This is a genomic window from Ruegeria sp. CH2 (assembly GCF_056537065.1).
The window spans coordinates 168,225-282,048 of the sequence record NZ_JBQFQV010000003.1; the positions used below are offsets into that span (position 1 = coordinate 168,225).

Below are 113,824 nucleotides of genomic sequence, written 5' to 3' on the forward strand. Positions count from 1 at the left end.
CGGTGCCCATAACCACCAGAACGCCTGCGCGGCTTATGCGGCCTGCCGGTCGCTGGGCCTTGCCCCGCGGGTGATCGAAGATGCGCTGCACTCGTTCCCGGGCCTGCCCCACCGCAGCCAGATCATCGCCGAGGCCGACGGGGTTACCTATGTCAACGACTCCAAGGCGACCAATGTCGACAGCGCCCTGAAAGCGCTTATGGCGTTCAAAAAGATCCGATGGATCTGTGGCGGCCTTGAAAAGGAAGGCGGTGTCGCAGCCCTGAACGCAGCAGCGGATCAGGTGATCAAAGCCTATGTTATCGGTCGTGAGGCAGCTGGCTTTGCGATGCAACTGACGTCCGACGCACAGGTTTGTACCACGATGGAGGCGGCAGTGGCGCAGGCCATGGCGGATGCACAGGCGGGCGAGACCGTTCTGCTGGCCCCGGCAGCAGCAAGTTTCGATCAATATGACAATTTCGAACAGCGTGGCGACGATTTCACAGCGCAGGTGCAAAAACGGCTGGGCTAACACCGCACCTGCAACAGCCCGCCAGTAGATGTGGACATTTTTCAGTCAGATTGACACTTTGTTGGAATTGAGGTTGCGTCACCTTAAGTTCAATAAAGAGGAAGCGGAAATGTCTGCACGCAAAATTCTCTCCATCCTTCCCGTCGTTGCACTGGCCGGGGCCTGTGCCAATAGCGGGGCAAATTATGTTCCTATCATCGACGGGCCTGTGGGGCCGAACTACCAGTCCGATCTGGCCAATTGTCAGGCGCTGGCGCGGTCCCGTCCGACGCTGGACAGCAACACCGCGGGCGCTGCCGCCATCGGCGCGGCCGGTGCTGCGGCAACCACGGCAATTATCGACAACAGCGCCAGCGATCTTGGCCGTGCGGCGGCGGCCGGTGCTCTGGTCGGTGTGGGTGCCAGTGCGATCAGCAACACCCAGAACCAGGAAGTGATCGTGCGCAACTGCATGCGCGGTCGCGGCTACAACGTCGTAGGTTAATGCCGCGCAAACGGAAGTGTAGGTTAATGTCTGGCGGCAATGGCAACACCTGCGGCATGGCCTGATGACCACGCCCATTGAAAGTTGTAGCCGCCAAGCCACCCGGTGACATCCACCGCTTCGCCAATCGCATAGAGGCCAGGGACATCCTTGGCCTCCATCGTTTTCGATGACAGATCATCGGTATCTATTCCGCCCAGTGTGACCTCGGCAGTGCGATACCCTTCGGTTCCCGACGGTACCAGCCGCCAGTCAGACAGGGCCGCGACCAGTTCAGACAGCTTCGCGTCCGACTGATCGGCCAGATTGCCGGACATCGGAATGACTTGGCTCAGATACTCGACCAGCCGGGACGGCAGATGCCGCGCCAGTTCCGTTGTCAGCGCCTTGCGCCCGGCGTTTTGCCGTTGCGCACGCAGCAGATCGAACAGGGGCAGTTCGGGGATCAGGTTCACGCCGATCTCCTCACCTTCGCGCCAAAAAGAGGACAGCTGCAAAACGGACGGCCCGCTGAGGCCGCGATGGGTGAACAACAGCGCTTCGTCAAAACTTGTGCGTTTGTTGGAAAGCCGCACGGGCAGGGAAACACCGGACAGGTCCTTGAACCGGCCATCCGAAAAGGTGAATGGCACCAGCGCCGCGCGGGTGTCGGTCACCCGCAGGCCAAACTGCCGGGCAATGTCATAGGCCAGCCCGGTCGCGCCCATCTTGGGGATGGATTTGCCCCCCGTGGCCAATACCAGATTGGCACAGGTCAGATGCAGGCGCTGCCCCTCACGCTCGACCTCCAGCGCGAATCCGGTGCCATCCTTGCGCAGATCACGCAGCGCGGTCTGCACCCACAGCTCGGCACCGGCGCGGCTCATCTCGTCCAGCAACATCTGGATGATCTGCTTTGAAGAGCCATCACAGAACAACTGCCCCAGCGTTTTCTCATGCCATCCGATGCCGTGCCGGTTCACCAGATCGACAAAATCCCACTGCGTAAACCGGGCCAGCGCGGACTTGCAGAAATGCGGGTTTTGCGACAGGAAGTTGTCCGGGCCTGCATACATATTGGTGAAATTGCACCGACCTCCGCCCGAGATGCGGATTTTCTCGCCCGGCGCCTTGGCGTGGTCGATCACCAGCACCCGCCCACCGCAACGGGCCGCGCACATCATGCCTGCCGCTCCGGCGCCCAATATGATCGTATCGAACCTCATGCACCGCCCTTGGCGTGGATTTTCGGCGATGACAAGGGTGAAACCCGGCGCATCGGGCCTGAGGCAAAGGATTTAGTTGTCAGGTGAATGATTCCCGGAAAATCGGGGCCTGCGGGCGGTGACACCCTTGCACGGGGGCCGGTTTGGGCTGGTTGTCGGGATTTTGCGCGGGTGTTTCGGGGCTGGGCTGGAAGGGTGCAGATCGCAGAAAACTACGTTCGGGTCCGATCAAATTGGGGCACCGTTCAGGTTGTGCAAGGCATCTGATCCCGCCACATGTGGGGCCACCAAACAGGGTGGTGACTGGCTTGACCGGCAGAAACGGTGAGGGCCGGGCAACGTTCGGATACTTTTTGGAGAATCGATTTCCGGTACCTGTCAGCCGCTGTTGCGTCGTACTGTCCGCCCGGTTCAGCGGCAACAGGAAGGTCCAATGCCAAGGACTTGACCGGGGTCAGCCCTCGCGCACTCCTAACGGGAAGTCTTGCCGCATCAGCCCGTCTTGCCCGCCAAGCACCAAGCGCCACAGATGCCGGGTAAATTGGCCAAATTACACCGAAAAATATGTGCAAAAATAAAAATATGTCGACGGAAGTTCACTAAAACAATACAATAACTCTTATTATTTTGAACTTAACGCATTTTAGAAACCAAATCTCATCAGCGGGCCGATTAATGCCTCGTGATTTCCATTCAGGCCCGTGGCCCGTCCCGCGCAATGCAGCGCCATTCACACCCGTCGGCTGCATTTGCAATCGCAACACGCCTCTGATGCGTGCCAGCCCGCCTGTTTTCGGGGTGGCACATTTCAACAAGTTAAAGAGTTCCGAGACACGATCATGGGTATTACTCTGAATTTGAACAATCCAAGCGACCTTCCCAAGGCGCGGCTCAGGGCGATCCTGTTCCTTGATGCATGTGATTACTCTGCCGCCGTCCGCGAGGCCGAGCTTGAAACGCTGGCCAGAATCCGCCGCGATCTGAACTGCGTCAGCGATCTGGTTAACAGCTTTCGGGGCCGGGTGACCGGCCTGACCGGTGACGGGCTATGCGCCGTCTTTCCAAGTGCGCGTGCCGCCGTCGAAACTGCGCTGGGGGTGCAGGATGTCCTGACCCATGCCCCCGACCGGTACGCCAAGGGGTATCGAATTGGGATACATCTGGGCGACACGTTCGAGGTTGACCAGCAGATCATCGGTGACGCCGTGAACACGGCAGCGCGCATCGAAAGCGTTGGTTCATCCGGCGAGGTTCTGGTCTCAAGCGTTGTGCGCAATGCGCTGCGCGGGCGGCAGGATTTCCTGTTCAACTCGATCGGGCGGCCCAATCTAAAGAATATCGGTGCCTCGCTCGAGCTGTTTAAAGTTGCACGCGCAACAATCGACGTCCCCTATGAGAAGGACGGAAAAGAACAGCCGGTTCCTGTTCCCGCCAACCCAACGGCTTTCCGGTCAGAACAGCTGTCGTTCACCTTACCGCGCCCGAATTTCGTGATCGGTCTGTTGTCTCCGGATGTAGGGGGTGGTTCCGAAACCGCGGCATTCGTGTCCAACATCGTTGCGGAACAGCTGTCCAAATCCCTTACCGAAACCGAAGCGCTTGAGGTTCAGGATTACCGGGTGCCGCAGATTGCGTTCCCGCAGGAACCTTTGTCGGCAGGGCCTGACCTGTTCCTGCAATGCCGCGCCTCGACCTGTGGCAGCATGTTGCAAGTGTCCGCCACAGCAATGCGGTCGGAAGACAGGAAAGTGATCTGGAGCCAGAATGTAGTGGCCGATCAGGGTGACTTTCTGGGGCAAAACTGCTCGGGTCTGACATCGTTCATCAGCTATGCCACCGACGCTTTGCTGACGGCTTTGCTGAACGGGCGTCACATGCGCGACCCGGCCTCCCATCACGCGGCGAAAACCGCCGTTGCCGCCGTGCATCACCTGCTGACGATGACGGGGCCGGGGCTGGACCAGCTCGAGGCGGATATTCTGGCGGCTTACGAGCTTGATCCCAAGCCGGTCTACCTTGCGTGGCTGGCTTATGTCACAACATTCAAGGTCGGCGAACGGTACGGAACCTGGGATGCTACACTGGAAGCGCAGGCGCGCGATCTGGCCCGCCGCGCTGTCGAGGCTGACCCGGATAACGGCACTGTTCTGGGCCTTGTCGCCCACGTGCATTCCTACGTGTTCCGAGAGTTTTCGGTGGCGCAGGATCTGGTCGACCGTGCGCTCGAGCTCAGCCCGTATCGTGCGATGAGCTGGGATTCCGCCGCCATGCTCTATTGCTACACGGATCGTCCGGCGCTGGCAGTGGAAGCTGCGCAGAAGGCACGGCTTATCGGACGGCACAGCCCGTACCGGCATCTGTTTGACGGGGCAGGATGTGTCGCCGCGCTGGTCAATGGCGAGTTCGAGAAATCCATCAGGTTCGGCGAATCCGTGATGGAGGTTCAACCGCAGTTCAAGACCGTCATGCGCTATCTGGCTGCGGCTTACGGGCACGCAGGTGACCAGCAGCGAGGCGAGTTCGCCTTGCAGCGGCTGACCAATCTGGAACCGGACATGTCGCTGGCCTGCATCCAGCAGGACCGGTTCCCGGTGCCAACACGGTTCAGCGCGCAACTGATGGAAAGCGGCCTGTCCAGGATCGGATTGCCGCAACACTCTTGAAGTAGGGGTAAAAGTAGGGGGTTTACTTATGTCTTACGTTTCCACGCTCAACGGTTTTGGCATGATGGTCCGACGTGGTGAGCTGATCTCGTGCAAAGTGGTGAAACTGATGAACCTTGCCGGAACCGGTGGTCTCGGCTCCTCATTGGGGGCGAACCAATCTGAGCTGAACAATTTCATTTTCGATGCCCAGCGAGAGAGTTACCTGCAATACAGTAAAGCGATCAACGCGCTGGACCCAGAGGTGTTGGACGATGAAACGCTGCGCAAACTCAGTGATTTCATGCAGGACGAGCGGTTTATCGATCCGCTCAAGGCTGACGCAGGCGTAATGGATTCGATAGACGATGAGATCGGGAAACGCTCTGCCCTCGGCGCGGCGTCCGTCGCGATGAGCGCATCTTCGGCATTCGCACTGAACCGGAACCGCAACAGAAACCGCAATCGGAACAGAAACCGGAACCGAAACAGAAATCGCAATCGTAACCGGAACCGCAGCGATTTTGACGTCGGCGGCAGCGATGCTTCCTTCGGCTGGCGCGAGATGCGCGATCTGTGCCGGATCGGAATGCTGCCCGCATCCGGTCTGCTGGGCAAGGTCTGGGAAAACATCGACCTTCTGCCGCCCCCGGGCCCTGACGAAAGCATGAAGGAAACCGAATACCTGCTGATCCTGCAAGGTCGGCTCAAATGGTCAAATCAGGCGACACGGCGCGAGGAAATCGTGGCGCAGGCTGGCTTTGGTATTGATGACTATCTCAGCCCGCTGGGCATTGACGAGCAGGGTGGCTTTGATGCGACACGTGCGCTGATGACGATCCTGCTGGAACTGACGAATGAGATTGGCCTGACCTACAAGAACCGCTTCAGCCGGCCCAGACCCAATATCATCCAGCCGCTGATCCGGCCCTTTATCCCGGTGCCTTTTCATGCGGCTTACCCCTCGAACCACTCCTACCAATCCTTCGCGATTGCCGAACTGTTCTCGCGGCTGATCCCTGAACATCCGGGCACTGTCGCTTTGTTCCACCGCGCCCAGCGGATTGCTGAAAACCGCGAATGGGCTGGTCTGCACTACCCAAGCGACACAGCCGCCGGGCGAAGTCTGGCCAGAAAAACCGTGGCTTACCTGACCGAGGTTCTGGACGAACTGATGGACGAAGCACAAGACGAATGGCTGGGTTAAGGATCAACGCGAGGTGACGAAATGACCGCAGGAAACGAAGACTACGCACGATATTACTATCTCTGGCATCTGGTCGCGATCAAAGCCTTGACCGTCAAGGCGCCCCCGCCCGCTGACGGAGAGACCTGCCCGGAAATTGACAGCGCGATCTGGGATTTCACAGGCCCTGCTCTGGCCGAGGCGAAGATCGCCTTGATCGACATGGGCGTGGCCCCGCATCACCCAAACCTGAAAGCGCCGGACACCGGACCAGTTCCGGCGGACAGGGTCATTCGGGACGAAGCCCTTGATCTGGCCAGCCACCCGTTCGGCGTCAAATATATTGATCGGTCGGCCGTTGGGGCAGGGGCAGAACATATCGAAGAACATGTGCAACATCTGTCGGGCATTCAGGACCCAGCAACCATTCCGGGCCTGACGTCGCAGGAACAGCGGGTGATTGCCGGATTGAGATCGGGGTTCGGTGTCAAGCGTTACATCGATGCTTATGATGATCGCTATGCCGGGCACGGCACAAGCTGTGCCGGGCTGGCCTGCGGAACCAGCTTTGCGGCTGATCAATTCGGCAATACCGGCAATATCGCGGCGTATTACGGGGTTGATCCCAAAAGCAGGGTTATTCCGATCACGACGTCGATCTCACCCAGCCCGGAAGAGTTGATTGCGGCGTTTCTTTATGCTCATGAAAAGGATGTTCATGTCATCCTGTTTCCGCGCGACATAGCGAACCCGGACCATTGGCCCGGGTATGATGACCGTCCTGCCACTGTTACCGAACCGTTCTATCCGGGTCTGGACAGGCACGAAAAGACGCGCCTGCACGAGACGATGCGCGATGAACCCGACGGTGACGCGCGCGATATTTCAGTGGCGTGGTCGGCGCTCCACAAGGTCGTCGAATGGGTCAGCACGAAAATTCCGGTGGTCTGCGCGGCTGGCAATGACGGTCGAAGTGAATTGATTTACCCGGCCAGCCTGTCCGGTGATCCAGCCAACGGGATCATTTCCGTGGGGGCCGTCAACTATAATGGCTACCGGTCCGGGTATTCGAACTATTCTGCTGATCTGACCGTGTCCGCCCCCTCGGATGACGGTGAGATATACAACCGCTATCAAATACGTCTGGACCGGGACGCGGCCTCGGCGACTGACTTCCATCTGGAGGATCGGGCCGCTCTTCCCAAACATCACCTCAAACGCGATGGCAGTGGTGACGCGATCCCGATTGTCGATTTCGCACCTCAACGGTTGGTGACGTTGGACGTGCCGGGCCCCCGGGGTTATGTCGAAGGCAGCCTTGCCGCGGCTGTCGAAACCCGAAAAAAGGCCGTGGACGATCCCGCCGGTCTGTATACCGAATTCGGCGGCACTTCGGGGGCTTCGGCCCTCGTTGCCGGGGCAATCGCGATGATGCAACGAAAGTCGCCCAATGTTCTCAATGGGGTGCAGATCAAAGCCATCTTCAAGAACCTCGAAACATCTGCAACGCGATTCAACAACGCCCACTGGTATTGGTCCTCTGCCGCAGGAACCTTGCAAGCTGATGCGATCAACGGTTACACGCCTCCCCCCAGGGCCGAACTGTTCGGTGTGGCGGGGTTGCTGGATGTGCCGCTGCTGCTGACCAAAGTCTGACAGCCCGCCGCCTCCCGCCCGGTGGCCGTCGCAACACGGTTGACAGGCGGTCTGGGTCTGCGGCGCGGGTCTTGCGCAGGAAATCCCGATTTGCCCGCGAACAGGCTGGCCTGATCGCCAAATTGCATGTAGACTCGTAGCCAGACCCCGAAAACGGGGCGTTAACGAGGCAGAGAGTGGCGGTATCTCATGACTGAGATGGTGTATGGCGCGGTCCAGGACCAGCGCGGAGAACCGATTCTACCGAAGTGGTGGCGTACTATCGATCGCTGGACGATGTCCTGCGTTCTGATCCTGTTTACCATCGGACTGTTGCTGGGGCTGGCCTCTTCACCGCCACTGGCCGGTCGCAACGGGTTCGATCCCTTCCATTATGTCGAGCGTCAGGCCTTGTTCGGCGGATTGGCGCTGATCGCGATGCTGCTGACCTCGATGATGTCTCCAACCTTGGTGCGGCGTCTGGCCGTTCTTGGTTTTCTGGGGGCCTTCGTCGCTCTGGTCTTCTTGCCGGTGTTCGGTACGGATTTCGGCAAGGGCGCAGTGCGCTGGTACTCGCTGGGCTTTGCCTCGCTGCAACCGTCCGAGTTTCTGAAACCCGGCTTTGTCGTCGTGGCCGCTTGGCTGCTGGCCGCCTCACAGGAAATCAATGGCCCTCCGGGGCGGTTGTGGTCCTTTGCGCTCTGCATGGCCATCGTGGCCATGTTGGTGATGCAACCCGATTTCGGTCAGGCCTGCCTGATCCTGTTCGGCTGGGGCGTCATGTATTTCGTGGCCGGGGCCCCGATGCTGCTGTTGCTGGGCATGGCCGGTGTTGTCGTTCTGGGCGGGATGTTGGCCTATTCGAATTCCGAACACTTTGCCCGCCGCATCGACGGCTTTCTGAATCAAGAGGTCGATCCGACCACCCAGCTTGGCTATGCAACCAACGCCATCCGCGAAGGCGGGTTGTTCGGCGTCGGCGTAGGGGAGGGGCAGGTGAAATGGTCGCTGCCCGATGCCCATACCGACTTCATCATCGCCGTCGCGGCCGAGGAATACGGCCTGATCCTTGTCATGATCATCATTGCGCTATACGCGCTGATCGTCGTGCGCTCGCTGCTGCGGCTGATGCGCGAACGCGACATGTTCATTCGTCTGGCCGGTACCGGTCTGGCCTGCATGTTTGGCGTTCAGGCGATGATCAACATGGGTGTTGCGGTACGTCTGCTGCCGGCCAAGGGCATGACTTTGCCGTTCGTCAGCTACGGCGGCTCATCCCTGATTGCAGGCGGTATTGCCGTTGGCATGCTGCTGGCCTTCACCCGAACCCGCCCACAGGGCGAACTAGGCGATATTCTGCGCGGACGAGGATAATGGGGAACCCTTACCTGTTGATTGCGGCTGGCGGCACCGGGGGCCATATGTTTCCCGCTCAGGCGCTGGCCGAGGCGATGCTGCACAAGGGCTGGCGCGTGCGCCTGTCCACCGACCCGCGCGGTGCGCGCTATACCGGTGGCTTTCCCCATTCGACCGAGATTGTCGAGGCGTCCTCGGCCACCTTCGCCCGTGGCGGTCTGGCGGCAAAGGCAATGGTTGGCCCGATTATCGCTGGTGGTGTCACCAGCATGATCTTCCAGATGATGCGCGACAAACCCGATGTTGTCGTGGGCTTTGGCGGTTATCCGTCGATCCCGGCGCTGGGCGCCGCGACCCTGCTGAAAATACCGCGGATGATCCATGAACAGAACGGGGTACTGGGCCGCGTGAACCAGCTGTTTGCAACCCGCGTTGCGCAGGTGGCCTGCGGCGTCTGGCCGACGGATCTGCCCGAAGGCGCGCATGGCATCCACACCGGCAACCCGGTGCGTGCCGCGGTTCTGGACCGCGCCGCCGCCGGGTATATCCCGCCGGGTGATTACCCGATGTCGGTTCTGGTGATGGGCGGCTCGCAGGGTGCGCGCATCCTCAGCGATATGGTGCCCGGAGCGATTGCCGCGCTGCCCCAAGACCTTCGCGCGCATATCCGTGTCTCGCATCAGGCGCGGGATGAAGATGGAGAACGGGTCAGCGCATTCTATCAAGACCATGGTATCCGCGCCGACGTTCAGCCCTTCTTCGATGACATTCCCCGCCGCATGTCGGATGCGCAGCTTGTGATCTCGCGCTCGGGCGCGTCCAGCGTGGCCGATATCTCGGTCATCGGTCGCCCTTCGATCCTGATTCCGCTTGCTGCTGCCGCCGGGGATCATCAGACCGCCAACGCGCGCGGGCTGGTGCAGGCCGGCGGGGCCATCATGATCCCGGAAAATGCGCTTGACGTTCCCACGCTGACACAGCAAATCACCACGGTTCTCACGAACCCCGAAGCCGCACAGAAAATGGCCCATGGTGCCCTGTCGGTCGGGGCGCCCGATGCCACCCAGCGTCTGGTCGCTCTGGTCGAGCAGCTGGCGCAGAAGGAGACCACATGAACCCAGCAACCAAACTGCCTCAGGACGTAGGGCCGATCCACTTCGTGGGCATCGGCGGGATTGGCATGTCGGGCATCGCCGAGGTGCTGCTGAACCTGGGGTATCAGGTACAGGGCTCCGATTTGAAAGCCTCGAAGATCACCAACCGGCTGGCCAGTTTGGGGGCCGAGATTTTCGTCGGCCAGCGCGCCGAAAACCTTGAAAACGCCGCCGTCGTGGTTGTCTCGACCGCGATCAAACCGGGCAACCCGGAGCTGGACCAAGCCCGCGCCCAAGGTCTGCCGGTTGTCCGCCGCGCCGACATGCTGGCCGAACTCATGCGTCTGCGCTCAAACATTGCCATTGCCGGAACACACGGCAAGACCACCACGACGACCATGATGGCCGAACTGATGGTTGCAGGCGATTTCGATCCGACCGTGATCAATGGCGGCATCATCCACGCCTATGGATCGAACGCGCGGATGGGGCAGGGCGAATGGATGGTAGTCGAAGCCGACGAGAGCGATGGCTCGTTCAACCGCCTGCCCGCAACCATTGCCATTGTCACCAATATCGACCCCGAGCATATGGAACATTGGGGTGATTTCGACAGGCTGCGCGACGGTTTCTACGAATTCGTCTCGAACCTGCCATTCTACGGTCTGGCCGTCTGCTGCACCGATCATGCCGAGGTTCAGGCCCTTGTCGGGCGCATCACCGACCGCCGTGTCCGCACCTATGGTTTCAACGCGCAGGCGGATGTGCGGGCTGTGAACTTGACCTACAAGGGCGGTGTGGCGCATTTCGACATCCATCTGCAATACGAAGACAAGATGATCGAAGGCTGTACCCTGCCGATGCCCGGCGATCACAACGTCTCAAACGCGCTGTCCGCCGCTGCCGTCGCCCGTCATCTGGGCATGAAAGCTGCGGAAATCCGCGACGCGCTGGCCAATTTCGGCGGCGTCAACCGTCGCTTTACAAAGGTCGGGGAAATCGACGGTGTCACCATCATCGACGATTACGGCCACCACCCGGTCGAAATAGCCGCCGTTCTCAAGGCCGCCCGTCAGGCGACCGAAGGCCGCGTGATTGCTGTGCACCAGCCGCACCGCTATTCGCGCCTGTCCAACCTGTTTGACGATTTCTGCACCTGTTTCAATGACGCCGATGTCGTGGCCATTGCCGAGGTTTTTGCCGCTGGTGAAGACCCGATCGAAGGCGCCTCGCGCGACGATCTGGTGCAGGGCCTGATCCGTCACGGCCACCGCCACGCCCGCGCGCTGCTGGATGAAGACGACCTTGAACGCCTCGTGCGCGAACAGGCCCGACCGGGCGATATGGTCGTCTGCCTCGGGGCCGGTACGATCAGCGCCTGGGCCAACGGTTTGCCCGAGAGATTGCAAAGAAAACAAGCTGTTTGACGCGTCATTTGTTTGTTGCACAACTTAAAAGTGTGATACTCTGACCGCAACAGTCGCGTGTCCTCGGAGGGGCGAATGGACTATTCGATGATCTTTGCAGCGCTTTGGGTGATCTGCGCCACCATCGTGGCAATGTTGCCGATGCGGCTGCAATTCCCGCCGGGGTTTGTCCTGTTGGTCTGCGCACCAATGCTTATCGTGTGGCTTGGATATGTCCACGGCTGGTTCTGGTCGGTCGCGGCATTTGCAGGGTTCGTGTCGATGTTCCGCAACCCCATCCGGTATTACTGGCGCAAATGGACAGGGCGCGAGGTCGCAGAATGACATGGTCTATCGCTCTGGCAGCCCTGTGGGGCTTTGCTGCCAACGTCCTTGCGCTGATCCCCAGCACCGACAACCACTGGACGCGCGCCTATATCCTGATCATCGTGGGCATTCCAATCGTCGGCTATGTCACCTATGAAAACGGCCCCTGGATCGGGCTGCTGGTGCTGGCAATGGGCATGTCCGTGCTGCGCTGGCCGGTGATTTATCTGACCCGTTGGACAAAGTCGAAAATGCAGGGCATGAAGGCGGCCAAAGAATAACCGGCCAACTTCAGGAGGTCTGTCATGGCGACAATCGCCACATTTGCCTATCTGCCGCTCGTTTCCTTCGTTCTGGGTGCCGCTGCCGGGTTTACGGCGGGCCGCTGGCTTGGCCTGCGCAGCCTTCTGTGGCTGATCGGACTGACATCCGCGGTTGGTCTGGGGCTGATCGTCGTGCTGGCCGGTGTCGGAACGGGTGAAGAAGACAAGGCGTTCGGCCCGCTGGTCTGGTTGACTGCCGGTGTTCTTCCCTTCCTTTTCGCCGCAATCATGGGCGGGGTCGGTGGGCGCAGCCTGGCGGTGCGCGCGACTACATGACTCTGCTTCCCCCTGTACTTCCTGACGTCCGGGGCCGCCTGTCCAAAGCGCGCAACCTGTCTGACCTCACATGGCTCCGCGTCGGTGGGCCGGCGGATTACCTGTTCCAGCCTGCCGATGTCGAAGACTTGCAGGTCTTCCTGCGCGATCTGCCGGATGATGTGCCGGTCTTTCCGATGGGGGTCGGCTCGAACCTCATCGTGCGCGATGGTGGCTTGCGGGCCGTTGTGATCCGGCTGGGGCGCGGGTTCAACGCCATCTCGGTTGAGGGCAACGCCGTCACCGCGGGCGCTGCCGCGCTGGACGCGCATGTTGCGCGCAAGGCGGCGGATGCGGGCGTGGACCTGACCTTCCTGCGCACCATCCCCGGCTCGATCGGGGGCGCGGTGCGGATGAATGCGGGCTGTTATGGCAGCTACACAGCGGATGTGCTGCGCAAGGCCACCTTTGTCACCCGACAGGGCGACCTGCGGGACCTGACGCCCGAGGATCTGAACTTTCGCTATCGCCAGTCCGACCTGCCCGAAGGTGCCGTTCTGATTTCGGCCACGTTCGAAGGCCCGTCCGGCGATCCCGATGACCTTCATGCCCGAATGGAAGCGCAACTGAAAAAGCGTGACGAAACCCAACCCACCAAAGACCGCAGTGCCGGATCGACCTTCCGCAACCCGGCCGGGTTTTCCTCGACCGGGCAGGCTGATGACGTGCATGACCTCAAGGCGTGGAAAGTGATCGACGATGCGGGAATGCGCGGCGCGACACGCGGCGGGGCGCAGATGAGCCCGAAACACTCGAACTTCCTGATCAATACCGGCACCGCCACCGCTGATGACCTCGAAGGTCTGGGCGAAGAGGTGCGAAAAAAGGTTTACGAAACAAGCGGCATCACGCTAGAGTGGGAAATCATGCGGGTCGGTGATCCGCTAAAAGAATAAAGCCCCGACCGTCAGACCAAAACAGGCAAATTCAGGCGACGGATCAAAGGCATAAACGCAGTACGGACCACCACATAAGGTCCGGGGACATTGAGGCGCACATTGGGTATGTCGAGCAGGACAAACCCCAAAGTGGCGGTATTGATGGGCGGCCCCTCGGCGGAACGCGAGGTGTCTCTCAGCTCTGGGCGCGAATGCGCGGCCGCCCTTGTGGGAGAAGGTATTGAAGTGGTCGAACTGGACGCAGGTCCCGACCTCTATGCGCGCCTGTTGGATATTCAGCCGGATGTGGTTTTCAACGCCTTGCATGGCCGCTGGGGCGAGGATGGCTGCGTGCAGGGGATGCTGGAATGGATGCGGATTCCCTATACCCATTCGGGTGTTCTGGCCTCGGCCCTTGCGATGGACAAGCAACGCAGCAAGGACGTCTATCAGGCCGAAGGTCTGCCCGTTGTCCCCAGTGTGATCGTCCCGCGTGCCGAGGTGACCCGCGCCCATGTGATGGAACCGCCCTATGTGGCCAAACCCAATAACGAAGGCTCCAGCGTCGGTATCTACATCGTCCACGAAAACGCCAATGGCCCGCCGCAGCTGTCCGAAGACATGCCCGACCAGATCATGGTCGAGAAATACGTGGCCGGGCGCGAACTGACCGTGACCGTGATGGGCGACCGCGCCCTGACCGTAACCGAGATCATGACCGATGGCGGCTGGTACGACTACGACGCCAAGTACAAACCCGGCGGATCATGGCACGTGGTCCCCGCCGATATCCCGCAGGATATCTTTGATCGCTGCATGGATTATGCCCTGCGCGCGCATGATGCTTTGGGCTGCAGGGGCGTCAGCCGCACCGATTTTCGCTGGGATGACAGCGCGGGTGCTGATGGGCTGTTTCTGCTGGAAACCAACACCCAGCCGGGCATGACGCCCACTTCACTGGCCCCGGAACAGGCCGCGCATCTGGGCATGACATTTGGCCAGCTCTGCGCCTGGATGGTTGAGGACGCCTCATGCAACCGTTAATCGCCAGCCGCTCTCTGGAAATCCATCGCACCAAACCCCTTGCCGGGCCGGATGCCGATTTTGCCTCGGCAGATTCGGAACCGCATGACACCCAGCCCATTCTGCGTCTGCGCGGGGCGCGGGTGTTTTCCCGCACCGCACGCCGCAGCGATCCGGCCCCGTCGCGCCTCAGCTATCGTCTTCAGCGCTGGATGCTGACACCGGGTATCCGTCTGGGCGTCAAGCTTGGCCTGCCGATCTGTGCGATTGCTGCGGCAATTGGTGTCTATTTTGCCTCTCAGGACCGGCGCGAAGCGCTTGGCACGTATATCGCCGATATTCGCACCTCGATTCAGGAACGCCCCGAGTTCATGGTTAACCTGATGGCCATCGACGGGGCAGGCACCAGCCTGTCCGATGATATCCGCGAGGTCGTGCCTCTGGATTTTCCGATCAGTTCCTGGGATTTGGATGTCGAACAGATGCGCGACACGATCACCGGGCTTGATCCGGTGAAATCGGCAACCGTACGCATCCGTCCGGGCGGCATCCTTCAGGTCAACGTGGTCGAGCGTCAGCCCGTGATTGTCTGGCGGACGCATGACGGCCTCGAACTGCTCGACGAGACCGGCGCGCATGTCAAGGAAACCACCTCTCGCAAGGACCATGCCGACCTGCCTTTGATCGCGGGCGCGGGCGCGGATGCCCATGTGGCGCAGGCGCTCGAGATTTTTCAGACCGCCCGCAGCCTGGGCAATCGTGTGCGCGGGCTGGTGCGCGTGGGTGAACGGCGCTGGGATCTGGTCCTGGACCGTGGCCAGCGCATCATGCTGCCGACCGAGCGCCCGGTGCGCGCGCTGGAACGCGTGCTTGCGGTGAACGAGGTGCAGGACCTTCTGGAACGCGACGTGGCCGTGGTCGACATGCGCCTTGGCCAGCGTCCCACCATTCGAATGACCAAAGCCGCCAGCGAAGACTGGTGGAATACAAAAGTGACAATGAGTAACGGGCAGTAACGAGCATGATGACCGATCTTTATCAGTCCCAACGCGCCATGCGTCAGATGCGGCGCCAGGCATTGCAACGCGGTGTGATCGCGATTCTGGATGTGGGCAGTTCCAAGATTGCCTGCCTCGTTCTGCGTTTCGACGGATCGGGCCGGCTGAGTGAAGATAACACCATCGGCTCAATGGCGGGGCAGACGGGGTTTCGGGTGATCGGGGCCGCAACGACACGTTCGCGCGGCGTACAGTTTGGCGAAGTCACCGCCATGCAGGAAACAGAACGCGCCATCCGCACCGCGCTTCAGGCCGCACAGAAGATGGCCGATATCCGTGTCGATCACGTCATCGCCTGTTTCTCGGGGGCCAACCCGCGCTCTTACGGGCTGGACGCGCAGGTCGATCTGGATGGCCAACTGGTGTCCGAGGCCGAAGTGGGCCGTGTTCTGAATGCCTGCGACGTGCCGGATTACGGCGACGGGCGTGAAGTGCTGCACGCACAGCCGGTCAATTTTGCGCTCGACAACCGCTCGGGCCTGATCGACCCGCGCGGGCAGATGGGCCAAAGCCTTGCGGTCGATATGCACATGCTGACCGTCGATGCGATGGCAATCCAGAACATCGTGCGCTGTATCAAACGCTGCGATCTGGAACTCGCCGGGATTGCGAACTCGGCCTATGTCTCGGGTATTTCGGCGCTGGTCGAGGATGAGCAGGAACTGGGCGCGGCCTGTATTGACATGGGCGGCGGCACCACCAGCGTTTCGATCTTCATGAAGAAACACATGATCTATGCCGATTGCGTGCGTATGGGCGGCGATCATGTGACCGCCGATATCTCGATGGGGCTGGGCGTGCCCGCGGCTGTGGCGGAACGGATCAAGACGTTCAATGGCGGAGTTCATGCGACCGGCGCTGATGACCGTGACATGATCGATATCGGTGGCGATACCGGTGACTGGGAACACGACCGCCGCACCGTCAGCCGGGCCGAACTGATCGGCATCATGCGTCCGCGCGTCGAGGAAATTCTTGAAGAGGTCCGCGTGCGTCTGGATGCGGCCGGGTTTGAACATATGCCAAGCCAGCAGATCGTTCTGACCGGTGGCGGCAGTCAGATCATGGGGCTGGACGGTCTGGCGACCCGCATCCTTGGTCAACGCGTGCGTCTGGGCCGCCCGCTGCGGGTGCATGGCCTGCCGCAATCGGCGACAGGTCCGGCGTTCTCGTCCTCCGTGGGGCTCAGCCTGTTTGCGGCGCACCCACAGGACGAATGGTGGGATTTCGAAATCCCGGTCGACACCTACGCCGCGCGCCCGTTCAAGCGGGCCGTCCGGTGGTTCCGTGACAATTGGTAGCCCCCTGTACCGGGCCGCTTTGTGTGCGGCCCTGTTGCCGGGGTGGGTTTCGGCCCAGACCATCATCACACCCGAGGCATTTCTGGATGCCGCCGTCGGCAAAACGCTCACCTTCCATGAGATTCGCAGCGGCTATTTCGTCGGGACCGAGCAATTTCTGAACCGTCACATCTCGGTCTGGCGGCAAGAAGGGCAGGGCTGTGTCTATGGGCAGATCACCACGCCAAACGGTCAGATCTGCTTTCTCTATGACAACGACCCGGATGGTATTCCCGTCTGCTGGTGGCCCTTCCTGCACGAAGGCCGTCTGATGGTGCGTCTGGCCTCGTTTGCAGAAAGCGAAATCCAGGAGGTGCGCAGCATCACCGAAACCAGCCTGAACTGTCCAAGTGCACCGCTCAGTTGAAAAATCCGGTTGCAGCGCGTCGATTTATCCCTCAAGATATCCACAAGGCCCGGCAGAGGCCTCGCGGCAGGACCTGAGCAGTTTTCCGCAGTGTAAATGATGGTCGATCAAAGCGTGACGAACGGCTGAGTCCTCGCGCCGGGGTCGTCTGCCTTGTGATGGTCGCCGGCGTTTCCGCTATATCTGGCAGTACCTGCGAAATGCCGCCGGTTTCTGCCTTATTTCCTCCATATTTTGTGGTGAATCGCGATTTTTGACGTGACCTTTTCGCATCAGCCCGCTAGAATCGAGCAAGGATAGGTAAGAAAAACACCGCTTTGGCGGAACATAAATACAGGCGGACAGAGCATGACATTGAATCTTTCGATGCCCGGGCAAGACGAACTGAAGCCTCGGATTACAGTATTTGGCGTTGGCGGTGCGGGCGGTAACGCTGTCAACAACATGATTGAAAAACAGCTGGACGGCGTCGATTTTGTCGTCGCCAACACCGACGCGCAGGCGCTGCAGCAAAGCCAGTCCTCGGCGCGGGTGCAACTGGGTGTGAAGGTCACCGAAGGTCTGGGGGCAGGGGCCCGTCCGGCCGTGGGTGCCGCAGCTGCCGAAGAAAGCATCGAACAGATCGTCGACCATCTGGCAGGCGCGCATATGTGCTTTATCACTGCAGGCATGGGCGGCGGCACCGGCACCGGCGCTGCTCCGATCATCGCGCAGGCCGCACGTGAACTGGGCGTGCTGACCGTGGGTGTCGTGACCAAGCCCTTCCAGTTCGAAGGTGCCAAGCGGATGCGTCAGGCCGAAGACGGCGTTGAGGCGCTGCAACGGGTCGTCGACACGCTGATCATCATTCCGAACCAGAACCTGTTCCGCCTCGCCAACGAAAAAACCACCTTTACCGAGGCGTTCTCGATGGCTGACGATGTCCTGTATCAGGGTGTCAAAGGCGTAACCGACCTGATGGTGCGTCCGGGCCTGATCAACCTCGACTTTGCGGATGTGCGCGCCGTAATGGACGAGATGGGCAAAGCCATGATGGGCACCGGCGAGGCAACAGGCGAAGACCGCGCCATTCAGGCGGCGGAGAAAGCCATTGCGAACCCGCTGCTGGACGAAATCAGCCTCAAAGGCGCCAAAGGCGTGCTGATCAACATCACCGGTTCGCACGACCTGACCCTGTTCGAACTGGACGAAGCCGCCAACCGCATCCGCGAGGAAGTGGACCCCGAAGCGAACATCATCGTCGGCTCGACGCTGGATACCGCCATGGAAGGCGGTATGCGCGTGTCGGTTGTTGCAACCGGCATCGACGCCACCGAAAAATCGGCTGACATTCCGGTCGCGCGCCGCTCGATGTCCGAGCCGCTGACCCGCACCGTTTCGGCCGAAGAATACGGTCGCGAAGAAGCGCCCGCAGCCGCCGAAATGGCAGAGCCCGCGCCGCAGATGGAAGAAAACCGCGAACCTTCGCTGTTTGAAGCCGCGGAAGAGTCCGCCCAGCCGCAGTTCCAGCCGTTCGACGAGCGGGATGAGGACGATCTGCCGCCCCCGGCCTATCAGCCGCGCGTCGCCGAATTCGAGCCGCAGCCCGAGCACGTCGAACCGACACCCGAGGCTTTTGTTGCCCCGCGCGCGCCTGTCGCAGGCACCCCGTCGCCCGAAGCGCTCCAGCGTTTGCAGGCAGCGGTTCAGAAGGTTCCCACGGCAGCTCAGCGCGCCGCTGCGACCCGCCCGCAAGCGGCGGTTTCGCATCACGAACCCGAAGAACGCTCGCGGTTTGGCTTCAATCGGCTGATCGACCGGATGACCGGGCACGCCTCTGACACACCGGCCCAACCGCCGCGTCAGCAGCCCGTTTTGCGCCAGTCCGAGGCCACGGCACCGATTCACGATGAGGCCGACCCGGATCAGGATCGTATCGAAATTCCGGCCTTCCTGCGCCGTCAGGCCAACTGATCGCGGTAACAAAATCCACTCATGGGGTCGCCATTTGGCGGCCCTAATTCGTTTTAAAACAGTGGCTTACGAATAGGTAAGCAGGGTTTTGCCGATCTGTTACATACATGTTTCATTCGGTTACAAAGAGTGAGTTGAGCCTTGACGCGGGCTTCCTTAACTGAGTGTCCAACACAGCCCCAGCAGGCTGGACACCACTCGCCGAGGCCCATTTTGCAACATACGCTCAAATCTCCGGTCACGTTTAAAGGCGTCGGGCTGCACAGCGGCAAGCCTGCGACCATGATCCTGAAACCGGCTGCAGCTGGTCATGGCATCTGGTTCAAACGGACGGATATCCATCTGGGCGATGCGATGATCCCGGCGATCTATCACGTGGTCGAACGAACCCCGCTTTGCACCCGTCTGGTGAATGACGCCGGGGTGTCAGTATCCACCATCGAACATATCATGGCTGCTCTGGCCGGGTGCGGCGTTCACAACGCACTGATTGAAATCGACGGCCCCGAAGTGCCGATCATGGACGGGTCTTCGATCGATTTTGTGCGCGGTATCATGGCCCGGGGCGTGCGCCGTCAGGCCAGCCCGGTGCTGGCCTATGAGGTGCTGAAGACCGTCACCGCATCGCGTGAAGGGGCCAGCGCAAGCATCGCGCCCGCGGATGGGCTGATCATCGACTTTCACATCGATTTCGAAGACAGCGCAATCGGCAGCCAGACCAAGACACTGGATATGCGCAACGGGTCGTTCGCGCGCGAACTCAGCGATTGCCGCACGTTCTGCCGCCGCATTGATGTCGAAGCCATGCGCGAAAACGGTTTAGCCCTTGGCGGTACCCTGGATAACGCCGTGGTGGTGCAGGGCAGTGAGGTGCTGACACCCGGCGGGTTCCGCCGCGCCGACGAAGCCGTGCGCCACAAGATGCTGGATGCTCTGGGTGATCTCTACCTGGCAGGCGGGCCGATTCTGGGCCATTTCACGGGCGACAAGTCGGGTCATTCGCTGACCAACACATTGCTGCGCAATCTGTTTGAAACACCCGGTGCTGTGCGTCCGGTTCTGTGCACACCGGAACAGGCCGCGCGTCTGCCGGGGCAGGGCCTGATCGTAAACGAAATTCCCGAAGTCGCCTGATCAGATCAACTCTGACGACATTTGCGCCAGATGTTGCATAAGGCGTTTTGCACCGGAATTTTCTGTGCTAGACCATGGCTCAATTCGGGGCGAACCCTCTTAAGTAAGACGACAAGGATGGGCGGTATGGTTGGCAGCAAGGCGGCAGTCAGATTCGCAGGCGCGGTTCTTCTGGCAGCAGTTTTGACGGCATGTGGAAACGCAGGCGGCCTTTTTGGCAACAAGGGCGCGGACCGGGATCAGAATCTGGAAGGGTTCACACCAGAACAGATCTATACCCGTGGCGAATACGAACTGTCGCAGAATCGCTCGGATGACGCGGCTTGGTATTTCTCCGAGGTCGAGCGTCTGTATCCCTATTCCGACTGGGCCAAGCGTGCGCTGATCATGCAGGCGTTCTCGTTCCATTCCGACAAGAACTACGAAGAAAGCCGGGCCGCTGCCCAGCGGTATATCGACTTCTATCCAACAGACGAAGATGCGGCCTATGCCCAGTATCTGCTGGCGCTCAGCTATTATGACCAGATTGACGAGGTCGGGCGCGATCAGGGGCTGACCTTTCAGGCGCTGCAATCGCTGCGCACCGTGATCGAGGTTTATCCCGACAGCGAATATGCCACCTCGGCAGTGCTCAAATTCGATCTGGCCTTTGACCATCTGGCCGGCAAAGAGATGGAGATCGGGCGATACTACCTGCGTCAGGATCACTTTGTCGCCGCCATCAACCGCTTCCGCGTCGTGGTCGAGGATTTCCAGACCACATCCCACACCGCCGAAGCGCTTTATCGTCTGGTCGAGGCTTATCTGTCCCTCGGCCTGCTGGATGAGGCGCAAACCGCAGGTGCCATCCTTGGCTACAACTACCAATCCTCGGAATGGTATGACGATGCGTACAAGCTGCTGACCTCACGCGGGCTTCAGCTCAAGAGCCGTGGCAACAACTGGCTCAGCACGATCTATCGTCAGACCATCAAGGGTGAGTGGTTGTAATCGCCATGGCATTAGGCTTGGGACGCTGAAGACCCGATGCTGCGCGCCCTTGATATCCGCGACATGCTGATTATCGACCGGCTGGAACTCAGTTTTCAGCCGGGCCTGAATGCGTTGACCGGTGAAACCGGCGCGGGCAAGTCGATCCTTCTGGATTCGCTGGGCTTTGTTTTGGGCTGGCGCGGGCGTGCGGAACTGGTACGGCAAGGTGCGGCACAGGGCGAGGTTGTGGCCGAGTTCGAGCTTTCCGCCGATCATCCCGCACATGCGATACTGTCCGAAGCGGGCCTGCCAGGCGGGGATGAGCTGATCCTGCGCCGGGTCAACACCGCCGAAGGGCGCAAGACCGCTTGGGTCAATGACCGTCGCTGCTCGGGCGATGTGCTGCGCGCACTGTCGGAAACCCTGATCGAACTGCACGGCCAGCACGATGACCGCGGGTTGCTGAACCCGCGCGGCCACCGGGCCATGCTGGACGATTTCGCCGGGGTCTCGGACCGGCTGACATCCGTTCGTGCGGCCTGGACCGTTATGTCACGCGCCCGCAAGGCACTGGCCGAGACCGAGGCCGCGCTGGCCGCCGTCCGAAGTGAGGAAGATTTCCTGCGCCACGCGGTTTCCGAGCTGGATCAGCTTGATCCTCAGCCCGGTGAGGATGCCGAACTTGATGCCCGCCGCCGCATGATGCAAGGGGCCGAGCGTATCCGCGATGATGTCGCCCGCGCCTACGCCCTGCTGTCCGGGGACGGTGCCGAAGGGGCGATGTCCGACGCCATCCGCTGGCTGGAAGGTGTGTCCGGCAACGCGGGCGGTCAGCTGGACGAGCCGATTGCCGCGCTGGGCCGCGCGATGATTGAACTGGGCGAGGCGCAGGATGGCGTGAACGCCTGCCTTCAGGCGCTGGACTTCAACCCCTCGGAACTGGAACAGGCCGAGGAACGCCTGTTTGCCATCCGCGCACTGGCTCGCAAACACGACGTGGCCCCGGATGATCTGGGCGCGTTTGCCGACACTCTGCGCACCCGCCTCAACCAGTTGGAAGCAGGCGATGCCGACCTGGCGGACAGACGTGCCGCCGTGGACGCGGCACAAAAGGCTTATGACAACGCCGCCACCGACCTCAGCGCGGCCCGCGCAGCTGCTGCAGGGCGGCTGGACGCTGCCGTCATGGCGGAACTGGCCCCGCTCAAGATGGAACGCGCTGTGTTCCGGACCGAACTCACCCCGGCTGAACCCGGCCCCGAAGGGACCGACGCGGTGGCCTTTACCGTGGCCACCAACCCCGGCGCGCCTGCCGGGCCGCTGAACAAGATCGCGTCAGGGGGTGAACTCAGCCGCTTCCTGCTGGCGCTCAAAGTGTGCCTGTCGGGCGATGACAGCGCCCGCACGATGATCTTTGACGAGATTGACCGCGGCGTCGGCGGGGCCACTGCCGACGCGGTCGGGCGCAGGCTCGCGTCATTGGCGCAAGGCGGGCAGGTGCTGGTTGTCACCCATTCCCCGCAGGTCGCCGCCCGTGCGGCGCATCACTGGCGGGTGCAGAAACAGGTCACGGACGGGCAAACCCTGTCCACCGTCATCCCTCTGGCCCAACCCGACCGGGTGGACGAGATTGCGCGCATGGTGGCGGGCGACACCATCACGGACGAGGCCCGCGCCGCCGCCCGGGCCCTGCTGCAGGCCTGATGCGCCCGTGGCACGAAATGGCCTCACACTGTCGCTATCTCACTTTTATTAGGGTGCTCCGTGGCTTACTAAGGGTTACGTGATGATCCCCGAGGGCCAATGACCCAGTCGACCCGCACCGTTCTGCGCAACCAGCTCAATCAGGCTCTGGCCGCGATCAGGGATGCGTGGCGGGTGATGCTGCGCCGGGGACCAAGCCAGATCCAGTTCTGGTTCATCGCGCTGGTCATCGGTATCGCTGCCGGTTTCATGGCGCTTGGATTCCGCAAGGCCATCCGCGCGTTGCAGGCCTATCTCTATGACACCGACGACGTTCTGCTGCTGCACAGCCATGCCGAGAAACTGCCGTGGTTCATGATCCTGATCATCCCGATCATCGGTGGGCTGGTCGTGGGCCTGATCCTGAACCGGTTCACCAATGACGGGCGCGTCAGGTCCGTCGCTGATGTGATCGAAGGGTCCGCCATCACCGACGGGCGGGTCGAGGTCAAGGCCGGCATCGCCTCGTTCTTTGCCTCGCTGATCACGCTCAGTTCGGGCGGGTCAACGGGCCGCGAAGGCCCCGTGGTGCATATGGCCGGGGTGATTTCCACCTGGGTCAGCAACCGTATCCATGCCGACGGGATCACGGGCCGCGACTTGCTGGGCTGTGCTGTCGCCGCCGCCGTATCAGCCAGCTTCAACGCCCCCATCGCCGGTGCCCTGTTCGCGCTCGAGGTCGTGCTGCGCCACTTCGCCGTGCATGCCTTTGCCCCGATCGTCATCGCCTCGGTCGCCGGAACGGTGATCAACCGCCTCGAATATGGCGACGTTACCGAGTTCACGCTGGAAACGCCCGGATCGCTGCAATTCTATGTCGAACTTCCCGCCTTCCTGATCCTCGGCCTGATCTGCGGCTTTGTCGCGCTGCTGCTGATGCGATCGATCTTCTTTGCTGAAGATATCGGCAGCCATATCCAGAACCGCCTGTCCATTCCGGGCTGGCTGCGACCGGCCGTGTCCGGCGCGATGCTGGGGCTGATGGCGATCTGGTTCCCGCATATCATCGGCGTGGGCTACCAGACTACGATCCGCGCTTTAACCGGCGATCTGGTTTTGACAACCGCGATCCTGTTTGCGGTGACCAAGACAATCGCCGTGGCGATCACCATGGGCGGGCGCATGGGGGGTGGAGTGTTTTCACCGTCCCTGATGATCGGCGCGCTGACCGGGCTGGCGTTCGGACTGATCGCCACAGGGCTGCTGCCGGATGTGTCCGGCACGCACACACTTTATGCCTTTGCCGGAATGGGCGCGGTGGCCGCGGCGGTGCTGGGTGCCCCGATCTCGACCACTCTGATCGTGTTTGAACTGACCGGCGACTGGCAGATCGGCCTTGCTGTTATGGTCAGTGTGTCCATGTCCACGGCGCTGGCCTCACGCCTGGTGGACAGGTCGTTCTTCCTGACCCAGCTGGAACGCCGCGATGTCCATCTGGCCGCCGGGCCGCAGGCCTATCTGCTGGCAATGCTCCGTGCCGGGGCGGTAATGCGTCCGCTCGGGGATCAACGGTCGATCACTGCGGACGAGGCGCAAGCCCTGATCAAACAGGGCCTGTGCATTCAGGCCAGCGCCACGCTTGAGGCCGCGATGCCCTATTTCGACCGCGACGACATTCCCTGCATTCCGGTTATCGTTCTGGAACAGGACGGGTCCGAGACACCGGTTGGCGCGCTCTACCATGTCGACGCGCTCAAGGCTTACAACCGGGCCCTTGCAGCCACCGCGGCCGAGGAACATTCGTAAGGCGCCCGCGACCGGGACAAGCGTTCCGGAAACCTCCGCTGAAACCCTGTCCGGCGCCTCTAAATCTGCTCCACCTTCACCGAGTCCACCGGATAAAATGCCAGGTATCCCTTGATCTCGGCCACGGTGGAAATCGGGTCTTCATAGCTCCAGACCGCGTTTTCGGTCACCGAGGATTTGTTGACGATGGAAAAATGCGTCGCGTCGCCCTTGCCGGCGCAATGCGTCACCTTGTCGGTCTGATCCAGAAACGCCATCGCAACATCGCCGCGCGGAAAGTAAATCACCGGAGCTTTGTCGCCTTCGTGCAGTTCCAGCGCGTTGCTCGTTTCGCCCAGAATCGCACCGCCCGAACGGACAGTCCATTTGCCCGGTGCTTTTTGGATCGTGATCTCAGTCATCTCTGGTCCTTCCGTCGACGTATTGGGGCCTCTCCTCTGCCCGTTCTATGTAACAGGCGGGTGTCAGATCGGCGCAGTTGCGGCATCCAACCACAGTTGCGCGTCATGTCCCAGCCTTGGGCGGATTTTTTCCGCGACGTCGCGATGATAGGCGTTCAGCCAGCCGCGCTCGTCAGGCGTCAACATATCCACCATGATCAGCCTGCGGTCAATTGGCACAAATGTCAGGGTGCGCCAGCACAGCATCGCGCGTTCCACGTCGCCACCGGGCAGGGCCGGGGCTTCTTCCACAACCACAAGGTTTTCGATGCGGATGCCAAAGGCCCCTTCGCGGTAATATCCCGGCTCATTCGACAGGATCATGCCGGGTTGCAGCGGGACATGGCTGACCTTCGACAGGCGCTGAGGCCCCTCATGCACGCTCAGATAGGCCCCGACGCCGTGTCCGACACCATGGTTGAAATCCTGCCCCGCCGCCCATAGCGGCGTGCGGGCCACGCATTCGATGTCGCGCCCGGCCAGCCCTGCGGGCCAGCGCAGCATCGACATGGCAATCATGCCCTTCAGCACGCGGGTGAAGCAGGTCTTTTCCTCCGCCCCGACAGAGCCGATGGCAAGCGTCCGCGTGATATCGGTGGTGCCATCCAGATATTGTCCGCCACTGTCCAGCACCAGCAGATGACCGTCCTGCAACCGGCTGTCGGTCTCGTTCGTCACGCGGTAATGCATGATCGCGCCGTTTGGTCCTGTCCCGGCAATGGTATCGAATGAGATATCCTGCAACACGTTGTCCCTGCGGCGGTTGTCTTCCAGCCGCGTGACCACCTGCGTCTCGGACAGGCTGCCGGGGGGCTGTGCGTCCAGCCAGCACAGGGTTTCGACCACCGCCACCGCATCGCGCAAATGCGCCTCGGCGCTGCCCGCGATTTCGGCCGGGTTCTTGCAGGCCTTGGGCAGGGCACAGGGGTCGCCGCCATCCACCATGGCATCACCCAACGCGTCCGCCACGATCTGCGGCACCGTGCTCAGGTCCACCTGTACCGCACCGTCCAGCGCTTTCACCGCCTCCAGAAACTCCGCGGGGTTGTGCACCGTCACCTTCGGGTCCAGATGATCCTGCACGTCCAACAGTTTTGCCGTAGCCATGAACAGATCGACCCGGCCGTCGTCATGCAGGATCGCAAACCCGTGGGCCACGGGGTTGTAAGCGATATCCGACCCCCGAACGTTCAGCAGCCACATGATCGAATCCGGCAACGTGATCACCGCGGCCTTTCGCCCGGCCTGCCGCAGGTCTGCGGCCAGTCTGGCAATCTTGCTGTCAGCGGTTTCGCCCGCAAACTCGATCGGATGCGCCTTGACGGCCTGCATCGGCGGTTCAGGCTGATCCGCCCAAATGCGGTCCACCAGATTGCCGCAGCGCACCAGTTCGATGCCTGCGCCCTCAAGCTCGCCCAGCGTGGACGAGATCTGCCCTGCCGCGTGCAACCACGGATCAAAGCCCACCTTACCACCACCGGGCAACTGCGCTTTCAGCCATGTACTCAGGCTGATATCAGGCCACGGCACCGGCGTGAACACATCCGCGACCTGCGCCTTGACCTGCGTGCGATACCGCCCGTCGATGAACACACCGGCCATGCCGGTCAGCGCAGCACAGAACCCGGCCGATCCCGTAAACCCGGTCAACCAGGCCAGACGCTCATCCCGCGGGGCCACATACTCGCCCTGATGCGCATCCGCACGCGGGATCAAAAACCCGTCCAACCCTTCGCGCGCCAGCTCCGCGCGCAACGCAGCCAGACGCGGCGGCCCCTGCTCGGGCCGCGCGGTCACCTCAAAGGACTGGAACATACTACACCTCCCTCAGCCGGGCGGTCGAAATCGCCGCCTTTTCATCTTTTGGGAAATACTCCCGCCGGAGGCAAGGCCAGCCTAGCTGACCTTCTTCATCCCCATCACCCGCGCCCGCGCGCGCGGATCACTGTCGAACAGGGCCGCCAGTTGTTCCGTCATCGCACCGGCCAGCTGTTCCACATCGGTGATCGTCACCGCACGGTCGTAATACCGGGTCACATCATGACCGATGCCAATCGCCAGCAGCTCGACCATCTTGCGCTTCTCCACCATGGCAATCACATCGCGCAGGTGCTTTTCCAGATAGTTGGCGGGGTTCACGCTCAGGGTTGAATCATCAACCGGAGCCCCATCCGAAATCACCATCAGAATCTTGCGCTGCTCGCGCCGCGCGATCATCCGGCGATGCGCCCATTCCAGCGCCTCACCGTCGATGTTTTCCTTCAGCAGGCCCTCTTTCATCATCAGGCCCAGATTGGGCCGCGCCCGCCGCCACGGCGCATCGGCGCCCTTGTAGATGATGTGGCGCAGGTCGTTCAGACGGCCAGGTTGCTGCGGGCGGCCATCGTTCAGCCATGCCTCGCGCGCCTGACCGCCTTTCCACGCCCGCGTGGTAAAGCCCAATATCTCGACCTTCACATTGCAGCGTTCCAGCGTCCGCGCCAGAACATCGGCGCAGATGGCGGCGATCGAAATCGGACGCCCCCGCATCGACCCCGAATTGTCCAGCAGCAGCGTGACAACCGTATCGCGGAACTCGGTATCCTTCTCGACCTTGAAACTCAGCGGAGTGGTGGGGTTCGCGACCACTCGTGCCAATCGGCCCGCGTCCAGAATGCCTTCCTCGCGGTCGAACTCCCAGCTGCGGTTCTGCTGCGCCTGCAGCCGACGTTGCAGCTTGTTGGCCAAACGGCTCACCGCGCCTTTCAGCGGTTCAAGCTGCTGATCCAAATAGGCCCGCAGACGTTCCAGCTCGGCCGGTTCCGCCAAATCCTCAGCGGCAATCTCTTCATCATGCGTGCTCAGATAGACCTTGTAATCCGGGTCCGCTTCGGATGCGGGCGGCGGGGCAGGCGGCTCCAGCGGCGCTTCGCCATCAGGCATCTCGGCCTCGTCACCCAGCTCATCCTCGGCCATCTCGTCCATCGAGACCTGCGCCTGAGATTGATCCTGCTGCTCTTCCTGCGTCTGCTCAGGCGTCGCATCCGCGTCCTGATCGTCCTGATCATCCTGACCGGTGCTGTCGGGATCGGGCTGTTCCTCGGCGTCGTCCTCGGCCTGGTCTTCCTGCTCGTCGTCCAACTCGTCGGGGTCATCACCCAGCTGGTCGCCATAGCCCAGATCCTTGATCATCTGGCGCGCGAACTTGGCGAACTCCGCCTGATCCGACAGCACGTCATCAAGGTTCTCCAACACGCCACCGGCCTGTTCCTCGATGAACCCGCGCCACAGGTTCATGATGTTCTCGGCCGCAGGCGGCAGATCGCGCCCGGTGGCCAGATGCCGGATCAGATAACCCGCCGCCACCGACAAGGGCGCATCGGCAGGCTGCTTGCACTGGTCATAGCCGCGCCGGATCGCCTCATGCCCGATCTTGACGTCGATGTTGCTGGCAGTGCCGGGCATATCCCGCGCACCCATCGCCTCGCAACGTGCCGTTTCCATCGCCTCGTACAAATCCCGCGCCATATCCCCCGGAGGCGCATAGCGCGCATGGGTGGCGTCATCATGATACCGGCGCTGCAAGGCCAGCGCATCCGCCGTGCCGCGCGCCAGCAGAACCTCTTCCCGCGTCATACGCCGAGACACCTGCGGCAGCCGCATCGACTCACCCGACAGGCCCGATGGATCGACCGTGTACGAGATGTTCAGCTCAGGATCATCAGCCATGACCTTGGTGGCCTCGGCCAGCGCTTTCTTGAACGGATCAGCGGGGTTGTCGTTGGGTTTGCTCATCAGGCAGGTCCGGTCTTGTTCTGTCCCGGCAACCTAGTGCTATTCAGGGGACTTGACCATAGGGCCAACCCCCTTTTCCCATCGAACCAGCACACCTGTACAGCAGGTTCTTATGCAATCAGATGCACTTGCCCCATTTAACCTACAGTCCCAGCTAAACACTCACCAGTTGGGAGTTACTCAGGTAGCGAAACTTCCTGGGTGTTTTTCGAGTAGAAACCGCGACCATACTTAATAGTGATAGCGTGCGTGAATTCCGCACATGCAATTGTGTGGGCAGCGAGAAGTCTGCCTTCGTGAACATTGTAAGGTTCGCCATCGTTAAGTTTGATTGGTGCCCAGTAGGTTTCGCCTTGGCTTCGCCAGTTTTTTTCCCAGCCGAGTGCTACTTTTTGCGCATCTGCTAAAACCGACATTCCTCCTATGGCCTCAAGAATCCAGTCGGCGGGTAGGTTGGTCTGAACTGTGTCGCCAAAGTAGTATTCGCGTGGCTTGGAGGACAAGTTGGCTATCTCCGAACCAACTAGTCCAGCTAGTGCGTTGGCATAGTTCACAGCCACACAGTGTTTGATCTTCTCGATTTCTGAAGCACCGGTCGGAAAAACGCTTGAAGATAGTTCGGCGTGCGCCAGAGAGGGCAACGAAATTAACGCTGCACCTATCGTTAGTCGTATCACCAATTAGCCCAAGCTCGCGCTCGCGGCGCTCTCCGGCAGTTCCTCGTCGAAACAGCGCTGATAGAACTCGGCCACGGTCTGACGTTCCAACTCGTCGCATTTGTTCAGGAACGACAGGCGGAACGCATAGCCCACATTGCGGAAGATCTCGGCATTCTGCGCCCAGTTGATCACGGTCCGCGGGCTCATGACGGTGGACAGATCGCCATTCATGAAGGCGGTCCGGGTCAGGTCGGCCACGGTGACCATTTGGCTGACGGTCTTGCGCCCCTCGGCGGTGTTGTAATGCGGCGCCTTCGACAGCACGATCATCGTCTCAGCGTCATGGCTCAGATAGTTCAGGGTTGAGACCAGCGACCAGCGGTCCATCTGCGCCTGGTTGATCTGCTGGGTGCCGTGATACAGACCCGTGGTATCGCCCAGACCCACGGTGTTTGCGGTGGCAAACAGGCGGAAACACGGGTTCGGCGTGATGATCTCATTCTGGTCCAGCAGGGTCAGCTTGCCATCATGTTCCAGCACCCGCTGGATCACGAACATCACGTCGGCACGGCCCGCGTCATATTCGTCGAACACGATGGCGACGGGGTTGCGCAGGGCCCAGGGCAGGATGCCCTCGTGGAATTCGGTCACCTGCTTGCCGTCGCGCAGCTTGATCGCGTCCTTGCCGATCAGGTCGATCCGGCTGATGTGGCTGTCCAGGTTCACGCGCACGGCGGGCCAGTTCAGACGGGCGGCGACCTGCTCGATATGGGTCGATTTGCCGGTGCCGTGATAGCCCTGAATCATCACCCGGCGATTATGGGCAAAGCCCGCCAGGATCGCCAACGTTGTCTCGGGGTCAAACTTGTAGGTCGGGTCGATGACGGGCACACGGTCGGTGGCTTCGGCAAACCCTTTGACCTTCATATCCGTCTCAATGCCAAATACGTCACGGACCGAGATATCTTCGGTGGGTTTTGCGTTTACATCGATCGATCCGTCAGCCATTCGCCTTGTCCTTATCCTTTGGCCCGCATTGCCGGGTTTGAACCCGTGTGTGGTGCAACATATTGCGGGCAAGGGCAAGGGAAAGCCGCCCGCTCGGAAAGGTGAGCAGGTTTTTCTTTCAAACTGGCCCTATCGACGCGCGGGTGATCCTTGGTCGCGACAGGTACAAGACGCAGATCACGCCGCGTTCCTCAATGACAGAACCGCCGTTCAGACGCACCTGCCAAACCATGTGTCCGATATGCTGCATGCAGGTAAGTATTCAGCAATCCATATGTTGTTGAAAACGACGTTATCAATCATATAAGTTGTTCTTATGGGGCGTTTTGTAAGTGATCGGGTATTGGTGAAGCAGGAATGTCAAGCGCAGGCCTTTCCGGGATGTTGCTCTGTGTTGAATAACAGGTCGACGTTGGAGAATGCCCGCACGACCTTGGTGACGCCCGGTGGCATTTAACGTTCTTCTCCATACGGCCAAGACAACGGGCCAGAACGATCTCATCGTCCAGAACACGACACAATCCGCGATCATCAGCGGATCGATGGTGTCGTTTGACGGGGGCGCGACTTTCCAGCCTTACACCTATCTGGGGCAAGGAAACTACCGCGGAACCGGGGAAACCGGAGAATTCATTCAGGTCGGCGGGCAAATCTACGCCTGGGATGCCAATAACCCAACCGGTCCGATGACCACTGGCAACTGGAAAATCACCCCGAGTGATCTGAACCCGACCGATCCGCCCTGTTTTGTTTCGGGCACCCTGATCGAAACGGATCGCGGCCCGCGCCCGGTCGAAGATCTGACCGTGGGCGACCGGGTTTGCGTAGCCGGCGGGACCCCGCTGCCCATCGAATGGATCGGCAAACGAACACTCAGCGCGCAAATCCTGCGCGTCTGGCCCCAATTCAACCCGGTCTGCATCCGGCGCGATGCGTTGGGCAAGGGCCTGCCGGACAGGGATCTTTACCTCTCTCCGCAACACCGGGTTGTGCTGGGGGGCTGGCGGGCCGAGCTTTATTTTGGCGCACCAAGCGTGTTCTGCGCGGCCATTCATCTGGTCAACGATGATACCATCCGGCAAGTGACCACGGGCGAGGCGGTGACATATTATCACATCGCCTGCGCCGAACATGTGATCCTCACCTCGCACGGTCTGCAAAGCGAAAGCCTGTTTCCGGGTGACATGGCGCTGAAATCACTGCACCGCGACGATGTAGAGGAACTGCGCGCGCTCTTTCCGGGGTTGCTTTCAGACGCAGGACCGCCCCCCCAAACGCGCCTAAGCTGCCTGACCGGGCGCGAGGCGCGCGCGTTGCGAGACGTGTTCGCAGATTAGTCCCGCGTTGCGGAAATCGTGGCGCCACTGATAGGCGCGCGTACCCCGACAATACCTCGCTGTTGGATGCTATAGTGCAGTAGTTGCTAATCAGGGACCAATCAAACATGGATTGACGTCTTCATCCGCCGGGGATCACACCGGCATGGCACAGGTTTCAAGACCCGCTCATCCCACCCATTGCCCAATCGGCATGGGTCTCGATAACACTGGCTACGGCCAGCGCCTTTTCCGCGATATCCTCCGGTGTGACCTCGGCGAACGCGATGCGGGTCATCCTGTCGTGCATCGCTTCCGAGGTGTAGAACTCAAAGGCCCGCGTATTGCCGGGGCTGTTCCAGAATGCGGTAATCCAGATCGAGTCCCGCCCCGGAACGCAATATGCGCACCAATCGCGCCACAGGCGCAGCACCAATTCGGTATCCGGGCTTGCGGCGACCTGTTCGAACAGCGATTCCAGCGGCCACCCCGCTAGGGCGAACATGCACAGTGTATCGTCCAGACAGCCGCGTTCCCGTGCCATCTCGCGTTTCAGATACGCGCGCTGGAACCGGTCCAGAACCCGCCATTCCTCGGGTGACCAGTTCTCCGGGTTGCCGGTTTCATACCGGTTCAGGCTCACCTCCAGCCCAACGCTGGCGGGGTCTTCGTCCATGGCCAGAATCTCAAGGATCCGGGGCAGCAGGTACCCCCATGTGTCGCGGGCTATCCCCGCAGGATCACAAGCGGCAAAGAACCAGTCCTGAACGTAATGCAGGGGAAGCTCGGCAATGGGCGGTGTAAAGAAATCGGCCTCAATGTCGGCGTCCATGCAGCAGCCCTCACAAACCTCGATACTGGTCGGCTTTGGATAGGTGAAAACCCTGTAGGCTTCGCTGACGATGTCAGAAAACGGATGATCCGGCGGGATCTTGGCTTTTGGCGGTTTCTGCTCTTTGCGTGCCACGGTGCTTGCATCCAACACGGTTATTTCGGGGCAGGGGCCCGTCGGTATCACTCCTGAACGCTACGAAACCCGGATCGTTGCGTAAAGCTGTGGTCGTGTGGTCAAAGCGAAAACCAAAGCTCGTCCTTGCGAAAACCACCTTTCACAAGGCGATCCGCTTTCAACACATCCGGAAACTCGTCCTCCCAGTCGCGGAACCTGTCATTTGTCACGATACGCGCCCTGCTGTCCCGCGCCGCCTGCAAGATCAGCGGATCTGCCGGCGTGCCTTTGGGCGCGACCATGACCCGCTTGGCCCGCAAGCCCAAGGCGCGGCTCAGCGCCCGGTCGTTCATGTATTCCCCTTCGACCTTGTACCCGACATTCGCGTCGAACACGACGCCCGGTTTGAACCCGGCTTGCTTCAGGCTGGCCAGAACCTGCCGCAACGTCGCCAGATCCGGGGCGCCGTCTTTCCAGTGCATCACGTTCGACCCGTCCACGATGATCCACGTGTTGGCCCTGCGCCAGTCGAACCATGCCCGGATCAGAAGGATCGTACTGGCGAACACACAAAGCAGGGACAAAAGGAACAGCCAGTCCATCTCGGTTGGATAGAACTGCGCCACGACCAGCCCGCAAAGCGAGGCAAGCAACAGTAAGAAAGGCATACGCACAGTGGATGCTCCGGGAAAAGCTCTGGTTCTATTCCCTGCCACTATCGCGGGAATTGAAACAGGTTTCCAGACAGCATCCTCACAATCGTTTCAAACTGTGTAAACAACTGGCGATTGAAGGCGGCCTTACTTGAAATTCCGGCTGTCCTTGATCTGGTCCCAGGCCCAGACGACCTCTTGCAACTGCTCTTCCTGCGACCGGTCGCCGCCGTTCATGTCCGGGTGCAACACCTTGATCAGCTTCTTGTACGCTTTGCGCACTTCGGTCTTGGACCAGCTGTCATTGGCTTCCAGAATCTCGATCGCGCGGCGTTCAGTAGGGGGCAGGCGACGTCCACCACCACCCGAGGTGCGCCCCTTGTTCTGCGTGCTGTTGGCACCCAGAACCTGATGCGGGTCCTCAATGCCCAGACGGGCCCAGGCGCGCGCCTCCGGGTCTCCCATCGGCTTGGTTTCGCGCTCCCAAACCTTGTCCTTCGAGCGCTGCGCGTTCAGCTCGGCCTCGGTGGTGCCGTCGAAGAAATTCCACTTCTGGTTATACTCGCGCACGTGCTGCTGGCAGAACCAGAAATAGTCATCCAGCACATCCGGTGCCTTGGGGGCGCGGAACTTGCCCGGCTCGTCACACCCGTCGTGATCGCAGATCCGGACCGAGGTCTCGGACGCGCCTGACATGCCCCGGCGCCCACGCGGGTTCTTTTTCTTGGCGCTGGAAACGGACAAATCGAATCCGAAGGGGTCTGATTTCGCCATGCTCTATCCTCACGAACGCATCTTTTCGACTCGGAGGCAGCAGTTTAGTCTAAGCAGCCGAAAGTAGAAGAGGGGGGCGGCAAAAATTTTGCCGCTGAGCAAAAAAATGAGCGTGACCGACGAAATCCGAACCCGCCTGCAAGCCGCCTTTGACCCGCATGAGCTTGACGTGATCGACGACAGCGAAAGCCATCGCGGCCATGCAGGCCACAGGGAAGGCGGCGAAAGCCATTTCAACGTCCGCATCCGCGCCGCCGCATTCGCCGGTCAATCCCGCGTCGCCCGCCACAGGGCCGTGCACAAGGCGCTGGGCGACATCGTGCCCCGCATCCACGCGCTGGCGCTGGATATCGGAACCTGACGCTGCGCCCTATTCTGCGCTCATCTGCGCGGATGGGGTCGAGGCCGAGATCGCATATTCCTCATCCGTCATGACGTCTTCGATCCCCTCGAACAGAGGCGTCGACAGGTAACGCTCGCCCGTATCCGGCAGCATCACCAGCATGACCGCTCCCGGCGCTGCGGTTTCGGCCAGTTTCATCGCCACCGCAAAGGTCGACCCGCCCGAGATCCCGGTGAATATCCCCTCTTCCGAGGCCAGGCGGCGCGACCACTCAATCCCTTGCGGCCCCGGAATAGGGACCAGCTGGTCGTAATAGGAATTGTCGATGGCTTCCTGAAGGACCCAAGGAATGAAATCCGGTGTCCAACCCTGAATCGGGTGCGGCTCGAAATTGGGGTGGCTTTCGGTGGGCTGGTGATCGTCGTTGCGCGTATTCACATAGCCTGACGACACGATGGCGGCATTAGCCGGTTCGGTCAGGATGATTTTCGTATCGGGCCGCTCTTTGCGCAACATGCGTGACACTCCGGCGACCGTGCCGCCGGTGCCATAGCCCGTCACCCAGTAATCCAGCTGCTTGCCTTCGAAATCCGCAAGGATTTCCCGCGCGGTCGTATTCTCGTGAATATCGGCATTGGCGGCAGTCTCGAACTGGCTGGCCAGAAACCACCCGTTTTCCTCGGCCAGTTCCTTGGCCTTGGTATACATGCCGAACCCCTTTTGTGCCTTGGGGGTCAGAACAACCTTCGCGCCCAGAAAGCGCATCAGCTTGCGCCGCTCGACCGAAAAGCTTTCGGCCATCGTCACGACCAGCGGATATCCCTTGGCCGCACAGACCATGGCAAGCCCGATCCCGGTATTGCCCGATGTCGCCTCGACAACCGTCTGGCCGGGTTTCAGCCGCCCATCCCGTTCTGCCGCCTCGATGATATTCAGCGCCAGCCTGTCCTTGACCGACCCCGCCGGATTGAACGCTTCGAACTTCACATAAACGGTCACATGCTCCGGCGCGATCCGGTTCATCCGGATACAGGGCGTGTCGCCGACTGTATCAAGGATGCTGTCATACAGGCGTGCCCGCCCCTGTGTCTGCCGAATACCCATTTCAAAGTCCCTCCCGGTTGTCCAGTTAACATGCCACAGATTTCGCTGGGTTGATAAGCACATATCGCGCCCGCAGCGCCAAACCTGCCCGCGGGCGGGCTGCTCAAACTGCGGTGCACACCGTGTTGCAGGTGTAACCGCACGTCAAACCCTGATCCGTCTCAGGCGTCTTTCTTGTCGCCCGTGGTATCCGTGTCCTGGTCAACCTGTTCCCGGCTTTTCAACGACAAAGGCGGCTCATTCGCGTCTTCCGAAATTGGTTTCGGCGCGGCCACCACATCGGGGCCGGGGATCGGTTGGGCCAATGGGGTGTCGTCAAACTCGGGTACGTCTCCGATCACCGACGCATCGACTTCCTCGGCCACGACCCGCCGGAACACCAGCACATTGCGCCAGTTTGTGGTCGATCCGGTCAGGCCCGAGCGTTCCTCGCTGGGCAGCAGCTCGGCGCGCTGGTATTCCCAGCCGTCCTGCGCCATCTGGTTCAGAACCTGTTCGACCGAGACCGCAAAGCGGCCCTCGGCCGTTTTCACGCCCTTGGCTTTCACGCCCTTTTGCGGCGCGGGGACGACCTTGTATTCAAAAAGCTGCATCAAGTGTTCCTAAATACCTGTTCGCGCCAACTTACCACGCTGACCCCCGGGTGAAAGAGCCGTCGCCCGACCGGCGGTTATCAGCCCTGATTATTGCCGCCAGCCTGTGCCGCCTTGGTCACAACCGACAGGCACAGCTCGGTCGCCACTGCCATGTCCTGTACCGAAATCCACTCCAGTGGCCCGTGAATGCACTGCATTCCGGTGAACAGGTTGGGGCAGGGGGTACCGAACTCGGTCAGGCGCGACCCGTCGGTGCCGCCGCGGATCGGGACCGACAGCGGCTCGATCCCCAGCTCGCGACAGGCGTCGCGCGCCAGATCAACCGGTGTCATGTCGTTTTCCAGCCAATAGCGCATGTTCCGGTATTGGTGGCTGATATCGCAGGTGATGGTCGCGCGCGGTTCCGTGGCCTGCACGGCGGCACAGACCTGCCGTACGATGTCACGTTGTGCCTCAATGCCCTCCATCTCGAAATCGCGCAGGATCAGCTTGATTTCCATCTCGGACGATCCACCGCTCATGTCGGTGACATGAATGAACCCGTCGCGGCCATCGGTTGTTTCGGGTGTCATGGTGGCCTGCGGCAAGGTCTGCACGATCTTCGCCGCCAGATGGGCTGCGTTCACCATCTTGTCCTTGGCCAGTCCGGGGTGGATTGATACCCCCTCGATCCGGATCACGGCACGGTCGGCCGAAAAGCTTTCATATTCGATCTCGCCCACTTCGGCACCGTCCAGAGTATATGCGAAATCCGCCCCCAGATCCTTGGGCAGCTGTTCGGTAACGCCGCGCCCGATTTCTTCATCCGGGGTAAAGGCAATGCGGATAGGCCCGTGCGGGATATCCGGGTTTTCGATCAGATGCCGGGCCATAGTCATTAGGATCGACACCCCGGCCTTGTCATCCGCGCCCAGCAGGGTGGTGCCCGATGCCGTGATCAGATCATGTCCGATCTTTTCGGCCAGATAGGGGTTCTCGTCCGGAGACAGCACCAGATCCGGGTCGTCCGGAAAGGAAATGTCGCCACCGTTATACCCCTTGATCACCCGCGGCTTGACGCCCGTTGCATTGAACTGGGGGGCCGTATCCACATGCGCAAGAAAGCCTACCGTCGGGCCGGGTGCGGTGCCGGGGATGGTCGCGACGACCACGCTGTCACCTGTCAGCGTCACATCGCTGGCGCCGATCTCGGTCAGTTCCTGCTTCAGCAGGTTCAGCATGTCGAACTGTATCTGTGTGCTCGGCGTGGTCGCCGAGGTCTCGTCGCTCTGACTGTCGATCGCCGCGTAACGCACCAGCCGATCTTCGAGTTCCTGATCAAATCTGTTCTGCATGATACCTCACCTCTCTGGGTCGGAAGAAAGGGTGCAATCACAGGCGAAGTCAAGCCGATGAGCTGACCCCATTTCTTAAGAAATCGTGGAAATCTGATTGTACAAACCTGACAATTGCCACTGGCAGGCTTGTACAAAATGTAAGGTTCAGGAACTCAGCTTCTTGCTGACCAAATCGTTAACGGCCTTCGGGTTGGCCTTGCCGCCGGTCGCTTTCATCACCTGACCCACGAACCAACCCGCCAGTTTCGGGTTTACCTTGGCCTTCTCGACCTGTGCCGGATTGGCCGCGATGATCTCGTCCAAAGCGGCCTCGATTGCGCCGGTGTCGGTGACCTGTTTCATTCCGCGATCTTCGACGATCTGCGCCGGATCACCGCCTTCGGTATAGACGATTTCAAACAGGTCCTTGGCGATCTTGCCCGAGATAGCATCAGAGGAAATCAGATCGATGATCCCACCCAGCTGCGCCGGAGAAACCGGCGACTCCGTGATGTCGTGGTCTTCTTTTTTCAGACGTCCGAAAAGCTCGTTGATCACCCAGTTTGCGGCCAGCTTGCCATTGCGACCCTGCGCGACCTCTTCGAAATAGGCCGCCGATTCAACTTCGGCAGTCAGTACCGAGGCGTCATAGTCGGTCAGGCCGAACTCACTGATAAAGCGCGCTTTTTTGTCGTCAGGAAGCTCTGGCAGATGGGCGGCGATATCGTCCACCCATGCCTGTTCGATCTCCAGCGGCAGCAGGTCAGGATCGGGGAAATAGCGGTAATCATGCGCTTCTTCCTTGGACCGCATCGACCGGGTTTCGCCCTTGTCCGGATCATACAGGCGGGTTTCCTGCTCGACCTTGCCACCGGCTTCGACAATGGCGATCTGGCGGCGGGCTTCGACCTCAATGGCCTGCTGGATGAACCGCATCGAGTTCATGTTCTTGATCTCGCAACGGGTGCCCAGATGCGAAAAGTCCTGTGTTTTCTGATACTTCTCATAAGCGCCCGGCAAACAGATCGAGACATTCACGTCCGCCCGCAGGTTGCCGTTCTGCATGTTGCCGTCGCAGGTGCCCAGATAGCGCATGATCTGACGCAGCTTGGCGATATAGGCTGCAGCCTCTTCCGGGCCGCGAATATCAGGGCGGCTGACGATCTCCATCAGGCAGACACCGGTCCGGTTCAGATCGACAAAGGACATGTGCGGGTCCATGTCGTGGATCGATTTGCCGGCGTCCTGCTCCATGTGGATACGTTCAATCCGCACCATGCGCGCAGTGCCGTCACCCATCTCGACCAGAACCTCGCCTTCGCCCACAATGGGATGATAAAGCTGGGAAATCTGGTAACCTTGCGGCAGGTCAGGGTAGAAATAGTTCTTGCGGTCAAAGGCCGATTTCAGGTTGATATCCGCCTTCAGGCCCAGCCCGGTGCGCACAGCCTGTTCCACGCAGAACTCGTTGATCACCGGCAGCATTCCCGGCATCGCCGCATCCACGAAAGCCACGTTCGAGTTCGGCTCGGCCCCGAATTTTGTGGACGCGCCCGAGAACAGCTTGGCATTGGATGAGACCTGCGCATGCACCTCCATCCCGATTACCAGTTCCCAATCGTGCTTGGCCCCGGCAATGGTTTTGGGTTTGGGCATTTCGTATGTCAGGTCGAGCATGGCGCGCCTCATTTCCGCAGAAGTCTAAGCCTGCGTATTAGGCCCGGCAGGGCCTAGGGGCAAGGGGGAATCCTGACGCGTTCAGTTCTTGGAAAACTGCAGACCGGACGATGTAAAGGTTACATCCTTGCCGCTGCGCAGTTCATCCCGGAACAAATCCGAGATAGCGCGCAGCGCGTCGCGCTGACCGCGCGCAGCAAACCGCTCGGGCGAGTTGATGCGGACAGAGTTGTTGAACCCGTTGGCGGCATGGGCCCAGATCAGGGGGTGAAGCTCGGTCAGGTGATCGCGGATCAGCCAGTTTGCGGTGTCGCGCATCTGAGCGCGGACATTGTCTGCCTTTTCGTTCAGCCCGTGACCATTCTGAATGGTGATTGCACAATAGGCCGACAACATATTGATCATCTGCTGGTCAGGGCGCAGACCTACGATATCGCGCAATCCTTCAAGGAAATACTCGACATCGACCTGTGCGCAGGCCTCTTCGTCCAAAGCGATGGCATCGAATTGCACCCACGTATATCCACCAGCGCCCCAGATATCCTGTGTCCGGACGGCATTGCGCAATGCCTGCAATTCCAGTTCCGCGTAGCTGCCGAACCACCGGGGCAAAAGATGGCTGCCCATCGCGCGCATGTGACGCTGATTGCGCGGATCCAGCGTGATCAGGCGCTCGTACTCATCGGCAACGCGGGCGTTTGATTTGCGCTGCCCGGCCAACAGGGCACAACCGGCGGCCGCAATCAGAGGGCTGTCCGGTGCATCCGCCTTGCACTTGGGCAGGATCGCAGCGGCCCGGTCGAAATGAGCGGCACAGCGCGAACGGTGCAAGGGTGGAAGGGCCGTGTCCGTGGCGTTCCCGCGCCAGGCCCAGGCCAGGTCGATATGGGCCAGCGCCACAACGGCAGCGATCATCGGATCACCAGGATTGTCTGACAACTCGCCTTCCAGTTCCGAAATACCACCCAGCAAATCGTAATCGGATATGGCCTTGCCGTCCGACAGTGCATGTTCCGCAGCCAGAACCACGTCAGATCTGGCCCCGAACGCCAAAAGATCGGCAATCGGCATACCATCTGATACGGCGGCACGATCCTGATCCGCTGCACGCATTTCATCGGACAACTCGGTCCAGCGATCCTGTCTGGCCAGATAGCGCCCATGTTCGATTGTAGAATGTCCAATCAGATTGTCGCAATTCGACGTTGCAACAGGAATGTTGAGCTGCCCATGTTCAGGCAGGGCAGCGGCCAGCGCAGATTTCGTTGCGCACAGATCTTCTGAGGCGTCCGTGGGATTGGATATGGGCTGGGCAAACAGCGCCCTTAACGACCGAAACATGGTAAAACTCAAAACTGTAAAAACACTTAACTGAGTCTGAAGTCTGGCGAGGTATCAGGCTCAATTCAAGTAATTTGCTTAATAAACTTTGTTTTTTGTGTCCAATGCGCCCTTAGATCACGCAGTGTTTCAGAAAACAGTGAAATGATGACGGTTTACGCGAAAACCTGCCTGTTTCAGAATGGTTTCCAGATCCCGATGCGGCGGCAGAGACTCATCTGGCAGCCGGATTCGTTTCCCGGATTTCAGGACGATGGATAGGCGAACGGAAAAGTCCCACCGGGTGTCAAATCGGAAATGGTCGATATCCCGCATCGGGATATCTCCCTTACGATTGCCCGTGAACCAGCGCACCGCATCCCGGTCCAGATGCACGCCAGCGCTGGTATTCTGGATCACGTCCCAGATTGCGGGGAGAGTGGCAAGAGACAGCAGGCCGACAACCCACCAAGCCGCGTCGAACAGGATGACCAGCGCCAGCAGGGTCGCGTAGACACTGGCCAGAATGACCAGTGTTCGTGTGTTCCGGTTGCGGCGGGTAAAGCTGTAGGGTGTCATGCGCCGAGGATGCGGGATACCATTTCCGTCGTGTCGCGCGACAGGTTCGGTGTTTCTGCAATGCGAGAAAGCTGCGCGCGCATCTGGCCCTGACGCCCGGTGTCGTACCGTTTCCAGGTCTGAAAAGCTGAACACATCCGTGCCGTGGTTTGCGGGTTCACAGGATCAAGGCGGATCAGCCAATCGGCCAGCAGGCTGTACCCGGCACCATCCGGCTGGTGGAACCCTGCGTGGTTCATCGCCAAGGCCCCCATGACAGCGCGGAACCGGTTCGGGTTCTTCCAGTTGAAATCGGGATGCCCGGTCAATGCCTTCGCCGTTTCCGGTGTCGCCTCGGGGGCGGCCATGGTCACCTGCAAGCCAAACCATTTGTCCATGACCAGCCGGTCATGATGCCATTGGTCATAGAAGGCGGTCAGTTGGGCCTCGCCCTTGCGGGCACGCAACAGGCAGGACAGGGCTGTCAGTTGCAGGGTCATGTTATCCGCTTTGGTATACACAGCGGCCGCCATTGCCCCTCCGTCCAGACGAGAGGTCAGCGCCAATGCCGCACTGCCAAGGGCGCGTTTTCCGGATTGCTGGGCATCCGGGCTGTAGGGGCCATCAACCAACGCCTCGCTGTGCAGGCGGGGCAGCAGATCCTGCACATGCTGTGCCGTGGCCTGCCGCAGCGTTTCGACCGCCGACCAGATTGCCATCGGATCGGGCGTTTGACCGTGTTCATGCAATGCCGCAGCCAGTTCGGATTGCGTCGGCAGCCCAAGCATCAAGGCGCGATAGGCCGGGTCCAGCGTGTCGTCGCGCAGCACGGCCAGCAGCCCGTCAAGGTAATCGGCGTCCGGGGTTGCCTCGTCCAAGATCATCCGCAGCAAGGTGTTTTGCGCCAGCGATCTGCCAGCCTGCCAGCGGTTGAACGGATCTGTGTCATGCGCCAGCAGAAACGCGCGTTCGGCGTTTGAATGATCGTGTTCCAGGATGACCGGTGCCGAAAAATCGCGCAGGATCGAAGCTGTGGGCCTTGTCGCAAGCCCCGTGAACTGAAAACTTTGCTCGGCCTCTGTCAGTTCCAGCACTTCGGTCGTGCGGACCTCATCCCCGTTTGGTCCCAGCAGGCCAACGGCGACCGGGATCACCTGCGGCAGTTTCTCTGCCTGACCCGGTGTGGGATCGGTGCGCTGTTTCAGTGTCAGGGTAAAGGTCCCGTCGGCCCAATCTTCAAATACGGTCAAACGCGGCGTGCCCGACTGGCTGTACCAGCGTTTAAACTGGGTCAGGTCGCGGCCTGTAGTGTCTTCGAACACTTTCAGCCAATCCTCGATCGTGCAGGCCTGCCCGTCATGGCGGTCAAAATAGAGGTCCAGCGCCTTTGCATAGGCCTCATCCCCGACCAGCCGCTTTAACATGCCGATGACTTCGGCACCTTTTTCGTAAACCGTGGCCGTGTAGAAATTGTTGATTTCCTGAAAGCTTTCGGGTCGTACCGGGTGCGAGAGCGGGCCGTTATCCTCGGGGAATTGCCGCGCGCGCAGGTCTATGGCGTCGTGTATGCGTTTCACAGGGCCCGAGCGCATGTCGGATGTGAACTGTGCATCGCGGAAGACGGTCAGGCCTTCTTTCAGACACAGCTGGAACCAGTCGCGGCAGGTGATGCGGTTGCCTGTCCAGTTGTGGAAATACTCATGCGCGATGATCGCCTCGATCCGTTCGAAATTGGCATCGGTCGAGGTTTCAGGACTGGCCAGAACAGCCGAAGAGTTAAAGATGTTCAGCCCCTTGTTTTCCATCGCGCCCATGTTGAAGTCATCGACGGCGACGATGTTGAAGACGTCCAGATCGTATTCCCGGCCATAGACATCTTCGTCCCATTTCATGGACTTCTTCAGCGCCTCCATGCCGAAGGCGCACTTGCCTTCATCCCCCGGACGCACCCACAGGTTTAACTCAACATCCCGGCCTGATCTGGTGGTGAACCGATCAGGATGGGCCACAAGATCCCCAGCGACAAGCGCAAACAGATAGGCAGGCTTGGGCCACGGGTCGGTCCATTCGGCCCATCCTTCGCCCTTGCCCGAGGGGTTGCCGTTCGACAGAAGAACCGGCAGGTCGCCATTGATGCGCACGGTAAAGGTGGACATGACATCGGGGCGATCCGGATAATATGTGATCTTGCGGAAACCTTCCGCCTCGCACTGGGTGCAATACATGCCGTTCGACATATAAAGCCCCTCCAACGCCGTGTTGTTGCCCGGATCGATCTCAACCTCGGCTTCCCAGAGGAACGGGGCGTCGGGAACACCGGCGGTCAGGCCCTTGTCCGTGACGTCAGGCGAAACTTCGGATCCGTTGATGGACGCGCGGATCAGGTTCAGATCTTCGCCGTGCAGGAAAAAGGTGCGATCGGTCGCGTCGGGATTTGGACGAAACGCGATACGCGACGTGACCCGTGTTGCATGTGCGGACAGATCGAAGGTCAGGTGTACGCTGTCCAGCAGATAACCAAACGGAGTGTAGTCTTTCAGGAAGATCGTGGTGGGGGCAGCGTCGCGCATGGGGGCCTCGCATCGGTTCGTGTCTGGCGCGACGTTAGGGGCATCGTTCCAGAGCTGCAACTGGCCCCCGCCATTCCCTTGTTGTTTTTGAAACAGCTTCCCTTCGATCCGAATAACCCTAACGCAAAGTCGAAAGTTGCCTATCGGAAACTTTCGGCCTAAGTCACTTACGCATACAATGGCACACAATCGCGGGAGAGCAGGAAGATGAGTGGCAGACAAACCCTGAGCGGGCTGCAGATCGATCCAATACTGGCAGAGTTTATCGAGACGCGGGCATTGCCGGGTACGGGTGTGTCGGCGCAGGATTTCTGGGCGGGTCTGGCGCGACTGGTGTCTGAACTGGGGCCGAAGAACCGCGCGCTTCTGGCCAAGCGCGCCGAGATTCAAGGGCGCATCGACAGCTGGCATATTGCGCGCGAGGGTCAGAGCATTGATCCCACTGACTATCAGGCTTTTCTAAAGGAAATTGGTTATCTGGTCGAGGAAGGCGACGGGTTTCAGATCGACACGACGCATGTCGACCCCGAGATTGCGCTGACGCCGGGTCCGCAGCTGGTTGTGCCGATAACCAACGCGCGCTTTGCGCTGAACGCGGCGAATGCGCGATGGGGCAGCCTGTATGATGCGCTTTATGGCACCGATGCGATAGGCGATCTGCCAACAGGCGGTGGGTATGATGCGGCGCGCGGTGCACGGGTGATTGCATGGGCGAAAGCTTTTCTGGATGACGCTGTTCCTCTGGCTGGTGGGTCTTGGGTCGACGTGTCGGGACTGCATGTCGAAGAAGGTGTTCTTTCCCCAGCACTGGCAAACCTTGCTCAATTTGTTGGTTTCGGTGGCGCGGCAGACAAGCCGGATTTTGTGCTTCTGAAAAACAATGGCCTGCATATTCAGATCATGATCGATCCGACTGGCGCTATCGGTGCCACTGATCGCGCAGGTATCGCCGATGTCCGGCTGGAATCCGCCCTTTCAACGATTATGGACTGCGAAGACTCGGTCGCTTGTGTTGATGCGGCAGACAAGGTCGTGGCCTATGGCAACTGGCTGGGCCTGATGAAGGGTGATCTGACCGAAGACGTCACCAAGGGCGACACCACATTTACCCGCAAACTGGCAGAAGATCTGACCTTCACCACACCGACAGGTGAGCAGGCGACCCTGAAAGGTCGTTCGCTGATGCTGGTGCGGAATGTCGGCCACTTGATGACGAACCCGGCCGTTCTGGACGCCGAAGGGCGCGAGATTGGCGAAGGGCTGATGGACGCGCTCTGCACCACTCTGATCGCAATGCATGACCTGCAACGGGATGGGGGTAACTCAGTCGAAGGGTCGGTCTACGTGGTAAAGCCCAAGATGCACGGGCCGGAAGAGGTTGCCTTTGCGGTTGAGATTTTCGACATGGTCGAAGACATCCTTGGCTTGCCGCGCAACACCGTGAAGCTGGGCATCATGGATGAGGAACGCCGCACGTCGGTCAACCTCAAAGAATGTATCCGCGCCGCGAAATCGCGCGTGGCTTTCATCAATACCGGTTTCCTGGATCGCACGGGGGATGAGATTCACACTTCGATGGAGGCTGGCCCGATGCTGCCCAAGGGCGACATCAAGAACACGCCCTGGATTGCGTCTTATGAAGACCGCAATGTCGATATCGGTTTGGCCTGTGGCCTGAAAGGCAAGGCGCAGATCGGCAAAGGCATGTGGGCGATACCGGACCGGATGGGCGATATGCTGGAGCAAAAGATTAGCCATCCGCAATCTGGCGCCACCTGCGCCTGGGTGCCGTCGCCGACCGCCGCGACTTTGCACGCCACACATTACCACAAGGTCAACGTATTGGCCCGTCAGGACGAGATCGCAGCGGCGGGTGCCCGAGGAACGCTTTACGATTTGCTGACCATTCCTCTGCTGGGGGGCCGCAATCTTGGTGACGCGGAAATCTCGCGCGAGGTCGAGAATAATGCACAAGGCATTCTGGGCTATGTCGTGCGTTGGGTCGATCAGGGCGTGGGATGCTCCAAAGTGCCCGACATCAACGACATCGGGTTGATGGAAGACCGTGCGACCTGCCGGATTTCGTCTCAGGCGCTGGCCAACTGGCTGCATCATGGCATTGTCGACGAGGCACAGGTGATGGCTGCGATGCAGAAAATGGCGGCTGTTGTGGACCGCCAGAATGCAAATGATCCGGGTTATGCCCCTATGGCGCCGGGCTTTAACGGAATTGCTTTTCAGGCGGCTTGTGACCTTGTGTTCAAAGGCCGTGTGCAGCCCTCGGGCTACACCGAGCCGGTCCTGCACGCGCGCCGTCTGGAATTGAAGGCAGCCACAGCGTAATACAAAGGGGGCGATCCGCCCCCTTTCTTCTTTCGACATGCAGACACAGGAATGCACATGGAAGTTTCCCTTCGCAAAGCCCGCACCATTATCCGCAAAGCGCTTGAGAAAGGCCGCGAGATGGAGCTGAAGCCACTTTCGGTGGTTGTTCTGGACGCAGGCGGCCACGTCATCGCGTTCGAGCGTGAGGATGATGCAGCACCGGGCCGCTTTGCGATCGCGCATGGCAAGGCATATGGCTCTGTCATGCTGGGCATGGCGGGCACGGCACAGATGCAACGGGCCGAGGCGCAAGCCTACTTTATGGCGGCGGTAAACGGAGTGTATGGCGGGCAGGTCGTACCAGTTCCGGGCGGGGTCTTGCTGCGGGGTCGAAAAGGGGACGTGATCGGTGCCGTAGGGGTGACCGGCGACACGTCAGAAAACGATGCTGCCGTTGCGATGGCGGGAATTGAGGCCGCCGGGTTGGACGGCGAGATTTAAGTCCGACCATTGAGAGCAGCTCCGTCAAAGCAATGACTTGGCGCATGTTTCCGACTTGAAGTTTTAGGCGGGGAAAGCGTGCCGAGACTGGGCTGATTGTCGGGAGAAAATTTGTGCACCCCTGAACACGTCCCTGCGCTGTCACGCAGGAGGTGTATTCTTGCACGACTGTGAAGCTGCGGTTAGCTTCCTTTCCAAGGGGATGAATAACAAGGAAAGCGGAATGTCTCGACCCGTTGTTGGTATTATCGGCAACTCATACCTCATGAACGATCAATACCCGACCCATGCAGGGGGGACGATGAATTCGGACGCTGTGGCGAACGTATCGGGATGTTTGCCGCTGCTGATCCCCGCCGATCCCCGTTATGTGTCTGTTGAGGAGTTGCTGGAGGTTTGCGACGGCTTTCTTCTGACCGGCGGTCGTCCCAATGTGCATCCCGAAGAATATGGTGAACCTGCAACCGAGGCGCATGGAGAGTTTGACCGCGCGCGTGACGCGATCACCCTGCCGCTGGTTCGGGCCTGTGTGGAACGGGGTCAGCCGTTTCTGGGCATATGCCGCGGATTTCAAGAGGTCAACGTGGCCATGGGCGGAACGCTCTATCCGGAAATTCGCGATCTGCCGGGGCGGATGAATCACCGGATGCCGCCCGATGGTACACTTGAGGAAAAATTTGCGCTGCGCCACGTGGTGAAACTGACGGAAAACGGTGTGTTCCACGACTTGTTTGGTGCGCAGGAGGTCATGACCAACACGTTGCACGGGCAGGGGATCAAGTGCATCGGACAGCGTGTGGTGATCGATGGGCATGCGCCGGACGGAACGCCCGAGGCAATTTATGTCAAGGATGCGCCCGGTTTCACGCTGTCCGTGCAATGGCATCCCGAATGGGATGCGATCAACGACCCGGTTTCACGCCCCTTGTTCGAAGCCTTCGGCATGGCTGTGCGGGGATGGGCGGCGGGGATTGCCTGTCAGGCAGTTCAGAAAACAGCCTGACTTGGGCACCGGACCGTGCGGGCGCGCGACGGACCGGTGCAGGGGAAAGTAAATGGCAATCAGACCAGCAGGTTGAACTGATTGATCAGCGGCAGGCTGCGCGCGCGTTTTCCCGTCAAATCAAACAGGGCGTTGCCCAGTGCGGGCATCGAGGGGGGCGTGCCGGGCTCACCAGCGCCGCCCATATGGCGGTTGGTTTCCAGAACGCGCACCTCGACTTGTGGCGCAGTATGCATACGAAGGGCGTCATAGTCGGGGAAATTGAACTGCTCGACTTCCCCGTCGGCGAAGGTAATCTCGCCGAAACACGCGGCCGACAGGCCATACATCATGCCGCCAAACATCTGTGCCTTGACGTTTTCAGGGTCCAGCGCCAGCCCCATGTCACAGGCGATCCAGGCCTTGTGGATGCGGATGGCACCGTTTTCGTCGACCACTTCGATAACCTGAGCCACCGGAGTGCCGAAGCTGTAGGTGAAGGCCACGCCACGGCCTACACCGTCAGGTGTTTTTCCGGTCCAGTTGGACATTTCCCTGACCGCCTCCAGACATCCTGCAGATGGGGCATGTTCGGTTCTCATCATTTCTAGCCGGAAGTCCAGCGGGTCGCGCCCTGCGGCATGGGCCAATTCGTCCATGAAGGTCTCGTGGAAAAAGCCGTTGTGGCTGTTGCCGACTGAACGCCAGAAGCCCACCGGGACAGCCAGATCAGCGACGTGGCCGCTCATCCGGTAGTTTGGCACGGCATATGGCTGGTTGAAGAACCCTTCGACCAGCACTTTGTCGGGTCCGCCTCCGGGGAAGCCGGTGTAACGCTCGACCGCCTGTTGCGTGCAGGACTGCGCTGCAACCTTGCCGTCAATAAGAACGGCCTTGCCGTCCTGAACAGCGCCGCGCATCCGGGCGATGGCGCCGGGGCGGAAGTAGTCATGGCGCATGTCTTCTTCGCGGCTCCAGGTTGTCTGGACCGGTGTGCCAGGCATGGCCATGGCGACCTTGGTGGCGATTTCTCCGAAATCCAGTTCGCCCCGGCGGCCAAACCCACCCCCCAGATAGGTGGTGTGAATCTGAACAGCCTCAGTGTCCAGATTTGCGGTATTCGCAGCGCGAAAACGGATCAGCGTCGGGGCCTGATTGCCGCACCACAGTTCCAGAGCGTTTCCGGTATAGAGCGCGGTGGCATTCATCGGCTCCATCGTGGCGTGCGCCAGATAAGGCACTTGGTATTCGGCAGTGACCTCGGTTGCGCCATCCGGCGTCACGCTGACATCGCCATCATCGCGCATGGTCGAGTTCGGCGCGCCGTCAAACGCCTCTGCAATCTTTGAGAAAATACCATCGGTATCAGGTGGATATGGCGCATCGCCCCAGTCGATCTCAACAGCCTCAACCGCCTGATTGGCCAGCCATGTGTTGTTCGCGATCACGGCAACACCTGTGCCCAGATCAACAACCTTTTCGACCCCGGGCATGGATATTGCACCACTGTCGTCAAAGCTGTTCATCGCGCCGCCCAGTTTGGGGTTCATGCGCACGGCAGCAAATTTCATACCGGGCAGGCGAACATCGATACCGAACTCGGCAGTGCCTGTCACTTTGCCCACCATGTCCAGTCGCGGTTGTGTCCGTCCCAGATAACGCCATTCGGACGGGTCTCGCAAAGGTACCTCGACGGGTTCCAGTCCGGCCGCTTCCACTGCAAGATCGGTATAAGCGATCTTGTCACCGTTTGGCGTGATGACATGGCCTGAAGCTGTTTTCAGATCCGAGGGGTCGATACCCAACCGATCAGCGGCGGCGCGTTTCAGCGTTTCACGGGCCGAAGCACCGGCTTGCCGCATCCTCTCGAACCCGTCCTTCATCGAGGTGGAGCCGCCTGTGACTTGCAGGCTAAGGGCCTTGCCAAGAACCCCCAGTGCTTCACCTAAGTTGTGTTGGAAGTCCGAGATGTCGTAGCCCTTGTTTGGCAGTCCCTCGCCCATCATGGCTGAGTTGTAATAGGCGGCGGCTGCCGGACCGTGCAGAACGGTGATCTGATCCAGATCGACATCCAGTTCTTCTGCGATCAGCGCGGCCCACGTGGTTTTCACGCCCTGTCCCATCTCGGCACGGGGCGCGAACAGGGTGATGCCATTCTGATCGATCAGTACGAAGGGGTTCAGGGCCGCTTCACCTTCTTTCGGTTTCAGCGGGTTGGGGGCAGGGCGGGTGACATAATACGCGCCAAAGGCGACGCCGCCGACAATTGCGGCTGAGCCGATCAGGAACGTGCGGCGGATAATTTTGCCAACAGAAGCCATCTCTTACGCCTCCTTCAACTTGGAGGCTGCGTCGTGGATCGCGGCCCGGATGCGGGGGTAGGTGCCACAGCGGCACAGGTTTCCCTGCAACGCCTCATCGATCTCTGCGTCCGTGGGCGCAGGGTTTTCCGCAAGCAGGGCAGCGGCCTGCATGATCTGGCCCGACTGGCAATAGCCACATTGCGCCACCTGATGGTCAGCCCAGGATTGCTGGATAGTAGCCAGTGCATCTGGCGTGCCAACGCCTTCGATTGTGGTCACGTCACCCCAGACATCCGACAGCGCCACTTGGCACGAACGTACCGCCTCGCCATTGATATGAACCGTACAGGCGCCGCAAGCGGCGACGCCACAGCCAAACTTGGTGCCGGTCAGGCCAACCTCATCCCTCAGAACCCAAAGCAGGGGGACGTCATCCGGCAGGTCGATCTGATGAGGAGTTCCGTTAATCTTCAGGGCCGTCGCCATGGCGCACCTTTTGTAACTGTGGCAGGTTCTGACATAATGATTGCAAAGTGTCAGTATGTCAATTGACAAATTAAACAAAAAATGTCAGAGATCTGCGCATGAAAGATACGAGTGACGAATCCCGGCAGAAAGCGATCCTAGCATCTGCTTTTCAGGCCTTTTCCGCATACGGGTTCCGCAAGACCTCGATGGATGACATTGCGCGCGGTGCGGGGATGTCACGGCCAGCGGTTTATCTGTATTACAGGAACAAGGAAGCGATCGTTCGCAAACTGACCGAACGGCATTACGAGGAAAAGACCGCAGCGGTGGCCGAGGCGCTGAACGGTGAAGGCTCGGTTTCGGACATTGCCAGAAAGGCGATCCACGCCCAGACCGAGGGCATGGCTGCGATTTTGGCGTCGCCGCATGGGCTTGAGATGCTGGACACGACCAAATCCATGGCCATCGACATTGTCGAACGGGGCGAAGGGGAACTTGCCGCGCTTTATGCCGAATGGCTGAGGCGAGAGCAGGGTGCTGGCCGCGTTCGTCTGTTCGACACGCCTGAAGAAACGGCGAAAACACTTACGGTCACGCTGAAGGGGATCAAGCTGACTGCGTCAGACGCCGAGGAATTTGAAAGGCGCACCAACCAGTTGGCGGCCCTGATCGGGGCCGGGCTGGAAATCAGGTAACGCGCTGCCGGGTTTTGTACTCGGGCGTGTCCCAAAGCTTGTTCTGCATGACATCCGCCAGAATCCCGACTGCACGCTCGACATCGCTTTCATCGATATACAGCGGCGTGAAACCAAACCGCATTGTGTCAGGTGCGCGGAAATCTCCGACGACACCACGCGCGATCAGCGCTTGCATCGCGGCGTAGCCTTCCTTGAAGCGGAATGAAACCTGACTGCCACGCTGCTCGGGCGCGCGCGGACTGTCCAATTGCAAGTCTGGGCAGGTCGCCTCGACCTGACGAATGAAAAGCTCGGTCAATTCAATGGACTTGGCGCGCACATCCGCCATGTCGGCCATATCCCAGATGTCCATGGCCGCCGAAAGTGCGGTCATTTGGATGATCGGAGGTGTTCCAACGCGCATACGCTCAATCCCGCTTCCGGGGCGATAGTCCAGGTCAAAGGCAAAGGGCGCTTCGTGCCCCAGCCAGCCGGACAGGGCCGGGCGCACACTATCTGCAAGTCGGGGCGCAACATAAATGAACGCGGGCGCACCGGGGCCGCCATTGAGGTATTTATAGGTACACCCGACTGCGAAATCTGCATTGCACCCTGCAAGGTCGACGGGGATGGCCCCTGCGGAATGCGCCAGATCCCAAACCGTCACGACACCGTTGGCGTGGGCCAGTTCCGTCAGCGCCTTCATGTCGTGCATCCGGCCCGTGCGGTAATCCACTTCGGTCAGCATCAGGACCGCGACCTCTTCGGTGATTGCATCTGCGACGTCCTGCGGGTCGACGACGCGCAGTTCGTATGGGCTCCCAAGGGATCGCAGCAGGCCATCGACCATGTACAGGTCTGACGGAAAGTTCCCATTGTCGGAAAGCACAACCTTGCGGGTCGGGTTCAGTTCAAGGGCTGAGGACACGGCCTGATAAACCTTGATCGACAGGGTGTCGCCGGTCACGACGCTGCCTGGCTCGGCTCCGATCAGGCGGCCAATTCGATCTCCAAGCCCCATGGGAAGGCCCATCCAACCGGCTTTGTTCCAGCCGGTGATCAGCATTTGCCCCCATTCCTCGGTCAGCATGTTCTGCACACGAGACGCAGCCGTTTTAGGCAGCGGGCCCAAAGAGTTGCCGTCCAGATAAATCACGCCCTCGGGCAGGTCGAACATGGCTTTGGTTGCTGCAAAATCGGTCATGAAGGCTCACTCACTTGTGTGGTCGTCTTTTGTTGCATTTGGGGTAGCCGATCCTGACATGTCTGTCTATCGATGCGACATACTGGTCTTTTGCTAATCTGGCCGAAAAACGGTAGGACGTCGGTCAGAAGCGACATATACCCGACACTGTCGTCGTTCATGAGGGCTTAGAATGCGCTGGATAGATGTACCGCCAGTTTGGTTGATCGCTTTTGCGGTGCTGGCATGGGCACAAGCCAGATACATGGCGCTGGGCCTGTCACTTGAGAGCGGCCTGACCGACCTTCTCAGTGGAGTTCTGATCGGCGGTGGCGTTCTGATGGCCGTTCTGGCCATTGTCGAGTTTCGCCGCCACAAAACAACCGTCATTCCCCATGAGACACCGACCGCGATGGTGCAATCGGGCATCTACAAACGCAGTCGAAACCCGATCTACGTCGGTGACGTTCTGATTCTTGCGGGTTTGATTCTGCGGTTCGACGCCGTGTTGTCACTGGTTTTGGTTCCGGTCTTCGTCTGGGTGCTGGAGCGCCGGTTTATCCTGCCGGAAGAAGACCGCCTGCGCCGGCAGTTCCGCACGGATTTCGCACGCTACGAACGCAAGACGCGGCGTTGGATCTAAGGTGGCTGATTTCGTGATGTCACGTAAAAAATGCTGCACTTGCGAAATAATGTTGCGCAGGATACATCTTTGCTTAACAAAGAATACCGACCACCCGCTCGGACAGAGTAAAAATTAGGGGGACTGCCAGTGAAGATAGGCACGCCAAAGGAAATACTGGACGGTGAGAACCGGGTTGCAATGACGCCCGACTCGGCCGTGCAATTGCAGAAACTGGGCTATGAGTGCCTGATCGAGAAAGGCGCGGGCGCGGCTGCCGGTTTTTCGGATGCCGCATACGAGGCCGTAGGCGTTGAGGTGGTCAAGACCGCAGCGTCGCTGTGGAAGACTGCGGATATCATTGCCAAGGTTCGGATCCCGACTGAGGCCGAACTGAAACGGTTGACCAAGGGCAAGACCCTGATTTCGTTCTTCAATCCTGCGGGCAACGAAGAAGGAATGGAGCTGGCCAAATCCAAGGGCGCCAACGTGATCGCCATGGAGATGGTGCCACGCATCTCGCGCGCGCAGAAGATGGACGCGCTGTCGTCGATGGCAAATATCGCAGGCTATCGCGCCGTGATCGAGGCAGGCAACAACTTTGGCCGTTTCTTCACCGGCCAGGTGACCGCCGCCGGTAAAGTTCCTCCTGCCAAGGTGCTGATCGTTGGGGCCGGTGTGGCCGGTCTGGCCGCAATCGGGACGTCCACGTCGCTGGGCGCGATCACCTACGCGTTCGACGTGCGCCCTGAAGTGGCCGAACAGGTCGAATCGATGGGGGCTGAGTTCGTCTATCTGGACTTCGAAGAAGAGCAGCAGGACGGCGCGGCCACAGGCGGGTATGCCTCGGTCCAGTCGGAAGAATTCCGCAACGCCCAGCTGGCCAAGTTCCGCGAACTTGCGCCCGAGATGGACATCGTTATCACCACCGCCCTGATCCCCAACCGTCCGGCGCCCAAGCTGTGGCTAGAGGATATGGTCAAGGCGATGAAGCCGGGTTCGGTCATCATCGACCTTGCAGCCGAGCGTGGCGGTAACGTCGAAGGCACCGTGCCGGATGAGAAAGTTGTCACCAACAATGGCGTGACCATAATCGGTTATACCGACTTCCCCAGCCGGATGGCGGCACAATCCTCGTCGCTTTATGCCACCAACATCCGTCACATGATGACAGACCTGACGCCCGAAAAGGACGGTCAGATCAATCACAACATGGAAGACGATGTGATCCGCGGCGCGACCGTGACGCATGAAGGTGAAATCACCTTCCCGCCACCGCCGCCCAAGATTCAGGCGATCGCCGCACAGAAAAAGCCCGAGGTCAAGGAACTGACCCCGGAAGAGAAAAAGGCGCAGGAGATTGCGGCCTTCAAGGCGCAGACCAGGCAGCAGTTTACATTGTTGGGTGTCGGCGGTGCGCTGATGCTGCTGGTGGGGCTGGTTGCCCCGGCCAGCTTCATGCAGCATTTCATCGTCTTCGTGCTGGCCATTTTCGTGGGCTTCCAGGTGATCTGGAATGTCTCGCACAGCCTGCATACGCCGCTGATGGCGATCACCAACGCGATCTCGTCGATCATCATCGTTGGGGCCTTGATGCAGATCGGATCGGGGTCGTTCCTGGTCATTCTGCTGGCGGCACTGTCTGTCTTCATGGCCGGGATCAACATCTTCGGCGGCTTCCTCGTAACCCGGCGCATGCTCGCCATGTTCCAGAAATCTTAAGGAGGCCGGGCACATGGAATTTGGCTTCACCACTGCCGCCTATGTTGTTGCGGCTGTTCTGTTCATCCTTTCCCTTGGCGGGTTGTCGAACCAGGAAAGCGCCAAGCGCGCGGTCTGGTACGGCATCGTCGGTATGGCGCTGGCGGTCTTTGCCACGCTGGTTGGCCCCGGTTCTGGGCTGTGGCTGCTGTCGATCCTGCTGATCATTGGCGGCGGTCTGATCGGTCAATACGTGGCGCAGCGCGTCCAGATGACCGAGATGCCGCAGCTGGTGGCCGCGATGCATTCACTGGTCGGTCTGGCGGCTGTGTTCGTCGGCTTCAACGCGCATTTTGAAATCGGCAACGTGGCACAAGTCATGGCAATTGCGGATACGGCGAAAGAGGCGGATCTGCATGATCTGGGCACCTTTGCCAAACTGATCGCCAAGAAGACGCCGGCCGAACTGGCAATCCTGCATGTGGAACTGTTCCTTGGCATCTTCATTGGTGCGATCACCTTTACCGGCTCGGTCGTGGCCTATGGCAAGTTGGCGGGTAAGTTGACTTCGGCGGCGACAAAGCTGCCCGGTGGTCATGCGCTGAACGCGGCGGCAGCGGGTCTCTCGCTGATCTGTCTGATCTGGTACACTGCGTCTGGCGGGCTGTTGCCGCTGATCCTGATGACCCTGGCGGCGCTGTTCATCGGTTATCATCTGATCATGGGTATCGGTGGCGCGGACATGCCGGTGGTTGTGTCGATGCTGAACAGCTATTCGGGCTGGGCCGCGGCGGCGATTGGTTTCTCGCTGGGCAATGACCTGCTGATCGTGGTCGGTGCGCTGGTGGGCTCAAGCGGTGCGATCCTGTCCTACATCATGTGCAAGGCGATGAACCGTCACTTTGTCAGCGTGATCCTGGGCGGCTTTGGCGGCACTTCCGGTCCGCAGATGGAAGTTGAAGGCGAGCAGGTGGCCATCGAGGCGGATGGCGTTGCTGCTGCCCTGAACGATGCCGACAGCGTGATCATCATCCCCGGCTATGGGATGGCGGTTGCGCAGGCACAGCAATCGGTCAGTGAACTGGTCCGTAAGCTGCGCGCCAAGGGTAAAGAGGTACGTTTTGCGATCCACCCGGTCGCGGGTCGTTTGCCGGGCCATATGAACGTGCTGCTGGCCGAGGCGAAGGTGCCCTATGACATCGTTCTGGAAATGGACGAGATCAATGACGACTTCCCGGATACGGATGTGGCCATCGTTATCGGCTCGAACGACATCGTGAACCCTGCGGCGCAGGAAGATCCCAACAGCCCCATTGCCGGTATGCCGGTTCTGGAATGCTGGAAGGCCAAGCAGGTCTTCGTGTCAAAACGTGGTCAGGGTACGGGGTATTCGGGTATCGAAAACCCGCTGTTCTTCAAGGAAAATACCCGCATGTTCTATGGCGACGCCAAAGCGTCGCTGGATAAGCTCCTGCCGATGATCGAGTGATTAACCGGTCTGATCCAATTGCAAAGGGCGCCTTTGGGCGCCCTTTTCTTTTTTTGTGCTGTTGGGGGCTTTGCCCCCAAACCCCCAGGATATTTATGGCCAGATGAAGCAGGCGGGTTGTGATATACTCGATGCACGTGTGGTAGGAGCGAAACATGCAGAAAGTGAACGGTATTGGGGGCGTATTCTTTCGGGCCAGTGATCCCGAGGAATTGAGCCGTTGGTACGAAGAACATCTGGGCGTAAACCACTATGATCCGGTGCCCTGGAAGCAGCGCGAAGGGTATACGGTGTTTGCGCCGTTCGCGCAGGACACCGAGTATTTCGGAAACCCGGATCAGCAATGGATGATCAATTTTCGGGTCGACGATCTGGGCGCGATGATACAGCAGCTTGAAGCTGCCGGAATCGCTGTTGAGACCCGCCCCGACTGGGACAGTGAAATCGGAAAGTTCGCGCGACTTCACGATCCGGAAGGAAATCCGATCGAGCTGTGGCAGCCAAATCAATGAGATAGTCGGTTTGTATACCTTTGTATTCGTGTAAGTATATGAAATAAAATAAGAATTGATGTCTCCGAGTTGTGACGTATAGTGCGGACACCGCTATCGGAGCCTCGGAATGACGCCAATCGATGATCACCCGCTGCGCTATGCGCTGGCCAATGAACTTCATGCCCGCCCGTTTCCGGCCGCCGATACGCCGTGCACGGTCGCATTTATTGCGATCAAGAAGCCTGAAGCAGCCGTCGCTCGGGACCGCAATCAGGATATTGCGCATCTGATCGATCTGCTTGACCGGCATGGGGCGCAACATCCGCAGCCGGGGGCCACGCATTATGCCGGGCAGATAGGACGCCATTGGCTGAAATGGGAGCAGCACACAGAGTTTGTCACCTATACGGCGATTGTGCCGAACGTCAGCGGCCGCCCCTTCAACCCGGCTGATTTCGAAGTGTTTCCCCCAGATTGGCTGATGGCCAGCCCGGGCCAGAGGATCACTTCGCTGCTAATGCGGGTGGTACCGCGCCCGGAAGATGCAGCTGTAAAGGTCGCTCTGGCTGATTGGTTCGAACCTGAAAGTCTGGCGGTGTCGCGGGTGTTGGATGCTTCGGCGATTTGCGCCAGTGATTTCCGTATCGACCCGGCTGGTCACATGCGTTTTGCCCTGTTCGTGACCGAAGGCACGGGCACGCGCCGAACAGGGCGTATTATCCAGCGGCTGTGCGAGATCGAGACATACAAGGCGATGTCGATGCTTGGCTTTGCCCGCGTCAAACAATTGGCCCCCCGGATCGAGGAACTGGACGCCCAGCTGGCGAAGCTGATGGTTGAAATGACAGATGACACCACACCACCAGATGCGCTGTTGCCTCAATTGCTGGCCACATCGACCGAGCTCGAGACCATATCGGCCCGCAGTTCGTTCCGGTTTGGGGCAACCGGCGCTTACGAGGCGCTGGTGAATCAACGGATCGACGTCCTGCGCGAGGAAAGGTTCGAAGGTGGTCAAAGCTTTGCCGATTTCATGATGCGCCGTTATGATCCTGCGATCCGTACCGTGAAATCAACAGAACGCCGCCTGCAGGCGCTGTCTGACCGGGCCATCCGTGCGGGTGAGTTGTTGCGCACTAGGGTGGACGTCGAGCGGAGTGCACAAAATCAGGCCCTGCTGGAAAGCATGGATCGTCGGGCCGATCTTGCCTTGCGCTTGCAACACACGGTCGAGGGGCTTTCTGTGGTGGCCATCAGTTATTATGCGGTCTCACTGGTTGGCTATCTTCTGTATCCGTTGACGGCCACCGGTATAAGCAAGGGAACGCTGACGGCGGCGGCGACGATCCCGGTAGTGGCGGGCGTATGGTTCGCCGTTCGGCGCATCCGCAAACGCCTGGGGTAAGCTGCAATTGCCAATTTGCGCCCAACCTGTAGAACGGGTGGGGCGGGCAGACAGCACGAGGTTCTCTGTTGATTGGTGTTTTCTCGGCATGGCGGGCAGTTGCGGCCATGTTCATCCTGAACGGGGCCTTGTTTGGCATCTGGGCCTCGCGCATTCCGGCCGTGCGCGACCGGTTGGACTTGTCTCATGACGCGTTGGGGTACGGGTTGTTGTTCATGGCGGCCGGGGCCGTCTGTTCCTTTCCGGTCACAGGGCGGTTGACGGATCGGAATGGCGCTGTTGCGATTACCCGGATTGTGGCCGTTCTGTACACGCTGTCGCTGGTTCTGCTTGCTGTGGCTGGCGGGTTTTGGGCGCTGGCGTTTTGTTTGTTTGTTTTCGGCGCGTTCCACGGATCGATGGATGTGGCAATGAATGCCTGGGCCGCCGAAGTCGAGCAGGCTTATGACAAACCCGTAATGTCATCATTCCACGCCATGTGGAGCCTTGGGGCCGGTCTTGGCGCGCTCAGCGGATATGTGGCTGTTCAGATGGGGCTGACGGTTCTGGTGCACTTCCTAGTGGCGGGTGGCGCGGTTGTCGCCTTCGCGCTGGCCTTGTCGTGGGTGCGCTGGACGTCGAAACGGTCCGATCGGCCGCAAAGCTCGGTTTTTGCTTTGCCCTCGGGCGCGCTGATACTGGTCGGATTCGCCGCCATGTGTGGTGCATTGGGTGAAGGCGCCGTCGCGGACTGGAGCGCGATTTTCCTGCGAGACGTGTCCGGTGCGCCCGAAAGTGTTGCCGCATTGGGCTATGCCGTGTTTTCCGTGGCGATGGTTGCGTTTCGACTTGCAGGTGCTGTTGTCATCACTTGGTTTGGTCCTGCCGCCACGGCTCGGTTTGGCGGGATCTGCGCGGCACTGGGCGTTTTCGTTGTGGTTTCTTCGGTCGTGCCCTTGCCCGCATTGGCGGGGTTTGCGCTGATGGGTATAGGGTATGCGGTGATCATGCCGCTGGCGTTCAGCCGTGCAGCCAGCGATCCGCATGTGCCGCCGGGGCAAGCCATCGCGAGTGTAGCTACGCTGGGATATGGCGGGCTGTTGATTGGGCCGCCGCTGATCGGATTTTTGGCGGAACTGTTCGGCCTGCGTCTGGCGTTCGCCGTGCTGTTGCCATTGGCCGTTCTGATCGTGCTGTTGGCCGGCGCGCTGAAGCGCGCCGACTAACTTGTTTCAGCGTCCGCGAATGCGGGGATCCAGCGCGTCGCGCAGACCATCACCCAGATAGTTGACGCTCAGAACAGTCAGCGAGATTGCCAGACCGGGCCAGAATACACGCTCGGGGTATTGCTGAAGATAGTCGACACCATCAAACAACAGGCGGCCCCATGTCGGGAAGTCGGGCGGGAAGCCCAGCCCAAGGAAGGACAGCGCGCTTTCGGTGATGATCGCTGTGGCAATCCCCAGTGTTGCCGACACCATGATCGGCGAAAGAACGTTCGGCAGGATATGCCGCGTGATGATCTGGCTGTTGCTGGTGCCGATGGAGCGTGCGGCCAGAACGAATTCACGTTCCTTGATGGCCAGGACGTCACCGCGCACGATCCGTGCAGTCGGCATCCATGAGGTGATGCCGATGGCGCAGACGATCAGGATGAAGATCCCGCGCTCCAGCCCGAAAGCCGCTGACAGGGGCTCGCGGAACAGAAGCATCATGACCAGCAGCAAAGGCAGCAGGGGCAGGGCCAGAAACAGGTCGGTCAGGCGCATCAGCGGCCCATCGAGCCGCCTGAAGAATCCCGCCAGAACGCCGATGAACGAACCCAGAAACAGCGCCAGCAACATTGCGGTTATGCCAACCGAGACTGAGGTTTGACCACCCGACATCATGCGCGCAAGAATGTCGCGACCCAATTGGTCGGTGCCAAAGGGATGCGCCCAACTGGGCCCCTGATTGCGCGACCGGATATCGATCTGGGTTGGATCAATGCTCCACAGATACGGGCCCAGATAGACACCGGCAACGATGATGATAAACAGGATCGCCCCGACCATTGCGCCTTTGTGGGTCTTGAACTGATCCCAAACATCGCGCCATTGGCTGCGGGGAGGGGTGGCCAGTTCTTCCATCACGTCGGCTGTCGGCAAGGCGGTTGAAGCTGGTGCAAGTCCTTCGTCCGGGACCAGCGTATCGGTACGATCATGATCAGTCATATCGAATCCTCGGGTCCAGAATGCCATAAAGTACGTCAGCGATCAGGTTGAACAACACGATCAGTACGGCGAAAATAAAGGTCAGGGTTTGCACCATCGGCAGATCATTGGCCTGAATCGCGCCGATCAGCAACTGCCCGATTCCGTTCACCTTGAACACCTGCTCGGTGATGATGGCGCCACCAAAGATGGACGGAATACCCAGCGCGATCACGGTGACCACCGGGATCATCGAGTTTCGCAGGACGTGAACCATGACCACGGTATATTCGCTGAGACCCTTGGCGCGGGCGGTGCGAACGTAATCCTGATTGAGGTTATCCAGCATGGACGCGCGCATGAACCGGCTGAGCTGCGCGGTGATCTGCAAGGCCAGAACCATGACCGGCATGATCATCTGTTTGAGCTGCACAACAAAACTGTCCCAGCTGTTGACCACCAGCGTGGTGTCATAGATCGACGGGAACCAGCCCAACTGAACCGAAAAGATCACGATTACCAGCACGCCCGAGAAAAACGGCGGGACCGAGAAGCCGACCATTGACACGAAGGTACCCATCTGGTCGAACCAGGAATATTGGCGGTAAGCCGAGTAGATGCCGATGGGCAGCGCGATCAGGATGGCGACCACATAGGCGGTGCCGACAACCCACAAGGTCTGCGGGATACGCTGAACAACTATGTCCATGACCGGCGAGCGGGTCTGCCATGAAATCACGCGCAGGTCGCCTTCGGAGAAGGTTGTACCGAATACAGAGTCGACCAATACCTGTGGTTCTATCCAGAAGAACTGCACGATCCATTTCCAGAACCGGATATGCATCGGCTGGCCGAGGCCAAGCGCCTCGCGCATCTTCTCTTTGACTTCCGGGGGAACGGTGAGTGGAACCTGTGCCATCGGGTCGCCAGGGGCAAGCTCGAGCAGCAGGAAGATGACGAGGCTGATGAACAGCAGTGTGGGCACGGCCAACACCAGTCGTCTGATTGTAAAGTTGAGCATTCAAAGGCGCCTTTGTTGATGCGTCTTCTTGTTGGAGCGGCCTGCAAATGACCGCGCCCCGAAGATCGGGGCGCGGCTTGGCAGGTTTAACGCTTAGGACCCGGTCTTGCGGTACCAGTCCGCAACGTTCCAAAGCTCGCTGTCCCAAGTGTTCAGGATCACGCCACCCAATGTGTTGGAATGTGCAGAGACCCGTCCACGATCAACCAGCGGAACCACGACATAGCTGTCCTTGGTCAGCATATCGTTGAGTTTACGGGCAATTTCGCCACGCTTTTCAAGCTCGCCAGTGCGGCCCAGTTCGGCCACCAACTTGTCGTACTCGGCATCACAATAGCGGTTGATGTTCTCGCCCTGCCACTGGCTTTCCGGTTTGGGTGCTTTGTCGCAGGTGTGCTGCGCAAGATAGCTTTCCGGATCGGTGCCATCGAAGTTGTTGGCGTACATTTCAACGTCTGCATAGAAACGCTGGAACGTGTCCGGGCTGCCCGGGTCACCACCAAAGAAGACCGACGCGTTGATGTTGCGCAGCTCGGTTTCGACACCGATCTGGCTCCACCATTCCTTGATCAGCGCCTGGAAGTCCTGACGAACGGCGTTGGTCGAGGTTTGATAGACCAGCGACAGTCTTACACCATCCTTGGCGCGGACACCGTCAGCACCTTTCACCCAACCGGCTTCTTCCAGCATCTGGTTCGCGCCGTCGATGTCCTGTGTCAGACATTCGGTGTTGTCGCTTGCGTACAATGCCGGGGCCGGTACCAGGTTGCAGGTCGGGCGACCGGCTTGGCCGTAGCCAATCTCAACCAGCAGATCACGGTCGATTGCCATCGACAGTGCCTTGCGAACAGCCAGTTCCGACAAGGCCGGGTGCGGATGTTTTGCGGTTGAACGTTCACCTTCAGGCAGGCTGGGGGACGGATCCGTCATGTTCATTTCGATCCGTTCAACCAAGGTCCCGAACGCCGCGATCGGAGTACCCTTGCCGCCTTCTTTCATCTGCTCGATGACTTCGGGCGCCAGTTGCAGGTTCCACGCATAGTCGAATTCGCCGGTTTCCATCACAGCACGGCCAGCCGCTGTCGCATCGCCGCCACCTTTGAAGGTCAGCGTGGCAAAAGCGGGCTTGTTCGGGTCACGATAGTTCGGGTTGGCCGACATGGTGATCACGTCGTTTGGCTTGAATTCGTCCACCACAAACGGGCCGGTTCCGATCGGGCCAAAGTTCTGATCTGTACATTCGGGCGCCTTGGAGCCCATGCAGTTCTGAAACTGGGCCATCTGGATAATTGGCGACTGGCCACCCATGAATGGGCCATAGGGGTTCGGCTTTGGTTCGGCAAAGTTGACCTTGATAGTCAAATCGTCGATTGCCTCGACGCTTTCGACGCCTTCAAACTTGGCAAGCTGGGCGCAACCACCTTCCGGATGCATGCAATAGTCGGCGGTGAATTTCACGTCGGCCGACGTCACGGGCGATCCATCGGACCAGACCAAACCGGATTTCAGTTTCCACGTGATCGATTTCAAATCCGATGAAACACCACCGTTTTCCACGGTCGGGATATCCTCGGCGAGATAGGCTACAAGGTTCCCGTCTTGGTCATAGCGACCGAGCGGCTCAATCACCAACGAAGCCGATTCGATATCCTTGGTGCCCGAGGACAGGTACGGGTTCAGGATCGACGGAGCCTGCCAGTAAATGATGCTGACATTGCCGTCCGATCCACGCTCGGCCATAGCCACAGGGGCCATCGCCGTGCTTGCAATCGCACCAAGCAAAAGGGTTTTGATTTTCATAAGTTACTCCCAAGTTGGACACGTTCGTGTCTCGATTATCTCCGCAAGGCCTGCGGGTTTGGCGTTGCCGCCCCAAGGTAAGGTTCTGATCAACAAAGATAATAGCGCTAACGATTTCGGTCTGCGCCGCCTCCCCAGGTCGGTTACATGGCGTATCGAAACAGAACCTGAGAAAAATGCAAGTAGTGCCGTCGCGAAAATGTGTAATGGGTTTGACTTTTCCCGGCGGCCCGCCTTAGCGTTCGGAATTCAGAAAAAGAATACCGTCGTCAAGGGAGCGCGCGCGTGCTGGATCAGCCTATTGCACAGATTAAAAAACTGCGGGTGGAGTTTCAGACGAAGGATGGCCCCGTTGTCGGTGTTGAGGATGTCTCGTTCGAGGTCAAACCGGGTGAAACCGTTTGTATCGTTGGCGAATCGGGGTCTGGAAAATCGGTTTCGTCGCTGTCGCTGATGCGGCTGGTCGAGTTCGGTGGGGGTGAAATCGCGGGTGGTGAACTTCTGTTTGATCGCCGCGATGGGGGCGAGATGGACCTGTCCAAAGCCGATCCGGATCTGATGAAACAGATTCGCGGCAACGAGATCGGGATGATTTTTCAGGAGCCGATGACGGCGCTTAATCCGGTTTTCACCGTTGGTCGCCAGTTGACCGAAGGTCTGCGCATCCACAAGCAGATATCAAAGGCACAGGCCGAGGACCGGGCGCTTGAGTTGCTGCGCCAGGTTCGCATCCCCGAGCCCGAGCGTCGTCTGAAACAATACCCGCACGAGCTGTCGGGCGGGATGCGCCAGCGTGTCGTCATCGCGATGGCCATGGCCTGCGAACCCCGCCTGCTGATCGCCGATGAACCAACCACAGCGCTGGACGTGACCATTCAGGCCGAGATCCTGGCCCTGATGGATCGCCTCAAGCGCGAAACCGGAACTGCGGTGATGTTCATCACCCACGACATGGCCGTGGTTGCCCAGATGGCTGACCGTGTTGTTGTCATGTATCGCGGCAACAAGGTCGAAGAGGGGACCGTCAAGGAAATCTTTGAAAACCCGCAGCATGATTACACCAAGGCCCTTTTGGCCGCAGTACCGAAGCTGGGTGAAATGCAGGGCAAGTCGGCACCTGAACCGATGAAGTTGCTGGGTGTCGAGGGGCAGAAAATTGCGCCCATTCCCGGAACCGAAGAAGTTTTGTTGACCGTAAAGAACCTGACCACGCGGTTCCCGGTCAAAGGTGGTCTTCTGCGGCGCACGATCTCGAACGTTCATGCGGTCGAGGATGTGTCATTCACACTGAACAAAGGTCAGACACTCAGCCTTGTGGGCGAATCCGGGTGCGGAAAGTCCTCGGCCGGGCGTTCGATCCTGCGGCTGGTCGAGCCGATGGCGGGCGAGGTCAATCTGGACGGTGTCGATATCATGAAGCTGGACCCGTCCGGCCTGCGCAAGGCGCGGCTGGACATGCAGATGATCTTTCAGGACCCGTTCGCCTCGCTGAACCCACAGATGCAGCTGGTCGATCAGGTTGCCGAGCCGATGCGCAACTATGGCGTGGCGTCGGGATCCGAATTGCAGGACCGCGTCGCGCAATTGTTCGACAAGGTGCAGCTGCCGCGCAGCTTCATGCGTCGTTTCCCGCATGAAATGTCCGGGGGACAGCGTCAGCGGATCGCGATTGCCCGCGCACTGGCCCTGAACCCCAAGCTGATCATCGCGGATGAGGCGGTCTCGGCCCTCGACGTGTCGGTTCAGGCGCAGGTTCTGAACCTGATGATGGAGCTGCAGTCCGATCTGGGGCTGTCCTATCTGTTCATCAGTCATGACATGGCCGTGGTTGAACGTGTCAGCCACTATGTCGGCGTTATGTATCTGGGCCGCATTGTGGAACTGGGCCCGCGTGCACGTGTGTTTGAAAACCCGCAACACCCCTATACGCAGGCATTGATGAAGGCAGTTCCAATTGCTGATCCGAACAAGCGAAAGACTGAAAAAGACCTGAACTTCAAACCGATCCCGTCACCGATCCATCCTGTCGATTACAAACCGGAACCCTCGCAATATCAAGAGGTTGAACCGGGTCACTTTATCCTGACCACAGACAGTGGGTACTGACACGATGGCCAAGCGCCTGACGCCGCTTGAGATCATGACCAAGCTGATCTCATTCCCAACCGTGAGTCGTGACACCAACCTGCCGTTGGTCGACTGGGTGGAAGAATACCTGCAAAGCCATGGGATCACGTCGCACCGCTGGCCTGATCCGGATCAGCCGCATAAGGCGGCGATCTTTGCGCATGTTGGCCCTTTGGAAGAAGGCGCAGTTGTGCTGTCCGGGCACACGGATGTCGTACCGGTTGACGGGCAACCCTGGGACACCGACCCCTTCACCGTGACCGAGGAGGACGGCAAATATTTCGGACGCGGCACCTGTGACATGAAGGGATTTGATGCGCTTGCCATCTGGGCGCTGGTCGAGGCGCATTACGCACGTGTGAAACGACCGCTCCAACTTGCGCTGAGTTTTGATGAGGAAGTCGGGTGCACCGGAGCGCCGCCAATGATCGAGGCGATGCAGGGCGTTCTCCCCAAAGGCTCGGCGGTGGTTGTGGGCGAGCCATCGATGATGCAGGCGGTGACGGGTCACAAGGGTGGGTTCGGCTTTGACACCCATATGGTCGGGTTCGAAGTTCACAGCTCGATCATGCACACAGGCGTCAACGCCATCATGGCGGCGGCCCCGTTGATCGACTGGGCCAACCAACAGAACGCGCGAAACATGGCGACGCAACCCAGTACCGTTGCTGCCGTGTTCGATCCACCCTGGACAACCTGCCACGTCGGTATGATTGAAGGCGGAACAGCCCATAACATTACCGCCAAAGACTGCCGGTTCATGATGGATTTCCGGACTGTGCCCGATGAAACGCAGGCCCAATGGCGCGATGCCTATTTCGAACAGGTTCGGCAAGTTGAGGCTCAGATGCAGGCCGTTCACCCGGATACCCGCATCGAACTGACTGAAAACTTCGCGATTCCGGGGTTGATCCCGGAAGAGGATGGTGAAGCCGAAGCTCTGGTACGCGCCCTGACCGGAGACAACGCAAGCCATGTGGTCAGTTATGGGACCGAGGCAGGCCAATTTCAGGAGGCCGGGTATTCTGCCGTGATATGCGGACCCGGAGACATAGCGCAGGCCCATCAGCCGAATGAGTTCATTACGATTGAACAATTCGAAGCCGGTCATAAATTCATGCAGCGATTGGTTGAAAAACTATGCGTCTAGCCCGGTGTAATACGGTGCCAGCGGTTGAGAGAAAGGTCTTGAGATGCCCGTAAAAAACAGACTTGCGGAAATGCATGGCGAGATCACCGAATGGCGTCGCCACCTGCACGCCCATCCGGAGCTGATGTATGACGTCCATGAAACTGCGGCGTTTGTCGCTGCCCGTCTGAAAGAATTTGGAGTGGACGAGATCACTCCGGGCGTTGGCAAAACGGGCGTTGTCGGGGTGATCAAAGGGCGCACGGATACGCAGGGGCGCGTCATCGGCCTGCGTGCAGACATGGACGCGCTTCCGATTGAAGAGGCGACAGGGCTGGACTATGCCTCGACCGTGTCGGGCAAGATGCACGCCTGTGGACATGACGGGCATACTTCGATGCTGCTTGGGGCCGCGCAGTACCTTTCCGAGACGCGCAATTTCGATGGCACCGTGGTTCTGATCTTCCAGCCTGCCGAGGAAGGCGGGGCCGGCGGTCTGGCCATGTGTCAGGACGGGTTGATGGACCGTTGGGGCATTCACGAGGTTTATGGCATGCACAATATGCCCGGTCTTCCGGTGGGCGAATTCGCAATTCGTCCCGGCGCGTTGCTGGCCTCGTCCGATGAGTTTGAAATCACCGTCACCGGCAAGGGCGGACACGCCGCTGCACCGCACGAGGCGGTGGATACAACGCTTGTGGCCTCGCATATCGTTGTTGCCTTGCAATCGGTGGTGTCCCGGACCGTTGACCCGATCAAGCGAGTTGTCCTCACCGTTGGTACGTTTGTGACTGACAGTGTTGCGTCGAACGTGATTGCTCATACGGTTCGTTTGCAGGGAACCGTGCGGACACTTGACCCCGAGTATCGCACAATCGCCGAAGAACGCGTGCGCCGGATCGCCGAGGATACGGCCTCGGCCTTTGGCGCGAAGGCGGAGGTTATCTGGACACCGGGATACCCGGTGACAGTGAATTCCGAGGCCGAAACAGGCTATGCGGCCGAGGCGGCAGCTGCGGTTGCGGGCAAGGTCAACGACAGCACGGACCCGATCATGCCGTCCGAAGATTTTGCCTATATGCTTGAAGAACGCCCCGGCGCGTACATCTTTATCGGGAACGGGGATACGGCCATGTGCCATCACCCGCAATACAACTTTGACGACGACGCGATCCCCGCCGGTTGCAGCTGGTTTGCCGAGCTTGTGGAACGACGATTGCCTGTCGCATGAAACAGGGAGAATGACATGCCGATCAAGAACCGTCTCGCAGAGATGCATGATGAGATCACTGGTTGGCGGCGTGACATTCACCAACACCCGGAAATTCTGTACGACACCCACCGCACCAGTGCGCTGGTTGCGGAAAAGCTGAACGAGTTTGGTTGCGACGAGGTCGTGACCGGCATCGGTCGCACCGGAGTCGTCGGGGTCATTCGCGGCAAAAGCGACACGCGGGGCCGTGTGATTGGCTTGCGCGCCGATATGGATGCCCTGCCGATGCAGGAACAGACCGGGTTGGACTATGCCTCAGAAATACCGAATGCGATGCATGCATGCGGTCATGACGGGCATACTGCGATGGTTTTGGGGGCCGCCAAGTATCTGGCGGAAACCCGCAACTTTGATGGCACGGCAATTGTGATCTTTCAGCCTGCCGAAGAGGGTGGGAATGGCGCCGAGGCCATGTGCAAGGACGGTCTGATGGATCGGTTCGGCATTCAGGAAGTCTATGCGATGCACAATGTGCCGGGTGTTCCTACCGGGCAGTTTGCCATTCGTTCGGGCCCGTTGCTGGCAGCGGCGGACGAGTTTGACATCCATCTTGAAGGGCGCGGCGGCCACGCGGCAAAACCTCATCAGACGATTGATACAACGGTGATGCTGTCGCAGCTGATCGTGGCGTTGCAGACGATCGTGGCGCGCAACGCGGATCCGATTTTGCAGGCCGTGCTGTCTGTGACCTCGGTCGAGACATCCTCGAAAGCGTTCAACGTGATCCCGCAATCGGCACGGATACGCGGCACCGTTCGGACCCATTCCAACGAGTTGCGCGACCTGATCGAACAACGGCTGAAGGAAGTCTCGGAAGGGACCGCTGCAACATTTGGCGGGTCCGTGAACGTCACCTATACGCGCGGTGTTCCGGTGACGATCAATGCCGAAGCCCAGACGGGATATGCAGCAGAGGCTGCGGTGTCGGTCGGGGGCAGTTGCATTGAAGCGCCGATGGTGATGGGCGGCGAGGATTTCTCGTTCATGCTGGAAGAGAGGCCCGGTGCATTCATCGTTTTGGGCAACGGTGACAGTGCCGGGCTGCACCACCCCGAATACAATTTCAATGACGAGATCATCCCCATTGGGTGTTCGTGGTTTGCGGAAATGGTCGAGCGCCGGATGCCGGCGGCTTGACCTGAATCAGGAGAGAGAAAAGACATGCCAGTCAAGAACCGCTTTGCCGAATTGCAGAATGAAATCACGGAATGGCGAAGGGATTTGCACGAAAATCCAGAGATCCTGTTTGAGACCCACCGCACCAGCGCGAAGGTGGCCGAGAAGCTGAAAGAGTTCGGATGCGATGAGGTTGTGACCGGTATCGGACGTACCGGCGTTGTGGGGGTGATCAAAGGCAAGTCGGACAGCAAGGGAAAGGTGATCGGCCTGCGCGCAGATATGGATGCGTTGCCGATACATGAGGCAACGGGGTTGGACTATGCCTCGAAAACGCCGGGTGCGATGCATGCCTGTGGTCATGACGGGCACACCGCGATGTTGCTGGGGGCGGCAAAGTACCTGTCGGAAACCCGCAACTTTGACGGCACCGTTGTCGTGATCTTCCAACCTGCTGAGGAAGGGGGCGGCGGGGGCCGCGAAATGTGCGAAGACGGCATGATGGACCGCTGGAACATTCAGGAAGTCTACGGCATGCATAACTGGCCGGGACAGCCTGTCGGCAAGTTCGCAATCCGACCGGGGTCGTTCTTTGCGGCAACCGATCAGTTCGACATCACCTTTGAGGGTCGCGGCGGACATGCGGCCAAACCGCATGAGACCGTGGATACCACAGTTCTGGCAGCGCAGGCTGTCCTAACGCTGCAAACGATTTCTTCGCGCAATGCCGACCCGATCGATCAGGTTGTGGTGTCAGTGACATCGTTCGAGACGTCATCCAAAGCATTCAATGTGATCCCTCAGACCGTGCAGATCAAAGGCACGGTGCGCACCATGAGCAAGGGCATGCGGGATCTGGCTGAAAAGCGGATCAACGAGATTTGCAACGGTGTTGCGGCCACGTTTGGCGGCACCGCTGACGTGACCTATATTCGTGGATATCCGGTGATGGTGAACAGCGACGAGCAAACAGAGTTTGCGGCGGATGTGGCCCGGTCGGTGTCCGGTGATTGCGACGAGGCACCTTTGGTCATGGGGGGCGAAGATTTTGCCTTCATGCTGGAAGAGCGCCCAGGCGCCTATATTCTTGTGGGCAACGGTGACACCGCAATGGTTCATCACCCGGAATACAATTTCAACGACGAAGCCATTCCGGCCGGATGCAGCTGGTGGGCAGAGATTGTTGAACAGCGGATGCCAGCCGCCTGATGGTGAGGGTGGGGGCGCTGCCCCCACGCCCCCGGGATATTTCTAGCCAGATGAAGCGGGATCCTTTGCTTGCAGATCAAGCACCGTGCAGAGGGTTTCGACGACGGCATCCAAGGCGGTCGACTGCGTATTGACGCAGGATTGTGCAGCCCTTCGGGCGGCTTGAAGGGTATTCTGGTCCGACAGCCAATGTGAAACGGCCTCAGAGAGGTCAGCGGATGTCTGGACCTCGACAGCGCCCTTGGCGTCGATCAGCGGGGCAAAGGTTTCTGCAAAGTTGAAATACCCCGGGCCGGTGATCACTGCGGCCCCGGCCTGTGCCGGTTCAAATGGGTTGTGTCCGCCAATCTCTTTCAGTGATCCCCCAAGGAAAACGATCGGGCAAAGCGCGTACCAGGTTCCGGTTTCGCCCAGTGTGTCGGCAACATACACCTGCGTCGTATCTGTGATCGGTGCGTTTTTTGACCGGAAGGACGCCTTGAGCCCGGAGTTGTTCAGAAGATCTGCGACCTCACCGCGTCGTTCGGGGTGGCGTGGGATCAGTAGCAGCAGAAGGTCGGGCCAATGCTGCAACAATGCTTTGTGGGCTGCCAGAACGCTGTCTTCTTCTCCGGCATGGGTGGAACTGGCGATCCAGACCGGTCTGGCAGCTAATTGCGCGCGAATGTCATCCAGCGTGTTCTGGTCCACAGGCAGAGGATCGGACATGGCCTTGAGGTTGGTGCCGGGCTGCACGCGTTGGGCAGGGGCACCCATGGCAATCAGGTCGGCAGCTGTTTTGTCGTTTTGCGTCAGGAACAGGCGAAACTTATTCAGAATAAACCTTGCCGTTTTAGGGCGCTTCTTCCATCCGGCGACAGATTTGTCCGACAATCGAGCATTCAGCAGAGCCAGTGGAATGTCGCGCCCTGCGCTTTCGACAATCAGCCGCGGCCAGATCTCGCTTTCGACGAAGATCCCGGCATCGGGTTGCCAATGGTCCAGAAAGCGTTGGACCGAGTTGGCTGTGTCAAGCGGCGGGTACTGGTGCCGGGTGCGGGGCGGCAAGCGCTTTTCGATCAGGGCCGCTGAGGTTGGCGTTCCTGAGGTGATCAGAAACTCGGTTTTGGGAAGGCGGTCGGCCAGCCGATTGATCAGAGTGAGGACCGACAGGCTTTCGCCGACACTGGCGGCGTGGAACCAGATCAACTGCCCTGCGGGGCGGGGCATACTGGCATGGCCAAGACGCTCCTGTTGGCGATTGGCTGGTACACCGGCAGCCTCAAGTTTCTTTCGGACGGTTCTCCAGACCAGAGGTGCGGCCAGAGAGATCAGGGCGCAGTACAGATGGTACAGCGCTGTGGGGCGGTCTTTGTGATCCGGCATGTATCAGCCGCCTGTATGGCTCATGTGGCGGCTCATTCGGCCATCGACTGACTGGCGGGAATAGTCGAAGTCGTGACCTTTTGGTTTCAGGTTGATCGCCGCGCGGATGGCATCTTCAAGCGGCTGTTCGGTGTCGGGGTAATCCCGCAATGCGCAGCGCAGATCCGCCATGTCCTCCTGCCCCAGACACATATAGAGTTCACCGGTGCAGGTCAGGCGCACGCGGTTGCAGCTTTCGCAGAAATTGTGAGACAGGGGCGTGATGAAGCCGATCTTCTGACCGGTTTCTTCCAGCCTGATATAGCGGGCCGGGCCGCCAGTGCGTTCGGCTAGATCCGTGATTGAGTAATGTTTTTCGTACTCTTTGCGCACATCCTTGAGCGACCAGTACTGGTCCAGGCGATCCTCGTTGCCGATATCGCCCATCGGCATGACCTCGATCCAGGTCAGGTCCATGTCGCGCTCGGCGCACCATTCAGTGATCTTGGGCAATTCGGGTTCGTTGAACCCCTTGAGCGCAACAGCATTGATCTTGATCCGCAGCCCAGCCTTTTGCGCCGCGTCGATGCCGTTCAGTACCTGTTTGAGGCGGCCCCAGCGTGTGACCTTGGCAAATTTGTCGTCATCCAGAGTGTCCAGGGATACATTCACACGGCGCACACCGGCGGCATAAAGATCTTCGGAAAAGCGATGCAATTGCGAACCGTTTGTCGTCAGCGTCAGCTCTTTCAACGCGCCGCTGTCCAAGTGGCGAGTCATGGCGTTGAAGAAAGTCATGATATTGCGACGAACCAATGGCTCACCGCCGGTAATGCGCAGTTTCTCGACGCCCATTCTTACAAAGGTCGAGCACATGCGATCCAGCTCTTCCAGCGTCAGAAGGTCTTTCTTGGGCAGAAAGGTCATGTTTTCGGACATGCAGTAGACGCAACGAAAATCACAGCGGTCCGTGACGGAGACGCGGAGATACGTGATAGCGCGGGCAAACGGGTCGATGAGCGGAGCAGACATGCGACATAGGTAAAGCTGTAACCTGCCTGCGACAAGTGCGAACTGCGCTTTGCACTGGATCACACCCGCATGGGGTTGTAGTTTCCGGGCATGAAAAAGGCATTTGTTTTTCTATGCGTTGTTTTGACCGGGTGCGACACTGTCCGGGCAACGAAGGAACGTGTGTTCGGGTCGGGGGACGAGGCGGCTGTGGCCGCATCGGATGTCGAAACTGCGCCAGTTGTCGCTGAGGAAGTTCTTCAGCCCGAGCCTGTTGCGGCACGCCCCAGTTGGGTCGGGGCCAAAACAACCATTGCCGGGCTTGGTGATCCGACCACGCCAGGACGCTGGATGCAGACGCCGCTGGTCGATAGCGAGGTAACGGCGCGGGTTGTTGTGCCCAGAACCGGCGCGCAGGCCTATATCACTCTGGTTCCTGCCGCAGGCCCGGAAAGTAGCGGCAGTCGCTTGTCGCTGGATGCCATGCGGGCCCTTCTGGTGCCATTAGACGAACTGGTCGAAGTCGCGGTTTATGCCGACTGACTTTTCAGGTATTTGGCTGCTTCGCGGCGGGCAAACGGTTTCATTCCATCACCGTGTTTGTCCAAAAAAGCGATCACGCGTTCGGGGTCGTGTTTGGACAGTTCCCGCAGCCACCAGGCGATTGATTTCTGAATGAACCAGTCGCGATCCGGGACATATCCGGCGGCCCAGCCGAGGATACGGTCGCGGCGTTGCAGGTCTTCGGGCTTGGGGTGGTTCTGTTTGGTCCAGGGCAGCGTTGCGACAAGGGCGGCGCGCCGGGTCCACATGTGATCGGACTGTGTCCACTGTTCGACGGCATCCAGCCTCTCGGGATCGGCCATCAGTCGTTTTTGTATCGCCATGCAGGCATGATCGGCGACGGCCCAGGCGTCAAAGACCGGTAGCCAGCTTTGAAGCAGGTCCCAAACCTGATCGTCGGGCCGGATGCGGGCTTGGGTCAGAAGCTTGGCCGCGGCAAGGCGCCCTTCGTGGATATCGGTATGCCACAGCGCCTTGGCCAGCGTGACGCGTTTGTTCACATCCAGCTCTTGCCGCCATGTTTTGGTCAGATCGTTGAGAACCGGATTGGCGACACCCAGATAGACGCGATCCGCCTTGTGATAACTGGCCATCTGACCCGCACGTTCGGGGTCGGCATGGGCTTTGATCTGATCAAGAAAAGGGGTCAGCATTGGGGGCAGACCGGAGCGCCTGTCGGTTCGCCGTCAATCGTCTGGCTGTTCTTTTCGGCCCAATAAGACCGGATGTCGCCGTCCGTCTTGCCATCGACCCATTTCTGCATCGTGTCGCGGTCGGACTGGAATTCCATGAACGGCACTGCATACCCGCAAGAGGTCTGAACCATTTCGATCGACTGGTCATAGATCTGTCGCGCGCTGCGGTGGTTGGGGAAAAGATTGGCCAGTTCATCCCAGCCGTCATCTCCGACGTGCAGAGTGCGGGCTGTGCCATATGTGCGCAGGATCAGTGGGCGCGTGGTGAAGGAGCACCACATCAGTGTCATCCTGTTGACCTGCATCAGATGCCCCGCCGTCTCGTTGCCGCTGCCAGTCAGGTTCATCCAGACGATGCGGTTTGGCCCCAGCACCCGCAGCGAGTCCATACCTTTGGGCGAGATATTGACCTTTCCCTCGGTCCCGGCGGTGCCGACGAAGAACATATGCTGATCTTCGATGAACTTTTGATGCGCGTCATCAAGCCGGGGAAACTGTTTGGACATGGGTCACTCTACCGTCACTGATTTTGCCAGATTGCGCGGCTGGTCTACATCCGTCCCTTTGGCTACAGCTGTGTGATAGGCCAGCAACTGTGCGGGAACCGAATAAAGGATCGGCGCAAGACTGGTGTGAACATGCGGCATCCGGATCGTGCTCCAGACTCCGTCTCCGGCCTCGTCAATTCCATCATCATCAGACACAAGGATCACTTTGCCCTTGCGCGCCATCACTTCCTGCATGTTTGACACGGTCTTGTCGAACACAGTGTCACGGGGGGCCATGACAACCACGGGCATATGCTTGTCGATCAAGGCGATGGGGCCATGTTTCAACTCGCCCGATGCATAACCTTCGGCGTGGATGTAGCTGATTTCCTTGAGCTTCAGCGCCCCTTCCATTGCCAGCGGATACATCAGGCCACGGCCCAGGAACAGAACATCGCGCGCCTCGGACAGGCGTTGGGCTGCTTTGCGGATCGCCCGGTTCTGATCCAGTGCTGTGTTCAGCACGGTCGGCAATCCGCGCAGCGCAGCGGCATGATCGGCGATTTCCTCATCCGTCAGGGTGCCGCGATCTGTCGCCGCCTTGAGCGCGAGCATCAGCAAAACGCTTAGTTGACAGGTGAAGGCCTTGGTCGAAGCCACACCGATTTCAACGCCAGCATAGATCGGCAGGGCGATATCGCTTTCCCGAGCAATCGAGCTTTCAGGGACATTGACGACAGAAACGATCTTGTCCGCCTTGCCCTCGCAATAGCGCAGCGCGGCCAGGGTGTCGGCGGTTTCTCCTGACTGGCTGACAAACAGCGCCAGTGTGCGAGCCGTGATCGGAGGTTCGCGGTAGCGAAACTCGCTGGCGATATCGACCTCAACCGGCATCTTGGCCAGTTGTTCGAACCAGTATTTCGCGGTCAGGCAGGCGTAAAACGCGGTGCCGCAGGCGACCATGGTCAGACGGTCCAGCTTGCTGAAATCCAGCTCGGCGTCGGGGAACACCACTTGATCACCGCCCGTGGGCAGGTAGGATCGGATGGCCTCGGCCACGACGATAGGCTGCTCAGCGATTTCCTTGGCCATGAAATGCTTATGCTCGCCCTTGTCGGCGCGCGCATGATCCAGCTTGATCTTGCGCTTTTCCCGGTTGGCCAGTTCACCGGCTTCGTTGCGGATTTCCAGCGATGTTCGGGTCAGAACCGCGCGGTCGCCTTCCTCAAGATAAGTGATCTGGTTGGTCAGCGGCGCAAGGGCAATGGCGTCCGAGCCCACATACATTTCACCATCGCCGTGGCCGATGGCCAGGGGTGATCCTTTGCGGGCCGCTACAATCAGGTCATCCTCACCATCGAAAAGGAATGCAAGGGCGAAGGCACCTTCCAACTTGTCGATGGTCTTGAAAGCGGCCTCGACCGGGGACATGCCTGTGTTGAGGTGATGTTCCGTCATCAGCGCGACGGTTTCAGTGTCGGTTTCGGTCTTGAAGGCCACGCCGTGTTTGGCCAGTTCCGCCCTCAGGTCGCGGTAGTTTTCGACAATTCCGTTGTGAACCACGGCCACCGGGCCCGCCTTGTGGGGATGCGCGTTGTTGACGGAAGGCGCACCATGTGTGGCCCATCGGGTGTGACCAATGCCGGATTTACCGGGCAGCGGATCATGCACCAACAGATCGCTGAGGTTGACCAGTTTGCCGACCGCACGGCGACGACCCAGGACACCGTCATTAACGGTTGCAATCCCGGCGCTGTCATAGCCGCGATATTCCAGCCGTTTCAGGGCTTCTACCAGTATAGGAGCCGCTTCATGCTGCCCCAAGACACCTACAATTCCACACATATCTCAGGCCTCGTTATCGCGGCGAGCCTTCTTCGCCTTCAACATATCAAACAGTTTTCTCGCGTAGCCGGGTTTGTTTTCCTGCTTGGCACGCGCCACGGCCAACGCCTCGGGCGCCACGTCTTTGGTCACCACGGTGCCTGTCGCTGTCATTGCGCCATCGCCCACAGTGACCGGGGCCACGAGCATGGTATTGGAGCCGATAAAGACATTCGCACCAATGGTGGTCTTGTGCTTCATCACGCCATCATAGTTGCAGGTGATTGTTCCCGCGCCGATATTCGTCGCAGCACCCACTGATGCGTCCCCGATATAGCTGAGGTGGTTGACCTTCGCGCCTTCGGCAATTTCTGCATTCTTGATCTCGACGAAATTGCCAACCCGCGTGTTTTCGGCCAGTTCCGCGCCGGGGCGCAGCCGCGCGTAGGGGCCGACAATGGCGCCGCGACTGACATGGCACCCTTCCAGATGGGAAAAGGCCCGGATGGTTGCACCGCTTTCGACGGTCACTCCGGGGCCGAAGACCACGTTGGGTTCGATTACTGTGTCACGCCCAATCACAGTGTCTGCGGACAAGTATACCGTATCCGGTGCCATCAATGTGACACCCATATCCAGCAGTTCTGCCCGCGCGCGCGCCTGAAACACCGCGTCGGCGGCAGCCAGATCAGCGCGTGAGTTCACGCCCAGCGTCTGGGCCTCGTCACAGGCGACGGCGGTTACGTTCAGACCGCGTTTGCGGGCGATCTCAACTACGTCTGTCAGGTAGTATTCGCCTGAGGCATTGTTGTTTTCAACGGCGTCAATCAGCGAAAAAAGCAACTGGGCATTACAAGCTAAAAGGCCCGAGTTGCAAAATGTTATGGTGCGCTCTTCATCTGATGCGTCTTTGAATTCGACAATGCGTTCCAACGTGTCGCCATTCATGACCAACCGGCCATAGCGGGCCGGATCAGCCGCTTCGAACCCAAGGATGACCAGGTCGTTCCCAGATCGAGCCTCGACCATCCGTTCCAGCGTGTCGTGTTGTAAAAACGGGGTGTCGCCGTAAAGAACCACGATATCACCGTCGAACCCGTCCAGTGCCGTCCTAGCCTGACCGACCGCGTGGGCCGTACCCAACTGTTCTTCCTGAACGGTTATCCGGGCATCTTCGTCTTCGTCCTGAGCAACCTTTGCTACAGCATCGGACCCGTGGCCGGTAACGATCACCGTACGTTCGGGCGACAGGACAGACCCGGCGCGCATCGCGTGAACAAGCATCGGAGCCTGAGCGATGGGATGCAGGACTTTGGGAAGATCCGAATTCATCCTGGTGCCTTTTCCGGCGGCAAGGATGACAAGGGCAATGGTCATGAAATCGTTTTCTCTTTGTGTTTTGTTGCCGACCGTTTTATCCGCTGAGGGCAAAGGCGCAAGCTGTTCGGCCATCAAACAAGATTGCCGATTGAAACAGGGCACGGCGAAAACCTGCCGAAACAGGAGGCTACATGCGGACCGTCATCTTCGATCTGGACGGCACATTGGCGGATACATCGGGCGATTTGCTGGCTGCGGCGAACCATTGTTTTCGCGAAATGGGGCATGGTGATGTGCTGGTCCATGGGCAGGATGCAGGCATTGCGTTGCGCGGCGGGCGCATGATGTTAACCCAAGGGTTGAAACGCGTTGGAGCATACGACGAGGACACCGTTCAGACCTATTATCCTGTTCTGCTTGAGGCTTACGCGCAGGATATCGACACCCACACAAGCTTCTATCCGGGAGCGTTACAAGCCGTCGAGATGCTGAGTAACGCGGGCTACGGTGTCGGCATTTGCACCAACAAGCCGGAACATCTGGCCGAATTGTTACTAACGCGCATGGGAGTGCGGGATCGTTTTGCCTCGTTGGTCGGTGCGGATACGCTGCCGGTGCGCAAACCGGACCCGGCCCCTCTGCGCGAGGCTGCGCGCCGTGCCGGTGGCGACCCGGCCTGGTGCGTGCTGATCGGCGACTCGGATACTGACCGCAATACCGCCCGGGCGGCAGGGGTCCCATCGGTTTTGGTGACTTTCGGACCGTCAGGGGAGGACATGGCAGCGCTGGAGCCCGAAGCGCTGCTGCATCATTTTGATGACTTGCCCGATCTTGTGCCTGATCTGATTGGTGCGGCAGCCTGAAACCTTGACCGGACCCTGTCGGAGAGCCAGAAAAAGACCATGACGGAAACATTCACTGGTAATTTCACGCAGCAGGAACCCCTTCCAGACGATGCAATCGAGGCAGCGCTGGCTGTTCTGCGTCACGGGCGGCTGCATCGTTATAACGTGGTCCCCGGTGAGTTGGGGGAAACGGCCCTGTTGGAGCAGGAGTTTGCGGCACAGATGGGGGCCAAGTATTGCTTGGCGGTTTCCTCTGGCGGTTATGCGCTTGCCACCGCGTTGCGGGCCGTCGGTGTGCAGCCGGGCGACCCGGTTCTGACCAACGCGTTCACTCTGGCCCCGGTGCCGGGATCAATTGCCTCGGTCGGGGCGCGGGCGATCTTTGTCGGCGTCACCGAAAACCTGACCATCGATCTGGAGGATCTTGAGGGTAAACTGGATCAGGCCCGTGTCCTGATGCTTAGCCATATGCGCGGGCATCTGTGTGATATGGATCGTCTGATGCAGATGTGTGACGCGGCGGGCGTTATCGTGATCGAGGATTGCGCACACACGATGGGCGCGGCTTGGCGCGGTCAGTTATCGGGACGGCAGGGGGCAATCGGGTGTTATTCCTGCCAGACCTATAAGCACGTAAACTCGGGCGAAGGGGGCTTGCTGGTCACCGATGACGAGGAGCTTGCGGCCAAGGCCACGATGTTGTCGGGGTCCTACATGTTGTACGAACGCCATCTTGCGGCGCCGGGGCCGGACGTGTTCGAACGGATCAAATACACCACGCCCAACGTCTCGGGCCGGATGGACAATTTGCGCGCGGCGATCCTGCGCCCGCAATTGCGGGATCTGGACCGGCAGGTGGCCCGGTGGAACGAGCGCTATTGCGAGATCGAGACCGGGCTGCGTGGCACTCCGGGCCTGACGATTGTCGAGCGACCCGAAGAGGAAACCTATGTCGGGTCTTCGATCCAGTTCCTGCTGTTGGATTGGTCGCCTGAGCAGATTGCTGACGTTATCGGTCGCTGCGCCGCGCGTGGGGTCGAGATCAAATGGTTTGGCGGGGCTGAGCCAACAGGGTTCACGTCGCGCTATGACAGCTGGAGATATTTCGAAAGCGAACAGATGCCGGAAAGTGACCGTGTTCTGGCAGGCATCATGGATATGCGTGTGCCGCTGACCTTTTCGCTGGAGGATTGCCGAGTGATCGCGCGCATCATCCGAGCCGAAGTGGGCGCAGTTTATCAATCCTAGCCAAACAGAGTGCGCTTTCAGCGCACGCTCGACCCTTGAGAGCGCCGCCCGGTCCAGGCGGCGTTTTGTGTTTTGGTCCAGGCTTTCACAAAGATTGACCGAAGATAGATTCGCTGCTAGAGATTTATTGAACACTTGTTCATTAATGCGGAGGGAGGACACAGATGTTCATGGCCACGATGAAGTTTGATCTGGGTGAGGATGTGAACGCCCTGCGCGAGATGGTACATCGGTGGGCGCAGGAGCGCGTCAAGCCGATGGCGGCTGAGATTGATGCCAAGAACAGCTTTCCGAATGAACTGTGGAAAGAAATGGGAGAGCTTGGTCTTTTGGGTGTCACCGTGCCAGAAGAATACGGCGGTGCGGGCATGTCCTATTTGGCGCATACAATTGCTGTCGAAGAGGTCGCGCGCGCCTCGGCCTCGGTTTCGTTGTCTTATGGGGCGCATTCCAACCTGTGTGTGAACCAGATCAAGCTGAACGGTTCGGAAGAGCAGAAACAGAAATACCTGCCGCGCTTGGTCTCGGGCGAACACGTAGGCGCGCTGGCAATGTCGGAACCTTCCGCAGGTTCGGACGTGGTGTCGATGAAGCTGCGGGCGGAAAAACGCAACGACCATTACCGCCTGAACGGCAACAAGTACTGGATCACAAACGGGCCGGACGCGGATACACTGGTGGTTTATGCCAAGACGGACCCCGATGCCGGATCAAAAGGCATTACGGCATTTCTGATTGAAAAAGAGATGAAGGGTTTTTCGACCTCGCCCCATTTCGACAAGTTGGGGATGCGCGGGTCGAACACAGCTGAACTGATCTTTGAAGATGTTGAAGTGCCGTTCGAGAATGTGTTGGGAGAAGAGGGCAAGGGCGTAGCCGTGCTCATGTCAGGTCTGGACTATGAGCGCGTGGTTCTGGCCGGGATCGGCACCGGCATCATGGTCGCCTGTCTGGATGAGGTGATGCCGTATCTGGCCGAGCGCAAGCAATTCGGCAAACCGATTGGCAGTTTCCAACTGATGCAGGGCAAGATTGCCGACATGTATACCGCGATGAACTCGGCGCGGGCCTATGTCTATGAGGTGGCTAAGGCCTGTGATCGTGGAGACGTCACCCGGCAGGATGCAGCGGCGTGCTGTCTTTACGCATCCGAACAGGCGATGGTTCAGGCGCATCAGGCGGTTCAGGCGCTGGGCGGGGCAGGGTTTCTGTCTGACGCACCGGTTAGCCGGATCTTCCGGGACGCCAAGCTGATGGAGATCGGCGCAGGCACCAGCGAGATTCGACGGATGCTGATCGGCCGGGAAATGATGAACGAAATGCGCTGAATGAAGACGCCCCGCAGACGAGGTTACAGCGGGGCGTTTCGATCAAAGGATCAGAAGCGATGAACGTAGGAAATACCGACCAGCCAAGGGTCGATGTTCGCAGTGCCAATATCGGCTCCGTTCAGAGTGACGTCCGAGTCGATGTCGAACCAGCGTACATTCAGACGGACTGCACCTTTGTCGGTGATCATGTAGTCGAGACCGGCTTGCAGCGAAACGCCGAAGGAATCATCGACCTTGAGGTTGCCAAGGGCAGATTGCTCGTCAAAGAAGATGGTATAGTTCAGACCGGCGCCGACATAGGGCTTCCAGGCGCTATTGGTCGGGAAGTGATAGTTCAGCGACAAGGTGGGCGGCAGATGCTTGACGCTGCCAGCGTCCACGCTTCCGCCCAAGGTGACGTTATGTTTGAACGGGGTCGCGGCCAGCAGCTCGATCCCCAGGTTGTCCTGGATGAAATACTCGGCGGTGAAGATCGGGCGCGTATCCGAGTCGATATCGGCGCTCAGGCCGGCCAGTGTTCCGTTGTTGGATTTCGGGTCCAGGTACCCCACACCGATTCCGAGCGTCCAATCCCCCTGAGATTGGGCAAACGCAGGAGCAGCCAGAGCCACCAACGCGGTGGAAAGGGTCAATGCGGCGAGTTTCTTGGTCATTGTCTTGCCTTTGGTTCTGTTGATGACCTTGGTGTTGCAGCGATTGGAACTGCCCACTCTGATCTGCATCAAGTTTATGTGAAGGAGTTGGTTGCAGTTGAACCGCGAAGTGCAGGAAATATAGGGAAAATTCGCCGTGCTAACCGCTGAGCGCATACCGGGTTTGCGCCCGGATGGAGGCTGGGATCTGCCGGACAGGCTGAACATGGCGCAACAGTGCCTGCGGCATGCGGGGGACCGGGTCGCGCTGATCGATTTGACCGGACCGGACCCGCAGCACATCAGCTTTGCGCAGCTGTCGCAAATGACAGACGGAATAGCCCGCGCATTATTGCGCCATGTGCAGCCCGGTGATCGCGTCGGAGTGTTGCTGAGCCAGTCGCCATGGTGTGCGGCGGCCCATCTGGCGATCTGGAAGATCGGGGCTGTGTCGGTCCCTTTGTTCAAACTGTTCAAGCAGGACGCGCTGCGGTCGCGGGTCAGTGACGCAGGTGCCGGGATTGTACTGACCGACGCCGAAGGGGCTGATCTGTTGGGTGATCTGGCCACGCCCTTGATTGCAGCGGAAATTGGCGAAGACGGTCCCGCTGTACCATTTGCCGCGACCGGCCCTGACGATCCGGCTGTGTTGATCTATACCTCGGGCACAACCGGCAGCCCGAAGGGCGCGCTGCATGGGCACCGGGTTCTGACCGGTCATTTGCCAGGCGTTTCGATCAGCCATAATCACTTGCGCGAAGGCGACTGTCTTTGGACCCCGGCGGATTGGGCGTGGATCGGCGGGTTGTTCGACGTGCTGATGCCGGGTCTTGCGCTGGGCATTCCTGTTGTCGCGGCACGGCTTGAGAAATTCACCCCCAAGGCCTGCGCTGACATCATCGCGCGTGGCGGGGTGCGGAACGTCTTTTTCCCACCAACGGCGCTGCGAATGCTCAAGGCAGCAGATCAGGTGATCCCCGGTCTGCGCTCGGTCGCGTCCGGGGGTGAACCGCTGGGTGCCGAAATGCTGGCATGGGGACAGAAGGCCTTTGGTCTGACGATCAACGAGTTTTACGGCCAGACCGAGTGCAACATGGTCGTATCCTCCTGCGCCGAAGATTTCCCTGTGCGCCCCGGCTGTATCGGCCAACCGGTGCCGGGGCATGAGGTTGCGGTGATTGATGAGGACGGAAACCCGACCGGGGACGAGGGCGACGTCGCCATCCGGCACGGCTCGGCCTCGATGCTGCTGGAATACTGGAACCGCCCCGAAGCGACCGCAGACAAGTTTCGCGGCGACTGGCTGATCACCGGCGACCGCGGCGTGTGGGAGGGCGACTATCTGCGCTTTGTCGGTCGGGACGATGACGTGATTACCTCCGCCGGGTATCGCATTGGCCCAGCTGAGATCGAGGATTGCCTGCTGACCCACCCGGCGGTGGCGACGGTAGGCGTGGTCGGAAAACCTGACCAGCTGCGGACCGAGATCGTCAAGGCTTATGTAGTGTTGAAGACGGGTGCTGAGGCCACGGAGCGCGAGTTGCAGGACTGGGTCAAAGACCGTCTGGCGCATTATTCGTATCCGCGCGAGGTGGCGTTTCTGGAGGAGCTGCCGATGACGGTGACGGGGAAGGTGATCCGAAAGGAACTGAAGGCGCGGGCGGCGGGGGAATTGAAATGAATAAGATTCTGCGGCGTCTGTCAGGGTTAAAGTGCCCTAAATGTGGGGTGCCGCAGCCCTTGAGTGTTTTGAACACTATGGTTGGCAGTGAGGAGTACGTGCCAGCTGTAAGGTGTGGTAACTGCGAAGCTTGGCTGCGCGTTAAGTCCAAGAATGGGGTTTTTCATTTCTTACTATTGCTTTTTCTGATGACGCTGCCTTTGCCATTCTTGGCACTGGATGAGATTAGTATCAATTTGAACAACCCTGAAGGGCTGTTCAATTGGCCCCTCTCGTCTTCTGCAAAGAGCGTAATCTTCTACATAATTTACTTCGCAGTGGTGGTCTTGCCCATAAGTAATCGGGCATTGAAGGTGGATATCTACAAATGAAACTCACATCCAAAGCCATGCCCGGCTCCGAGGGCTTCAAGACAAACCGCACCGCTCATCTCGATGCGCTGGCGCAAATCTCTGCTGCTGCCGAAGCAGCCCGCATGGGCGGGGGCGAGAAATCCCGCGCGCGGCATGAATCCCGAGGCAAGATGTTGCCGCGCAGGCGGGTGGCGAACCTGCTTGATCCGGGGTCGCCGTTCCTTGAAATCGGGGCGACAGCGGCACATGGGATGTATGGCGATGCAGCACCTTGTGCCGGGGTCATCGCGGGGATTGGCCGGGTGCAGGGGCGCGAAGTCATGGTGGTGTGTAACGATGCCACCGTGAAGGGCGGCACCTATTATCCGATGACCGTCAAGAAGCACCTGCGCGCGCAGGAGATTGCCGAGGAAAACAATCTGCCGTGCATCTATCTGGTCGACAGTGGCGGCGCGAACCTGCCCAATCAGGATGAGGTGTTCCCAGACCGCGACCACTTTGGGCGTATCTTCTACAATCAGGCGCGGATGAGCGCGAAGGGTATCCCTCAGATTGCCGTGGTGATGGGATCATGCACGGCGGGTGGGGCCTATGTTCCTGCAATGTCCGATGTGACGATCATCGTAAAGGAACAGGGCACGATCTTTCTGGCAGGGCCACCATTGGTCAAAGCTGCAACGGGTGAGGTTGTCAGCGCTGAAGATCTGGGTGGTGGCGATGTGCATACGCGCCTGTCGGGTGTGGCAGATTATCTGGCCGAGGATGACGCACATGCGCTGGCATTGGCGCGGCGGGCTGTCGGGTCATTGGGGGGTGCCGGGCTGAAGCCCGGCCTACGGTTCGAAGCACCCGAGGAGCCAGCTTATGATCCGGAGGAAATTCTGGGAGTCGTTCCCGCCGATTTGCGGACACCTTATGACATTCGTGAAGTGATTGCACGGCTGGTCGATGGCTCTCGATTTGATGAGTTCAAACCCCGATTTGGCGAGACACTGGTCACCGGCTTTGCCCATGTCAAAGGGTGTCCCGTCGGGATCATTGCCAACAATGGCGTGCTGTTCTCGGAGGCCGCGCAAAAGGGCGCGCATTTCGTGGAGCTGTGTTCGCAGCGCAAAACCCCGCTGGTGTTTTTGCAGAACATCACCGGCTTCATGGTTGGTCGCAAATACGAAAACGAAGGCATCGCGCGGCATGGGGCCAAGATGGTGACCGCCGTGGCCACCACCAACGTGCCCAAGATCACCATGTTGGTGGGCGGCTCGTTCGGGGCCGGTAACTATGGCATGGCTGGACGCGCCTATCAGCCGCGGTTCCTGTGGACATGGCCGAATTCGCGGATTTCGGTGATGGGGGGCGAGCAGGCAGCTGGTGTTCTGGCCACCGTCAGGCGCGATGGGATCGAACGACAGGGCGGCACATGGTCAGCTGAGGAAGAGGCAGAATTCAAACGCCCGACACTGGATATGTTTGAGGAACAGTCCCACCCGCTCTACGCTTCGGCCCGCCTCTGGGACGACGGCATCATCGACCCGCGCAAAAGCCGCGATGTGCTCGCCTTGTCGCTGAGTGCGGCGCTGAATGCCCCGATTGAGGAGACACGTTTCGGCGTGTTCAGGATGTAAGATGAACGTTTCATTGAATGACGTCATGGCCCGCTATCCTGGTGCCCAGACTTTCAAGTTTGGTGACAATGCCCGGCTGAGTGCTGAGCTGCTGGCTCTGGTACGATCAGGGCGGAAAACGGCAACCTGCGGTGCGTTGCGCGACTATCCCGAAGGTAGCCCTGACACTCCTGTTGTCGGGCGGAGAGACATTGCGCTGGATTGGGATGATCGTCCGGCCTTGGTGATCGAAACGGTCGACGTCTCGACCTGCCGATACTGCGACGTAACCGAGGATTTCGCGTTGGCAGAGGGCGAAAATGAAACGCTCGAGGGATGGAGAGAGGGGCATCGCCAGTATTTCGAACGCAATGGCGGATTTGATCCCGAGATGGTGCTGCTGTGCGAACGATTTCGCCTTGTCGAAGATCTGGCGGTTGAGGGGTAAGCTATGTTCAACAAAATCCTGATTGCCAACCGGGGCGAGATTGCTTGCCGGGTTATGGAAACCGCTCAGAAGATGGGCGTATCTTGCGTTGCTGTTTATTCCGATGCGGACGCTGCGGCCAAGCATGTGCAGATGGCGGATGAGGCCCTTCATATCGGTGGCCCCGCCCCGGCGGAAAGCTATCTGAAGGGCGATGTGATTATTCAGGCTGCGCTGGATACGGGCGCGCAGGCGATCCATCCCGGTTATGGCTTCCTGTCAGAGAACCCCGATTTCGTTGACGCGGTCGAGGCCGCGGGTTTGACCTTTATCGGCCCATCAGCGGATGCGATCCGCAAGATGGGTCTCAAGGATGCGGCCAAGGTGTTGATGGAACAGGCTGGCGTGCCTGTGGTGCCCGGCTACCATGGCGACAATCAGGATCCCGAACACCTGGCAGGTGCGGCTGATACGATTGGGTATCCGGTGCTGATCAAGGCCGTTGCAGGCGGTGGCGGTAAAGGTATGCGTCTGGTCGAACGCCCCGAGGATTTCCGTTCCGCATTGGACAGCGCACGGGGCGAAGCCAGAACCGCTTTTGGCAATGACGCTGTGCTGGTAGAGAAATTCGTGGCCAAACCCCGCCATATCGAAGTGCAGGTATTTGGTGACGGTACCCATGCGGTGCATTTGTTCGAACGCGATTGCTCGTTGCAACGCCGCCATCAGAAAGTGATCGAAGAGGCACCAGCCCCGGGCATGACTTCTGAGATGCGGGAGGCGATGGGGCAGGCGGGCGTGCGCGCAGCCGAGGCGATAGGTTATAAGGGTGCAGGCACGGTGGAGTTCATCGTCGATGCCTCGGACGGGCTGCGCCCCGACAGATTCTGGTTCATGGAGATGAACACGCGTCTACAGGTGGAGCATCCGGTGACAGAAGCCATCACCGGCGTCGATCTGGTCGAATGGCAGTTGCGCGTTGCGGCAGGAGAGAGCCTTCCCAGGCAACAGGATGATCTGTCGATCTCGGGTCACGCCTTCGAGGCCCGGCTTTATGCCGAAGATGTGCCAAAAGGGTTTTTACCCGCGACGGGAACGCTCACTCATCTGGTTTTCCCGGCCAATTGCCGTGCGGATAGTGGTGTTCGCACAGGTGACACCATCAGCCCGTGGTATGATCCGATGATTGCCAAAGTGGTGGTGCACGGTCCGACCCGCGCCGTCGCGCTTGAGACGTTGCACCGAGTGCTGCGGGAAACCGAAGTGGCGGGCACCGTTACGAATCTCGCCTTTCTGGGCGCGCTGACCCGCCATGATGGATTTGCCTCGGGCGATGTGGATACGGGCCTGATCGGGCGCGATCTTAACGGGTTGGTGCAGGAATCTCCGACTTCGGCCGCGACCGCTGTTGCGGCTGCGATGACCGCACTGAATCTGGTGGATGTCACGCCTGACACCGGGTTTTCGCTCTGGGCTCCGCTGCATCGAGCGGTGCAGCTGTCCGATCAGGGAGAGATTCTTGATCTGGACGTGCAGGTCGACGGGCCGGATCGCCAGCTTTGGCAGCTGGGCGAACACCGTGTCGTGGCCGAGCGGATCTCGGGGCGGTGGGCGCTGAGCGGCGCACCGATGCCCCGGGTGGCTGTCAGCGGAACTACTTTGACCGTATTTACTGACTACGGTCGCAGTTTCGACGTTATCGATCCGCTTGACCGGGATGCCAGCGCGACGGGTGACACCAATGTGATCGAAGCGCCGATGCCGGGTCTGGTCAAGGCAGTCTTTGCCACTGCGGGGCAGACCGTTCAGGAAGGCGACCGTTTGGCTATTCTCGAAGCGATGAAAATGGAGCATTCGTTGCTCGCCGCGCGGGATGGTGTGGTGGCCGAGGTGCTGGTCGAAGATGGCGCGCAGGTCGAGGCTGGGGCAGCTTTGGTGCGTTTGGAAGAAGAGTGATCTGTACCCGCACGGCTCGACGTGCCACGGTCGCGCTATCCGTATTTGGAATGAGAGCAAGCCATAAGGGGTTCTGACATGGGTGATCTGGTCGAAATCTACGAAGTTGGACCGCGCGACGGGCTGCAAAACGAAACCCGTGAGATACCGGTTGCCGACAAAGTGGCGCTGATCGACTGCCTTAGCCGCGCCGGGTTCCGTCGAATCGAAGTTGCAAGCTTTGTCTCTCCCAAATGGGTGCCCCAAATGGCTGGATCGGCGCAGGTTCTGGCCGGCATAACCCGGGCGGACGGAGTGCAGTACGCGGCGTTGACGCCGAATATGCGCGGGTACGAGGATGCGCTGGCCGCCAAAGCGGATGAGATTGCCATTTTTGCGTCGGCCTCCGAGGGGTTTTCCAAAGCAAACATCAATGCCTCGATCGCCGAGTCAATCGAACGGTTCACGCCGATACTCGAAGCGGCGCGCCATATCGACCTTCCGGTTCGCGGCTATGTCTCTTGCGTGACCGATTGCCCTTATGACGGCCCGACCCCGCCCGAGAAAGTGGCCGAAGTTGCCGATCGCCTATTTGCGTTAGGCTGTTACGAGGTGTCATTGGGGGACACAATCGGGCAGGGCACACCAGACAAGATCGCTCATATGCTTCTGGCGGTTAGGGAAAGAGTTCCTGTGACGCGGCTTGCCGGGCATTTTCATGACACCAATGGGCGTGCAATCGACAATATCGATGCGGCACTTTCGCTGGGGGTGCGCGTGTTCGACGCGGCCGTGGGTGGGCTTGGCGGTTGCCCGTATGCTCCGGGGGCCGCAGGCAATGTCGCGACTGAAACCGTTGCAGCGCATTTGCAACGGTTGGGCTATCAAACCGGTCTGGATATCGATGTGGTCGAAGAGGCCGCACAGATGGCCAAGGCGTTGAGGGGCTAACATGTTCGAAACAATCTCGATTTCAGCAGACGAACGCGGTGTTGCCACGTTAACTCTGGACCGGGCAGATAAGCACAACGCGCTGTCGGGTCAGATGATTACCGAGCTGACACAGGCCGCGTCGCAATTGGGCCAGGATGGCGCTGTCCGAGCGGTCGTTCTGGCTGCTGCGGGAAAGACGTTTTGCGCCGGTGGTGATTTGGGATGGATGCAGGACCAGATGTCGGCCGACAAGGCGACGCGATTTGTCGAAGCGCGCAAGCTGGCCGAGATGTTGCATGCGTTGAACACGATGCCCAAACCCCTGATCGGGGCACTACAAGGCAACGCCTTTGGCGGAGGCGTTGGGATGGCCGCCGTGTGCGATGTTGCCATCGGTGTAGATAGTCTGAAGATGGGACTGACCGAGACCCGGCTGGGGCTGATTCCGGCGACAATCGGCCCTTATGTTATCGCTCGTATGGGTGAGGCGCGGGCACGGCGTGTGTTCATGTCGGCCCGGTTGTTCGATGCGCCCGAAGCGGTTGATCTGGGATTGCTGGCAAAGGCTGTGCCCTCCGAGCAGCTTGCGGCCGCGATAGAAGAGGAAGTTCGGCCCTATCTTTCGTGCGCGCCGGGGGCGGTTGCATCTGCCAAGGCGCTGGTTCGAACTCTGGGACCTCGTATTGATGATGCCACAATCGACCAGACCATCAACGAACTGGTCGAACGCTGGGAAACGGAAGAGGCGCGTGAAGGGATCGCGGCGTTCTTCGAAAAACGTAAACCTGCATGGAATAAGTAAGTTTACCGAGTTTCCGCAAGCCAATGCAAAACGCGCGAAATGCGATTCTATGCCGCGCTGTCAAGCGTATGTTTGATGGTGAACGGGGCTGTGTTCGGTTGACCCTCTGACCCGGCGGGGATAGAGAATGTCCAGTCAACACGCCAATTGACGGCGCACCCGACAAGATGCGTGCGCAAGAAAGGAGCTATTCGTGGAAGACCTGCTGCGGGAGTACCTCCCGATTCTGGTGTTTCTGGCCGTTGCCGTAGGCCTTGGAATCGTCCTGATTCTTGCCGCCGTTGTACTGGCTGTCCGCAATCCCGACCCCGAAAAGGTCAGCGCATATGAATGTGGCTTCAACGCCTTCGACGATGCGCGAATGAAATTTGACGTCCGATTCTATCTGGTCTCGATTCTCTTCATCATCTTCGATCTTGAGATCGCATTCCTGTTTCCCTGGGCCGTCGGGTTCCGCGATATCAGCGATGTCGGCTTCTGGTCGATGATGGTGTTTCTGGCCGTGCTGACCATCGGCTTTGCCTATGAGTGGAAGAAAGGGGCCCTGGAATGGGAGTGATGACCGGTGCAAACACCGCTGGCGTCGACAAGGAAGTCGCCACCCAGGCCCTGAATGCCGAGTTGCAGGACAAAGGTTTTCTGCTGACCTCGAGCGAGGATATCATCAACTGGGCTCGTACCGGTTCGCTGCACTGGATGACTTTTGGTCTGGCCTGCTGCGCGGTTGAAATGATGCACACCTCGATGCCGCGCTATGATGCGGAACGTTTCGGCATCGCCCCGCGCGCCTCTCCGCGCCAATCTGACGTGATGATCGTGGCCGGCACGCTGACCAACAAGATGGCCCCTGCGTTGCGCAAGGTTTACGACCAGATGCCCGAGCCGCGCTATGTGATCTCGATGGGGTCCTGCGCGAATGGCGGTGGTTACTACCACTATTCCTATTCTGTCGTGCGTGGCTGTGACCGGGTAGTTCCGGTGGATATCTATGTGCCCGGCTGCCCTCCGACCGCCGAGGCGCTGCTTTACGGTCTGCTACAGCTACAACGCAAAATCCGCCGCACCGGCACAATTGTACGCTGAGGGGAAGGGTAGATGAGCGAAGCACTCAAAGAACTCGGCACCCAGCTTGAACTGAAACGAGCCGATTGTGTTCTGTCCTGGGATGTGACCCATGGTGAGCTGAACGTCGATGTGGCGCCGTCGAACCTCGTGGAATTCGTAGAATTCCTGCGGTCGGACCAAAATTGCAAGTTCTCGACACTGGTGGATATCACCGGCGTCGATTACCCCGAACGCGCCAAGCGGTTCGACGTGGTGTATCACTTCCTGTCGATGTACCAGAACCAGCGCATCCGTCTGCGGGTTTCGATCCGCGAAGATGACATGGTGCCTTCGATAGTCGATATCCACCCCTCGGCCAACTGGTTCGAGCGTGAGGTGTTCGACATGTTCGGCATCCTGTTCTCGGGCCATCCAGACTTGCGGCGCATCCTGACGGATTATGGCTTCCGTGGCCATCCGCTGCGCAAAGATTTCCCGACCACGGGCTACACCGAGGTGCGTTATGACGAGGCGCAGAAACGCGTCGTCTACGAGCCGGTCAGTCTGGTGCAGGAGTACCGTCAGTTTGATTTCATGTCCCCATGGGAAGGTGCGAATTACATTCTGCCAGGGGATGAGAAACAGGAGACCGAATAATGGGTGGCATCTGGTGGCTGATCCTGTCTGCGCTGACCATCATTCCGATGGTGAAGATTTTGCCGTTCTTCGGGATCAACAAATACTGGTGCCTGCTGTGTCTGGTTCCCTTTGGCACGATCGCATTGCTGTGGTGGGTCGGGCTGAAACTGCAAGAGTTGGAGCGCCGCTGAGATGATAGGTGAGTTGATCATTCTGGGCGCGTTTGGGGTTCTACTGGCCGGGTCTGCGGTCAAGGCGGTCGAGGCCGAAAAGGTCCGGGTTCGGGCCGAAGCAAAGAAGAAACGAGGGCGTTGATGGACGGCTCAAGATATGATGACGGCAGCACGGACGCGCTGAGCGGCGAGCAGAAGATCCGCAACTTCAACATCAACTTCGGCCCGCAACACCCCGCGGCGCACGGAGTTTTGCGTCTGGTGCTCGAGTTGGACGGCGAGATTGTCGAACGTTGCGACCCGCATATCGGCCTGCTGCATCGTGGCACCGAAAAGCTGATGGAAAGCCGGACGTATCTGCAAAACCTGCCGTATTTCGACCGTCTGGACTATGTGGCACCGATGAACCAGGAACATGCCTGGTGTCTGGCCATCGAAAAGCTGACCGGGGTCGAGGTGCCGCGCCGGGGCTCGCTGATCCGGGTGCTGTATTCCGAAATCGGACGCATCCTGAATCACCTGTTGAACGTGACCACGCAGGCGATGGATGTGGGCGCTCTGACCCCGCCGCTGTGGGGTTTTGAAGAACGCGAAAAGCTGATGGTGTTTTATGAGCGTGCCTGTGGCGCCCGCCTGCACGCCGCTTATTTCCGCCCCGGTGGTGTCCATCAGGACCTGCCGCCCGAACTGCTGGACGATATCGAGGCCTGGAGTCACGAATTCCCAAGCGTCCTTGATGACATTGATGGGCTGCTGACCGAAAACCGCATCTTCAAGCAGCGCAACGCCGATATCGGCGTGGTGACCGAGGATGACATCCAGAAATACGGCTTCTCGGGCGTGATGGTGCGTGGATCGGGTCTGGCCTGGGACCTGCGTCGCGCGCAGCCCTACGAGTGCTATGATGAGTTTGAATTCCAGATTCCCGTCGGCAAGAACGGCGATTGCTATGACCGCTACCTTGTCCGCATGGAGGAAATGCGCCAGTCGCTGCTGATCATCCGTCAGGCCATCGCCAAAATCCGCGAGTGCCCCGGTGACGTTCTGGCACGCGGCAAGATCACTCCACCGAAACGCTCGGACATGAAGACCTCGATGGAGAGCCTGATCCATCACTTCAAGCTGTATACCGAAGGCTTCCATGTGCCTGCCGGTGAGGTCTATGCTGCCGTCGAAGCCCCCAAGGGCGAGTTCGGCGTCTATCTGGTCGCCGACGGCACCAACAAACCCTACCGCGCCAAACTGCGCGCACCGGGCTTCCTGCACCTGCAAGCCATGGACCACGTTGCCAAAGGCCACCAACTGGCCGACGTCGCCGCCATCATCGGCACCATGGACGTCGTATTTGGAGAGATTGACCGCTAATGCTCCGCCGTCTTCATCCCGAACAACCCGAAAGCTTTGCCTTCACTGCTGCCAACCAGCAATGGGCCGAAGCGCAGATCACCAAATACCCCGAAGGCCGTCAGGCCAGTGCGGTCATTCCGCTTCTGTGGCGTGCGCAGGAGCAGGAGGGCTGGCTGAGCCGTCCGGCGATTGAATCCGTCGCCGACATGCTTGGTATGGCCTATATCCGTGTGCTTGAGGTGGCCTCGTTCTACTTCATGTTCCAGCTGCAACCGGTTGGAACGGTTGCGCATATTCAGGTTTGTGGCACGACCTCTTGCATGATCTGCGGGGCCGAGGATCTGATCGCTGTCTGCAAGGAGAAGATCGCGGCCAAGCCACACGTGCTGTCCGCCGATGGCAAGCTGAGCTGGGAAGAGGTCGAATGCCTTGGCTCCTGCACCAATGCGCCGATGGCGCAGATCGGCAAGGATTACTACGAAGACCTGACCGCTGAGAGCTTTGGCAAGATTCTTGATGATCTGGTGGCAGGCAAAGTTCCGACGCCGGGCCCGCAGAATGGTCGCTATGCGGCTGAACCGCTCAAGGGGCTGACCAGCCTGACGGAGTATGACAGCGGCAAAACGCGGTACAACGCCAGCGTCGAACTGGCCACCGATATTGGCGATACGGTCAAGCGTATCGATGGGACCGAGGTTCCGATCCTGACCCCTTGGTTGGGCAAGGATGGCCAAGCGGCTGCGACCAAAGCTGCACCGAAGCCGCCCAAAGCGCCAGCCCCGGCGAAACCCGCTGTGAAACAGGCCGCTGAGGCGAAGGCAGCGAAAGAGGACCAGCCCGAAACACTCACAGGCGCGCGCGACGGCAAGGCAGATAACCTGAAACTGTTGAAAGGCGTAGGCCCCAAGCTGGAGCAGACCCTGAACGAGCTGGGCTTCTTCCACTATGATCAGATCGCTGCCTGGACACCGGAACAGGTCGCCTGGGTCGATGCACGGTTGAAGTTCAAGGGCCGGATCGAGCGCGATGGCTGGATTGAACAGGCAGCCAAGCTTGCGGCGGGTGAGGAAACCGAATTTGCCAAACGTGCCAAGGAAGATGGCACCTACAAAGACTAAACGGGTGCCCCATCGGGGCATCGGGGGATGATGGACAAGGACAAGGATCAGGCTATAGCCCGAAAGGGCCGACATATTGGCATCGTCATTGCGGTGACGATGGTGATCTGGCTTGCCATGAACCTGTTCATTGGCCCCGCGCTGGGTTTGACAGCCCGGCACGCGCTGCTGTTTGATTTTGCTGCTCTGGCGGCATTCATTTATGCGGGTGTGAACATTTTTCAACTCTGGCGCATGCGTCAGGACAGCTGAAGGTAACGAATGATGCTGAAGGATCAGGACCGGATCTTTACCAACATCTACGGGATGCACGAACGCACGCTGAAAGGCGCGCAAGCCCGCGGGCATTGGGACGGCACAGCTGGCCTGATTGAAAAGGGCCGGGACTGGATCATTCAGACAATGAAGGATTCGGGGCTGCGCGGACGCGGCGGTGCGGGCTTCCCAACTGGCCTGAAATGGTCGTTCATGCCAAAGGAAAGCGACGGTCGCCCTTCCTATCTGGTTGTGAATGCCGATGAATCCGAGCCCGGCACCTGCAAAGACCGTGAGATCATGCGCCATGATCCGCATACGCTGATCGAGGGTTGCCTGATCGCGTCTTTCGCGATGAACGCCCATACCTGCTATATCTACCTGCGCGGCGAATACATCCGCGAGCGTGAAGCATTGCAGGCCGCGATTGATGAGGCCTATGACGCGGGTCTTCTGGGCAAAAATGCCGCTGGTTCGGGCTGGGATTTTGATCTTTTCCTTCATCACGGGGCAGGGGCCTATATTTGTGGCGAGGAAACAGCCCTGATCGAAAGCCTTGAGGGCAAGAAGGGTATGCCGCGGATGAAACCTCCGTTCCCGGCAGGTGCGGGGCTGTACGGATGTCCGACCACTGTGAACAACGTGGAATCCATCGCGGTGGTGCCGACCATTCTGCGTCGGGGTGCGGATTGGTTCGCTGGATTTGGTCGTCAGAACAACGCTGGTACCAAGCTGTTTGCGATCTCGGGCCACGTGAACAACCCTTGTGTCGTCGAAGAGGCGATGTCGATTCCGTTTGAACAGCTGATCGAAACCCATTGCGGCGGTATTCGCGGCGGGTGGGATAATCTGCTGGCGGTTATCCCCGGTGGGTCCTCGGTTCCCTGCGTGCGTGGTGAAAACATGCGCGACGCGATCATGGATTTCGATTACCTGCGCAACGATCTGGGGTCGGGTCTGGGCACGGCAGCGGTGATTGTGATGGACAAATCCACCGACATCATAAAGGCGATCTGGCGCCTGTCGAAGTTTTACAAGCATGAAAGTTGTGGTCAGTGTACGCCGTGTCGCGAAGGCACCGGCTGGATGATGCGTGTGATGGATCGTCTGGTGCGCGGCGAGGCTGAACTGGAAGAGATCGACATGTTGTTCGACGTGACCAAACAGGTCGAAGGACACACGATCTGTGCCTTGGGCGATGCGGCCGCCTGGCCGATCCAGGGCCTGATCCGCAACTTCCGGGAAGAGATCGAAGACCGCATCAAGGCTCAGAAATCGGGCCGTATGGGTGCCATGGCAGCGGAGTGAACAAGATGGAAGTGTTTGCTGAATATAGCCACGCAATTGCGTCGGTTGTGCTATTCACACTGGTTGTGTTGTTTCTGGCACCGTTTTCGGCACTGGCCAAACAAGCCAAGGGGCTGGCACCCGGTGCGACGCCTGACCAGGATTATGCCGACAAGGCGTATCGTCTGAACCGGGCCTATCTGAATGGAACGGAAACACTTCCGGCATTTGTGACAGTCATTACAGCGGCGATTTTGCTTGGTGTCAGCCCGTTTTGGGTAAACCTGCTGGCCTCAGTGGCGTTGGTTGCGCGCTTGGCGATGCTGGTTGTGCACCTGAAAGGGATTGGCAAGCCAAGCAGCGGTCCGCGGACAATTCTGTATGTGATCGGCTGGGCGTGCATGGTCGTGATCGGGCTTATGGCATTGGTGGCGGCGTTTTGATGGCGACGCAGCGGAACAGAAAACAAAGAGGGAAAGTATGAAGGCCCCCAAAGCCCTTATTGTTGTGTTGGCGCTGGCTGGTGTTTCTGCATGCGGTCTGGTGAAGCCGTCGGCAGACCGGCTTTTGTTCGACGGCAAGTCGTTCAGGGCCAAGGCGAAGGTGGTCAACAAGAAAACCTCGCCCGCGGACTTTACGGTTGTCGTCAAAGGCGTCTCTGCTTCACTCGATGGTGCGCGCGAGGCCGGACGTCATGAAGGTACCAAATTCTGCATCCAGAACTTCGGATCGTCTCGGATTGCTTGGAAGGTGGGTCCGGATACTGACCCGCAGAACCTCAGCGTCAGCAATGATCAATTGACATTTGCAGGAACCTGCCAGCGGCCATGACCGGTGTTTTTCCATATCTTCGGTGGGCGGGCAGGGTGTTATTGCCTAGCAGCCGCAAACCGCTTCGTCTTGGACAGTCCAAGACGAAAGGAAAACCCATGTCTGTTACAAAACTAGTCGCCCTCGCATCGCTGATGGCCTTGCCGACGGTGACAGAAGCAAAGCCGCCCTTGAGGGATGTCAAAGAGATCGACAACGAACTCTACTACATCGCCATTGCAAATGAGATTTCCGAGTTCTGCCCGTCGATCAGCGGGCGGCGATTGAAAGCGATCAGTGTGATGTGGGGACTCCGGTCCAAAGCGAATAATCTGGGGTACTCGGACACGGAAATCCGCTCCTATGTCGAGTCGGATGCTGAAAAGGATCGGATGCGGGCCAAGGGCGAGGCTTATCTGGCGAAAAACGGCGTGTCCTACGACAACCCCAAAACATTCTGCTCTCTGGGGCAGAAAGAAATCCAAAGAAACAGCGCCATTGGCGTTTATTTGAGAGCGAATTGAGAGCCATGTCTGACCTCCGCAAGATCAATATCGACGGGCAGGAAATCGAAGTCGATGGTGCGATGACCTTGATACAGGCTTGTGAACAAGCCGGGGTCGAGGTACCGCGTTTCTGCTATCACGAGCGTCTGTCGATTGCGGGAAACTGCCGGATGTGTCTGATTGAGGTAGTGGGCGGTCCGCCGAAACCGGCTGCCTCGTGCGCGATGCAGGTGCGCGATCTGCGCCCGGGGCCGGAAGGGCAGCCGCCGGTAGTCAAGACGAACTCTCCCATGGTCAAGAAGGCCCGCGAAGGGGTGATGGAGTTCCTGCTGATCAACCATCCATTGGATTGCCCGATCTGTGATCAGGGCGGAGAGTGCGATCTTCAGGACCAGGCGATGGCTTATGGCCTGTCCGGTTCGCGGTTCAAGGAAGCCAAACGCGCGGTTGATGATCTGGATCTGGGACCGCTTGTGGGCACCGCAATGACCCGCTGTATCAGTTGCACCCGCTGCGTGCGCTTCACCACCGAAGTCGCCGGGATCACTCAGATGGGTCAGACAGGGCGCGGTGAGGATGCCGAGATTACCTCGTATCTGAATCAGACGCTGGATTCGAACCTGCAGGGCAACATTATCGACCTGTGCCCGGTTGGGGCACTGACCTCGAAACCTTATGCGTTTACCGCCCGCCCGTGGGAATTGACCAAGACCGAAAGCATCGACGTCATGGACGCGCTGGGATCGAACATTCGTGTCGATACCAAAGGGCGCGAGGTGATGCGATTCCTTCCTCGCAATCATGACGGAGTGAACGAGGAGTGGATCAGCGACAAAACCCGCTTTGTCTGGGACGGGTTGCGGCGTCAGCGTCTGGACAAGCCTTACATCCGTGAAAACGGCAAGCTGCGCCCGGCCTCATGGTCCGAAGCACTGACCAAGGCCGCAGAGGCGCTGAAAAGCGCTGAGAAGCCAGCCGGTATCGTCGGTGATCTGGCACCGGTCGAGGCTGCGTTCGCATTGAAACAGATGATCGAAGGACAGGGCGGTGTTGTCGAATGCCGCACCGATGGAGCCAAGCTTCCGGTCGGGAACCGTGGCGCATATGCCGGGACCGCCGCGATTGAAGACATCGATACGGCCGAGCGTATTCTTCTGATTGGCACCAACCCGCGCGATGAAGCACCGGTTTTGAACGCGCGTATCCGCAAGGCGTGGGCGCACGGGGCCGAAGTCGCTTTGGTAGGTCCAGCGGTCGATCTGACTTATGCGTACCATCATGTGGGCGATGACCGCGCGGCGCTGCAAAAGGTTGTCGACATGGGGGGCGACGATGAAATCAGGGGCAAACGCTCGCTGGTCATCATCGGGCAGGGAGCGCTGCAGGAGGCGGATGGAGCCGCTGTTCTGGCTGCCGCGCAAACAATTGCCGCAAATACGGAAAGCGGCCTGATCATTCTGCACACTGCGGCGTCGCGCGTGGGCGCGATGGATGTGGACGCCACAAACGCAGGCGGCATGGAAGCGATCAATGCTGCGGATGTGATCTATAACCTTGGTGCGGATGAGGTCGAAATCGGCGAAGGCGCGTTTGTGATCTACCAGGGCAGCCACGGAGATCGGGGCGCACACCGCGCAGATGTGATCCTGCCGGGTGCGGCCTATACTGAGGAAAACGGTCTGTTCGTGAATACGGAAGGCCGTCCGCAACTGGCGATGCGCGCCGGGTTTGCGCCGGGTGAGGCCAAGGAAAACTGGGCCATCCTTCGTGCGCTGTCGGCTGAACTGGGGGCGACGCTCCCCTATGACTCGCTGGCGCAGTTGCGCACAGCCTTGATCGAGGCGGTCCCCCATCTGGCCCGCATCGACGAGGTGATCGAGAACGAGGTTCAAGCGCTTGAGGCCGGATCTTTGGGCCAAGCGACCTTCCGCAACGCGATCAAGGATTTCTATCTGACCAACCCGATCGCACGGGCCTCGCAACTGATGGCCGAGTTGTCGGCGCAGGCGCAGGTCCGCAAAGCCGAGAAGATTGCGGCGGAATGAACCATAGCAGTTTCATATCGCAAGCCAGTGCTGCGGTTGGGTCGCACCTGACTGCGCCGGAAATGTGCGGGAAACGAAAGAAAAAGGGTGGCGCTATGGCGGCAGATGCTGTTTACACCAACGCGCCGACCCAGCCGCAGTTTGCGCAGGCATCTGGCCTTTGCATCGCGCGCGAAAAACGGAATACCCACGGTGTGAGGACCAATGGCTGAATTCTTTAACACCCCCGGCGGAATAGCCATCATCATTCTGGCGCAAGTGCTTGCTGTTGTTGCCTTTGTGATGATCTCGCTGTTGTTCCTTGTTTATGGCGACCGCAAAATCTGGGCCGCTGTCCAGATGCGCCGCGGCCCTAACGTGGTCGGCGTCTACGGTCTGCTGCAATCGGTGGCGGATGCGTTGAAATACGTCGTCAAAGAGGTCGTTATCCCCGCAGGAGCCGACCGCACGGTTTTCATACTCGCGCCGCTCACCTCTTTCGTGCTGGCGATGATCGCCTGGGCGGTGATCCCATTCAACGATGGCTGGGTCCTGTCGGATATCAACGTCGCAATCCTCTATGTCTTCGCCGTATCCTCGCTTGAGGTTTATGGCGTGATCATGGGCGGTTGGGCGTCGAACTCAAAGTACCCGTTCCTCGGCTCGTTGCGCTCTGCCGCGCAGATGATTTCATACGAGGTCTCCATCGGCCTGATCATCATCGGTGTGATCATCTCGACCGGGTCGATGAACTTTGGTGACATTGTGCGGGCGCAGGATGGGTCGTTCGGGTTCTTCAGCTGGTACTGGCTGCCGCACTTCCCGATGGTCTTTCTGTTCTTCATCTCGGCGCTGGCTGAGACAAACCGGCCACCGTTTGACTTGCCCGAAGCGGAATCGGAACTTGTGGCGGGTTATCAGGTCGAATACTCGGCCACGCCCTTCCTGCTGTTCATGGCGGGTGAATACATTGCAATTTTCCTGATGTGCGCGCTGACCTCGCTGCTGTTCTTCGGCGGCTGGCTGTCGCCGATCCCGGGCCTGCCCGATGGTGTTTTGTGGATGGTCGCCAAGATGGCGTTCTTCTTCTTCATCTTCGCGATGGTCAAGGCCATCACGCCCCGCTACCGCTATGACCAGCTGATGCGGCTGGGCTGGAAAGTGTTCCTGCCATTCTCGCTGGTCTGGGTGGTGTTCGTGGCCTTTGCGGCGAAATTCGACTGGTTCTGGGGCGCATTTGCCCGTTGGAGCGTAGGAGGCTGATATGGCAAACATCAATTACACCCGCGCTGCCAAATACTTCCTACTGCAGGATTTCTGGGTCGGAATGAAACTGGGTCTGAAGTATTTCTTCGCTCCCAAAGCCACCGTGAACTACCCGCACGAAAAGGGCCCTCTGTCCCCGCGTTTCCGCGGTGAACACGCACTTCGCCGCTATCCGAATGGCGAAGAGCGCTGCATCGCCTGTAAACTGTGCGAGGCGGTCTGCCCGGCGCAGGCCATTACCATCGACGCCGAACCGCGAGAAGACGGCAGCCGCCGCACCACGCGCTATGACATCGACATGACCAAGTGCATCTATTGCGGCTTCTGCCAAGAGGCCTGCCCGGTTGATGCCATCGTCGAAGGCCCGAACTTTGAGTTCGCCACGGAAACCCGGGAAGAGCTGTTCTACGACAAGGAAAAACTCCTGTCGAATGGCGAACGCTGGGAAGCCGAGATCGCGCGCAATCTGGAACTGGACGCACCGTACCGATGACTGACAGCCCGACAAATCCGTTCGAGCTGATGATGAAGCAGGCTCAGGACATGGCCAAGGCGATGAACCCGGCGATGGAAAGCTTCTCGCCCAAAGGGTTCGAGGCGCTGTGGCCAACCATGCCCAAAGAGGTCATGGAGATGATGTTCGGCAACACCGTCAACAAGGACGGGCTGGATGCCAAAACACGCCTGCTGCTGACGCTGGCCGGGCTGACCTGCCAGGGTGCGCAGGCGGATTCGGCCGTTCGCCAGACCGTGCGTCATGCGCTTGAGGCGGGCGCAAAGAAACAAGAGATCGTGGAAACGATCGGTCAGATGTCGGTCTTTGCCGGCATCCCGGCCATGACCCGCGCGCTGGATCTGGCGCAAGAGGTCATGGGCGACAACGAGGATGAGGATCAATGACCGTCTTTGCCTTCTACCTGTTTGCCATCAGCGCCATCACCGGCGGGCTGTTTACGGTGATCAGCCGCCAACCGGTGCACTCGGTCCTGTGGCTGATCCTGGCGTTTCTGTCCTCGGCAGGGCTGTTCGTGCTGCTGGGGGCCGAGTTCGTGGCGATGCTGCTGGTCATCGTCTATGTCGGCGCGGTCGCGGTTCTGTTCCTCTTCGTGGTGATGATGCTGGACGTGGACTTTGCAGAGCTCAAGGCCGAAATGGCGCGCTATATGCCGCTGGCCCTGTTGATTGGTCTGATCATCCTGATGCAGTTTGTCATGGCCTTCGGGGCATGGGACAGCGCACAGGGTGCGGCGGCCAATCTGGCCCAGCCGGTCCCGACAGACCGCCACAACACCGAGGCGCTTGGCCTCATCCTTTACGATCAATATTTCCTTCTGTTCCAACTGGCGGGCCTGATCCTGCTGGTGGCCATGATCGGAGCCATCGTTCTGACGCTGCGCCACCGCAAGGACATCAAGCGTCAGGACATCATCGGCCAGATGATGCGCGACCCGGCCAAGGCGATGGAATTGAAGGACGTGAAACCGGGGCAGGGGTTGTGAGGTTCAAAGCCGTGATACCTGGGCTAAGTTTCGCTTTTTTCCCCGCGACTGTTTTCGCAGCGGGTATCGAAGCTTGCGAAGCTCTTCCGATTATGTCGCATCACGTGTTCGAGACGAACCACAGAATCGTTGGCAACGGCGTTGTCTCTTACTCTGAGATTGGCTCTATCTGCACCGACGAATTGGGATGCACACATACTGAGTTTGTTTTGTTTGCGGCTTGTGAAAGCGGTCAAACGATGCGCGTCGTAGCGAAACTTGAACGGGACTTCGACGGTACTCATTTGGATCGCGTCGATGAAGCAAATGAAGTTGTCCAAGTACTAGCATCTGCTGAAACAAGTTATTCGTGGACTTCGGCAACAAAAGCCTTTGAGCGAAAGGCATTCCAGATCGACGACTACATTGAATCGAAAGAAAACTGCGCCTGTGCAATGGCGTTTCCCGAGCTTCGCAACGGGAAAGAGAAATTCGAGGGACTCTAAGACGATGATCGGACTTGAACACTATCTTACGGTCGCGGCGACGCTGTTCGTCATCGGCATCTTCGGTCTCTTCCTGAACCGCAAGAACGTCATCATCCTGCTGATGAGCATCGAGCTGATGCTGCTGGCGGTGAATATCAACCTCGTGGCGTTTTCCAGCTTCCTTGGCGATCTGGTCGGGCAGGTGTTCACGCTGTTCGTGCTGACCGTTGCGGCGGCCGAGGCGGCGATTGGTCTGGCCATTCTGGTCTGCTTCTTCCGCAACCGCGGCACCATCGCGGTTGAAGACGTCAATATGATGAAGGGGTAAGAGAACATGGAAACCACCATCCTCTTTGCCCCGCTGGTGGGCGCGCTGCTCTGCGGGTTTGGCTGGAGATTCATTGGCGAGAAGGCCGCCATGTGGACGGCCACGGGCCTGCTGTTTCTGGCTTGTCTGCTGTCCTGGATCGTGTTCTTCACCTTCGACGGCCACACGCAGCAGATCGAGATCATGCGCTGGATCGAAAGCGGTTCGCTTTCGACAAGCTGGGCCATCCGTCTGGACCGACTGACGGCAATCATGCTGATCGTGGTGACGACGGTCTCGGCGCTCGTGCACCTGTACAGCTTCGGCTACATGGATCACGATCCGCAATGGCGCGAAGGCGAAAGCTATAAACCGCGCTTCTTTGCCTATCTGTCCTTCTTCACCTTTGCCATGCTGATGCTGGTGACGGCGGATAATCTGGTGCAGATGTTCTTTGGCTGGGAGGGCGTCGGCGTCGCTTCATACCTGCTGATCGGGTTCTATTATCGCAAGCCTTCGGCCAACGCGGCGGCGATCAAGGCCTTTGTAGTCAACCGGGTCGGCGACTTTGGTTTTGCTCTGGGCATCTTCGCGCTGTTCTTCCTGACCGACAGTATCAACTTCTCGGATATCTTTGCCTCTGCCCCTGCCTTGGCCGAAGAAAAGCTGCATTTCCTGTGGGGGGAATGGACCGCGATCGAAGTGATCTGCGTTCTGCTCTTCATCGGCGCGATGGGTAAATCGGCGCAGTTGATCCTGCACACATGGTTGCCGGACGCGATGGAAGGCCCGACGCCTGTGTCAGCGCTGATCCACGCTGCGACCATGGTGACCGCAGGCGTCTTTTTGGTCTGCCGCATGTCCCCGCTGATGGAGTTCGCACCGGGCGCGACAGGGTTCATCACTGTTCTTGGGGCCTCGACTGCGTTCTTTGCGGCCACTGTTGGTCTGGTTCAGACCGATATCAAACGTGTCATCGCGTATTCGACCTGTTCCCAGTTGGGTTACATGTTTGTGGCGGCGGGCGTCGGCATGTATTCGGCAGCGATGTTCCACTTGTTCACGCATGCCTTCTTCAAGGCGCTGTTGTTCCTTGGGGCCGGTTCCGTGATCCACGCGATGCATCACGAACAGGAGATGACCGAATATGGCGGTCTGCGCAAAAAGATCCCCTATACCTTCTGGGCGATGATGATCGGTACCCTGGCGATTACCGGTGTTGGCATCCCGCTGACCACCTTTGGGTTTGCCGGTTTCCTGTCAAAGGACGCAATTATCGAAAGCGCCTATGCGGGCGGGTCAAGCTATGGCTTCTGGTTGCTGGTTGTCGCTGCGGCGTTCACCTCGTTCTACAGCTGGCGTCTGATCTTCCTGACCTTCTATGGAGAGCCGCGTGGGGACAAGCATACGCATGATCACGCACATGAAAGCCCGATGGTCATGCTGGTGCCGCTGGGAGTTTTGTCGCTGGGTGCGGTATTCGCGGGCATGATCTGGTACGGAAACTTCTTTGGCCATGCCGACAAGGTCGGCAAATTCTACGGTATTCCGGTTGCAGAAGCTTCAGAGCATGCCGAGGCCGGTGATCACGCGGCAGCGGATGCGTCGCACGGCCAAGACAGCCATGCCGATGAAAGCCATGCGGCTGACAGCCATGCTGACGAGGCCGCGAGTGGTGAGAATGCCGCAGTGGGCGGGGACCACCATTATATGTTTGCGGGTGAGCCGGGTGAAGGTGCGCTTTACATGGCGCCGGACAACCACATTCTGGACGATGCGCATGCGGCTCCGAAATGGGTCAAGGTTTCGCCATTTGTTGCGATGGTGCTTGGCTTTATCGTGGCCTATTGGTTCTACATCGTGAACACGTCGCTACCCGCGCGTCTGGCCGCAAATCAGCGCCCGCTGTACCTGTTCCTGCTGAACAAATGGTATTTCGACGAAATCTACGACGCGATCTTTGTCAAACCCACTGTCGCCCTTGGCCGGTTCCTGTGGAAACGCGGTGACGGCAATACAATCGACGGCTTCCTGAATGGGGTTGCAATGGGCGTTGTTCCCTTCTTCACCCGCCTCGCAGGCAAGGCGCAGACCGGGTACATCTTTACTTACGCCTTCTGGATGGTATTGGGCATTGCGGCCCTTGTCACCTGGATGTCGATCGGCGGAGGCGCACACTAATGGACAATATCCTATCTATTGTCACCTTTATCCCCGCCATCGCAGCAGGCATTCTGGCGCTGTTCCTGCACGGGAGCGACGTCGCAGCGCAGCGCAACGCCAAGTGGATTGCATTGCTGGCGACAACTGTGACGTTTCTGGTGTCTATTGGCATCTACACAGGCTTTGATCCTTCGAACACCGGCTTCCAGATGGTGGAAGAGGGCGCATGGCTGATGGGTCTGAGATACAAGATGGGTGTGGATGGCATCAGCGTTCTGTTCGTGTTGCTGACCACCTTCATCATGCCGCTGACTATTCTGGCCAGCTGGAATGTGACAGACCGCGTCAAGGAATACATGATTGCCTTCTTGCTGCTGGAAACGCTGATGCTGGGCGTGTTCATGGCGCTGGACCTGGTGCTGTTCTACCTGTTCTTTGAGGCGGGTCTGATCCCGATGTTCCTGATCATCGGGATCTGGGGCGGCAAGGACCGTATCTATGCCAGCTTCAAGTTCTTCCTTTACACCTTCCTCGGCTCGGTGCTGATGCTGGTAGCCATGGTTGCAATGTATGCTGACGCAGGCACTACGGATATTGAAGCGCTGATGGCCCATCAGTTCGCATCCGAGAGTTTCAGCGTGTTGGGCATCTATATCACCGGCGGTATGCAGACGCTGATGTTCCTGGCCTTCTTCGCATCTTTTGCGGTGAAAATGCCGATGTGGCCGGTGCACACCTGGTTGCCCGATGCGCACGTTCAAGCGCCGACGGCGGGCTCGGTCGTGCTGGCGGCGATCCTGTTGAAGATGGGCGGCTACGGCTTCCTGCGGTTCAGCCTGCCGATGTTCCCGGTTGGCACGGCGGTGATGACTGATCTTGTGCTTTGGATGTCAGCCATAGCGGTTGTCTACACCTCGCTGGTGGCACTGGTGCAGGAGGACATGAAAAAGCTGATCGCGTATTCCTCGGTGGCGCATATGGGCTTTGTCACGATGGGCATCTTTGCTGCGAACCAGCAAGGCATTGACGGCGCAATTTTCCAGATGCTGAGCCACGGGTTCATCTCTGCTGCGCTCTTCCTCTGTGTCGGCGTGATCTATGACCGGATGCACACCCGCGATATCGAGGCTTATGGCGGTCTGGTCATTCGGATGCCCGCCTATGCGCTGGTCTTCATGCTGTTCACCATGGCCAATGTCGGACTGCCGGGCACCAGCGGGTTTATTGGTGAGTTCCTGACACTCATGGGTACATTCCAGGTTAACACCTGGGTGACTGCAGTTGCGGCGACCGGTGTGATCTTCTCGGCAGCCTACGCGTTGTGGCTCTACCGCCGCGTTGTCTTTGGGGACCTGATCAAGGAAAGCCTGAAGGCGATGACCGACATGAGCTCTCGCGAGCGGCTGATTTTTGCCCCGCTGATCGTGATGACGATCCTGTTGGGGGTCTACCCGTCGCTGGTGACCGATGTGATCGGGCAATCGACGACGGCACTCATTTCGAACTATGACACGGCTCTGGCCGCGGCTGAGGCTGCGACCCAGACTGCCGCTTCGCATTAAGGGAGCTTTGGAGACATGATCCAGGCTGATCTGACAATTATCCTGCCGGAAATCGTTCTGGCGATCTATGCGATGGTGGCTCTGTTGGGGGCTGTCTACACCTCGAGAGACGGGCTGGCTTCGGTTCTGGTCTGGACCACGGCGGGCCTGATGGCGTTCCTGGCGATCTGGATCGCCACCCAGGGCAGTGGCACCAACGTGGCCTTCAACGGCATGTTCGTAGATGACGGGTTCGCGCGTTTTGCCAAAGTTGCCATCCTTTTGTCGGCAGGTGCCGTTCTGGTGATGAGCCAGGAATACATGGCACGCCGGGGTCTGCTGCGCTTTGAATATCCGCTGCTGGTGGCGCTTGCTGCCGTTGGTATGATGATGATGGTCAGCGCGGGCGATCTGATGTCTCTTTACATGGGGCTCGAGCTGCAATCCCTTGCGCTGTATGTTGTTGCCGCGCTGCGTCGTGACAGTGCGAAATCAACCGAAGCAGGGCTGAAATACTTTGTTCTGGGCGCTCTCAGTTCAGGTCTGCTGCTGTATGGTGCGTCGCTGGTCTATGGGTTCACCGGCACGACACTGTTCTCGGGCATTATTCAGACGGTCCATCATGGGGACGTCTCGGTTGGTCTGTTGTTTGGCCTGATCTTCCTGATCTCGGGTCTGGCATTCAAGGTCTCGGCGGTTCCGTTCCATATGTGGACACCGGATGTCTATGAAGGGTCGCCGACGCCAATTACGGCCTTCTTTGCCACCGCGCCGAAAGTCGCGGCAATGGCCTTGTTTGCACGTCTTCTGCATGACGCTTTCGGAGGCGTGGTCAAAGACTGGCAGCAAGTGATTGTTCTGCTGTCGGTGCTGTCAATGCTGCTGGGGGCGGTTGCCGCAATTGGTCAGCGCGACATCAAGCGACTGATGGCGTTCTCGTCGATTGCCCATATGGGCTATGCGCTGATCGGTTTGGCGGCTGGCACCGAGTTGGGTATTCAGGCGATGCTGATGTATCTGGCGATTTACGTGACCATGAACATTGGCACGTTTGCGTTTATCCTGATGATGGAACGCGACGGCAAACCCGTCACTGACATTGATGCGCTGCGCCAGTATTCCAAACGTGATCCGGGCAAGGCCCTTGCTGTTCTGATCCTGATGTTCTCGCTTGCCGGTGTCCCACCGATGCTGGGTTTCTTTGCGAAGTTTGGTGTTTGGCGGGCTGGTGTAAGTGCCGATTTGACAGGCCTTGTTGTGGTCTCAGCCATCGCATCGGTAATTGGCGCCTTCTATTACCTGCGGATCGTGTTCTACATGTATTTCGGGGCCGAGAACGAGGACCCGATCGAAACGCGGTCGACACCCGTTCTATGGGTCGCCCTGATGGGGTCCGCGGCGCTGATGCTGATCGGGGTCTTCTATCAGTTCGGGATCGAGGGCGCGGCCGCTGCCGCGGCGGCGACTCTTGTCAACTGAACGTTTTGCACAATCTGAGAGAGGGGCTCGGTCGCGTGACCGGGCCTTTTTGATATGACCAAGTGGCCACAAGGCTATGGCCTGCACGAGGTGCAGGAAGTCGATAGCACACTCAACGAAGCGGCGCGGATTGCCCCCAATGCCCGTGGTCCTGTCTGGATCATGGCGCATCATCAGACGGCTGCGCGTGGGCGACGCGGACGGCCATGGGCCAACCCCATGGGCAACCTTGCCGCGACACTTTTGATGCGCCCCGAAGGTGCACCAGAACAGGCGGCACTGCGCAGTTTTGTTGCGGCACTGGCTCTGTTTGACGCTTGCGTCTCTGTGACAGGGCGTGCGGCGGGGCTGTCGTTGAAATGGCCCAATGACGTACTGCTGAACGGTGGTAAGCTTGCTGGTATTTTGCTGGAAAGCGCCGGTCAGGGGCGCGGTGTAACGCATCTGTCGATCGGTATTGGCGTGAATTTGGCCAGCGCCCCAGACGCCGACGTGGTAGAACCGGGCGCGGTCCGTCCCGTCTCGCTGTTGTCGGAAACCGGTGCAAACGTCACGCCCGAGGATTTTCTGACCGAGCTTGCCTCGGCCTATGCCAAATATGAAACTCAGTTTGTTACCTACGGGTTCGAACCCATTCGCACTGCGTGGCTGTCCCGTGCTGCCCGGCTGGGCGAGGTTATCACGGCCCGTACCGGAACGTCCGAGACGGTTGGGACCTTCGAAACGGTAGACGCAAGCGGTAACCTTGTCTTAAACACCGCCAAAGGCCGCGTGAGCATTCCTGCGGCAGATGTCTATTTCTGAAAGGGGCGCAAATGCTTCTGGCCATTGATTGCGGCAATACCAATACAGTCTTTTCAATCTGGGACGGTCAGGAATTTCTGTGCACCCTGCGTACCTCGACCCATCACGCACGCACGGCGGACGCCTATTTCACTTGGTATTCGACGCTGGTGAAACATTACGGGATCGAGGCGAATATCTCGGATGTCATCATTGCCTCGACTGTGCCGCGCGTCGTGTTCAACCTGCGCATCTTTGCTGATCGCTTTTTTGGGTGCAGGCCGCTGGTGGTGGGTAGGCCGGACTGCCTGTTGCCCGTGCCTCCGCGTGTGGATCAAGGAACTGTGCCGGGCCCGGATCGACTGGCCAACGCGGTTGGCGCATTTGACCGTCATGGCGGCAATGTCGTCGTGGTGGACTTTGGTACCGCAACAAATTTCGACGTTGTCGCCGCGGACGGTGCCTATGTAGGGGGCGTCATCGCTCCGGGTGTTAACCTCAGCCTTGAGGCTTTGCATCAGGGCGCAGCCGCACTGCCGCATATCGACATCACGCGACCCGAGAAGGTGATCGGTACAAATACGGTTGGTTGTATCCAGTCGGGCGTGTATTGGGGATACTCCGGCCTGATCGAGGGGCTGATCGCGCGGATCAAGGCCGAATATGGAATGCCGATGAAAGTCGTGGGAACCGGAGGGTTGGCCCCCTTGTTCGATCAGGCCGACGTGGGGTTCGACGTAATCGAAGATGATTTGACGATGCACGGCTTGACCGTGATTCATCGCTACAACAAGGAAAATGGCTCGATATGAGCAGTGAAAGATTGATCTACCTGCCGCTGGGTGGCGCGGGCGAAATTGGCATGAATGCCTATGTGTACGGATATGGTCAGCCCGGGCAGGAACGCCTGATCCTGGTGGATCTGGGCGTCACCTTTCCCGATATGGACACAACTCCGGGCGTCGACCTGATCTATGCGGATATTTCATGGTTGAAAGAACGGGCCGACCGGCTGGATGGCGTTTTCATCACCCATGCGCATGAAGATCATGTCGGCGCGGTGGCTCATTGCTATGAGGCTCTGGGAGCTCCGATCTATGCCCGGGCTTTCACGGCCAATATCGCGCGTCGCAAGATGGAAGAATATGTGCACCCGACCGACGCGGTAACAACCGTGTCCGCATGGCCCGAAAAGGTCTCAGTCGGACCGTTTACGGTGGGTTTCCTTCCGGTTTCACACTCGATCCCGGAAAGTGCTGCGTTGGTCATCGACACGCCCGCAGGGCGCGTGGTGCATTCGGGTGATTTCAAGCTGGATGCAAACCCGGTCGTGGGCGAAGCCTTTGACCCCGATCTATGGGCCGAGATTTCCAAGCCGGGTGTCAAGGCGTTGGTTTGCGACAGCACGAATGTTTTCTCGGCGCATCCGGGCCGTTCGGAATCCGAGGTTGGGCCAGAGATTACAAAGCTAGTCGAAAACGCCGAGGGTATGGTTGTGGCTACCACCTTCGCGTCGAACGTGGCACGGGTTAAAACATTGGCCGAGGCGGGCGCACGCGCGGGGCGTTCAGTTGTGTTGCTGGGGCGCGCAATGCGGCGGATGATCGAGGCCGCGACTGAAACCGGTATCCTGTCGGACTTCCCCAAGGTGATCAGCGCGGAAGAGGCGCTGGACCTGCCGCGCCAGAACCTGATGCTGATCGTGACCGGCAGCCAGGGCGAGCGCCGTGCGGCAAGCGCGCAACTGGCCCGCGGCAAGTACCGTGGTCTGGAACTGTCCGAAGGCGACCTGTTCCTGTTCTCGTCAAAAACCATTCCCGGAAATGAACGTGGCGTGATTTTCATCATGAACCAGCTCAGTGAAAAGGGCGTGGATGTGGTGGATGACAGCTCGGGCCTCTATCATGTCTCTGGCCATGCGAACCGGCCCGATCTTGAGAAGGTGCACGCGCTGATCGATCCGCAAGTTGTGATCCCAATGCATGGAGAGCACCGGCACCTGCGCGAACATGTCAAACTGGCTGAGCAGGGTGGCAGAACGGGTGTGCTGGCCGTGAACGGCACCATGCTGGATCTCAGCGGCAATGCACCCGTGGTGATCGACTATGTCGAAACCGGGCGTACCTATCTGGACGGTACAGTGAAAATCGGTGCGATGGACGGTGTGGTACGGGACCGTATTCGCATGGCGCTGAACGGCCACGTAACTGTGACAGTCGTTCTGGACGAAGAAGACGAGCCGCTGGGCGAACCGTGGTGCGATACGATGGGTCTGCCCGAGGTTGGAACGTCCCGGGCCGGATTGGTCGAGGTGTTGGAAGAAGACCTGAACCAGTTCCTGATGCGGGCGGCAGCCAAGACCCTACGGGATGACGACAAGCTGGAAGACGAAATGCGCCGGATTGTGCGTCAGACGGCAAAAGCGGAAATCGGCAAAAAACCCGAAGTGACGGTGGTTGTCAGCCGGATGCGGTGAAACTGATCGGTCAGTCGTGCTCGGGCATCGGATAGCCTCTGAGCCGCAGGAACAGATTGGCTTCTTCGTTGTTCTGATAGAACGGAACCGATACTGGCGGCTCGGGTGAGGTCACCCGGGCCGCGACCTCGGCCAGAACAACCTCGGTGATAAACGGCAAATCTAGGTCGCGCGCCCGATCCAGTTCCACCCATTGCAGATGCGACAGCTCGTCCGAGGCATGGCTGAAATCATCCAGATCGCCCTGCAGCGCATCGGCATCGACCAGAAAAAACCGCGCATCGAACCGGCGGGGGCGACCGGGCGGTGTGACTGCGCGAAAAACAAATTGTAGCGCAGCTGCCGACGGCACGTAACCCATGGCGGAAAAGCTCTGCCAGTCGTCGGGAATGCTGCCCGGCCAGTGTCCTGTCTGGCCAAGGACAAGTCCTGTCTCTTCCCAAAGCTCGCGAATTGCTGCGGCGGCAAGGGCGTGTTGTTTTCCGGATTCCGCCTGTTCCGCCAACCGCTCAGAACACAGGTCAGGCAGTGCGGTCGCAAGCGGTACATCCGCATCCGCCGGATCGACCGCTCCACCGGGGAACACGAATTTGTTGGGCATGAACACAGCCTTGGACCCACGTTGACCCATCAGGATCGACGGATTGGTCCACCTGTTCCGCAAAACGATGACGGTTGCGGCGTCGCGGATGGCGGTCTTGTCGGTCATCATGCCCAGAACAATCGCTTCTTCCGGCTCATGAATCGTTGCCAAAACCGTGCATACGACGCGCCCACTGATAGGCGACCACAGCGCCTTTCAAACGGGGGAGCAAAAACAGCGACAGTGCAATGCAAGCAATGGAAAACCCGATGGCCATTACCCATGGGTCCGGGCGCCAGTTCACATACGAGACGTGCAGGGCCGGGGCCAACAAATGCCCGACCAGCAGGATCGTCAGATAGGCGGGCCCATCATCGGCGCGATGATGAAACAGTTCCTGTCCACAGTTCGAGCAGGTGTCATTCACTTTCAGGTAGCTGTGCAACAGCTTGCCTTCGCCGCAACTAGGGCACTTGCACCGAAACCCTTTGACCAAAGCGGGCCAGGTTTCACGCTCGCTCTGGGTTGTGGTGTCGATCGTCTGATCCGTCATAATATAACTCGCGCAGTAATCTTTGGCGGATAATGCGCCTGAACGGGTGGTTTTTAAAGGGGGGTGCGTCGCTTTGCAACGCACCTAAGGTGAACCACGTCGTGAAATACCGAGATGGTTCAAAAAAAGTTGCCGGCATTGCGACGGAATTCCCTGCCTCGCGCGTTTGAATGGATATGAGCAGCGGCACTCAGGCCGCGTCAACAAGGGAAAACCGAAATGAAAAACGCAAAGTTCATCACGGCGATTGTCCTGTCGGGTGTTGCAATCACCGGCACGTCTGTTCTGGCGGCTGGCCCGGGTGGTCGTGAGCCAGTGTCCTTTCAGGAATTGGATGCCAATGGCGACGGTCAAGTGACTCAGCAGGAAATGGAAGCACATCGCACCGAGCGTTTCTCGGCCGCGGATACTGATGGGGACGGCCAGCTCAGCCTTGAGGAGATGCAGGCCGCCGCTCAGAAAAAAGCAAACGACCGCGTCACCAAAATGTTCGAAAACAACGATGCGAACAAAGACGGGTTCCTAAGCCAGGACGAGTTGTCGAAACCGCGCCGGGGTGACAAGATGTTTGACCGGATGGATACAGATAACAGTGGTGGAATATCGGAACAGGAATTTGCCGATGCCAATAACCGGATGGGACGGCACCATAAGAAAAAGCACCACAAGTCGGGTGCAATCGACAACTGATGCAGGGTGGAGGACCTGACCTCCCACCTACACGATGTTCGCGGTGCGGGTTGCACCGCGAGCTCTCTCAGCGACGATGTGTTGCTGAGCCAATTTGCTGAGGGTGACGCACAGGCTGCGCGGGTCTTAACCGATCGCCTTGGGCCGCTTTGTTATTCCGTCGCGTTGCGTATGTTGGGCAATCGGGCCGAGGCAGAAGACGTAACGCAGGAGGCGATGATGCGGATGTGGCAGATGGCGCCGGAATGGGTGCCGGGTCAGGCCAAAGTGTCGACATGGCTGTATCGCGTGACGTTGAATCTGTGTGTGGACATTCGGCGCAGGAAGGCCCCCGGCAGGTTGTCGGATATTCCTGAGCCAGAAGATGGCAAAGCCAGCGTAGCCGACCGACTGCAGGATGAGGCCCGCGTGGATGCATTGCAGCTTGCCCTGTCTCAGCTGCCGGAAAGGCAGAGGCAGGCAGTGATTCTGCGCCACATCGAAGAGTTGCCCAACCCTGAAATTGCCGGGATCATGGGAATTTCAGTAGAAGCGGTCGAAAGCTTGACCGCGCGGGGCAAACGAAGTCTGACCGCGATACTGGCCGGGCGACGTGAAGAACTGGGGTATGACGATGACGGATGAAAACCTGGAACTGGATCATTTGTTTGCGCAGGCTCGGCAAAACCGACCGGCGCTGCCCGACGATCTGGCCGTGCGCATTCAGACAGATGCTGAAAAACTCCGCCTCAGTCGCCTAAGGCCCGAACCGCGTCCTCAATCTTCGATCTGGCATCGAATGATGGACAACGTAGGTGGCTGGCAGGGGTTGGGCGGCTTGATCGCCGCAAGTGCGGCGGGGCTCTGGATCGGCTTTTCCGCGCCGGGGTTCCTGCCTGATCCCGCCAATCTGCTGGCATCGCAGGAGACGGTCCTTTTTGTGGCGGACCTTGGGTATGACACGAGTTTTCTGGAGAGCACTGAATGAATGCTGCCCCTAAACCGAAACGCCGGTGGATGACGGTTTTGCTGGTTTCGTCATTGGCACTGAACCTGTTAGTTGTCGGTGTTGCAGTCGGAACCGTGCTGCGCCTGAAGGATGGAGATCACACCGAGGCACCGCCGGGGTTCGGTCCTGCGCTGTATCGCGCTTTGCCGAAAGATGACCGCAAAGCGATGCGAGGTGAACTGTCTGCGCTGCGCGAAAAAGACTTAAGGGGGCGCAAACAGGACTTTCAAGCCCTGAGCCTGGCACTGCGCACAGTGCCCTTCGATCCGGCCACCGTTGAAGTGTTGTTGCAGAAACAGTCGCAGGCAACGGCAGAACTGCAATTAGCCTTGCAGACACAATGGCTGGCTCGCGTCACCGCCATGAGCGACGCAGAGCGGCAGTCTTATGCGGACAGGTTGCAAAAGATCGTCGAACGTGGGCCGCATGGGCACAAGAAAAAGGACTGACAGGTTCAGGCTGCGCTTTGCCTGATACTCACCTGATTGCGCCCCGCTTTTTTTGCCGCGTAAAGGGCTTTGTCGGCGGCTTTCAGGATATCTTCAACAGGAACGGGTGTGCGTTCTTTTCCCGGCGTACCCGATTGCGGCATCTCCAGCCCAATGCTGATCGTGACGTTAACCCGCAAACCTTGGTCCGATAGTCGAAACGGGGCGCGACAAATGCTGTCGCAGATGGTCTCAGCCAGTTTTCTGGCTTGCTTTTGTGACACATCAGGCACCGCAAACATGAACTCTTCACCGCCGATACGGGCGACAAAACCTTTGGATCCAAGCGCGCTTTGCATGCGTTTTGCGGCCTGCGTCAGAACACAATCACCGGCGCCATGGCCATGGCAGTCATTGATGGTCTTGAAGTGGTCCAGATCCGCCAGCATGACGGCAAAGCCACGTCCGGTACGGGCAGACTGGCGCGCGATCTGATCCAATGCCCGCATGGCGTAACGACGATTGTGCAGCCCGGTGAGCGGATCAATACAGGACTCGGCGATCCCTTTTCTCAGTGATACGCGCAGATGATCAAGCCGTGCCTTGCGCG

Annotated in this window: 111 protein-coding genes (2 of these 111 only partly in view); 78 read left to right on the top strand and 33 right to left on the bottom strand. The window is 59.2% G+C overall.

Annotation, left to right across the window (positions count from 1 at the left end; genetic code table 11):
• Positions 1–514: the 3' end of a UDP-N-acetylmuramoyl-L-alanine--D-glutamate ligase gene (gene murD, locus ACR0M9_RS07070; protein ID WP_480773190.1), read on the top strand. It extends 884 nt beyond the left edge of the window; only the last 514 of its 1,398 coding nucleotides appear in the window; its start codon lies off the left edge, out of view; the stop codon is at positions 512–514.
• A gap of 109 nt (positions 515–623) precedes the next feature.
• The gene (locus tag ACR0M9_RS07075; RefSeq protein WP_480475937.1) at positions 624–998 is read left to right on the top strand and encodes a glycine zipper family protein; all 375 of its coding nucleotides are present in this window, start codon (positions 624–626) and stop codon (positions 996–998) included.
• 23 nt (positions 999–1,021) lie between these two features.
• Here ACR0M9_RS07075 and ACR0M9_RS07080 read toward each other — a convergent pair whose 3' ends face one another.
• Positions 1,022–2,203, bottom strand: a complete 1,182-nt coding sequence (locus ACR0M9_RS07080; protein WP_480624587.1) for a BaiN/RdsA family NAD(P)/FAD-dependent oxidoreductase — start codon at positions 2,201–2,203, stop codon at positions 1,022–1,024.
• Between the two features lie 839 nt (positions 2,204–3,042).
• Here ACR0M9_RS07080 and ACR0M9_RS07085 point away from each other — a divergent pair.
• From ACR0M9_RS07085 to ACR0M9_RS07175, 19 genes are all read left to right on the top strand, one after another.
• Positions 3,043–4,866: an adenylate/guanylate cyclase domain-containing protein gene (locus ACR0M9_RS07085; protein WP_480773191.1), complete on the top strand. Its 1,824-nt coding sequence runs from the start codon at positions 3,043–3,045 to the stop codon at positions 4,864–4,866.
• A gap of 28 nt (positions 4,867–4,894) precedes the next feature.
• Complete coding sequence (locus tag ACR0M9_RS07090; RefSeq protein WP_480773192.1) at positions 4,895–6,052, top strand: phosphatase PAP2 family protein; 1,158 nt, start codon at positions 4,895–4,897, stop codon at positions 6,050–6,052.
• Between the two features lie 21 nt (positions 6,053–6,073).
• Positions 6,074–7,687: a S8 family serine peptidase gene (locus tag ACR0M9_RS07095; RefSeq protein ID WP_480773193.1), complete on the top strand. Its 1,614-nt coding sequence runs from the start codon at positions 6,074–6,076 to the stop codon at positions 7,685–7,687.
• Positions 7,688–7,876: 189 nt separating this feature from the next.
• Positions 7,877–9,040, top strand: a complete 1,164-nt coding sequence (ftsW, locus tag ACR0M9_RS07100; protein WP_480506256.1) for a putative lipid II flippase FtsW — start codon at positions 7,877–7,879, stop codon at positions 9,038–9,040.
• A complete protein-coding gene (locus ACR0M9_RS07105; RefSeq protein ID WP_480773194.1) occupies positions 9,040–10,137 on the top strand; it encodes a UDP-N-acetylglucosamine--N-acetylmuramyl-(pentapeptide) pyrophosphoryl-undecaprenol N-acetylglucosamine transferase in 1,098 nt (365 codons plus the stop codon). The genes ftsW and ACR0M9_RS07105 overlap by 1 nt, the downstream gene beginning before the upstream one ends.
• Positions 10,134–11,543 (top strand): UDP-N-acetylmuramate--L-alanine ligase, encoded by a 1,410-nt coding sequence (gene murC, locus ACR0M9_RS07110; protein ID WP_480773195.1) that lies wholly within the window; start codon positions 10,134–10,136, stop codon positions 11,541–11,543. Before ACR0M9_RS07105 ends, murC begins: the two co-directional genes overlap by 4 nt.
• 75 nt (positions 11,544–11,618) lie before the next feature.
• Positions 11,619–11,867 (top strand): DUF2484 family protein, encoded by a 249-nt coding sequence (locus ACR0M9_RS07115; RefSeq protein ID WP_480583041.1) that lies wholly within the window; start codon positions 11,619–11,621, stop codon positions 11,865–11,867.
• Complete coding sequence (locus tag ACR0M9_RS07120; protein WP_267363876.1) at positions 11,864–12,130, top strand: DUF2484 family protein; 267 nt, start codon at positions 11,864–11,866, stop codon at positions 12,128–12,130. Before ACR0M9_RS07115 ends, ACR0M9_RS07120 begins: the two co-directional genes overlap by 4 nt.
• Before the next feature lie 24 nt (positions 12,131–12,154).
• Positions 12,155–12,448, top strand: a complete 294-nt coding sequence (locus tag ACR0M9_RS07125; protein ID WP_209504519.1) for a hypothetical protein — start codon at positions 12,155–12,157, stop codon at positions 12,446–12,448.
• The gene (gene murB, locus ACR0M9_RS07130; protein ID WP_480773196.1) at positions 12,445–13,383 is read left to right on the top strand and encodes a UDP-N-acetylmuramate dehydrogenase; all 939 of its coding nucleotides are present in this window, start codon (positions 12,445–12,447) and stop codon (positions 13,381–13,383) included. The genes ACR0M9_RS07125 and murB overlap by 4 nt, the downstream gene beginning before the upstream one ends.
• Positions 13,384–13,491: 108 nt before the next feature.
• Entirely contained in the window at positions 13,492–14,409 is a 918-nt protein-coding gene (locus ACR0M9_RS07135; protein ID WP_245222549.1) for a D-alanine--D-alanine ligase, read from the top strand.
• Complete coding sequence (locus ACR0M9_RS07140) at positions 14,397–15,404, top strand: cell division protein FtsQ/DivIB (RefSeq protein WP_480773197.1); 1,008 nt, start codon at positions 14,397–14,399, stop codon at positions 15,402–15,404. Before ACR0M9_RS07135 ends, ACR0M9_RS07140 begins: the two co-directional genes overlap by 13 nt.
• 8 nt (positions 15,405–15,412) lie before the next feature.
• Positions 15,413–16,747, top strand: coding sequence for a cell division protein FtsA (gene ftsA, locus ACR0M9_RS07145; protein WP_209504922.1), 1,335 nt, complete (start codon positions 15,413–15,415; stop codon positions 16,745–16,747).
• On the top strand, positions 16,734–17,153 hold the full coding sequence (locus tag ACR0M9_RS07150) for a hypothetical protein (protein WP_480506264.1): 420 nt from the start codon (positions 16,734–16,736) through the stop codon (positions 17,151–17,153). Before ftsA ends, ACR0M9_RS07150 begins: the two co-directional genes overlap by 14 nt.
• Positions 17,154–17,501: 348 nt before the next feature.
• A complete protein-coding gene (gene ftsZ / locus ACR0M9_RS07155) occupies positions 17,502–19,106 on the top strand; it encodes a cell division protein FtsZ (RefSeq protein WP_480773198.1) in 1,605 nt (534 codons plus the stop codon).
• A gap of 213 nt (positions 19,107–19,319) precedes the next feature.
• The gene (lpxC, locus tag ACR0M9_RS07160) at positions 19,320–20,240 is read left to right on the top strand and encodes a UDP-3-O-acyl-N-acetylglucosamine deacetylase (protein WP_267363883.1); all 921 of its coding nucleotides are present in this window, start codon (positions 19,320–19,322) and stop codon (positions 20,238–20,240) included.
• Positions 20,241–20,366: 126 nt separating this feature from the next.
• Entirely contained in the window at positions 20,367–21,230 is an 864-nt protein-coding gene (locus tag ACR0M9_RS07165) for an outer membrane protein assembly factor BamD (protein WP_267363885.1), read from the top strand.
• 36 nt (positions 21,231–21,266) lie between these two features.
• Positions 21,267–22,916, top strand: a complete 1,650-nt coding sequence (gene recN / locus ACR0M9_RS07170; protein WP_480773199.1) for a DNA repair protein RecN — start codon at positions 21,267–21,269, stop codon at positions 22,914–22,916.
• A gap of 99 nt (positions 22,917–23,015) precedes the next feature.
• Positions 23,016–24,701, top strand: coding sequence for a chloride channel protein (locus ACR0M9_RS07175; protein WP_480773200.1), 1,686 nt, complete (start codon positions 23,016–23,018; stop codon positions 24,699–24,701).
• A 59-nt stretch (positions 24,702–24,760) separates the two neighbouring features.
• Here ACR0M9_RS07175 and ACR0M9_RS07180 read toward each other — a convergent pair whose 3' ends face one another.
• The 6 genes from ACR0M9_RS07180 to ACR0M9_RS07205 all read right to left on the bottom strand — a co-directional run bounded on the left by ACR0M9_RS07180 (position 24,761) and on the right by ACR0M9_RS07205 (position 30,832).
• Positions 24,761–25,102, bottom strand: coding sequence for a DUF427 domain-containing protein (locus ACR0M9_RS07180; protein WP_480475975.1), 342 nt, complete (start codon positions 25,100–25,102; stop codon positions 24,761–24,763).
• 63 nt (positions 25,103–25,165) lie between these two features.
• On the bottom strand, positions 25,166–26,956 hold the full coding sequence (locus ACR0M9_RS07185; protein WP_480773201.1) for an aminopeptidase P family protein: 1,791 nt from the start codon (positions 26,954–26,956) through the stop codon (positions 25,166–25,168).
• Between the two features lie 81 nt (positions 26,957–27,037).
• On the bottom strand, positions 27,038–28,915 hold the full coding sequence (gene cobT / locus ACR0M9_RS07190) for a cobaltochelatase subunit CobT (protein WP_480773202.1): 1,878 nt from the start codon (positions 28,913–28,915) through the stop codon (positions 27,038–27,040).
• 176 nt (positions 28,916–29,091) lie between these two features.
• A complete protein-coding gene (locus tag ACR0M9_RS07195; RefSeq protein WP_480773203.1) occupies positions 29,092–29,592 on the bottom strand; it encodes a hypothetical protein in 501 nt (166 codons plus the stop codon).
• A 3-nt stretch (positions 29,593–29,595) separates the two neighbouring features.
• Positions 29,596–30,582, bottom strand: coding sequence for a cobaltochelatase subunit CobS (gene cobS, locus ACR0M9_RS07200; RefSeq protein WP_209504507.1), 987 nt, complete (start codon positions 30,580–30,582; stop codon positions 29,596–29,598).
• A 118-nt stretch (positions 30,583–30,700) separates the two neighbouring features.
• Complete coding sequence (locus tag ACR0M9_RS07205) at positions 30,701–30,832, bottom strand: hypothetical protein (protein ID WP_480773204.1); 132 nt, start codon at positions 30,830–30,832, stop codon at positions 30,701–30,703.
• A 196-nt stretch (positions 30,833–31,028) separates the two neighbouring features.
• Here ACR0M9_RS07205 and ACR0M9_RS07210 point away from each other — a divergent pair, with 196 nt between their 5' ends.
• On the top strand, positions 31,029–31,919 hold the full coding sequence (locus tag ACR0M9_RS07210; protein WP_480773205.1) for a Hint domain-containing protein: 891 nt from the start codon (positions 31,029–31,031) through the stop codon (positions 31,917–31,919).
• Positions 31,920–32,076: 157 nt separating this feature from the next.
• Here the strand turns inward: ACR0M9_RS07210 and ACR0M9_RS07215 are convergent, their stop codons facing one another.
• The 3 genes from ACR0M9_RS07215 to ACR0M9_RS07225 all read right to left on the bottom strand — a co-directional run bounded on the left by ACR0M9_RS07215 (position 32,077) and on the right by ACR0M9_RS07225 (position 34,274).
• The gene (locus ACR0M9_RS07215; protein WP_480773206.1) at positions 32,077–32,865 is read right to left on the bottom strand and encodes a hypothetical protein; all 789 of its coding nucleotides are present in this window, start codon (positions 32,863–32,865) and stop codon (positions 32,077–32,079) included.
• A gap of 101 nt (positions 32,866–32,966) precedes the next feature.
• Positions 32,967–33,515 carry an NYN domain-containing protein gene (locus ACR0M9_RS07220; RefSeq protein WP_267365904.1) on the bottom strand — a complete coding sequence of 183 codons (549 nt, stop codon included), beginning with the start codon at positions 33,513–33,515 and terminating at the stop codon, positions 32,967–32,969.
• A gap of 132 nt (positions 33,516–33,647) precedes the next feature.
• Complete coding sequence (locus tag ACR0M9_RS07225) at positions 33,648–34,274, bottom strand: DnaJ domain-containing protein (protein WP_480773207.1); 627 nt, start codon at positions 34,272–34,274, stop codon at positions 33,648–33,650.
• Between the two features lie 106 nt (positions 34,275–34,380).
• Here ACR0M9_RS07225 and ACR0M9_RS07230 point away from each other — a divergent pair, with 106 nt between their 5' ends.
• Entirely contained in the window at positions 34,381–34,635 is a 255-nt protein-coding gene (locus tag ACR0M9_RS07230; RefSeq protein WP_209597754.1) for a BolA family protein, read from the top strand.
• A 9-nt stretch (positions 34,636–34,644) separates the two neighbouring features.
• Here the strand turns inward: ACR0M9_RS07230 and ACR0M9_RS07235 are convergent, their stop codons facing one another.
• The 7 genes from ACR0M9_RS07235 to pepN form a co-directional block, all read right to left on the bottom strand.
• Positions 34,645–35,721, bottom strand: a complete 1,077-nt coding sequence (locus tag ACR0M9_RS07235) for a PLP-dependent cysteine synthase family protein (protein WP_480773208.1) — start codon at positions 35,719–35,721, stop codon at positions 34,645–34,647.
• 161 nt (positions 35,722–35,882) lie between these two features.
• Entirely contained in the window at positions 35,883–36,314 is a 432-nt protein-coding gene (locus ACR0M9_RS07240) for a DUF4177 domain-containing protein (protein WP_480773209.1), read from the bottom strand.
• A gap of 80 nt (positions 36,315–36,394) precedes the next feature.
• Positions 36,395–37,651 carry a peptidase T gene (gene pepT, locus ACR0M9_RS07245; RefSeq protein ID WP_480773210.1) on the bottom strand — a complete coding sequence of 419 codons (1,257 nt, stop codon included), beginning with the start codon at positions 37,649–37,651 and terminating at the stop codon, positions 36,395–36,397.
• Between the two features lie 147 nt (positions 37,652–37,798).
• On the bottom strand, positions 37,799–39,310 hold the full coding sequence (gene gatB / locus ACR0M9_RS07250; RefSeq protein ID WP_480773211.1) for an Asp-tRNA(Asn)/Glu-tRNA(Gln) amidotransferase subunit GatB: 1,512 nt from the start codon (positions 39,308–39,310) through the stop codon (positions 37,799–37,801).
• 81 nt (positions 39,311–39,391) lie between these two features.
• Entirely contained in the window at positions 39,392–40,651 is a 1,260-nt protein-coding gene (locus tag ACR0M9_RS07255) for a hypothetical protein (RefSeq protein ID WP_480773212.1), read from the bottom strand.
• A 129-nt stretch (positions 40,652–40,780) separates the two neighbouring features.
• Positions 40,781–41,209 (bottom strand): hypothetical protein, encoded by a 429-nt coding sequence (locus ACR0M9_RS07260; RefSeq protein ID WP_480773213.1) that lies wholly within the window; start codon positions 41,207–41,209, stop codon positions 40,781–40,783.
• Positions 41,206–43,758, bottom strand: coding sequence for an aminopeptidase N (pepN, locus tag ACR0M9_RS07265; RefSeq protein ID WP_480486257.1), 2,553 nt, complete (start codon positions 43,756–43,758; stop codon positions 41,206–41,208). Before pepN ends, ACR0M9_RS07260 begins: the two co-directional genes overlap by 4 nt.
• A 207-nt stretch (positions 43,759–43,965) precedes the next feature.
• Here pepN and ACR0M9_RS07270 point away from each other — a divergent pair, with 207 nt between their 5' ends.
• The 3 genes from ACR0M9_RS07270 to ACR0M9_RS07280 all read left to right on the top strand — a co-directional run bounded on the left by ACR0M9_RS07270 (position 43,966) and on the right by ACR0M9_RS07280 (position 47,587).
• Positions 43,966–46,101 (top strand): malate synthase G, encoded by a 2,136-nt coding sequence (locus ACR0M9_RS07270; RefSeq protein ID WP_480773214.1) that lies wholly within the window; start codon positions 43,966–43,968, stop codon positions 46,099–46,101.
• A 57-nt stretch (positions 46,102–46,158) separates the two neighbouring features.
• The gene (locus ACR0M9_RS07275) at positions 46,159–46,584 is read left to right on the top strand and encodes a GlcG/HbpS family heme-binding protein (RefSeq protein WP_480481817.1); all 426 of its coding nucleotides are present in this window, start codon (positions 46,159–46,161) and stop codon (positions 46,582–46,584) included.
• Positions 46,585–46,807: 223 nt separating this feature from the next.
• Positions 46,808–47,587: a gamma-glutamyl-gamma-aminobutyrate hydrolase family protein gene (locus tag ACR0M9_RS07280; protein ID WP_480773215.1), complete on the top strand. Its 780-nt coding sequence runs from the start codon at positions 46,808–46,810 to the stop codon at positions 47,585–47,587.
• Positions 47,588–47,646: 59 nt separating this feature from the next.
• On the opposite strand, the gene ACR0M9_RS07285 is transcribed toward ACR0M9_RS07280, so the two are convergent.
• Positions 47,647–49,887, bottom strand: a complete 2,241-nt coding sequence (locus tag ACR0M9_RS07285; RefSeq protein WP_480773216.1) for a xanthine dehydrogenase family protein molybdopterin-binding subunit — start codon at positions 49,885–49,887, stop codon at positions 47,647–47,649.
• 3 nt (positions 49,888–49,890) lie between these two features.
• On the bottom strand, positions 49,891–50,355 hold the full coding sequence (locus ACR0M9_RS07290) for a (2Fe-2S)-binding protein (RefSeq protein WP_480773217.1): 465 nt from the start codon (positions 50,353–50,355) through the stop codon (positions 49,891–49,893).
• A 98-nt stretch (positions 50,356–50,453) separates the two neighbouring features.
• Here ACR0M9_RS07290 and ACR0M9_RS07295 point away from each other — a divergent pair, with 98 nt between their 5' ends.
• Positions 50,454–51,032 (top strand): TetR/AcrR family transcriptional regulator, encoded by a 579-nt coding sequence (locus ACR0M9_RS07295; RefSeq protein ID WP_480481812.1) that lies wholly within the window; start codon positions 50,454–50,456, stop codon positions 51,030–51,032.
• On the opposite strand, the gene kynU is transcribed toward ACR0M9_RS07295, so the two are convergent.
• On the bottom strand, positions 51,025–52,218 hold the full coding sequence (gene kynU / locus ACR0M9_RS07300; RefSeq protein ID WP_480773218.1) for a kynureninase: 1,194 nt from the start codon (positions 52,216–52,218) through the stop codon (positions 51,025–51,027). The genes ACR0M9_RS07295 and kynU overlap by 8 nt on opposite strands.
• Before the next feature lie 172 nt (positions 52,219–52,390).
• On the opposite strand from kynU, the gene ACR0M9_RS07305 reads away from it, so the two are divergent.
• The 6 genes from ACR0M9_RS07305 to ACR0M9_RS07330 all read left to right on the top strand — a co-directional run bounded on the left by ACR0M9_RS07305 (position 52,391) and on the right by ACR0M9_RS07330 (position 59,113).
• Entirely contained in the window at positions 52,391–52,840 is a 450-nt protein-coding gene (locus tag ACR0M9_RS07305) for a methyltransferase family protein (protein WP_480773219.1), read from the top strand.
• Positions 52,841–52,969: 129 nt separating this feature from the next.
• A complete protein-coding gene (locus ACR0M9_RS07310) occupies positions 52,970–54,541 on the top strand; it encodes a Re/Si-specific NAD(P)(+) transhydrogenase subunit alpha (RefSeq protein ID WP_480481810.1) in 1,572 nt (523 codons plus the stop codon).
• 13 nt (positions 54,542–54,554) lie between these two features.
• Positions 54,555–56,009: an NAD(P)(+) transhydrogenase (Re/Si-specific) subunit beta gene (locus tag ACR0M9_RS07315; RefSeq protein WP_480773220.1), complete on the top strand. Its 1,455-nt coding sequence runs from the start codon at positions 54,555–54,557 to the stop codon at positions 56,007–56,009.
• Between the two features lie 155 nt (positions 56,010–56,164).
• Positions 56,165–56,521, top strand: coding sequence for a VOC family protein (locus ACR0M9_RS07320; RefSeq protein ID WP_480557517.1), 357 nt, complete (start codon positions 56,165–56,167; stop codon positions 56,519–56,521).
• Between the two features lie 109 nt (positions 56,522–56,630).
• Positions 56,631–57,908 (top strand): DUF3422 family protein, encoded by a 1,278-nt coding sequence (locus tag ACR0M9_RS07325; RefSeq protein WP_480773221.1) that lies wholly within the window; start codon positions 56,631–56,633, stop codon positions 57,906–57,908.
• 68 nt (positions 57,909–57,976) lie between these two features.
• Positions 57,977–59,113 (top strand): MFS transporter, encoded by a 1,137-nt coding sequence (locus ACR0M9_RS07330; RefSeq protein ID WP_480481808.1) that lies wholly within the window; start codon positions 57,977–57,979, stop codon positions 59,111–59,113.
• Positions 59,114–59,119: 6 nt separating this feature from the next.
• Here the strand turns inward: ACR0M9_RS07330 and ACR0M9_RS07335 are convergent, their stop codons facing one another.
• From ACR0M9_RS07335 to ACR0M9_RS07345, 3 genes are all read right to left on the bottom strand, one after another.
• Complete coding sequence (locus ACR0M9_RS07335; RefSeq protein ID WP_267366742.1) at positions 59,120–60,100, bottom strand: ABC transporter permease; 981 nt, start codon at positions 60,098–60,100, stop codon at positions 59,120–59,122.
• Positions 60,093–61,100 (bottom strand): ABC transporter permease, encoded by a 1,008-nt coding sequence (locus ACR0M9_RS07340; RefSeq protein ID WP_209504480.1) that lies wholly within the window; start codon positions 61,098–61,100, stop codon positions 60,093–60,095. The genes ACR0M9_RS07335 and ACR0M9_RS07340 overlap by 8 nt, the downstream gene beginning before the upstream one ends.
• Before the next feature lie 93 nt (positions 61,101–61,193).
• Complete coding sequence (locus ACR0M9_RS07345; RefSeq protein ID WP_480486243.1) at positions 61,194–62,900, bottom strand: peptide ABC transporter substrate-binding protein; 1,707 nt, start codon at positions 62,898–62,900, stop codon at positions 61,194–61,196.
• 285 nt (positions 62,901–63,185) lie between these two features.
• On the opposite strand from ACR0M9_RS07345, the gene ACR0M9_RS07350 reads away from it, so the two are divergent.
• Genes ACR0M9_RS07350 through ACR0M9_RS07370 form a run of 5 tightly spaced genes read left to right on the top strand, consistent with a single transcriptional unit; the run spans position 63,186 to position 69,754 of the window.
• Positions 63,186–65,006, top strand: coding sequence for an ABC transporter ATP-binding protein (locus ACR0M9_RS07350; protein ID WP_480773222.1), 1,821 nt, complete (start codon positions 63,186–63,188; stop codon positions 65,004–65,006).
• A 4-nt stretch (positions 65,007–65,010) separates the two neighbouring features.
• Positions 65,011–66,177, top strand: a complete 1,167-nt coding sequence (gene argE / locus ACR0M9_RS07355; protein WP_480773223.1) for an acetylornithine deacetylase — start codon at positions 65,011–65,013, stop codon at positions 66,175–66,177.
• Between the two features lie 43 nt (positions 66,178–66,220).
• On the top strand, positions 66,221–67,387 hold the full coding sequence (locus tag ACR0M9_RS07360) for a M20 aminoacylase family protein (RefSeq protein ID WP_267362903.1): 1,167 nt from the start codon (positions 66,221–66,223) through the stop codon (positions 67,385–67,387).
• Between the two features lie 15 nt (positions 67,388–67,402).
• A complete protein-coding gene (locus ACR0M9_RS07365) occupies positions 67,403–68,566 on the top strand; it encodes a M20 aminoacylase family protein (RefSeq protein ID WP_480773224.1) in 1,164 nt (387 codons plus the stop codon).
• Positions 68,567–68,590: 24 nt separating this feature from the next.
• On the top strand, positions 68,591–69,754 hold the full coding sequence (locus ACR0M9_RS07370) for a M20 aminoacylase family protein (protein ID WP_267362899.1): 1,164 nt from the start codon (positions 68,591–68,593) through the stop codon (positions 69,752–69,754).
• 42 nt (positions 69,755–69,796) lie between these two features.
• On the opposite strand, the gene ACR0M9_RS07375 is transcribed toward ACR0M9_RS07370, so the two are convergent.
• Positions 69,797–71,119, bottom strand: coding sequence for a 3-deoxy-D-manno-octulosonic acid transferase (locus ACR0M9_RS07375; protein WP_480773225.1), 1,323 nt, complete (start codon positions 71,117–71,119; stop codon positions 69,797–69,799).
• A 3-nt stretch (positions 71,120–71,122) separates the two neighbouring features.
• On the bottom strand, positions 71,123–72,130 hold the full coding sequence (gene moaA / locus ACR0M9_RS07380; RefSeq protein WP_480773226.1) for a GTP 3',8-cyclase MoaA: 1,008 nt from the start codon (positions 72,128–72,130) through the stop codon (positions 71,123–71,125).
• Positions 72,131–72,220: 90 nt separating this feature from the next.
• On the opposite strand from moaA, the gene ACR0M9_RS07385 reads away from it, so the two are divergent.
• Complete coding sequence (locus tag ACR0M9_RS07385) at positions 72,221–72,652, top strand: hypothetical protein (RefSeq protein WP_480557497.1); 432 nt, start codon at positions 72,221–72,223, stop codon at positions 72,650–72,652.
• On the opposite strand, the gene ACR0M9_RS07390 is transcribed toward ACR0M9_RS07385, so the two are convergent.
• From ACR0M9_RS07390 to glmU, 4 genes are read right to left on the bottom strand one after another with little or no spacing between them, the layout of a single operon-like run.
• Positions 72,640–73,326, bottom strand: coding sequence for a DNA alkylation repair protein (locus ACR0M9_RS07390; RefSeq protein WP_480773227.1), 687 nt, complete (start codon positions 73,324–73,326; stop codon positions 72,640–72,642). The two genes, ACR0M9_RS07385 and ACR0M9_RS07390, sit on opposite strands and share 13 nt — an antisense overlap.
• Positions 73,320–73,874 carry a pyridoxamine 5'-phosphate oxidase family protein gene (locus ACR0M9_RS07395; RefSeq protein ID WP_480506294.1) on the bottom strand — a complete coding sequence of 185 codons (555 nt, stop codon included), beginning with the start codon at positions 73,872–73,874 and terminating at the stop codon, positions 73,320–73,322. Before ACR0M9_RS07395 ends, ACR0M9_RS07390 begins: the two co-directional genes overlap by 7 nt.
• A gap of 3 nt (positions 73,875–73,877) precedes the next feature.
• The gene (glmS, locus tag ACR0M9_RS07400) at positions 73,878–75,701 is read right to left on the bottom strand and encodes a glutamine--fructose-6-phosphate transaminase (isomerizing) (protein ID WP_480773228.1); all 1,824 of its coding nucleotides are present in this window, start codon (positions 75,699–75,701) and stop codon (positions 73,878–73,880) included.
• Between the two features lie 3 nt (positions 75,702–75,704).
• Positions 75,705–77,057, bottom strand: a complete 1,353-nt coding sequence (gene glmU, locus ACR0M9_RS07405; RefSeq protein ID WP_480773229.1) for a bifunctional UDP-N-acetylglucosamine diphosphorylase/glucosamine-1-phosphate N-acetyltransferase GlmU — start codon at positions 77,055–77,057, stop codon at positions 75,705–75,707.
• Positions 77,058–77,191: 134 nt separating this feature from the next.
• Between glmU and ACR0M9_RS07410 the strand changes: the two genes are divergently transcribed.
• The 3 genes from ACR0M9_RS07410 to ACR0M9_RS07420 all read left to right on the top strand — a co-directional run bounded on the left by ACR0M9_RS07410 (position 77,192) and on the right by ACR0M9_RS07420 (position 80,421).
• A complete protein-coding gene (locus tag ACR0M9_RS07410; protein WP_209504466.1) occupies positions 77,192–77,863 on the top strand; it encodes an HAD-IA family hydrolase in 672 nt (223 codons plus the stop codon).
• Between the two features lie 39 nt (positions 77,864–77,902).
• Positions 77,903–79,093 carry a DegT/DnrJ/EryC1/StrS family aminotransferase gene (locus tag ACR0M9_RS07415; RefSeq protein ID WP_480773230.1) on the top strand — a complete coding sequence of 397 codons (1,191 nt, stop codon included), beginning with the start codon at positions 77,903–77,905 and terminating at the stop codon, positions 79,091–79,093.
• Positions 79,094–79,257: 164 nt separating this feature from the next.
• Complete coding sequence (locus ACR0M9_RS07420; protein WP_480773231.1) at positions 79,258–80,421, top strand: isovaleryl-CoA dehydrogenase; 1,164 nt, start codon at positions 79,258–79,260, stop codon at positions 80,419–80,421.
• A 50-nt stretch (positions 80,422–80,471) separates the two neighbouring features.
• Here ACR0M9_RS07420 and ACR0M9_RS07425 read toward each other — a convergent pair whose 3' ends face one another.
• Positions 80,472–81,077: an OmpW/AlkL family protein gene (locus ACR0M9_RS07425; protein ID WP_209504463.1), complete on the bottom strand. Its 606-nt coding sequence runs from the start codon at positions 81,075–81,077 to the stop codon at positions 80,472–80,474.
• A 136-nt stretch (positions 81,078–81,213) separates the two neighbouring features.
• Here ACR0M9_RS07425 and ACR0M9_RS07430 point away from each other — a divergent pair, with 136 nt between their 5' ends.
• The 32 genes from ACR0M9_RS07430 to ACR0M9_RS07585 all read left to right on the top strand — a co-directional run bounded on the left by ACR0M9_RS07430 (position 81,214) and on the right by ACR0M9_RS07585 (position 109,972).
• A complete protein-coding gene (locus ACR0M9_RS07430; protein WP_480773232.1) occupies positions 81,214–82,737 on the top strand; it encodes an AMP-binding protein in 1,524 nt (507 codons plus the stop codon).
• Complete coding sequence (locus tag ACR0M9_RS07435; protein WP_480481792.1) at positions 82,734–83,108, top strand: hypothetical protein; 375 nt, start codon at positions 82,734–82,736, stop codon at positions 83,106–83,108. The genes ACR0M9_RS07430 and ACR0M9_RS07435 overlap by 4 nt, the downstream gene beginning before the upstream one ends.
• Entirely contained in the window at positions 83,105–84,712 is a 1,608-nt protein-coding gene (locus ACR0M9_RS07440) for a carboxyl transferase domain-containing protein (protein WP_480773233.1), read from the top strand. Before ACR0M9_RS07435 ends, ACR0M9_RS07440 begins: the two co-directional genes overlap by 4 nt.
• 1 nt (position 84,713) lies before the next feature.
• Positions 84,714–85,139: an ASCH domain-containing protein gene (locus ACR0M9_RS07445; protein WP_480773234.1), complete on the top strand. Its 426-nt coding sequence runs from the start codon at positions 84,714–84,716 to the stop codon at positions 85,137–85,139.
• 3 nt (positions 85,140–85,142) lie between these two features.
• The gene (locus tag ACR0M9_RS07450) at positions 85,143–87,074 is read left to right on the top strand and encodes an acetyl/propionyl/methylcrotonyl-CoA carboxylase subunit alpha (protein ID WP_480773235.1); all 1,932 of its coding nucleotides are present in this window, start codon (positions 85,143–85,145) and stop codon (positions 87,072–87,074) included.
• Positions 87,075–87,152: 78 nt separating this feature from the next.
• The gene (locus ACR0M9_RS07455; protein WP_480773236.1) at positions 87,153–88,004 is read left to right on the top strand and encodes a hydroxymethylglutaryl-CoA lyase; all 852 of its coding nucleotides are present in this window, start codon (positions 87,153–87,155) and stop codon (positions 88,002–88,004) included.
• 1 nt (position 88,005) lies between these two features.
• Positions 88,006–88,788 (top strand): crotonase/enoyl-CoA hydratase family protein, encoded by a 783-nt coding sequence (locus ACR0M9_RS07460; RefSeq protein ID WP_480773237.1) that lies wholly within the window; start codon positions 88,006–88,008, stop codon positions 88,786–88,788.
• Positions 88,789–88,981: 193 nt separating this feature from the next.
• Entirely contained in the window at positions 88,982–89,347 is a 366-nt protein-coding gene (locus tag ACR0M9_RS07465; RefSeq protein WP_209504455.1) for an NADH-quinone oxidoreductase subunit A, read from the top strand.
• Positions 89,338–89,871 carry a NuoB/complex I 20 kDa subunit family protein gene (locus tag ACR0M9_RS07470; protein ID WP_209504454.1) on the top strand — a complete coding sequence of 178 codons (534 nt, stop codon included), beginning with the start codon at positions 89,338–89,340 and terminating at the stop codon, positions 89,869–89,871. The genes ACR0M9_RS07465 and ACR0M9_RS07470 overlap by 10 nt, the downstream gene beginning before the upstream one ends.
• A 12-nt stretch (positions 89,872–89,883) precedes the next feature.
• Positions 89,884–90,489 carry an NADH-quinone oxidoreductase subunit C gene (locus ACR0M9_RS07475; RefSeq protein WP_267362853.1) on the top strand — a complete coding sequence of 202 codons (606 nt, stop codon included), beginning with the start codon at positions 89,884–89,886 and terminating at the stop codon, positions 90,487–90,489.
• Positions 90,489–90,662 (top strand): hypothetical protein, encoded by a 174-nt coding sequence (locus ACR0M9_RS07480; RefSeq protein ID WP_010442775.1) that lies wholly within the window; start codon positions 90,489–90,491, stop codon positions 90,660–90,662. The genes ACR0M9_RS07475 and ACR0M9_RS07480 overlap by 1 nt, the downstream gene beginning before the upstream one ends.
• 1 nt (position 90,663) lies before the next feature.
• Complete coding sequence (locus ACR0M9_RS07485; RefSeq protein ID WP_267362849.1) at positions 90,664–90,786, top strand: hypothetical protein; 123 nt, start codon at positions 90,664–90,666, stop codon at positions 90,784–90,786.
• A complete protein-coding gene (locus ACR0M9_RS07490; RefSeq protein ID WP_171631140.1) occupies positions 90,786–92,009 on the top strand; it encodes an NADH-quinone oxidoreductase subunit D in 1,224 nt (407 codons plus the stop codon). The genes ACR0M9_RS07485 and ACR0M9_RS07490 overlap by 1 nt, the downstream gene beginning before the upstream one ends.
• Positions 92,009–93,109, top strand: a complete 1,101-nt coding sequence (gene nuoE, locus ACR0M9_RS07495; RefSeq protein ID WP_480773238.1) for an NADH-quinone oxidoreductase subunit NuoE — start codon at positions 92,009–92,011, stop codon at positions 93,107–93,109. The genes ACR0M9_RS07490 and nuoE overlap by 1 nt, the downstream gene beginning before the upstream one ends.
• 30 nt (positions 93,110–93,139) lie before the next feature.
• Complete coding sequence (locus ACR0M9_RS07500) at positions 93,140–93,361, top strand: DUF5337 domain-containing protein (protein ID WP_209598087.1); 222 nt, start codon at positions 93,140–93,142, stop codon at positions 93,359–93,361.
• A 12-nt stretch (positions 93,362–93,373) separates the two neighbouring features.
• Positions 93,374–94,672 carry an NADH-quinone oxidoreductase subunit NuoF gene (nuoF, locus tag ACR0M9_RS07505; protein WP_209504919.1) on the top strand — a complete coding sequence of 433 codons (1,299 nt, stop codon included), beginning with the start codon at positions 93,374–93,376 and terminating at the stop codon, positions 94,670–94,672.
• Positions 94,673–94,677: 5 nt separating this feature from the next.
• Positions 94,678–95,094 (top strand): MAPEG family protein, encoded by a 417-nt coding sequence (locus ACR0M9_RS07510; RefSeq protein WP_480773239.1) that lies wholly within the window; start codon positions 94,678–94,680, stop codon positions 95,092–95,094.
• A 37-nt stretch (positions 95,095–95,131) separates the two neighbouring features.
• On the top strand, positions 95,132–95,482 hold the full coding sequence (locus tag ACR0M9_RS07515) for a hypothetical protein (protein ID WP_267362834.1): 351 nt from the start codon (positions 95,132–95,134) through the stop codon (positions 95,480–95,482).
• Positions 95,483–95,580: 98 nt separating this feature from the next.
• Positions 95,581–95,985, top strand: coding sequence for a DUF5333 domain-containing protein (locus ACR0M9_RS07520; RefSeq protein ID WP_480773240.1), 405 nt, complete (start codon positions 95,581–95,583; stop codon positions 95,983–95,985).
• A 5-nt stretch (positions 95,986–95,990) separates the two neighbouring features.
• Positions 95,991–98,012, top strand: coding sequence for an NADH-quinone oxidoreductase subunit NuoG (gene nuoG / locus ACR0M9_RS07525; RefSeq protein WP_480773241.1), 2,022 nt, complete (start codon positions 95,991–95,993; stop codon positions 98,010–98,012).
• Between the two features lie 204 nt (positions 98,013–98,216).
• Positions 98,217–99,254 carry an NADH-quinone oxidoreductase subunit NuoH gene (nuoH, locus tag ACR0M9_RS07530; RefSeq protein ID WP_117868407.1) on the top strand — a complete coding sequence of 346 codons (1,038 nt, stop codon included), beginning with the start codon at positions 98,217–98,219 and terminating at the stop codon, positions 99,252–99,254.
• 1 nt (position 99,255) lies between these two features.
• Entirely contained in the window at positions 99,256–99,750 is a 495-nt protein-coding gene (gene nuoI / locus ACR0M9_RS07535; RefSeq protein WP_480481782.1) for an NADH-quinone oxidoreductase subunit NuoI, read from the top strand.
• Entirely contained in the window at positions 99,747–100,157 is a 411-nt protein-coding gene (locus ACR0M9_RS07540; protein WP_152458579.1) for a carboxymuconolactone decarboxylase family protein, read from the top strand. The genes nuoI and ACR0M9_RS07540 overlap by 4 nt, the downstream gene beginning before the upstream one ends.
• The gene (locus ACR0M9_RS07545; RefSeq protein WP_480516396.1) at positions 100,154–100,756 is read left to right on the top strand and encodes an NADH-quinone oxidoreductase subunit J; all 603 of its coding nucleotides are present in this window, start codon (positions 100,154–100,156) and stop codon (positions 100,754–100,756) included. Before ACR0M9_RS07540 ends, ACR0M9_RS07545 begins: the two co-directional genes overlap by 4 nt.
• The gene (locus ACR0M9_RS07550) at positions 100,753–101,241 is read left to right on the top strand and encodes a hypothetical protein (RefSeq protein WP_480683968.1); all 489 of its coding nucleotides are present in this window, start codon (positions 100,753–100,755) and stop codon (positions 101,239–101,241) included. The genes ACR0M9_RS07545 and ACR0M9_RS07550 overlap by 4 nt, the downstream gene beginning before the upstream one ends.
• A gap of 4 nt (positions 101,242–101,245) precedes the next feature.
• The gene (nuoK, locus tag ACR0M9_RS07555) at positions 101,246–101,551 is read left to right on the top strand and encodes an NADH-quinone oxidoreductase subunit NuoK (protein ID WP_005984024.1); all 306 of its coding nucleotides are present in this window, start codon (positions 101,246–101,248) and stop codon (positions 101,549–101,551) included.
• Between the two features lie 6 nt (positions 101,552–101,557).
• Positions 101,558–103,711: an NADH-quinone oxidoreductase subunit L gene (gene nuoL, locus ACR0M9_RS07560; RefSeq protein ID WP_480773242.1), complete on the top strand. Its 2,154-nt coding sequence runs from the start codon at positions 101,558–101,560 to the stop codon at positions 103,709–103,711.
• Positions 103,711–105,255: an NADH-quinone oxidoreductase subunit M gene (locus tag ACR0M9_RS07565; protein ID WP_480773243.1), complete on the top strand. Its 1,545-nt coding sequence runs from the start codon at positions 103,711–103,713 to the stop codon at positions 105,253–105,255. The genes nuoL and ACR0M9_RS07565 overlap by 1 nt, the downstream gene beginning before the upstream one ends.
• A gap of 15 nt (positions 105,256–105,270) precedes the next feature.
• Positions 105,271–106,713, top strand: a complete 1,443-nt coding sequence (gene nuoN / locus ACR0M9_RS07570; protein WP_480773244.1) for an NADH-quinone oxidoreductase subunit NuoN — start codon at positions 105,271–105,273, stop codon at positions 106,711–106,713.
• Between the two features lie 54 nt (positions 106,714–106,767).
• Positions 106,768–107,517, top strand: coding sequence for a biotin--[acetyl-CoA-carboxylase] ligase (locus tag ACR0M9_RS07575; RefSeq protein ID WP_480773245.1), 750 nt, complete (start codon positions 106,768–106,770; stop codon positions 107,515–107,517).
• Between the two features lie 11 nt (positions 107,518–107,528).
• Positions 107,529–108,308: a type III pantothenate kinase gene (locus ACR0M9_RS07580; RefSeq protein WP_209504438.1), complete on the top strand. Its 780-nt coding sequence runs from the start codon at positions 107,529–107,531 to the stop codon at positions 108,306–108,308.
• Positions 108,305–109,972 (top strand): ribonuclease J, encoded by a 1,668-nt coding sequence (locus ACR0M9_RS07585; protein ID WP_480773246.1) that lies wholly within the window; start codon positions 108,305–108,307, stop codon positions 109,970–109,972. Before ACR0M9_RS07580 ends, ACR0M9_RS07585 begins: the two co-directional genes overlap by 4 nt.
• Positions 109,973–109,982: 10 nt before the next feature.
• Here the strand turns inward: ACR0M9_RS07585 and ACR0M9_RS07590 are convergent, their stop codons facing one another.
• Positions 109,983–110,684 carry an NUDIX hydrolase gene (locus ACR0M9_RS07590; protein ID WP_480476934.1) on the bottom strand — a complete coding sequence of 234 codons (702 nt, stop codon included), beginning with the start codon at positions 110,682–110,684 and terminating at the stop codon, positions 109,983–109,985.
• A 25-nt stretch (positions 110,685–110,709) separates the two neighbouring features.
• On the bottom strand, positions 110,710–111,108 hold the full coding sequence (locus ACR0M9_RS07595) for a DUF983 domain-containing protein (RefSeq protein WP_480476112.1): 399 nt from the start codon (positions 111,106–111,108) through the stop codon (positions 110,710–110,712).
• Between the two features lie 219 nt (positions 111,109–111,327).
• Between ACR0M9_RS07595 and ACR0M9_RS07600 the strand changes: the two genes are divergently transcribed.
• From ACR0M9_RS07600 to ACR0M9_RS07615, 4 genes are read left to right on the top strand one after another with little or no spacing between them, the layout of a single operon-like run.
• Entirely contained in the window at positions 111,328–111,798 is a 471-nt protein-coding gene (locus ACR0M9_RS07600; protein WP_480773247.1) for an EF-hand domain-containing protein, read from the top strand.
• Between the two features lie 6 nt (positions 111,799–111,804).
• Positions 111,805–112,422 carry an RNA polymerase sigma factor gene (locus ACR0M9_RS07605; RefSeq protein ID WP_480773248.1) on the top strand — a complete coding sequence of 206 codons (618 nt, stop codon included), beginning with the start codon at positions 111,805–111,807 and terminating at the stop codon, positions 112,420–112,422.
• Positions 112,412–112,765 carry a hypothetical protein gene (locus ACR0M9_RS07610; RefSeq protein ID WP_267362789.1) on the top strand — a complete coding sequence of 118 codons (354 nt, stop codon included), beginning with the start codon at positions 112,412–112,414 and terminating at the stop codon, positions 112,763–112,765. The genes ACR0M9_RS07605 and ACR0M9_RS07610 overlap by 11 nt, the downstream gene beginning before the upstream one ends.
• Positions 112,762–113,235 carry a periplasmic heavy metal sensor gene (locus tag ACR0M9_RS07615; protein ID WP_480773249.1) on the top strand — a complete coding sequence of 158 codons (474 nt, stop codon included), beginning with the start codon at positions 112,762–112,764 and terminating at the stop codon, positions 113,233–113,235. Before ACR0M9_RS07610 ends, ACR0M9_RS07615 begins: the two co-directional genes overlap by 4 nt.
• Before the next feature lie 5 nt (positions 113,236–113,240).
• Here the strand turns inward: ACR0M9_RS07615 and ACR0M9_RS07620 are convergent, their stop codons facing one another.
• On the bottom strand, positions 113,241–113,824 hold the 3' portion of the coding sequence (locus ACR0M9_RS07620) for a diguanylate cyclase domain-containing protein (protein ID WP_480773250.1). It continues 817 nt past the right edge of the window; only the last 584 of its 1,401 coding nucleotides appear in the window; its start codon lies off the right edge, out of view — the gene reads right to left on this strand; the stop codon is at positions 113,241–113,243.

Bases quoted from the DNA above. Each gene is read 5' to 3' on its own strand.
- ACR0M9_RS07260 (WP_480773213.1), bottom strand. From the start codon at position 41,209: ATGACACCCTACAGCTTTACCCGCCGCAACCGGAACACACGAACACTG.
- ACR0M9_RS07565 (WP_480773243.1), top strand. From the start codon at position 103,711: ATGGACAATATCCTATCTATTGTCACCTTTATCCCCGCCATCGCAGCA.
- ACR0M9_RS07390 (WP_480773227.1), bottom strand. From the start codon at position 73,326: ATGCTGACCCCTTTTCTTGATCAGATCAAAGCCCATGCCGACCCCGAA.
- ACR0M9_RS07445 (WP_480773234.1), top strand. From the start codon at position 84,714: ATGAACGTTTCATTGAATGACGTCATGGCCCGCTATCCTGGTGCCCAG.
- ACR0M9_RS07135 (WP_245222549.1), top strand. From the start codon at position 13,492: ATGTCGAGCAGGACAAACCCCAAAGTGGCGGTATTGATGGGCGGCCCC.
- ACR0M9_RS07325 (WP_480773221.1), top strand. From the start codon at position 56,631: ATGACGCCAATCGATGATCACCCGCTGCGCTATGCGCTGGCCAATGAA.
- nuoI (WP_480481782.1), top strand. From the start codon at position 99,256: ATGGCAAACATCAATTACACCCGCGCTGCCAAATACTTCCTACTGCAG.
- ACR0M9_RS07470 (WP_209504454.1), top strand. From the start codon at position 89,338: ATGGGAGTGATGACCGGTGCAAACACCGCTGGCGTCGACAAGGAAGTC.
- ACR0M9_RS07280 (WP_480773215.1), top strand. From the start codon at position 46,808: ATGTCTCGACCCGTTGTTGGTATTATCGGCAACTCATACCTCATGAAC.
- ACR0M9_RS07120 (WP_267363876.1), top strand. From the start codon at position 11,864: ATGACATGGTCTATCGCTCTGGCAGCCCTGTGGGGCTTTGCTGCCAAC.
- glmU (WP_480773229.1), bottom strand. From the start codon at position 77,057: ATGACCATTGCCCTTGTCATCCTTGCCGCCGGAAAAGGCACCAGGATG.
- kynU (WP_480773218.1), bottom strand. From the start codon at position 52,218: ATGACCGATTTTGCAGCAACCAAAGCCATGTTCGACCTGCCCGAGGGC.
- ACR0M9_RS07175 (WP_480773200.1), top strand. From the start codon at position 23,016: ATGACCCAGTCGACCCGCACCGTTCTGCGCAACCAGCTCAATCAGGCT.
- ACR0M9_RS07585 (WP_480773246.1), top strand. From the start codon at position 108,305: ATGAGCAGTGAAAGATTGATCTACCTGCCGCTGGGTGGCGCGGGCGAA.
- ACR0M9_RS07510 (WP_480773239.1), top strand. From the start codon at position 94,678: ATGGAAGTGTTTGCTGAATATAGCCACGCAATTGCGTCGGTTGTGCTA.
- ACR0M9_RS07425 (WP_209504463.1), bottom strand. From the start codon at position 81,077: ATGACCAAGAAACTCGCCGCATTGACCCTTTCCACCGCGTTGGTGGCT.
- ACR0M9_RS07255 (WP_480773212.1), bottom strand. From the start codon at position 40,651: ATGTTTCGGTCGTTAAGGGCGCTGTTTGCCCAGCCCATATCCAATCCC.
- ACR0M9_RS07295 (WP_480481812.1), top strand. From the start codon at position 50,454: ATGAAAGATACGAGTGACGAATCCCGGCAGAAAGCGATCCTAGCATCT.
- ACR0M9_RS07275 (WP_480481817.1), top strand. From the start codon at position 46,159: ATGGAAGTTTCCCTTCGCAAAGCCCGCACCATTATCCGCAAAGCGCTT.
- murB (WP_480773196.1), top strand. From the start codon at position 12,445: ATGACTCTGCTTCCCCCTGTACTTCCTGACGTCCGGGGCCGCCTGTCC.
- ACR0M9_RS07480 (WP_010442775.1), top strand. From the start codon at position 90,489: ATGGGTGGCATCTGGTGGCTGATCCTGTCTGCGCTGACCATCATTCCG.
- ACR0M9_RS07290 (WP_480773217.1), bottom strand. From the start codon at position 50,355: ATGGCGACGGCCCTGAAGATTAACGGAACTCCTCATCAGATCGACCTG.
- nuoF (WP_209504919.1), top strand. From the start codon at position 93,374: ATGCTGAAGGATCAGGACCGGATCTTTACCAACATCTACGGGATGCAC.
- nuoG (WP_480773241.1), top strand. From the start codon at position 95,991: ATGTCTGACCTCCGCAAGATCAATATCGACGGGCAGGAAATCGAAGTC.
- ACR0M9_RS07610 (WP_267362789.1), top strand. From the start codon at position 112,412: ATGACGGATGAAAACCTGGAACTGGATCATTTGTTTGCGCAGGCTCGG.
- moaA (WP_480773226.1), bottom strand. From the start codon at position 72,130: ATGTCTGCTCCGCTCATCGACCCGTTTGCCCGCGCTATCACGTATCTC.
- ACR0M9_RS07115 (WP_480583041.1), top strand. From the start codon at position 11,619: ATGGACTATTCGATGATCTTTGCAGCGCTTTGGGTGATCTGCGCCACC.
- pepT (WP_480773210.1), bottom strand. From the start codon at position 37,651: ATGCAGAACAGATTTGATCAGGAACTCGAAGATCGGCTGGTGCGTTAC.
- ACR0M9_RS07455 (WP_480773236.1), top strand. From the start codon at position 87,153: ATGGGTGATCTGGTCGAAATCTACGAAGTTGGACCGCGCGACGGGCTG.
- ACR0M9_RS07590 (WP_480476934.1), bottom strand. From the start codon at position 110,684: ATGATGACCGACAAGACCGCCATCCGCGACGCCGCAACCGTCATCGTT.
- ACR0M9_RS07305 (WP_480773219.1), top strand. From the start codon at position 52,391: ATGCGCTGGATAGATGTACCGCCAGTTTGGTTGATCGCTTTTGCGGTG.
- ACR0M9_RS07515 (WP_267362834.1), top strand. From the start codon at position 95,132: ATGAAGGCCCCCAAAGCCCTTATTGTTGTGTTGGCGCTGGCTGGTGTT.
- ACR0M9_RS07370 (WP_267362899.1), top strand. From the start codon at position 68,591: ATGCCAGTCAAGAACCGCTTTGCCGAATTGCAGAATGAAATCACGGAA.
- ACR0M9_RS07140 (WP_480773197.1), top strand. From the start codon at position 14,397: ATGCAACCGTTAATCGCCAGCCGCTCTCTGGAAATCCATCGCACCAAA.
- gatB (WP_480773211.1), bottom strand. From the start codon at position 39,310: ATGCTCGACCTGACATACGAAATGCCCAAACCCAAAACCATTGCCGGG.
- ACR0M9_RS07435 (WP_480481792.1), top strand. From the start codon at position 82,734: ATGAATAAGATTCTGCGGCGTCTGTCAGGGTTAAAGTGCCCTAAATGT.
- ACR0M9_RS07185 (WP_480773201.1), bottom strand. From the start codon at position 26,956: ATGTTCCAGTCCTTTGAGGTGACCGCGCGGCCCGAGCAGGGGCCGCCG.
- ACR0M9_RS07360 (WP_267362903.1), top strand. From the start codon at position 66,221: ATGCCCGTAAAAAACAGACTTGCGGAAATGCATGGCGAGATCACCGAA.
- ACR0M9_RS07450 (WP_480773235.1), top strand. From the start codon at position 85,143: ATGTTCAACAAAATCCTGATTGCCAACCGGGGCGAGATTGCTTGCCGG.
- ACR0M9_RS07075 (WP_480475937.1), top strand. From the start codon at position 624: ATGTCTGCACGCAAAATTCTCTCCATCCTTCCCGTCGTTGCACTGGCC.
- nuoN (WP_480773244.1), top strand. From the start codon at position 105,271: ATGATCCAGGCTGATCTGACAATTATCCTGCCGGAAATCGTTCTGGCG.
- ACR0M9_RS07285 (WP_480773216.1), bottom strand. From the start codon at position 49,887: ATGGCTTCTGTTGGCAAAATTATCCGCCGCACGTTCCTGATCGGCTCA.
- ACR0M9_RS07165 (WP_267363885.1), top strand. From the start codon at position 20,367: ATGGTTGGCAGCAAGGCGGCAGTCAGATTCGCAGGCGCGGTTCTTCTG.
- ACR0M9_RS07320 (WP_480557517.1), top strand. From the start codon at position 56,165: ATGCAGAAAGTGAACGGTATTGGGGGCGTATTCTTTCGGGCCAGTGAT.
- cobT (WP_480773202.1), bottom strand. From the start codon at position 28,915: ATGAGCAAACCCAACGACAACCCCGCTGATCCGTTCAAGAAAGCGCTG.
- argE (WP_480773223.1), top strand. From the start codon at position 65,011: ATGGCCAAGCGCCTGACGCCGCTTGAGATCATGACCAAGCTGATCTCA.
- ACR0M9_RS07220 (WP_267365904.1), bottom strand. From the start codon at position 33,515: ATGCCTTTCTTACTGTTGCTTGCCTCGCTTTGCGGGCTGGTCGTGGCG.
- ACR0M9_RS07595 (WP_480476112.1), bottom strand. From the start codon at position 111,108: ATGACGGATCAGACGATCGACACCACAACCCAGAGCGAGCGTGAAACC.
- nuoH (WP_117868407.1), top strand. From the start codon at position 98,217: ATGGCTGAATTCTTTAACACCCCCGGCGGAATAGCCATCATCATTCTG.
- ACR0M9_RS07600 (WP_480773247.1), top strand. From the start codon at position 111,328: ATGAAAAACGCAAAGTTCATCACGGCGATTGTCCTGTCGGGTGTTGCA.
- ACR0M9_RS07520 (WP_480773240.1), top strand. From the start codon at position 95,581: ATGTCTGTTACAAAACTAGTCGCCCTCGCATCGCTGATGGCCTTGCCG.
- ACR0M9_RS07615 (WP_480773249.1), top strand. From the start codon at position 112,762: ATGAATGCTGCCCCTAAACCGAAACGCCGGTGGATGACGGTTTTGCTG.
- nuoK (WP_005984024.1), top strand. From the start codon at position 101,246: ATGATCGGACTTGAACACTATCTTACGGTCGCGGCGACGCTGTTCGTC.
- ACR0M9_RS07500 (WP_209598087.1), top strand. From the start codon at position 93,140: ATGGACAAGGACAAGGATCAGGCTATAGCCCGAAAGGGCCGACATATT.
- ACR0M9_RS07340 (WP_209504480.1), bottom strand. From the start codon at position 61,100: ATGCTCAACTTTACAATCAGACGACTGGTGTTGGCCGTGCCCACACTG.
- murC (WP_480773195.1), top strand. From the start codon at position 10,134: ATGAACCCAGCAACCAAACTGCCTCAGGACGTAGGGCCGATCCACTTC.
- ACR0M9_RS07090 (WP_480773192.1), top strand. From the start codon at position 4,895: ATGTCTTACGTTTCCACGCTCAACGGTTTTGGCATGATGGTCCGACGT.
- ACR0M9_RS07315 (WP_480773220.1), top strand. From the start codon at position 54,555: ATGGAATTTGGCTTCACCACTGCCGCCTATGTTGTTGCGGCTGTTCTG.
- ACR0M9_RS07440 (WP_480773233.1), top strand. From the start codon at position 83,105: ATGAAACTCACATCCAAAGCCATGCCCGGCTCCGAGGGCTTCAAGACA.
- ACR0M9_RS07385 (WP_480557497.1), top strand. From the start codon at position 72,221: ATGAAAAAGGCATTTGTTTTTCTATGCGTTGTTTTGACCGGGTGCGAC.
- ACR0M9_RS07345 (WP_480486243.1), bottom strand. From the start codon at position 62,900: ATGAAAATCAAAACCCTTTTGCTTGGTGCGATTGCAAGCACGGCGATG.
- ACR0M9_RS07080 (WP_480624587.1), bottom strand. From the start codon at position 2,203: ATGAGGTTCGATACGATCATATTGGGCGCCGGAGCGGCAGGCATGATG.
- ACR0M9_RS07540 (WP_152458579.1), top strand. From the start codon at position 99,747: ATGACTGACAGCCCGACAAATCCGTTCGAGCTGATGATGAAGCAGGCT.
- ACR0M9_RS07240 (WP_480773209.1), bottom strand. From the start codon at position 36,314: ATGCAGCTTTTTGAATACAAGGTCGTCCCCGCGCCGCAAAAGGGCGTG.
- ACR0M9_RS07125 (WP_209504519.1), top strand. From the start codon at position 12,155: ATGGCGACAATCGCCACATTTGCCTATCTGCCGCTCGTTTCCTTCGTT.
- ACR0M9_RS07375 (WP_480773225.1), bottom strand. From the start codon at position 71,119: ATGCCGGATCACAAAGACCGCCCCACAGCGCTGTACCATCTGTACTGC.
- ftsA (WP_209504922.1), top strand. From the start codon at position 15,413: ATGACCGATCTTTATCAGTCCCAACGCGCCATGCGTCAGATGCGGCGC.
- ACR0M9_RS07490 (WP_171631140.1), top strand. From the start codon at position 90,786: ATGGACGGCTCAAGATATGATGACGGCAGCACGGACGCGCTGAGCGGC.
- ACR0M9_RS07410 (WP_209504466.1), top strand. From the start codon at position 77,192: ATGCGGACCGTCATCTTCGATCTGGACGGCACATTGGCGGATACATCG.
- ACR0M9_RS07225 (WP_480773207.1), bottom strand. From the start codon at position 34,274: ATGGCGAAATCAGACCCCTTCGGATTCGATTTGTCCGTTTCCAGCGCC.
- ACR0M9_RS07420 (WP_480773231.1), top strand. From the start codon at position 79,258: ATGTTCATGGCCACGATGAAGTTTGATCTGGGTGAGGATGTGAACGCC.
- recN (WP_480773199.1), top strand. From the start codon at position 21,267: ATGCTGCGCGCCCTTGATATCCGCGACATGCTGATTATCGACCGGCTG.
- ACR0M9_RS07395 (WP_480506294.1), bottom strand. From the start codon at position 73,874: ATGTCCAAACAGTTTCCCCGGCTTGATGACGCGCATCAAAAGTTCATC.
- glmS (WP_480773228.1), bottom strand. From the start codon at position 75,701: ATGTGTGGAATTGTAGGTGTCTTGGGGCAGCATGAAGCGGCTCCTATA.
- ACR0M9_RS07575 (WP_480773245.1), top strand. From the start codon at position 106,768: ATGACCAAGTGGCCACAAGGCTATGGCCTGCACGAGGTGCAGGAAGTC.
- ACR0M9_RS07230 (WP_209597754.1), top strand. From the start codon at position 34,381: ATGAGCGTGACCGACGAAATCCGAACCCGCCTGCAAGCCGCCTTTGAC.
- ACR0M9_RS07205 (WP_480773204.1), bottom strand. From the start codon at position 30,832: ATGCAGCATATCGGACACATGGTTTGGCAGGTGCGTCTGAACGGCGGT.
- pepN (WP_480486257.1), bottom strand. From the start codon at position 43,758: ATGCGCGACGCTGCCCCCACCACGATCTTCCTGAAAGACTACACTCCG.
- ftsW (WP_480506256.1), top strand. From the start codon at position 7,877: ATGACTGAGATGGTGTATGGCGCGGTCCAGGACCAGCGCGGAGAACCG.
- ACR0M9_RS07335 (WP_267366742.1), bottom strand. From the start codon at position 60,100: ATGACTGATCATGATCGTACCGATACGCTGGTCCCGGACGAAGGACTT.
- ACR0M9_RS07085 (WP_480773191.1), top strand. From the start codon at position 3,043: ATGGGTATTACTCTGAATTTGAACAATCCAAGCGACCTTCCCAAGGCG.
- ACR0M9_RS07580 (WP_209504438.1), top strand. From the start codon at position 107,529: ATGCTTCTGGCCATTGATTGCGGCAATACCAATACAGTCTTTTCAATC.
- cobS (WP_209504507.1), bottom strand. From the start codon at position 30,582: ATGGCTGACGGATCGATCGATGTAAACGCAAAACCCACCGAAGATATC.
- ACR0M9_RS07365 (WP_480773224.1), top strand. From the start codon at position 67,403: ATGCCGATCAAGAACCGTCTCGCAGAGATGCATGATGAGATCACTGGT.
- nuoL (WP_480773242.1), top strand. From the start codon at position 101,558: ATGGAAACCACCATCCTCTTTGCCCCGCTGGTGGGCGCGCTGCTCTGC.
- ACR0M9_RS07485 (WP_267362849.1), top strand. From the start codon at position 90,664: ATGATAGGTGAGTTGATCATTCTGGGCGCGTTTGGGGTTCTACTGGCC.
- ACR0M9_RS07475 (WP_267362853.1), top strand. From the start codon at position 89,884: ATGAGCGAAGCACTCAAAGAACTCGGCACCCAGCTTGAACTGAAACGA.
- ACR0M9_RS07415 (WP_480773230.1), top strand. From the start codon at position 77,903: ATGACGGAAACATTCACTGGTAATTTCACGCAGCAGGAACCCCTTCCA.
- ACR0M9_RS07235 (WP_480773208.1), bottom strand. From the start codon at position 35,721: ATGGGTATTCGGCAGACACAGGGGCGGGCACGCCTGTATGACAGCATC.
- ACR0M9_RS07545 (WP_480516396.1), top strand. From the start codon at position 100,154: ATGACCGTCTTTGCCTTCTACCTGTTTGCCATCAGCGCCATCACCGGC.
- ACR0M9_RS07460 (WP_480773237.1), top strand. From the start codon at position 88,006: ATGTTCGAAACAATCTCGATTTCAGCAGACGAACGCGGTGTTGCCACG.
- ACR0M9_RS07180 (WP_480475975.1), bottom strand. From the start codon at position 25,102: ATGACTGAGATCACGATCCAAAAAGCACCGGGCAAATGGACTGTCCGT.
- ftsZ (WP_480773198.1), top strand. From the start codon at position 17,502: ATGACATTGAATCTTTCGATGCCCGGGCAAGACGAACTGAAGCCTCGG.
- ACR0M9_RS07095 (WP_480773193.1), top strand. From the start codon at position 6,074: ATGACCGCAGGAAACGAAGACTACGCACGATATTACTATCTCTGGCAT.
- ACR0M9_RS07270 (WP_480773214.1), top strand. From the start codon at position 43,966: ATGAGTGGCAGACAAACCCTGAGCGGGCTGCAGATCGATCCAATACTG.
- nuoE (WP_480773238.1), top strand. From the start codon at position 92,009: ATGCTCCGCCGTCTTCATCCCGAACAACCCGAAAGCTTTGCCTTCACT.
- ACR0M9_RS07105 (WP_480773194.1), top strand. From the start codon at position 9,040: ATGGGGAACCCTTACCTGTTGATTGCGGCTGGCGGCACCGGGGGCCAT.